The 112,499-nt window shown below is 72.7% G+C and carries 89 protein-coding genes, 1 tRNA gene, 1 rRNA gene, 1 other RNA gene and 1 pseudogene (1 of these 93 running past the window's edge); 34 read left to right on the forward strand and 59 right to left on the reverse strand.

Features of this window, described 5'->3' with window-relative positions; all coding sequences use genetic code 11:
* Together ACIQFX_RS32245 and ACIQFX_RS32250 are read left to right on the forward strand one after the other, a co-directional pair.
* Nucleotides 1–646, forward strand: the end of a protein-coding gene (locus ACIQFX_RS32245; RefSeq protein ID WP_402470527.1) for a nicotinate phosphoribosyltransferase. The gene continues 683 nt to the left of window position 1, outside the view; only the last 646 of its 1,329 coding nucleotides appear in the window; its start codon lies beyond the left edge, outside the window; the stop codon is at nucleotides 644–646.
* 134 nt (nucleotides 647–780) lie between these two features.
* Complete coding sequence (locus ACIQFX_RS32250) at nucleotides 781–1,380, forward strand: nicotinamidase (RefSeq protein ID WP_402470530.1); 600 nt, start codon at nucleotides 781–783, stop codon at nucleotides 1,378–1,380.
* A 31-nt stretch (nucleotides 1,381–1,411) separates the two neighbouring features.
* On the opposite strand, the gene ACIQFX_RS32255 is transcribed toward ACIQFX_RS32250, so the two are convergent.
* The 3 genes from ACIQFX_RS32255 to ACIQFX_RS32265 all read right to left on the reverse strand — a co-directional run bounded on the left by ACIQFX_RS32255 (nucleotide 1,412) and on the right by ACIQFX_RS32265 (nucleotide 2,857).
* Entirely contained in the window at nucleotides 1,412–1,855 is a 444-nt protein-coding gene (locus tag ACIQFX_RS32255) for a DUF2267 domain-containing protein (RefSeq protein ID WP_402470531.1), read from the reverse strand.
* A gap of 77 nt (nucleotides 1,856–1,932) precedes the next feature.
* Nucleotides 1,933–2,328, reverse strand: coding sequence for a DUF2267 domain-containing protein (locus ACIQFX_RS32260; RefSeq protein WP_402470533.1), 396 nt, complete (start codon nucleotides 2,326–2,328; stop codon nucleotides 1,933–1,935).
* Nucleotides 2,329–2,425: 97 nt separating this feature from the next.
* Complete coding sequence (locus tag ACIQFX_RS32265; RefSeq protein ID WP_402470535.1) at nucleotides 2,426–2,857, reverse strand: Hsp20/alpha crystallin family protein; 432 nt, start codon at nucleotides 2,855–2,857, stop codon at nucleotides 2,426–2,428.
* A 128-nt stretch (nucleotides 2,858–2,985) separates the two neighbouring features.
* Here ACIQFX_RS32265 and ACIQFX_RS32270 point away from each other — a divergent pair, with 128 nt between their 5' ends.
* Nucleotides 2,986–3,627, forward strand: a complete 642-nt coding sequence (locus ACIQFX_RS32270) for a type III effector protein (protein ID WP_402470536.1) — start codon at nucleotides 2,986–2,988, stop codon at nucleotides 3,625–3,627.
* Nucleotides 3,628–3,690: 63 nt separating this feature from the next.
* Here the strand turns inward: ACIQFX_RS32270 and ACIQFX_RS32275 are convergent, their stop codons facing one another.
* Nucleotides 3,691–4,002, reverse strand: a complete 312-nt coding sequence (locus tag ACIQFX_RS32275; RefSeq protein ID WP_402470538.1) for a hypothetical protein — start codon at nucleotides 4,000–4,002, stop codon at nucleotides 3,691–3,693.
* A 122-nt stretch (nucleotides 4,003–4,124) separates the two neighbouring features.
* Nucleotides 4,125–6,533: an immune inhibitor A domain-containing protein gene (locus ACIQFX_RS32280; RefSeq protein ID WP_402470540.1), complete on the reverse strand. Its 2,409-nt coding sequence runs from the start codon at nucleotides 6,531–6,533 to the stop codon at nucleotides 4,125–4,127.
* A 330-nt stretch (nucleotides 6,534–6,863) separates the two neighbouring features.
* Here ACIQFX_RS32280 and ACIQFX_RS32285 point away from each other — a divergent pair, with 330 nt between their 5' ends.
* Nucleotides 6,864–7,142 (forward strand): hypothetical protein, encoded by a 279-nt coding sequence (locus ACIQFX_RS32285; protein ID WP_402470541.1) that lies wholly within the window; start codon nucleotides 6,864–6,866, stop codon nucleotides 7,140–7,142.
* A 66-nt stretch (nucleotides 7,143–7,208) separates the two neighbouring features.
* Here ACIQFX_RS32285 and ACIQFX_RS32290 read toward each other — a convergent pair whose 3' ends face one another.
* Complete coding sequence (locus tag ACIQFX_RS32290; RefSeq protein WP_402470544.1) at nucleotides 7,209–7,943, reverse strand: RDD family protein; 735 nt, start codon at nucleotides 7,941–7,943, stop codon at nucleotides 7,209–7,211.
* A gap of 73 nt (nucleotides 7,944–8,016) precedes the next feature.
* Nucleotides 8,017–9,573, reverse strand: a complete 1,557-nt coding sequence (locus ACIQFX_RS32295; RefSeq protein WP_402470546.1) for an RDD family protein — start codon at nucleotides 9,571–9,573, stop codon at nucleotides 8,017–8,019.
* Between the two features lie 425 nt (nucleotides 9,574–9,998).
* Between ACIQFX_RS32295 and ACIQFX_RS32300 the strand changes: the two genes are divergently transcribed.
* Nucleotides 9,999–10,490 carry an SsgA family sporulation/cell division regulator gene (locus tag ACIQFX_RS32300; RefSeq protein ID WP_402470549.1) on the forward strand — a complete coding sequence of 164 codons (492 nt, stop codon included), beginning with the start codon at nucleotides 9,999–10,001 and terminating at the stop codon, nucleotides 10,488–10,490.
* Between the two features lie 26 nt (nucleotides 10,491–10,516).
* Here ACIQFX_RS32300 and ACIQFX_RS32305 read toward each other — a convergent pair whose 3' ends face one another.
* Nucleotides 10,517–11,884, reverse strand: coding sequence for an FAD-binding oxidoreductase (locus tag ACIQFX_RS32305; RefSeq protein ID WP_402470550.1), 1,368 nt, complete (start codon nucleotides 11,882–11,884; stop codon nucleotides 10,517–10,519).
* A 99-nt stretch (nucleotides 11,885–11,983) separates the two neighbouring features.
* Here ACIQFX_RS32305 and ACIQFX_RS32310 point away from each other — a divergent pair, with 99 nt between their 5' ends.
* Nucleotides 11,984–13,468, forward strand: coding sequence for a tetratricopeptide repeat protein (locus ACIQFX_RS32310; protein WP_402470552.1), 1,485 nt, complete (start codon nucleotides 11,984–11,986; stop codon nucleotides 13,466–13,468).
* A gap of 709 nt (nucleotides 13,469–14,177) precedes the next feature.
* Here the strand turns inward: ACIQFX_RS32310 and hppD are convergent.
* Nucleotides 14,178–15,323 carry a 4-hydroxyphenylpyruvate dioxygenase gene (hppD, locus tag ACIQFX_RS32315; RefSeq protein WP_402470553.1) on the reverse strand — a complete coding sequence of 382 codons (1,146 nt, stop codon included), beginning with the start codon at nucleotides 15,321–15,323 and terminating at the stop codon, nucleotides 14,178–14,180.
* Nucleotides 15,324–15,444: 121 nt separating this feature from the next.
* Between hppD and ACIQFX_RS32320 the strand changes: the two genes are divergently transcribed.
* From ACIQFX_RS32320 to ACIQFX_RS32335, 4 genes are all read left to right on the forward strand, one after another.
* Complete coding sequence (locus ACIQFX_RS32320) at nucleotides 15,445–15,921, forward strand: Lrp/AsnC family transcriptional regulator (protein WP_017237061.1); 477 nt, start codon at nucleotides 15,445–15,447, stop codon at nucleotides 15,919–15,921.
* 96 nt (nucleotides 15,922–16,017) lie between these two features.
* Complete coding sequence (locus ACIQFX_RS32325) at nucleotides 16,018–16,599, forward strand: helix-turn-helix domain-containing protein (protein WP_402470557.1); 582 nt, start codon at nucleotides 16,018–16,020, stop codon at nucleotides 16,597–16,599.
* 65 nt (nucleotides 16,600–16,664) lie between these two features.
* Nucleotides 16,665–16,859, forward strand: a complete 195-nt coding sequence (locus ACIQFX_RS32330; protein ID WP_402470560.1) for a hypothetical protein — start codon at nucleotides 16,665–16,667, stop codon at nucleotides 16,857–16,859.
* 28 nt (nucleotides 16,860–16,887) lie between these two features.
* Nucleotides 16,888–18,207, forward strand: a complete 1,320-nt coding sequence (locus ACIQFX_RS32335) for an MFS transporter (RefSeq protein WP_402470561.1) — start codon at nucleotides 16,888–16,890, stop codon at nucleotides 18,205–18,207.
* Here the strand turns inward: ACIQFX_RS32335 and ACIQFX_RS32340 are convergent.
* Complete coding sequence (locus ACIQFX_RS32340; RefSeq protein WP_402470564.1) at nucleotides 18,140–18,934, reverse strand: S16 family serine protease; 795 nt, start codon at nucleotides 18,932–18,934, stop codon at nucleotides 18,140–18,142. The genes ACIQFX_RS32335 and ACIQFX_RS32340 overlap by 68 nt on opposite strands.
* 9 nt (nucleotides 18,935–18,943) lie before the next feature.
* The gene (locus ACIQFX_RS32345) at nucleotides 18,944–20,155 is read right to left on the reverse strand and encodes an alpha/beta hydrolase family protein (protein WP_402470566.1); all 1,212 of its coding nucleotides are present in this window, start codon (nucleotides 20,153–20,155) and stop codon (nucleotides 18,944–18,946) included.
* An 86-nt stretch (nucleotides 20,156–20,241) separates the two neighbouring features.
* Here ACIQFX_RS32345 and ACIQFX_RS32350 point away from each other — a divergent pair, with 86 nt between their 5' ends.
* Nucleotides 20,242–21,207, forward strand: coding sequence for a winged helix-turn-helix domain-containing protein (locus ACIQFX_RS32350; RefSeq protein ID WP_402470568.1), 966 nt, complete (start codon nucleotides 20,242–20,244; stop codon nucleotides 21,205–21,207).
* A gap of 226 nt (nucleotides 21,208–21,433) precedes the next feature.
* On the opposite strand, the gene ACIQFX_RS32355 is transcribed toward ACIQFX_RS32350, so the two are convergent.
* The 5 genes from ACIQFX_RS32355 to ACIQFX_RS32375 all read right to left on the reverse strand — a co-directional run bounded on the left by ACIQFX_RS32355 (nucleotide 21,434) and on the right by ACIQFX_RS32375 (nucleotide 26,555).
* Nucleotides 21,434–22,075 carry an IclR family transcriptional regulator gene (locus ACIQFX_RS32355; protein ID WP_017237054.1) on the reverse strand — a complete coding sequence of 214 codons (642 nt, stop codon included), beginning with the start codon at nucleotides 22,073–22,075 and terminating at the stop codon, nucleotides 21,434–21,436.
* A 497-nt stretch (nucleotides 22,076–22,572) separates the two neighbouring features.
* On the reverse strand, nucleotides 22,573–24,366 hold the full coding sequence (locus tag ACIQFX_RS32360) for a DEAD/DEAH box helicase (RefSeq protein WP_402470570.1): 1,794 nt from the start codon (nucleotides 24,364–24,366) through the stop codon (nucleotides 22,573–22,575).
* Nucleotides 24,367–24,489: 123 nt separating this feature from the next.
* Nucleotides 24,490–24,861, reverse strand: a complete 372-nt coding sequence (locus tag ACIQFX_RS32365; RefSeq protein WP_402470572.1) for a type II toxin-antitoxin system death-on-curing family toxin — start codon at nucleotides 24,859–24,861, stop codon at nucleotides 24,490–24,492.
* Entirely contained in the window at nucleotides 24,858–25,055 is a 198-nt protein-coding gene (locus ACIQFX_RS32370) for an Arc family DNA-binding protein (protein ID WP_402470575.1), read from the reverse strand. The genes ACIQFX_RS32365 and ACIQFX_RS32370 overlap by 4 nt, the downstream gene beginning before the upstream one ends.
* A gap of 33 nt (nucleotides 25,056–25,088) precedes the next feature.
* Nucleotides 25,089–26,555, reverse strand: a complete 1,467-nt coding sequence (locus ACIQFX_RS32375; protein WP_402470577.1) for an MFS transporter — start codon at nucleotides 26,553–26,555, stop codon at nucleotides 25,089–25,091.
* A 180-nt stretch (nucleotides 26,556–26,735) separates the two neighbouring features.
* Here ACIQFX_RS32375 and ACIQFX_RS32380 point away from each other — a divergent pair.
* A tRNA-Cys gene (locus tag ACIQFX_RS32380) sits at nucleotides 26,736–26,807 on the forward strand.
* 61 nt (nucleotides 26,808–26,868) lie between these two features.
* Nucleotides 26,869–27,252 carry a hypothetical protein gene (locus tag ACIQFX_RS32385; RefSeq protein WP_402470579.1) on the forward strand — a complete coding sequence of 128 codons (384 nt, stop codon included), beginning with the start codon at nucleotides 26,869–26,871 and terminating at the stop codon, nucleotides 27,250–27,252.
* 89 nt (nucleotides 27,253–27,341) lie between these two features.
* Here the strand turns inward: ACIQFX_RS32385 and ACIQFX_RS32390 are convergent, their stop codons facing one another.
* The 3 genes from ACIQFX_RS32390 to ACIQFX_RS32400 are packed head-to-tail and all read right to left on the reverse strand — an operon-like array spanning nucleotide 27,342 to nucleotide 30,789.
* Nucleotides 27,342–28,016, reverse strand: a complete 675-nt coding sequence (locus ACIQFX_RS32390; RefSeq protein WP_402470581.1) for a hypothetical protein — start codon at nucleotides 28,014–28,016, stop codon at nucleotides 27,342–27,344.
* Nucleotides 28,017–28,027: 11 nt separating this feature from the next.
* Nucleotides 28,028–30,328, reverse strand: coding sequence for a hypothetical protein (locus tag ACIQFX_RS32395; RefSeq protein ID WP_402470583.1), 2,301 nt, complete (start codon nucleotides 30,326–30,328; stop codon nucleotides 28,028–28,030).
* A gap of 32 nt (nucleotides 30,329–30,360) precedes the next feature.
* Nucleotides 30,361–30,789: a hypothetical protein gene (locus ACIQFX_RS32400; protein ID WP_402470585.1), complete on the reverse strand. Its 429-nt coding sequence runs from the start codon at nucleotides 30,787–30,789 to the stop codon at nucleotides 30,361–30,363.
* A gap of 452 nt (nucleotides 30,790–31,241) precedes the next feature.
* On the opposite strand from ACIQFX_RS32400, the gene ACIQFX_RS32405 reads away from it, so the two are divergent.
* The 3 genes from ACIQFX_RS32405 (at nucleotide 31,242) to ACIQFX_RS32415 (ending at nucleotide 36,634) form a co-directional block, all read left to right on the forward strand.
* Entirely contained in the window at nucleotides 31,242–32,156 is a 915-nt protein-coding gene (locus tag ACIQFX_RS32405) for a serine/threonine protein kinase (protein WP_402470588.1), read from the forward strand.
* Between the two features lie 142 nt (nucleotides 32,157–32,298).
* Nucleotides 32,299–34,467, forward strand: coding sequence for a PQQ-binding-like beta-propeller repeat protein (locus tag ACIQFX_RS32410; protein WP_402470590.1), 2,169 nt, complete (start codon nucleotides 32,299–32,301; stop codon nucleotides 34,465–34,467).
* A gap of 55 nt (nucleotides 34,468–34,522) precedes the next feature.
* Entirely contained in the window at nucleotides 34,523–36,634 is a 2,112-nt protein-coding gene (locus ACIQFX_RS32415; protein WP_402470592.1) for a serine/threonine-protein kinase, read from the forward strand.
* Nucleotides 36,635–36,669: 35 nt separating this feature from the next.
* On the opposite strand, the gene mycP is transcribed toward ACIQFX_RS32415, so the two are convergent.
* From mycP to ACIQFX_RS32475, 12 genes are all read right to left on the reverse strand, one after another.
* Entirely contained in the window at nucleotides 36,670–37,842 is a 1,173-nt protein-coding gene (mycP, locus tag ACIQFX_RS32420) for a type VII secretion-associated serine protease mycosin (protein ID WP_402470725.1), read from the reverse strand.
* Nucleotides 37,843–37,919: 77 nt separating this feature from the next.
* Nucleotides 37,920–39,380 (reverse strand): WXG100 family type VII secretion target, encoded by a 1,461-nt coding sequence (locus ACIQFX_RS32425; protein ID WP_402470594.1) that lies wholly within the window; start codon nucleotides 39,378–39,380, stop codon nucleotides 37,920–37,922.
* Nucleotides 39,381–39,472: 92 nt separating this feature from the next.
* Nucleotides 39,473–39,961, reverse strand: coding sequence for a hypothetical protein (locus ACIQFX_RS32430; RefSeq protein WP_402470597.1), 489 nt, complete (start codon nucleotides 39,959–39,961; stop codon nucleotides 39,473–39,475).
* A 120-nt stretch (nucleotides 39,962–40,081) separates the two neighbouring features.
* The gene (locus ACIQFX_RS32435) at nucleotides 40,082–42,415 is read right to left on the reverse strand and encodes a xanthine dehydrogenase family protein molybdopterin-binding subunit (protein WP_402470599.1); all 2,334 of its coding nucleotides are present in this window, start codon (nucleotides 42,413–42,415) and stop codon (nucleotides 40,082–40,084) included.
* Complete coding sequence (locus ACIQFX_RS32440; protein WP_402470602.1) at nucleotides 42,412–44,115, reverse strand: 2Fe-2S iron-sulfur cluster-binding protein; 1,704 nt, start codon at nucleotides 44,113–44,115, stop codon at nucleotides 42,412–42,414. Before ACIQFX_RS32440 ends, ACIQFX_RS32435 begins: the two co-directional genes overlap by 4 nt.
* On the reverse strand, nucleotides 44,112–44,987 hold the full coding sequence (locus tag ACIQFX_RS32445; RefSeq protein ID WP_402470604.1) for an FAD binding domain-containing protein: 876 nt from the start codon (nucleotides 44,985–44,987) through the stop codon (nucleotides 44,112–44,114). The genes ACIQFX_RS32440 and ACIQFX_RS32445 overlap by 4 nt, the downstream gene beginning before the upstream one ends.
* 431 nt (nucleotides 44,988–45,418) lie before the next feature.
* Nucleotides 45,419–47,065 carry a beta-N-acetylhexosaminidase gene (locus ACIQFX_RS32450; RefSeq protein WP_402470607.1) on the reverse strand — a complete coding sequence of 549 codons (1,647 nt, stop codon included), beginning with the start codon at nucleotides 47,063–47,065 and terminating at the stop codon, nucleotides 45,419–45,421.
* Between the two features lie 4 nt (nucleotides 47,066–47,069).
* Nucleotides 47,070–47,930 carry a carbohydrate ABC transporter permease gene (locus ACIQFX_RS32455; protein WP_402470608.1) on the reverse strand — a complete coding sequence of 287 codons (861 nt, stop codon included), beginning with the start codon at nucleotides 47,928–47,930 and terminating at the stop codon, nucleotides 47,070–47,072.
* Nucleotides 47,927–48,895, reverse strand: a complete 969-nt coding sequence (locus ACIQFX_RS32460; RefSeq protein WP_402470611.1) for a carbohydrate ABC transporter permease — start codon at nucleotides 48,893–48,895, stop codon at nucleotides 47,927–47,929. Before ACIQFX_RS32460 ends, ACIQFX_RS32455 begins: the two co-directional genes overlap by 4 nt.
* A 5-nt stretch (nucleotides 48,896–48,900) precedes the next feature.
* Entirely contained in the window at nucleotides 48,901–50,205 is a 1,305-nt protein-coding gene (locus ACIQFX_RS32465; protein WP_402470614.1) for an extracellular solute-binding protein, read from the reverse strand.
* Between the two features lie 303 nt (nucleotides 50,206–50,508).
* Nucleotides 50,509–50,796, reverse strand: coding sequence for a DUF3039 domain-containing protein (locus ACIQFX_RS32470; RefSeq protein ID WP_015033918.1), 288 nt, complete (start codon nucleotides 50,794–50,796; stop codon nucleotides 50,509–50,511).
* Between the two features lie 29 nt (nucleotides 50,797–50,825).
* Nucleotides 50,826–51,386 carry a YqgE/AlgH family protein gene (locus ACIQFX_RS32475; protein WP_376488040.1) on the reverse strand — a complete coding sequence of 187 codons (561 nt, stop codon included), beginning with the start codon at nucleotides 51,384–51,386 and terminating at the stop codon, nucleotides 50,826–50,828.
* 290 nt (nucleotides 51,387–51,676) lie between these two features.
* Here ACIQFX_RS32475 and murA point away from each other — a divergent pair, with 290 nt between their 5' ends.
* Nucleotides 51,677–53,017, forward strand: a complete 1,341-nt coding sequence (murA, locus tag ACIQFX_RS32480) for a UDP-N-acetylglucosamine 1-carboxyvinyltransferase (RefSeq protein ID WP_376488039.1) — start codon at nucleotides 51,677–51,679, stop codon at nucleotides 53,015–53,017.
* 131 nt (nucleotides 53,018–53,148) lie between these two features.
* On the opposite strand, the gene ACIQFX_RS32485 is transcribed toward murA, so the two are convergent.
* The 7 genes from ACIQFX_RS32485 to ACIQFX_RS32515 form a co-directional block, all read right to left on the reverse strand.
* On the reverse strand, nucleotides 53,149–53,430 hold the full coding sequence (locus ACIQFX_RS32485) for an HU family DNA-binding protein (RefSeq protein ID WP_017237029.1): 282 nt from the start codon (nucleotides 53,428–53,430) through the stop codon (nucleotides 53,149–53,151).
* Nucleotides 53,431–53,752: 322 nt separating this feature from the next.
* Nucleotides 53,753–55,183: an NAD-dependent malic enzyme gene (locus ACIQFX_RS32490; protein ID WP_402470617.1), complete on the reverse strand. Its 1,431-nt coding sequence runs from the start codon at nucleotides 55,181–55,183 to the stop codon at nucleotides 53,753–53,755.
* A 404-nt stretch (nucleotides 55,184–55,587) separates the two neighbouring features.
* Nucleotides 55,588–57,918: a HelD family protein gene (locus ACIQFX_RS32495; protein ID WP_402470620.1), complete on the reverse strand. Its 2,331-nt coding sequence runs from the start codon at nucleotides 57,916–57,918 to the stop codon at nucleotides 55,588–55,590.
* A gap of 63 nt (nucleotides 57,919–57,981) precedes the next feature.
* Entirely contained in the window at nucleotides 57,982–58,536 is a 555-nt protein-coding gene (locus tag ACIQFX_RS32500) for a GNAT family N-acetyltransferase (RefSeq protein ID WP_402470622.1), read from the reverse strand.
* Between the two features lie 762 nt (nucleotides 58,537–59,298).
* The gene (locus tag ACIQFX_RS32505) at nucleotides 59,299–60,435 is read right to left on the reverse strand and encodes a uroporphyrinogen-III synthase (RefSeq protein ID WP_402470625.1); all 1,137 of its coding nucleotides are present in this window, start codon (nucleotides 60,433–60,435) and stop codon (nucleotides 59,299–59,301) included.
* 84 nt (nucleotides 60,436–60,519) lie between these two features.
* The gene (locus ACIQFX_RS32510; RefSeq protein WP_402470627.1) at nucleotides 60,520–61,875 is read right to left on the reverse strand and encodes a nitrate/nitrite transporter; all 1,356 of its coding nucleotides are present in this window, start codon (nucleotides 61,873–61,875) and stop codon (nucleotides 60,520–60,522) included.
* Nucleotides 61,876–62,058: 183 nt separating this feature from the next.
* The gene (locus tag ACIQFX_RS32515) at nucleotides 62,059–63,129 is read right to left on the reverse strand and encodes a LysR family transcriptional regulator (protein ID WP_402470630.1); all 1,071 of its coding nucleotides are present in this window, start codon (nucleotides 63,127–63,129) and stop codon (nucleotides 62,059–62,061) included.
* 83 nt (nucleotides 63,130–63,212) lie between these two features.
* Here ACIQFX_RS32515 and ACIQFX_RS32520 point away from each other — a divergent pair, with 83 nt between their 5' ends.
* A complete protein-coding gene (locus tag ACIQFX_RS32520; RefSeq protein ID WP_402470633.1) occupies nucleotides 63,213–64,604 on the forward strand; it encodes an MFS transporter in 1,392 nt (463 codons plus the stop codon).
* Nucleotides 64,605–64,659: 55 nt separating this feature from the next.
* Here the strand turns inward: ACIQFX_RS32520 and ACIQFX_RS32525 are convergent, their stop codons facing one another.
* The 6 genes from ACIQFX_RS32525 to ftsE all read right to left on the reverse strand — a co-directional run bounded on the left by ACIQFX_RS32525 (nucleotide 64,660) and on the right by ftsE (nucleotide 69,849).
* Complete coding sequence (locus ACIQFX_RS32525; RefSeq protein WP_402470636.1) at nucleotides 64,660–65,736, reverse strand: hypothetical protein; 1,077 nt, start codon at nucleotides 65,734–65,736, stop codon at nucleotides 64,660–64,662.
* A gap of 163 nt (nucleotides 65,737–65,899) precedes the next feature.
* Nucleotides 65,900–66,293: a transfer-messenger RNA gene (gene ssrA / locus ACIQFX_RS32530) on the reverse strand.
* 89 nt (nucleotides 66,294–66,382) lie between these two features.
* Nucleotides 66,383–66,922 carry an SsrA-binding protein SmpB gene (smpB, locus tag ACIQFX_RS32535; protein WP_402470638.1) on the reverse strand — a complete coding sequence of 180 codons (540 nt, stop codon included), beginning with the start codon at nucleotides 66,920–66,922 and terminating at the stop codon, nucleotides 66,383–66,385.
* A gap of 18 nt (nucleotides 66,923–66,940) precedes the next feature.
* Entirely contained in the window at nucleotides 66,941–68,134 is a 1,194-nt protein-coding gene (locus ACIQFX_RS32540; RefSeq protein WP_402470641.1) for a S41 family peptidase, read from the reverse strand.
* Between the two features lie 78 nt (nucleotides 68,135–68,212).
* Complete coding sequence (gene ftsX, locus ACIQFX_RS32545; protein ID WP_402470644.1) at nucleotides 68,213–69,130, reverse strand: permease-like cell division protein FtsX; 918 nt, start codon at nucleotides 69,128–69,130, stop codon at nucleotides 68,213–68,215.
* A gap of 29 nt (nucleotides 69,131–69,159) precedes the next feature.
* On the reverse strand, nucleotides 69,160–69,849 hold the full coding sequence (ftsE, locus tag ACIQFX_RS32550; RefSeq protein WP_030692056.1) for a cell division ATP-binding protein FtsE: 690 nt from the start codon (nucleotides 69,847–69,849) through the stop codon (nucleotides 69,160–69,162).
* A gap of 234 nt (nucleotides 69,850–70,083) precedes the next feature.
* Here ftsE and ACIQFX_RS32555 point away from each other — a divergent pair, with 234 nt between their 5' ends.
* Nucleotides 70,084–70,266, forward strand: a complete 183-nt coding sequence (locus tag ACIQFX_RS32555) for a hypothetical protein (protein WP_366304856.1) — start codon at nucleotides 70,084–70,086, stop codon at nucleotides 70,264–70,266.
* 118 nt (nucleotides 70,267–70,384) lie between these two features.
* Here the strand turns inward: ACIQFX_RS32555 and ACIQFX_RS32560 are convergent, their stop codons facing one another.
* From ACIQFX_RS32560 to ACIQFX_RS32575, 4 genes are all read right to left on the reverse strand, one after another.
* Nucleotides 70,385–71,080, reverse strand: a complete 696-nt coding sequence (locus tag ACIQFX_RS32560) for an LPXTG cell wall anchor domain-containing protein (protein WP_402470648.1) — start codon at nucleotides 71,078–71,080, stop codon at nucleotides 70,385–70,387.
* Between the two features lie 386 nt (nucleotides 71,081–71,466).
* On the reverse strand, nucleotides 71,467–72,570 hold the full coding sequence (prfB, locus tag ACIQFX_RS32565) for a peptide chain release factor 2 (RefSeq protein ID WP_402470650.1): 1,104 nt from the start codon (nucleotides 72,568–72,570) through the stop codon (nucleotides 71,467–71,469).
* 36 nt (nucleotides 72,571–72,606) lie between these two features.
* A complete protein-coding gene (locus tag ACIQFX_RS32570; protein WP_402470653.1) occupies nucleotides 72,607–73,845 on the reverse strand; it encodes a serine/threonine-protein kinase in 1,239 nt (412 codons plus the stop codon).
* Nucleotides 73,846–73,951: 106 nt separating this feature from the next.
* Nucleotides 73,952–75,709 carry a serine/threonine-protein kinase gene (locus ACIQFX_RS32575; RefSeq protein WP_402470655.1) on the reverse strand — a complete coding sequence of 586 codons (1,758 nt, stop codon included), beginning with the start codon at nucleotides 75,707–75,709 and terminating at the stop codon, nucleotides 73,952–73,954.
* Between the two features lie 499 nt (nucleotides 75,710–76,208).
* Between ACIQFX_RS32575 and ACIQFX_RS32580 the strand changes: the two genes are divergently transcribed.
* The 6 genes and pseudogenes from ACIQFX_RS32580 to ACIQFX_RS32605 all read left to right on the forward strand — a co-directional run bounded on the left by ACIQFX_RS32580 (nucleotide 76,209) and on the right by ACIQFX_RS32605 (nucleotide 85,567).
* Entirely contained in the window at nucleotides 76,209–80,087 is a 3,879-nt protein-coding gene (locus ACIQFX_RS32580; protein ID WP_402470658.1) for an FHA domain-containing protein, read from the forward strand.
* A gap of 123 nt (nucleotides 80,088–80,210) precedes the next feature.
* Nucleotides 80,211–81,572 carry an ABC transporter substrate-binding protein gene (locus ACIQFX_RS32585; protein WP_402470660.1) on the forward strand — a complete coding sequence of 454 codons (1,362 nt, stop codon included), beginning with the start codon at nucleotides 80,211–80,213 and terminating at the stop codon, nucleotides 81,570–81,572.
* Between the two features lie 8 nt (nucleotides 81,573–81,580).
* Entirely contained in the window at nucleotides 81,581–83,008 is a 1,428-nt protein-coding gene (locus ACIQFX_RS32590) for a carbohydrate ABC transporter permease (protein ID WP_402470663.1), read from the forward strand.
* Complete coding sequence (locus ACIQFX_RS32595; RefSeq protein ID WP_402470665.1) at nucleotides 83,005–83,856, forward strand: carbohydrate ABC transporter permease; 852 nt, start codon at nucleotides 83,005–83,007, stop codon at nucleotides 83,854–83,856. Before ACIQFX_RS32590 ends, ACIQFX_RS32595 begins: the two co-directional genes overlap by 4 nt.
* Nucleotides 83,754–84,206, forward strand: a pseudogene (locus ACIQFX_RS32600) (ATP-binding cassette domain-containing protein); the annotation flags it as partial. The gene ACIQFX_RS32595 and the pseudogene ACIQFX_RS32600, both read left to right, overlap by 103 nt.
* A gap of 26 nt (nucleotides 84,207–84,232) precedes the next feature.
* On the forward strand, nucleotides 84,233–85,567 hold the full coding sequence (locus ACIQFX_RS32605; protein WP_402470668.1) for a glycosyltransferase 87 family protein: 1,335 nt from the start codon (nucleotides 84,233–84,235) through the stop codon (nucleotides 85,565–85,567).
* A gap of 68 nt (nucleotides 85,568–85,635) precedes the next feature.
* Here ACIQFX_RS32605 and ACIQFX_RS32610 read toward each other — a convergent pair whose 3' ends face one another.
* Complete coding sequence (locus tag ACIQFX_RS32610; RefSeq protein ID WP_402470671.1) at nucleotides 85,636–90,603, reverse strand: NAD-glutamate dehydrogenase; 4,968 nt, start codon at nucleotides 90,601–90,603, stop codon at nucleotides 85,636–85,638.
* Between the two features lie 430 nt (nucleotides 90,604–91,033).
* Between ACIQFX_RS32610 and ACIQFX_RS32615 the strand changes: the two genes are divergently transcribed.
* Nucleotides 91,034–91,588, forward strand: a complete 555-nt coding sequence (locus ACIQFX_RS32615; protein ID WP_402470674.1) for a DJ-1/PfpI family protein — start codon at nucleotides 91,034–91,036, stop codon at nucleotides 91,586–91,588.
* Between the two features lie 172 nt (nucleotides 91,589–91,760).
* Here the strand turns inward: ACIQFX_RS32615 and ACIQFX_RS32620 are convergent, their stop codons facing one another.
* Nucleotides 91,761–92,417, reverse strand: coding sequence for an HAD family hydrolase (locus ACIQFX_RS32620; protein WP_402470676.1), 657 nt, complete (start codon nucleotides 92,415–92,417; stop codon nucleotides 91,761–91,763).
* A gap of 82 nt (nucleotides 92,418–92,499) precedes the next feature.
* Nucleotides 92,500–93,006: a DUF6912 family protein gene (locus tag ACIQFX_RS32625; protein WP_402470679.1), complete on the reverse strand. Its 507-nt coding sequence runs from the start codon at nucleotides 93,004–93,006 to the stop codon at nucleotides 92,500–92,502.
* A gap of 273 nt (nucleotides 93,007–93,279) precedes the next feature.
* Between ACIQFX_RS32625 and ACIQFX_RS32630 the strand changes: the two genes are divergently transcribed.
* A complete protein-coding gene (locus ACIQFX_RS32630) occupies nucleotides 93,280–93,792 on the forward strand; it encodes an Rv3235 family protein (protein ID WP_402470681.1) in 513 nt (170 codons plus the stop codon).
* 115 nt (nucleotides 93,793–93,907) lie between these two features.
* Here ACIQFX_RS32630 and secA read toward each other — a convergent pair whose 3' ends face one another.
* Nucleotides 93,908–96,715, reverse strand: coding sequence for a preprotein translocase subunit SecA (gene secA, locus ACIQFX_RS32635; RefSeq protein ID WP_402470683.1), 2,808 nt, complete (start codon nucleotides 96,713–96,715; stop codon nucleotides 93,908–93,910).
* A 239-nt stretch (nucleotides 96,716–96,954) separates the two neighbouring features.
* Between secA and ACIQFX_RS32640 the strand changes: the two genes are divergently transcribed.
* Entirely contained in the window at nucleotides 96,955–97,545 is a 591-nt protein-coding gene (locus tag ACIQFX_RS32640; RefSeq protein ID WP_402470686.1) for a GNAT family N-acetyltransferase, read from the forward strand.
* Between the two features lie 145 nt (nucleotides 97,546–97,690).
* Nucleotides 97,691–98,863 (forward strand): winged helix-turn-helix domain-containing protein, encoded by a 1,173-nt coding sequence (locus ACIQFX_RS32645; protein WP_402470689.1) that lies wholly within the window; start codon nucleotides 97,691–97,693, stop codon nucleotides 98,861–98,863.
* Here ACIQFX_RS32645 and ACIQFX_RS32650 read toward each other — a convergent pair.
* The 6 genes from ACIQFX_RS32650 to mtrA all read right to left on the reverse strand — a co-directional run bounded on the left by ACIQFX_RS32650 (nucleotide 98,860) and on the right by mtrA (nucleotide 106,415).
* On the reverse strand, nucleotides 98,860–99,612 hold the full coding sequence (locus ACIQFX_RS32650) for a response regulator transcription factor (protein WP_073913298.1): 753 nt from the start codon (nucleotides 99,610–99,612) through the stop codon (nucleotides 98,860–98,862). The two genes, ACIQFX_RS32645 and ACIQFX_RS32650, sit on opposite strands and share 4 nt — an antisense overlap.
* 213 nt (nucleotides 99,613–99,825) lie before the next feature.
* Complete coding sequence (hpf, locus tag ACIQFX_RS32655; protein ID WP_402470691.1) at nucleotides 99,826–100,506, reverse strand: ribosome hibernation-promoting factor, HPF/YfiA family; 681 nt, start codon at nucleotides 100,504–100,506, stop codon at nucleotides 99,826–99,828.
* Between the two features lie 295 nt (nucleotides 100,507–100,801).
* Nucleotides 100,802–101,605 carry a ComF family protein gene (locus tag ACIQFX_RS32660; protein WP_402470694.1) on the reverse strand — a complete coding sequence of 268 codons (804 nt, stop codon included), beginning with the start codon at nucleotides 101,603–101,605 and terminating at the stop codon, nucleotides 100,802–100,804.
* Between the two features lie 263 nt (nucleotides 101,606–101,868).
* Nucleotides 101,869–103,734 carry an LpqB family beta-propeller domain-containing protein gene (locus ACIQFX_RS32665; protein WP_402470697.1) on the reverse strand — a complete coding sequence of 622 codons (1,866 nt, stop codon included), beginning with the start codon at nucleotides 103,732–103,734 and terminating at the stop codon, nucleotides 101,869–101,871.
* A complete protein-coding gene (gene mtrB / locus ACIQFX_RS32670; RefSeq protein WP_402470699.1) occupies nucleotides 103,724–105,736 on the reverse strand; it encodes an MtrAB system histidine kinase MtrB in 2,013 nt (670 codons plus the stop codon). Before mtrB ends, ACIQFX_RS32665 begins: the two co-directional genes overlap by 11 nt.
* Nucleotide 105,737: 1 nt before the next feature.
* Complete coding sequence (gene mtrA, locus ACIQFX_RS32675; RefSeq protein ID WP_010356958.1) at nucleotides 105,738–106,415, reverse strand: two-component system response regulator MtrA; 678 nt, start codon at nucleotides 106,413–106,415, stop codon at nucleotides 105,738–105,740.
* A gap of 331 nt (nucleotides 106,416–106,746) precedes the next feature.
* Here mtrA and ACIQFX_RS32680 point away from each other — a divergent pair, with 331 nt between their 5' ends.
* Genes ACIQFX_RS32680 through ACIQFX_RS32700 form a run of 5 tightly spaced genes read left to right on the forward strand, consistent with a single transcriptional unit; the run spans nucleotide 106,747 to nucleotide 112,151 of the window.
* Complete coding sequence (locus ACIQFX_RS32680) at nucleotides 106,747–107,961, forward strand: hypothetical protein (RefSeq protein ID WP_402470701.1); 1,215 nt, start codon at nucleotides 106,747–106,749, stop codon at nucleotides 107,959–107,961.
* A gap of 4 nt (nucleotides 107,962–107,965) precedes the next feature.
* Nucleotides 107,966–108,661 carry a DUF4129 domain-containing protein gene (locus tag ACIQFX_RS32685; protein ID WP_402470703.1) on the forward strand — a complete coding sequence of 232 codons (696 nt, stop codon included), beginning with the start codon at nucleotides 107,966–107,968 and terminating at the stop codon, nucleotides 108,659–108,661.
* The gene (locus ACIQFX_RS32690) at nucleotides 108,658–109,848 is read left to right on the forward strand and encodes a DUF4350 domain-containing protein (RefSeq protein WP_402470706.1); all 1,191 of its coding nucleotides are present in this window, start codon (nucleotides 108,658–108,660) and stop codon (nucleotides 109,846–109,848) included. Before ACIQFX_RS32685 ends, ACIQFX_RS32690 begins: the two co-directional genes overlap by 4 nt.
* Nucleotides 109,845–110,828 (forward strand): AAA family ATPase, encoded by a 984-nt coding sequence (locus ACIQFX_RS32695; protein ID WP_402470707.1) that lies wholly within the window; start codon nucleotides 109,845–109,847, stop codon nucleotides 110,826–110,828. Before ACIQFX_RS32690 ends, ACIQFX_RS32695 begins: the two co-directional genes overlap by 4 nt.
* A gap of 12 nt (nucleotides 110,829–110,840) precedes the next feature.
* Nucleotides 110,841–112,151 carry a DUF58 domain-containing protein gene (locus ACIQFX_RS32700; RefSeq protein ID WP_402470710.1) on the forward strand — a complete coding sequence of 437 codons (1,311 nt, stop codon included), beginning with the start codon at nucleotides 110,841–110,843 and terminating at the stop codon, nucleotides 112,149–112,151.
* A gap of 97 nt (nucleotides 112,152–112,248) precedes the next feature.
* Here ACIQFX_RS32700 and rrf read toward each other — a convergent pair.
* Nucleotides 112,249–112,365, reverse strand: a 5S ribosomal RNA gene (gene rrf, locus ACIQFX_RS32705).
* Nucleotides 112,366–112,499 lie beyond the last annotated feature (134 nt).

The raw sequence follows: 112,499 nt of genomic DNA on the forward strand, positions 1-112,499 counted from the left end.
CCTGGGGCGCGGGACGACCCTGCTCGTCGACACCTACGACGTGGCCGAGGCCGTCCGGACCGCCGTCGAGGTGGCCGGGCCCGAGCTCGGGGCCGTCCGGATCGACTCCGGCGACCTGCTGCTCGTCGCCCACCGGGTGCGGGCGCAGCTCGACGAGCTGGGCGCGCGCGACACGCGGATCGTGGTCACCTCGGACCTCGACGAGTACGCCATCGCCTCGCTCGCGGCGGCCCCGGTCGACGCGTACGGGGTGGGGACGCAGCTGGTGACCGGCAGCGGCCACCCGACCTGCTCCATGGTCTACAAGCTGGTGGCGCGGGCCGCGTCGGCCGACCCGAAGGCGCCCCTGGTGCCGGTCGCCAAGAAGTCCATGGGCGGCAAGGCGTCGGTCGGCGGCCGCAAGTGGGCGGCCCGCCGTCCGGACGCGTACGGGGTCGCCGAGGCCGAGGTCCTGGGCACCGGTCCCGTCCCGCCGGAGCTCGCCGACCACCAGCTCCTGGTCGAGCTGGTCAAGGGCGGCGGCGTGGTGGCCCGGGAGCCGCTGGAGACCGCCCGGTCGCGGCACATCGCGGCGCGCGCCGGGCTGCCGATGTCGGCGATCCAGCTCTCCCGGGGCGAGCCGGTGCTGCCGACGGAGTACCTGTAGCACCGCCGGGTGCTCCCGCGGGAGCACCCGGCGGAGTCCTCGGGGACGCCCCCTCCCGCCGGGAGGGGGAAGTCTCTAGGCTCGAACCCGTCTCCGAGACCCCACCCCCATCCGACGCGCTAAGGACACCCGCCATGCACCGCGCATTGATCGTTGTGGACGTTCAGAACGACTTCTGCGAGGGCGGCAGCCTCGCGGTGACGGGCGGCGCGGACGTCGCCGCCGCCATCACCGACCTGGTCGGCCAGGCGGCGGGCACCTCCTACCGGCACGTGGTCGCCACCCGGGACCACCACGTCGACCCGGGCGCGCACTTCGCGCCGGCCGGCGAGGACCCGGACTACGTGTCCTCGTGGCCGGTGCACTGCGTGGCCGGGACGGAGGGCGTCGGCTTCCACCCGAACTTCGCTCCCGCCGTCGCCAGCGGCGCGATCGACGCCGTCTTCGACAAGGGCGCGTACTCCGCCGCGTACAGCGGCTTCGAGGGGTTCGACGAGAACGGCGTGACGCTCGCGGAGTGGCTGCGCGACCGGGACGTCACCGAGGTCGACGTGGTCGGGATCGCCACCGACCACTGCGTGCGGGCGACGGCCCTGGACGCGGCGCGGGAGGGCTTCCGGACCCTGGTGCTGCTCGACCTGACGGCGGGCGTCGCGAAGGAGACCACGGACCGGGCCCTCGACGAGCTCCGGACGGCGGGCGTGGAGCTGACCGGCAAGCCGGTCGTCGCCTGAGCCCCTCCGGCGGGACGGGCCCGCTCGTTCCCTAGGCGGCCGACACGAGTTCGGCGCGGCCGAACAGCAGGGCGTAGCCGGTGGGGAGCCGGTTCAGGATGCGGGTGACGAGGTCGGGACCGGCGTGGGCGGCGACGGCGGCGAAGACGGATCCGGTGTCCCAGCGGGTGGCGGCCGGGGAGGCGCCGCTGCGGGCCGCGAGGTCCTTGACGAAGGCCCAGCCCGTCAGGGGCTCGAGGTCGGGGACCTGCGCGGTGAGGGCGCGGGCGGCCTCCAGGGGCAGGCAGGCGGCGAGGTCGACGCGCTCGTCGCCGGTCAGCTGGCGCCCCAGCCCCCCGAGGACCATGCGGACGGCCTCGTCGGCCCGCTCGCGGGTGGGGTAGGCGCCTTCGTAACGGACCTTCTCCAGCATCTGCTCGTACGCCGTCCCGTACGACTGCCGGTGCTCATGCGATACGCGCGCGTCGGAGATCACTGCGGTGCATGCCTTTCGTGGAACAGGGGGTGGTCGGGGTGGGGTGGTGCCGGAGGGTGCGGCACCACCCGTATCGGTCAGATGGGCTCGGGGCGGCCGAAGAGGAGGTCGTAGCCGACGGGCAGCTGGAACAGGATCTGCCCCAGCAGGTCGTCGCCCGCGACGTCGGCGACGGTGGACAGCACGGCACTGACGTCCCATGACGCGGTCCGCTCGGTGGCGCCCTCGACCCAGGCGGCGGTCGCCCGGACGAACCGCTCCGGGGAGAGCGGTTCGACGCTCTGCAGCGGGTTGAGCAGGATCAGGGCGAAGCCCTCGGGCAGGCGCGCCGCGAGATGGGCGCGGACGTCGCCGACGAGGTGCGCGCCGAGCAGGGCGAGCACGACACGGGCCGCGCGCTCGGCTTCCTCGGTGGTGTCGTATGCGCCGCGTTCCCTCACGTCGTCGAGGAAGGCCGCGCCTCGCGGACTCATCTCTGCCGCCCCCTTCTCCTCTTCGGACTGCCCACGGGGTGCGGAGGACGGGCGGGGGGAGATCGGGTGCCCGTCCTCCGCGTGTGTCCGGCCGGTGTCAGCCGGAGATCTCCTTGCGGTCGGAACCGACGCCGATGGAGATCTTGCGGGGCTTGGCGCGCTCGGCGATCGGGATGCGAAGGGTGAGCACGCCCGCCTCGTAGTCGGCCTCGATGCGCTCGGTGTCGAGGGTGTCGGCGAGCACGATCTGGCGGGAGAAGGCTCCCAGCGGCCGCTCGGACAGCTCCATCTGCACGTCGCCGGCCCTCGCCGTCGGCCTGCGTTCGGCCTTGACGGTGAGCATGTTCCGCTCGACGTCGATGTCGATCGCGTCGGCGCTGACACCGGGAAGGTCGAAGGCCACGACGTACTCGTCGCCCTCGCGGTAGGCGTCCATCGGCATCGCCGACGGGCGGGACCAGGTGCCCGGTCCCATCATCTGCTGTGCCAGCCGGTCCAGCTCGCGGAAGGGGTCAGTGCGCATCAACATCGTGAAAACACCTCCAGCAGGTTCAGGCAGTAGCTGCCAATGCGCCTCACTGACACCGTTGTAACATGTCATCCAATGGATGACAAACACGATGTCGTCGACATGATGACAAACTGCGGGAGGTGCCCGTGACCGCAGCCGAACCGCCACCGGAGCCCGGCGCGTACGCATACGGCCCGGCGTCGTTCCTCGCCGCCGCGGCAGCCCTCACGGCCATAGGCGACGTCCTGCGCGACGCCCAGCGGGACTCCCCGGACGCTCCCGGGGGCGACGGCCCGGGCGCGGAGCAGGCGCTGGCCTCCCTGACGCTGCTGCGGCACGTGCGCGAGGAACTCGCGGGATGGGAGACGGGCCTGATCGAAACCGCCCGCGATGCGGGCGCGAGCTGGGCGGACCTCGCCCAGCCCCTCGGCGTCGCCAGCCGCCAGGCGGCAGAGCGGCGCTATCTGCGCGGCCGCCCCGGCCCCGTCGGGAGCACCGGCGAGCAGCGCGTGACGGCCACCCGCCAGGCTCGGGCCGCCGAGCGCACCACGGCCACCCGGGCCCGCGGCAACGCCGCCGACCTGCGCCGCCTCGCCGGCCAGATCACCGCCCTCGACGACCTCGCCCCCGCCGCCCGCCGTCCGCTCGGCGAGCTCCACGCGGCCCTCGCCCACGACGACGCGGCCGACCTCCTCATCCCCCTGGCCGCCGCCCGACCGCACCTGGCCGCCGCACACCCGGACCTCGCGGCCAGGATCGACGCCCTCACGCTCCCCGGAGGGGCGTGAGGGGGCTCGGGGCCGGTGGCCCGTCGGGCCGGGCCCGTCCGGCAGATCAGGGCCGGACGGGCCCTACGCCGCGGGTTCCCTCGGGAGGGACCGTACGGGGTGCCAGAGCTCCTGCGCGGCGCCCGAGGTCGATCTCCACAGCAGGCCGTCGGGGTGGTGCAGGACGGCCGTGATCTCGTCCGGGGTGGGCGGCTCGCTGTTCCCGCGGAGGTAGACCGCGCGCAGGCCGAGGTTCCGCAGCCGGGTCAGGGCGCGGGCTCGGTTCGCGGCGTGCACCAGGAAGCGGACCGTGGCACCGTCGCGGGCCGGGCTCGGGAGCCCTATCGCGACGACCACGCTGCCGCCCGGCAGCTTGCAGAACCCTCCGTTGGGCATGCGGAACCACTCCCCCGTGGATCAGATGTCAATAAGAAAAGCGTCAGAGGCACCTAAACACGATCGGCCGCCGCCCGCTAGGGGGCGACGGCCGATCATGGTTTGACCTGCGGTTTTACTAATTACTTGGTCGAGGGACCGACCTGAACCGTGATCGTCTGGCCATCCTTCGGCTCCTTGACGACCTGGATCTTGGTGTTGGTGTCAGTTACCTGGACACCGGCACGCGGGGTCTCGGCGAACCAGTAGACGCCCTTGCGGTCGTCGAAGGTCGGGTTGCCGGCCTGGGACGGGACCCAGGTCGAGACGCCGGCCTTGTGGAGCGCGAAGCCGTCCGTGCGGGACAGGCTGAACGGCGCGTCGTACGACTGCACGCGGTTGCGCATCAGCGTGCCGTCGGACCACTTCAGCGGGCTCGGGTGCGCGTCGATCGGGAGGACCAGACCGGCGCCCGGGTGCTGGGAGGTGTTGTTGTCCTTCTGGGACAGGTCCCACTTCCAGATCAGCAGGCCGTTCTGGTACGGGTAGTGCTCGACCCAGCCCGACTTGTCACCCGTGAAACCGAAGTTGTACGGGCCGACCTTGAGGGTCGCGTCGTACGAGACGTACTGGCGGTTCTCCGCGATGTAGTACTGCTCGTACTCCTTGGTGAAGCCCTTCGCGATGCGCGAGAAGCCCTTCGACACCCAGCCGTTGTCACCGTTCTCGGCGTTGTCCGAGAAGACGGTGGCACCGTCGGCGGTCAGCGTGATGGCGTCGGCGGTGAAGCCCTTGCCGCCCGCGCCGCCGTCCGTCTGGTAGCGGAAGCGGAGGTCGAACTTCTTGCCCGCGTAGGCGCCCAGGTCGTAGACGAGCTTCTTGTGCGCGCCGGAGACGTCGGTCAGCGCCGGGGCGCCGGAGGCGTCCTTCGGGAGGGCCACGCCGTCGGCGGTGCCGTCCAGGGCGGTCCAGTTGGCGCCGCCGTCGGTCGACACCTCGGTGTAGAGGTAGTCGTAGTCGAGCTCGATGTCGTACCAGCCCTGGAGCTCCAGGGAGGCGGACGTCTTGCCCGTGAGGTCGACGGAGCGGGTCAGGGTGTTCTTGAGGTCGTCACCCATGTTGCTCCACCACTGCGTGGCACCCTCGGCGGGCGCGACGACGTCGGTGGTGACCTGCTTCTTCGGCAGCTCGACGAGGAGCGCCTGCGGGTTCTTGGTGTTGTACTCCGCGACGCCCAGCTTGTGGGTGGTCTTGGTGGAGCGCTGCCAGTCGCTGACCTTGGCGTAGTTCAGCCAGCCGAGCTGCAGCTTGTCCCAGGCGGTCATGTCGCCGGGCAGGTCGCCGATGGCGTCCTTGCCCTGGCCGAGCCAGGAACCGGAGGACATGAGCGTCCAGAACCCGGTGGAGTTCTCGCCGCCCGCGGTGTCGTAGTGGTCCGGCAGACCGAGGTCGTGGCCGTACTCGTGCGCGAAGACGCCGAGGCCGCCGTTCTCCGGCTGCATCGTGTAGTCGCCGACCCAGATGCCGGTGTCACCGATCGGGGTGCCGCCGGCCTTGTTGTTGGCCGGACCGGTCTTGCCCGCGTTGGTGCCGTAGGCGTACCAGCGGTGGGCCCACAGGGCGTCGCTGCCCTCGGCGCCGCCGCCGGCGGACTCGTCCTCGCCCGCGTGCACGATCTGGAAGTGGTCGACGTAGCCGTCGGACTCGTTGAAGTTGCCGTCGCCGTCGAAGTCGTAGCGGTCCCACTGGTCGTACGACGCGAGCTGGGCCTTGATCTGGGCGTCGGTCTGGCCCTTGGCCTTCTGGTCGGCGACCCAGGCGTTCAGACCGTCGCGGACGGTGTCCCAGACGTTGGCGCAGTTGCTCTGGCCGCAGTAGTTCGAGCCGTAACGGGCCTCGTTGTACGGGACCTTGACCCAGTCGGAGACCGTGCCGTCGACCGAGTAGCGGCCGGACGAGGTCTTCTCGTAGTAGGTCTTCAGCGACTGCTTGGGCTGTCCCTTGGCGTCCTTGCCGGTGCCGAAGTACAGGTCCTGGAAGTGCTGCTGGTTGTAGTCCGCCTGCCAGGCCGTGGAGTTGTCGTTCGCACGGTCGGGCTTGGCTATCGCGTTGTGCAGCGGGCCGGGCGCGCCGCCGTACTTCGGCTTCAGGTCCGGCGTGTCGTCGTCCTTGCGGTCGACCAGGGTGGTGTTGTCCACCTGGTCGCCGAACTCGACGAGGATGGTGAAGATCTTGTCGGTCTTCTCACGGCCCAGCTCGACGTACTTCTTGCTGCCGAGCTTGACGACCTGAGAGCCGCCGCGCTTCTCGACCTTGGCCTCGCCGTTGAGCACCTGCTCCAGCGCGGCCTTGCGCTGCTGGGCCTGCTGCTCGCTGAACGGGCCTTCGAGGTCGTGGTCGACCGTCGTCTTGTCGACGGTCTGGATGCCGGCCGGCTCCACGCTTCCGTGGTTGTCGGCCCAGGCGGTGGTGAAGGTCGAGGCGGTGGCGGCGGTGGCCGCGAGCGCCACGACGACTGCGGACGCTCTGATCGCCCGTCGTCTGTTGGTCACTTGGTGTGTTCCTCCCCGGCGCCCGCCGCCCTCGGACCGAATGGTGGGGTGTCCGTCCGGCGGGGTCGCGCGTCACAAGTGACGACATTCGACCGGAGTGAGACAAGAAAAGACAGATCTTGACTTGCACAGACCAAGTGCACTATGCGGGAGCCGGATTCCGCTATTCGGACACCCAGGAGGCGCATCCCGGCCGAGAATTGGGCATCTCGTGACCCTGTGCGCCCCCCGTGCACCGGCGGCGTGGGTAAGGTCACGCTTACTTCCCACCCCGCTCGGGCATCCACCGTCATAGAGTCGAACCGATGTCCCGAGAGGGCGGTACCCGTCATGCAGCGTCCGAACGCCGCGCAGCTCGCCTACGGTTCGGCCACCGTCGTCCTCACGACCGTCGCCCTGCTGCTGCTCTCGCGCGTGACGACGACCCTCGGCATCGCGGTGATCTGCGCCGCCGGACTCCTCCTCGGCATTCTCGTGGCGGTGACGATGCCCGCACGGACGAGGCCCGTCAAGAGCCCCGCCGCGGTTCCCGCGCCCGCCGGGAGCGAGACGATCCGCGTACCGGCTCCGCGCGTGGGCGCGGGCGCCGATACCCGGATCGGTTCGTGACGCTTCGTCCGTTCCCGTAGGCGTACACATCCGCGCACGCGCGCGCGTACCCGGACGAACGGGTCGCTACTGCGGGACCGAGACCACCACCGTCTTCGCCGCCTTGTCGTGCAGGCCCTGCTTGTACGGCTTGTCGACCAGGATCAGGATCAGCAGCAGCAGCGGCCACAGGCAGGCGCAGCAGATCAGCGCGGGCAGCCAGAGGACCACGGCGCGCAGCAGCGACTGGCTCATCGGGGGCGTCGAGCCGTCGTTGAGCATCGCGACCCGCAGCTTCATCAGCTTCTTGCCGAGGGTCTGGCCGTTCTTGGCCACCATCACCGTGTCGTACGCCACGTACGCGACGATCGTGATGAGCTGGAAGACCAGCTGGCTGCCGCCGTTGAAGCTGTTGACCGTGTCGCCGAAGTCGTTCCCGTCCCGGGTGGCCCGCTCGTAGACGTCGAACGGGATGCCGATGACCGCCAGCGGAATCGCGATGATCAACCAGTCGACGAGCCGCGCCAGGATGCGGCGCCCGGAGTCCGCCAGCGGCGGCATCCCCGACAGCGGATCCGTCCCGCCGTACCCCCCGCCGTAGCCGCTCCCGTACGGGGGCGGGGGCGGCACGTTGCCGTACGGGGAGCCGTACGGGTTCCCGGGCGGCGGCCCGCCGGGCGGGGGTCCTCCCGGCGGGGGTCCTCCCGGCGGAGGCCCGCCGGGTGGCGGCTCGCCGGCGGAGGGGGGCGTGGGCTCCTGCGGCCTCTTGCGGAACGGGTCCTCGTCGGGCGGCTGGCCGGGCGGCGGCTGGTCGGTGCTCATGGGGGCAGTGCATCCCGGGGGCGACGACCCCGCAAAAGATCGCCGCCCGTTCGGGGGACGGCCCGGGGGCGCGCTAGCGCGCCACGAAGGTGCGGGCCGCCTTGTCGTGCCAGCACTGCCGCCACGGGCGGTCGAAGAGGCACCACAGGACGTTGAGCACGCCGACGACCAGGAGCCCGAGGACGCTGTAGAGGAGCCAGCGGACGAGGGCCTTCCCGAACGTCGGCGGCTGGTGCCCCTCGATGTCCCGCACCTGGAGACCGCACAGCTTCTTGCCCAGCGTCCGGCCCCACTTGGCCGTCGGCAGCGCCTCGTACAGGACGCCGAGCACGAACAGCGCGCCCAGCGCGATGCCGAACTGGACGGAGGTCGTCGAGTCCACCAGCCAGACCTGGACGGTGACCCCGGACTGCCGGGCCGCCTCGATCTTTCCGTCGATGTGGTCGAGGGCCGCGGTCACGAACGGGAAGGAGGCCGCGCCGACCAGCGCCCCGAGGACGACGGTGTCGATCAGCCGCGCCGTCAGACGCCTGCCGAGCCCCGCCGGCCTGGCCGCCGCCTGCTCGCGGGCCGCCTGCTGGAACACGTCCTCGACGGGCGGCTTCCAGGGGACGACGGGCTGCTGCTCCTGCTGCGCCTGCGACTGCGGTTGTTGCTGTTGCTGCTGCTGCGCCCAGGAGGGCGTCGACGGGGCAGCCGCGGGTGCGGCCGCCGCGGGCGCCGGGGCCGACTGCGCGGGCTGGGGCCGGGGCTGCGGCTCCGGCCGGGGCTGCACGGGCTCCGGGGAGGGCGTGGGGATCGGCGTGACCGGCATCCCGCCGAGACGGGCGGCGCCGCCCGTCGCCCGGGGGTCGGGCACCCGCGCGGGGGACTCGGCCGGCGCCTCGGCCGGCTCGGTCCCGCCCGCGACCGGCCACTCCGCCGGGGTGCGCGGGTCGGCCGCCCGGGGCGCGCCCCAGGAGACCTTCCGGTCGAGGTCGCCGCCGAAGCCGGTCTGCCGGGCGCTGTCCGCCTGCCAGGCCGAGGCCGGCTCCGGAGCGGCCGGCTCCTCGTCGAAGAAGACGGGCCCGGTCTCCTCCACCGCCGGTACGGGTCCGTGCGCCTGCGCCGGAGCCGCCGCCCGGTGCTGCGGCTGGGCCCCGCCGGGCCCGTGCTGGGCCGGCACGGAAGCGGAGGGCTGCACGGGGGCGGGGCCCTGGGTCCGGACGGGCTCGGGGGCCTGGACCGGGTCCGGGGTCCTGACCGGGTCCGGGATCCGGGCGGGGTCCGTGTGCCGGGCGGGTTCCGGGGTCCGGGCGGGTTCCGGGGTCCGGGCGGGTTCCGGGGTCCGGGCGGGTTCCGTGTGCCGGGCGGGTTCCGTGTGCCGGAGCGGCTCCGCGGGTCGGAGCGGCTCCGCGGGTCGGGCGGAGGGCTGGACGGGTGCCGGCGCGGGTCCGGAGGCCAGGATCGGGCCTGCCGGGACGGCCGAGGCGGGCGGGTGGGGCGGGACCTGGCCCTCCGGGGGCGCGGGCCGGCTCGTGCCGGGGACCCAGGCGCCGCCGTTCCAGTACCGGATGTACCCGGGAATGGACGGATCCGGGTAGTACCCCGCCTGCGGTACCTCTTCGCCGCCTCCGGGAGGAGTAGCCACTGCCCCGACTCCGTTCAGTCACAACGCGTTTGATCCGCACGGCCGCTCGCCGGGCGTGCCGCGCCCAAGGAGGACAGTAACGAAGAACGTCCCCGAGGGAACAAAGAGCCCGCGAGAAAGGCCGCCTTCGAGGGACACCTACCGGAATCGATCACTCCCGGTGAGGTTCGGGCCGGTGCATCCGGCCCTCGTCCGACCGATCCCGAGACCTGTCCCGAGACCGATGCCGGGACCGATGCCGGGACCGATCCCCCGACCGCCCTCGCGACCGGCTCACCGCCCGGCTCCCCGCCCCGCTTCCTGCCCGGAGCCGCCCCGGAAAAACTTCCCGAAAAAACTTCCCGAAGTCGCGTAATGAACCGCGGGGACCCCGCTCTCTCCCGGTGAAGGCCCGCACGGGGCCGTCCGAGACAAGGAGCGCGACCATGCAGAACACCGACAACACCACGGTCGAGCGCGAGCTGGAGCTGAAGCTGGTGCTCTCCCCCGAGCGCGCCATCCCGGTCCCCGCCCGGCTCGCCTACCGCACCGACGACCCGTACGCCGTCCACATCACCTTCCACGTCGGCACGGAGCACCCGGTCAACTGGACCTTCGCGCGCGAACTCCTCGTCGAGGGCGTCTTCCGGGCCTGCGGCCACGGGGACGTGCGCATCTGGCCCACGAAGGTCGACGGCCGCAGCGTCATCCTGATGGCGCTCTCCTCCCCCGACGGCGACGCCCTCCTCGAAGCGCCGTCCGCGCAGGTGTCGGCCTGGCTGGAGCGCACCCTGCGGGCCGTCCCGCCGGGCACCGAGTCCGAGCGGCTCGGCCTGGACGACGGGCTGGCCGAACTGCTGGCGACCACCGTGGCCACCGACGAGCTGTGGCTGCGCGACCCGTGGCCGTCGGACGAGTCGCAGGACGGCGAGCTGTGACCCCCGTACAGCGCCCTGAGGGGGCCTCAGAACAGCTTTCCGGGGTTGAGCAGCCCCAGCGGGTCGAAGGTCGCCTTGATGCCGCGCTGGAGCTCCAGGCCGACCGGGCCCAGCTCCCGTGCCAGCCACTCCTTCTTGAGGACGCCCACGCCGTGCTCGCCGGTGATCGTGCCGCCGAGGGCGAGCCCGAGCGCCATGATCTCGTCGAAGGACTCCCGGGCCCGCCGCGACTCGTCCTCGTCGGTGTGGTCGAAGCAGACGACGGGATGCGTGTTGCCGTCGCCGGCGTGCGCGCAGACGCCGATCGTCAGGCCGTACTTCTCCGCCACGGCCGCGGTGCCGTCGAGCATCTCGGCCAGCCGCGTCCGCGGCACGCACACGTCGTCGATCATCGTCGCGGACTTGATCGTCTCCAGGGCCGTGAGCGAGAGCCGGCGCGCCTGGAGGAGGAGTTCGGACTCGGCGGCGTCCGCGGCCGGGACGACCTCGGTGGCACCCGCCGCCACGCACAGCTCCCCCACGGCGGCCAGGTCGGCGGACGGATCCGGAGTGTCGAAGGCACACAGGAGCAGCGCCTCGGTGGTGTCCGGCAGCCCCATGCGCGCCAGCTTGTTGACCGCCTGGACGGTGGTGCGGTCCATCAGTTCGAGCAGCGACGGCGTGTGGCCCCGCTCCATGATGGCGCAGACGGCCGCGCAGGCCGCCGCCGCGGAGGGGAACTCGGCGGCGAGCGCGAGCTGCGCGGGCGGCTGCGGCTTGAGCGCGAGCACCGCCCCCACGACGATGCCGAGGCTGCCCTCGGAGCCGACGAAGAGCCTGGTCAGGTCATATCCGGCGACGCCCTTCGCGGTGCGCCGGCCGGTGGTCAGGAGCCGCCCGTCGGCGAGGACCACGTCGAGACCGAGGACGTACTCGGCGGTCACCCCGTACTTGACGCAGCACAGGCCCCCGGAGGCGGTCCCGATGTTCCCGCCGATGGTGCACGACTCCCAGCTTGACGGGTCCGGCGGGTAGTACAGGCCGTGCTCGGCGACGGCCCGCGACAGCACGGCGTTGACGACACCCGGCTCGACGACGGCGATCCGGTCGACCGGGTTGATCTCCAGGATGCGGTCCATCTTCACCAGGGAGAGCACGATGCAGCCGTCGGAGGCGTTGGCGCCGCCGGAGAGGCCGGTACGGGCCCCCTGCGGCACGACGGGGACACGGAACTCCGTCGCCGTCCGCATCACGTGCCGCACCTGCTCGACGGTGCGCGGAAGCACCACGACAGCGGGCGCCCCCGCCTCGCAGAAGCTCGCCATGTCACGGGCGTACGACGCCGTCACGTCCGGATCGATGAGCAGCGCCTCGGCGGGAAGACCGGCGCGCAGCCGCGTCAGGAGATCGTCCATGCGTCCCAGCCTGGCACCCGGGGCCATCGGTGTGAACCCGCCGGGGCGGGCGCTTCGTGCGGTCTTCGGACGGGCGCGTCCGGGCGCACAGTGAGCGCCATGAAGACCCAGAACGTGTCGAGGACCGTGCTCGCGGGCGGGGTGGCCGCGGTGCTCGCGGCGACGGCACTGCTGTACGTCCCCGAGCTGGTCGGCCAGGGGCCGCCGCCCCCGCCGGGTCCGGCCGAGCGGGCGACGATCGCCGCCCACGCGGGCGCGCAGGCCGCGCTCCCCGACCTGGCCGCGCTCATCGCCGACCGCGAGAAGTGGCTGCGCGCCCACCCGGACGACGACGCGTCCTGGGCGGAACTCGGCGCCGCCTACACGGAACGGGGGAAGCGCCTCGGCGACGTCCGCGACTACCCCCGGGCCGAACGGGCCCTGCGGCGCTCCCTCGCCGAACGCCCCGCCGCCCGCGGCAACCTCGCCGCGCAGCTCGGGCTCGGCACGCTCGCGGGCGCGCGCGGCGACTGGAAGACCGCCAAGGAGTGGGGCGAGCGGGTCCGGAAGGCCGACCCGCGGCGCTGGACCGCCTACCCGGTGCTCATCGACGCGTACAACGGCCTCGGGGACCACAAGGCGGCCCGCAAGGCGATGGAGACCCTCGAAGGGCTCCACGCGGGCGCGTCCGTACGCACCCGGGCCGCCCAGACCTACCGCGACCGCGGCTGGCGCGAGGACGCCGACGCCGCCGCCCTCGACGCGGCCGCACTCGCCGAGACCGACACCGAGAAGGCCGCCTCGCTCGCCCGGCTCGGCGACCTCGCCTGGGAACGGGGCGAACCCGCGGAAGCCCTCCCCCGGTACGACGCCGCGCTCCGGCTCGAACCGGACCACGGGCCCGCCCTCGCCGGCCGGGCACGGGCCCTCGCCGCCCTCGGCCGCCCCGACGACGCACTCCGCGACTGGCGGGCCGCCCTCGCCCGCCTGCCGCTCCCCGAATACCTCCTCGAAGCCGGCGAACTCCACCAGTCGCTCGGCCGCGACGGTGACGCCCAGGCCCTCTACACCCGCCTGCGCACCGGCACCTGGACCGGAGCCGAGACCACCCTCGGCCTCTACGAGGCGGACCACGGCGACCCCGCCGCCGCGGCCGTCCGCATGCGCGCCGAATGGGCCCGCGGCCACCGCTCGCTGCGCGCCGCCGACGCCCTCGGCTGGGCCCTCCACCGCTCCGGCTCCACCCGCGAAGCCCTCGGCTACGCCCGGATCGCCACCGACGAAGGGCTACGCAGCGCCCTCTTCACCTACCACCGCGCCGAGATCGAACGCACCCTCAACCTCGCCGGGCCCGCGCGTCGGCACCTCGCCGAAGCCCTCCGCATCAACCCGCACTTCTCCCCCCTCCACGCGCCCCGCGCCTCCGCCGCCCTCGCGGCCCTCTCCGACCTCCCCGACGACCTTCCCCCCGAACTCCGCCCGACCGCGGCGTCCCCCGAACCGACGAAACCCCCGGCCGCCGCGTCCCAGGCCGCCGCCGTGGCCCCCGAACCGACGAAACCCCCGGTCCCGTCGACACCACCGCCGACAGAACCGGGGGAATGACGCCCCGACCCAACCCCCGTCCGGACCGGGACACCTCACCCGGGCCGCCCCCCTGACGACCCGGACGCACCCGCACCCCCATGCGGGCCCACGCGCTGCCCTGGCCCACCTCCGCGTGGGCCGCGCCCGCCAACCTGGCCCGCCGCCGTGTGGGCCGCGCCCGCACCCACGCGCCCTCCGCCGACCCGCCGCCGTGTGGGCCGCGCCCGCACCCACGCGCCCTCCGCCGGCCCGCCGCCGTGTGGGCCCGCGCGCCGGCAGCCGGGCCACCCTCCGTGTGGGCGATCGTCCCGCTGGGGCGTGGGGGCCCCCCGGACGGAGTCCGGGGGAGGGTGGGCACACGGGACGGCGCCCTCGGCGGCGCGCTCGCCACTTGCGCCTGGACCCGCACCGATAGCGAGCCGCGCAACGGGTGCGGGTTCGGGCGCGGAAGCCTGGGCCCGGCAACGGGCGCCGTCCGTCGTGCCCACCCGTCCCGCCCCTGGCGGACGATTGCCCACAACGGGGTGGGCCGGAGTGCGCCGTCCGTTGCACCACAACGAGGTGGGCCAGGCCCGGCCCGGACGGGCCTGACAAGGGCGCGATGTCCGTTGTGGCACAACGAGGTGGGCCGGGCCCGGCCGGGCCGGACAGGGGTGCGGTGGCCGTTGGGCCGCAACGGGGTGGGCGCCGTCCCCGCGGGCGAAGGCCCGGGGGGACGGCGGGGTGACTAGAGGTTGCCGCGCTTTTCCTGTTCGCGCTCGATGGCTTCGAAGAGGGCCTTGAAGTTGCCCTTGCCGAAGCCCATGGACCCGTGGCGCTCGATCATCTCGAAGAAGACGGTCGGACGGTCCTGGACGGGCTTGGTGAAGATCTGCAGCAGGTAGCCGTCCTCGTCGCGGTCGACGAGGATCTTCAGCTCGCGGAGGGTCTCGACGGGCACGCGGGTCTCGCCGGCCCACTCGCCGAGGGTGTCGTAGTACGAGTCGGGGGTGTCGAGGAAGGAGACGCCCGCGGCCCGCATCGCGCGCACGGTGGCGACGATGTCGTTGGTGGCGAGGGCGATGTGCTGGACGCCGGCGCCGCCGTAGAACTCGAGGTACTCGTCGATCTGCGACTTCTTCTTCGCGATGGCGGGCTCGTTGATGGGGAACTTCACCTTGAGGGTGCCGTCCGCGACGACCTTCGACATCAGCGCCGAGTACTCGGTCGCGATGTCGTCGCCCACGAACTCCTTCATGTTCGTGAAGCCCATGACCTTGTTGTAGAAGCCGACCCAGTCGTTCATCTTGCCGAGCTCGACGTTGCCGACGCAGTGGTCGATGGCCTGGAAGGTGCGCTTGGCCGGCGGCTCGACGATGGGGTTCGCGGGGACGAAGCCCGGGAGGTAGGGGCCGTCGTAGCCGGAGCGCTCGACGAGGGTGTGGCGGGTCTTGCCGTAGGTGGCGATGGCGGCGAGGACGACGGTGCCGTTCTCGTCCTTGAGCTCGTACGGCTCGGTGATGCCGGTGGCGCCGTGCTCGACGGCGTAGGCGTACGCGGCTCGCGCGTCGGGCACCTCGATCGCCAGGTCGACGACGCCGTCGCCGTGCTCGGCGACGTGGTCGGCGAGGAAGCGGCCCCGGTCGGTGGAGACCTTGATGACGGAGGTGAACACGAAGCGGGCGGCGCCGTTGGTGAGGACGTAACTGGCGGTCTCGCGGCTGCCGTTCTCCGGTCCGGAGTAGGCGACCAGCTTCATGCCGAAGGCCGTGGAGTAGTAGTGCGCGGCCTGCTTGGCGTTGCCGACGGCGAAGACGACCGCGTCCATTCCCTTGACCGGGAAGGGATCGGCCTTGCGCGCGGTGGAGGGGGTGTGATCGATGGTCTCAGTCATGGCAGCAATGTCCCGCCGTTCGGCAAGGTGCGCAAGAGTTCTCTGATCTACTGGTCAACTTGTACAGCGATCGACGAGGATGGCCGTGCGACTTGTACATCATGACCACGAGGAGACCACTGTGGCGATCGATCATCTGGACGGCCGGCTGATCGCGCTTCTCGCACGCGAGCCGCGCATAGGGGTCCTGGAGGCGTCCCGGCGCCTCGGCGTGGCGCGCGGCACGGTGCAGGCGCGCCTCGACCGCCTGCAGGACAGCGGCGTGATCAGGGGCTTCGGGCCGCAGGTGGATCCGGCGGCGCTGGGCTACCCGGTGACCGCGTTCGCCACCCTGGAGATCAAGCAGGGGCAGGGCGCGGACGTGCGGAACCATCTGGCGACGGTCCCCGAGGTTCTCGAACTGCACACCACGACGGGCCACGGCGACATGCTCTGCCGCCTCGTGGCCCGTTCCAACGCGGACCTCCAGCGGGTGATCGACCGCGTCGTCGGCTTCGAGGGGATCGTCCGGGCGTCCACGGCGATCGTGATGGAGAACCCGGTGCCGCTGCGGATCATCCCGTTGGTGGAGCAGGCGGCGGGGGACGCGCCGCTGTAGCCGGACTCACCCCTTCCGGCGCCGGGCCCGGGGTTGCAAAGGACCAGTTGCAAAGAACCCCTTGCAACTGGTCCTTTGCATGCCTACGCTCGGGCCATGTCCGAGCCCGAGGAATTCCTGAGCCGCCGGCTGGACCCGCGTTCCCTGCGCGGGCTCGCCCACCCGCTCCGCATCCAGCTGCTGCGGGCCCTGCGCCGCCACGGCCCCGCCACGGCCTCGCAACTGGCCGAGATGCTGGGCGAGTCCAGTGGCGCCACCAGCTACCACCTGCGCCAGCTCGCGGCCCACGGCTTCGTGGAGGACGACCCGACGCGTGGCAAGGGACGCGAGCGGTGGTGGAAGGCCGGCCAGCAGGGCACGAGCGTCGACGAATCGCTCTACAAGAACCCGGACCCCGAGGTCCAGGGCGCCCTCGACATCTACGCCCACGAGATCGCGACCATCCACACGCAGGAACTCGGGACGTACATCGGCACCCGGAACGACTGGGACGAGAGCTGGATCGGCGCCGCCGACATGAGCGACTTCAGCCTGCGCCTGCCCGCCGACAAGCTCCGCGAGCTCGACGAGAAGCTGCACGCCCTCATCAACGCGTACCGCGACACGGCCGATCCGGACGCCCCGGGCGCGGAGCTCGTACGCATCCATCTCCACGCGTTCCCACAGCGCGAGAACTGACCGACCCGCACCGCCCTCCCCGCGCGTCCCCGCGGCGCGACCACCGACGGAAGGAACCCGGAGCCATGCACGCCGACGTCCACCTCCAGCTGCACCGCCTCCACGCGACCGAGCTCCACCACGACGCCGCCACCGACCGGACCCGCGCCCTCGCTCCGGCGCCCGCCCTGCGCGTTCGCGTCGGATGGAAGCTGGTGGAGGTCGGGCTCAGACTCGCCACGAACCGCCCCGCCACCGACCACTTCACGACGGCAGCCTGAGGAAGCCGACCACACCGGGGGGAAATCCGTGCACCCGCGCACACCGCTGGCCAGCGTCCTGGCCGCCAACGCCATCTCCATCAGCGGCAATTCACTCACCCTGATCGCGGTGCCGTGGTTCGCGCTGGAGACCACCGGCAGTCCCGGCAAGGCGGGCCTCGTCGCCTTCTGCGCCGCCCTGCCGGTCATCGCCTCCGCCGTCGTCGGAGGGCCCGTCATCGACCGGATCGGCCGCCGCCGGGTCTCGGTCGCCTCCGACCTCGTCTGCGCCCTCGCGCTGGCGGCGATCCCGCTGCTCAACCAGGCGGGCGTGCTCCGGTTCTGGATGCTGTGCGCGCTGATGGCCGTCACCGGCTTCTTCCACGCCCCCGGCGAGACCGCGCGCAACGTGCTCACGCCCGACCTGGCGGAGCGGGCCGGCATACCGCTGTCCCGTGCCACCAGCTTCTACGACGCGGTGTCCCGCGGCGCCCGGATGACCGGGGCCGCGCTCGCCGGCCTCCTCGTCGCGCTCATCGGCGCCGACACCGTGCTGTACGTCGACGCCGCCACGTTCACCGTCTCGGCGCTGCTCGCCCTGGTGGGCCTGCGGGGCGTGCCGTCGGCCGAACCCGCGCGCGGGGCACCGCCGTTGTCCGTCGCCGTGTACCGGAGGGACCTGCGCGAGGGGTACGCGTTCCTGCTGCGCACCCCGCTGATCCTCGGCGTCAACCTGATGGTGATGATCACCAACGGGCTGGCCCAGAGCTGGAGCGCGGTCCTGCTGCCGGTGCACGCACGGGAGGAGCTGGGCGGGTCGACGGCGCTCGGCCTGCTGGTCGCCGTCTTCGGCGGCTGCGCGCTCGTCGGAGCCCTGCTGTACGCGGCGGTCGGGCACCGCTTCCCGCGCCGGCCGGTCGTCGCGGTCGGCTTCCTGCTCGCCGGGGCCCCCGTGTACGTGACGGCGGCGCTCACGGACACCACCGCGCCGCTGCTCGTGGCGATGGCGTTCGGCGGACTCGGCGCCGGGGTGCTGAACCCGATCCTCGGCGCGGTCTTCTACGAGACCGTCCCCCAGGAGCTGCGCAGCCGCGTCGGCAGCGCCAGTACCGCGAGCGTGCTGCTGACCACCCCGCTGGGCGGGCTCGCCGCCGGCCTCCTGGTCGAGCGGACCGGCCTCACCACGGCACTGCTCACCGTCGGCGGGCTGTACTTCCTGGCCGCGCTCTGCCCGATCGTCTTCCCGTCCTGGCGGGGCATGGACGCGCCGCGCCCCGCCAAGGGGACCGGCGGCCCGGGGGTCAGCAGGACGGAACCCGCTCCTCCCGCCCCTGCCCCAGGGCCCGGAGGGACTCCACCGCGTCGCTGAGCGCGGTGACGGGCACGAGCCGCATGCCCTCGGGCAGTTCGGCCTCGGCGTCCGAGCACTCCGCCTTCGGCACGAGGAAGACGGTGGCCCCGTCGCGTGCGGCGGCCTGCGTCTTGAGGGAGACCCCGCCGACCGCGCCGACGGTGCCGTCCGCCTCGATCGTGCCCGTACCGGCGACGGACTTGCCGCCGGTGAGGTCGCCGCCGTCCCCGTCGCCGTCGAGCTTGTCGACGATGCCGAGGGAGAAGAGCAGCCCGGCGCTGGGGCCGCCGATGTCGGCGAGGTGCAGGGTCACCTTCACCTTCGCGGGGTCCAGCTTCAGGTAGCCGAGGGCCGCGAGCGTGGCCGCGTCCTGCGACTCCTTCATCTGGCCGAGGTTGCGCTCCTCGATCTCGGCGTCGGACTTCCCCGACGGGTAGACGGACTCGCGCGGCAGCACGGCCTGGTCGGTCCGGAACCAGGCCTCGGCGACGTCCCCGAGGTCGACGTCCGTCGAGGGTCCGGTCGCGACGATCGTCGTCATCCTCAGCTGCCCCTGCGTCGGCCGCACGGGCGCGCCGGTGATCGTGATGATCTCCCGCCCGTCGTCCTTGCCGAGCACGTCGACGGTCGTCCCGGGCTGCGCGATCGCGTACGGCAGCGGCGCGAGCCCGACGACGGCGAACAGCGCGGCGACGGGCAGCGCGCACAGCGCGAGGGCACGGGAACGAGGCAGGCTGGAGAGCACGCACCCAATCTACTGGGACGCGCCCCGCCCCCGGGCCGCGGGCGCGGGGGCCCGCAGCCGCCGGGCGAAGAAGGACCCCACCCCGCGCCGTACGACCGCCATCGCCGCCGCCGTGTCGCCCGGCCCCACGAGGGCGGCCCTGGTCCCGGCGGTGACGAGCCCGGCGGCCTGGAGCTGCGGGACGAGGAAGGCGTAGTCGCCGAGAACCCAGTGGCCGCTGTCGGCAAGGAGGACGCGGCGGGCCGGCACCCCCGCCCAGGAGCGTTCGAGCCGGGCGGCCTGCTCGAAGCCGTCCGTGCGGAACATGAGCAGCGGCCGGTCGAGGCCCTCCGTCACCGCCGGGTCGAGGTCGAGGTGGCCCTCCAGGTTCACCCCCGCGGCGATCCGGTCGTCGGCGGCCAGCGCGTGCACGGCGGCGGTGCCGCCCGCCGAGTGCCCGTAGACGCCGATCCGCTCCAGGTCCATGACGGGGGCGAGGGGCAGGGTCCCGAGCCGGTCCAGGACGAAGCGGAGGTCCGCGACCCGCGTGTCGATCATGGTGCGGAAGGTCTCCGGGTCCGGGTTCCCCCGCAGCACCGTCCACCGCATCCCACTGGGCAGCTCCACCTGGCCGGCGTCCCCGGGGTGGTCCACGAGGACCACGACCCGGCCGTGGCTCGCCAGGTCCTCGGCCAGGGTCGTGCCCAGCGTGCGGCAGTCGCCGGCCCCCGGCCCGTACAGCAGGACCGGGCGTCGCCCCGGCAGCGGCGGCGCGTCCACGTGCCCGTGCGTGAGGACCGCGCCCCAGTCGACGCCCGCCGTCGGCAGCCCCTGGTGGATCCGGGGCGCCAGGTCCGCGAACTCCTTCGCCTCGGCCGCCGTCAGCTGCGGGGCACGCGGGCGGCCGCGGACCGTACGGGCCGGGTACAGGACGCTGATCATCACCTCCCGCACCCCGGCCGCGGGCTCCCACGGGTCGTTGCGCGAGGTGTCCGTCAGGGCGAAGGTCCGGACGCCCACGGGATGGGGCCCGGTCGGCGCGGGCAGCCGAAGGACGGCCGACCCGGTCGCCGTCCGAAGGCCGCCGGGTCCGGTCCCGGCCCGGTGCTCGACAGGCCCGGTCGCGGCCCGGGCGGGGGTGGTCGCGGCCCGGGCGGGGGCGGCGGCGAGCAGGGTGGCGGCGGCCGCGAACAGGGCGCCCTTGGCGACGGTGCGGCGGCTGGGTGCGGGGTGCTGTGTCATGCACGGCATCCTTGGACGCGGCGGGCCCGCGCGCGAAGGTTCAGGCCCGGCCCGAAAGGCTGGCGGGAGACGGCGGGAGACGACGAGTGCTGCGCATCCACTTCACCCGGGACGACCTCGCACGCGTACGGTTCGCCCCCCGGCCCTCCCCCGTCCCCGAACTCCACGCCGCCCTCCTGATGCTCGGCGCACCGCACGAGGAGCTGCTCTTCGGGCGCTGGCGGGGCAGGCTCCTGCGCGCCCTGCCGGCGGCGTCGGGGCCCCTCGCGGACCTCGTGCCCGGCGGGGTGGCCCCGCGCTTCCTCGACGTCCTCGGCGGGACGCGGGAGGAGGGCTTCGCGCTGATCCGCGCGGGCCGCCCGGAGTTCGTCCGGTCCGAGCTGGAACGGGTGTACGCGGGCGGGGGCCCGGTGCCGCCGTGGGTCCGTGCCCTGCACGGCGGGGAGGCCGGGGCCTGGCGCACCCTGGACCGCGCGCAGGAGGCGGCGTACGAGGCCGTCCTGGCGCCGGTGTGGCCGCTGGTCCAGGACCTGCACCGGGCGGAGTTCACCCGGCACGCGCTGACGGTCGCGGAGCACGGCCTCGACGCCGCCCTCACGGCCTCCGCCCCGGGCTCGCGGCTGCGCGACGGGGTCTGGGAGTGGCCCGGCGTCCCCGCGGGCCGCGACCTGCGGCTCGACGGCCGCGGGCTCGTGCTGCTGCCGACCTTCCACTGGCGGGGCGGCCCGCTCGTCCAGGACCTGCCCGGCCGCCCCGTGGTCCTGGCCTGTCCGGCGGGCCGCGGCCTGCCGCTCGCCCCGGACGGCGGCGGCACCCGCGAGGAGGCCCTCACGGGGGTCCTCGGCAGGACGCGCGCCGAACTGCTGCACGCCCTGGACGAGGGCATGACGACGACGGGCCTGGCACGCCGCCTCGGCGTCAGCAACGCGACCGCCTCGGCCCACGCCCAGGCCCTCCGCGCCGCGGGCCTGATCACGACGACCAGGACGGGCAGGTCGGTCCACCACGAGCGGACCCCCCTGGGCCGCCTCGTCGCCGACGACCGCCCCTGACACGACGGCCCGGCCGGGGGGCGAGGAGCGGGGGCAGGAAGCTGGCCGACGAATCCGACCGCCCGAGGAGCGGGCGGAGCCCAGGCCGACCGCCCGAGGAGCGGGCGGAGCCCAGGCCGACCGTACGGGGAGCAGGCAGAGCCCAGGCCGACCGCGCGGGGAGCAAGCGGGGCCCGGATCGGCCCCCAGTGAGCGGGCGGGCCGGCCCGGGCCCCGCCCGGAAGTCCTAACGCAGCGCGTCGGCGACCTCGCGGGCCGCGTCCACGACACGGGGGCCCACGCGCTCGGGGACGGCGTCGGCGAGCATGACGACGCCGACGCTGCCCTCGACGCCGGTGACGCCGACGAGCGGGGCGGCGGCGCCGCTCGCGCCCGCTTCGAGTTCACCGTGGGTGAGGGTGAAGCCGGGTTCGATGAGGGAGCCCTGGCGGGCGGCGAGGATCGCGCGGCCCGCGGCGCCCCGGTCGAGGGGGTGGCGGAAACCGGCCCGGTAGGCGACGTGGTAGTCGGTCCAGGTCGGTTCGACGACGGCGACGGCGAGGGCCTCGGCCCCGTCGACGAGCGTCAGGTGGGCCGTGGCCCCTATGTCCTCGGCGAGCGAGCGCAGCGCGGGCAGCGCGGCCTCGCGCACCAGGGGGTGGACCTGGCGGCCGAGCCGCAGCACCCCGAGGCCGACGCGGGCGCGTCCGCCGAGGTCGCGGCGGACGAGGGCGTGCTGTTCGAGGGTGGCCAGCAGACGGTAGACGACGGTCCGGTTGACACCGAGTTTGTTGGACAACTCGGTGACGGTCAGGCCGTGGTCGGTGTCGGCGAGCAGCTTGAGGACTCTGAGTCCCCGGTCGAGCGTCTGGGAGGTCTCCGCGGTCACGACGCCCTCTCCTTCGGAGTGAGTGGCGACGGGCTCTCACGGGATTACGACGCCGGTCCCGTCGGCGACGCACGTCAGAGGCCGCCGGCAGGAAGGGGTACACCGGCTGCGCTCCGCGGCGGCGCTGCCACGGGGCGATTGCTTTTGAGCCGGGACAGTAGCGACCCGCTCCGCTGAGCGGAAGACCTCGTCCAGAATCCGGGCGTCGGCGACCGTATAGAGACGGTTCGGGACCTTCGCCGGCCGGACTGGGGACTTTGGCGGACAAGATCGCCTATGTCGTGCACGTAGCGTGGAAGGCGCCCGGTGGCCGGCCGTGGGGGCCGGCCCCGGTGCCGGTCCCGCCGCCGCGGGACCGCTGAGGCCCGTACGAACGACGTCGTACGGGCCTCAGCCGCGTGTGGGGGGCGCGCTCGGGCCGCCGCATCCGGGCGGCGACGTCCGGCTCACGGCGTCCCGGTCGTCACCGCACCCGGGTCGTCGCCGCACCCGGGTCGTCACCGCATCCGGGTGGCCCACTCCTGCACCTTCTTGATCCGCTCGCGGATCTGTCCGGCGGTGGCCTCGGCGCTCGGCGGCCCGCCGCACACCCGGCGGAGCTCGGTGTGGATCACGCCGTGGGGCTTGCCGGTCTGGTGGACGTACGCGCCGACCATCGTGTTGAGCTGCTTGCGCAGTTCGAGGAGCTCCTTGTGGGAAACGACGGGGCGGCGCTCGGCGGGCAGTTCGAGGAGGTCGGCCTCGGTGTCCGGCTTCTTGCGGCTGTGCGCGATCTGCCGGGCCTGCCGCTTCTGCAGCAGCAGCTGCACCTGGTCGGGTTCGAGGAGGCCGGGGATGCCGAGGTAGTCCTGCTCCTCGGCGCTGCCGGGGTGGGCCTGCATGCCGAACTCGGCGCTGTTGTAGAGCACGCGGTCGAAGACGGCGTCGGACTCCAGCGCCTCGAACGGCAGCATGTCCTGCTCGCCGGTGTCCTCGTCCTGCTCGCGCTCGGCCTCGGCGAGCTCCTTCTCGGACTCGGCGTAGGGGTCGTCCTCGCCGGCCTTCTTGGGCTTGTCGAGGACGTGGTCGCGCTCGACCTCCATCTCGTTGGCGAAGCCGAGGAGGCTGGGGATCGTGGGAAGGAACACGGACGCGGTCTCGCCTCGCCTGCGCGAACGCACGAAGCGGCCGACGGCCTGCGCGAAGAACAGCGGGGTCGAGATCGTCGTCGCGTACACGCCGACGGCCAGCCGCGGCACGTCGACGCCCTCGGACACCATGCGGACGGCGACCATCCACCGGTCGTTGTTCTCGCTGAACTCGTCGATGCGGTTCGACGCGCCGGTGTCGTCGGAGAGGACGACGGTGGCCTTGGTGCCGGTGATCTCGCGGATCAGCTTGGCGTACGAACGGGCCGAGTCCTGGTCGGAGGCGATGACGAGGCCGCCGGCGTCCGGGATGGACTTCCTGACCTCGGTGAGCCGCTGGTCGGCGGCGCGCAGCACGTTCGGCATCCAGTCGCCCTTGGCGTCCAGCGCGGTGCGCCAGGCCTGCGAGACGGCGTCCTTGGTCATCGGCTCGCCGAGGCGGGCGGCGATCTCGTCGCCGGCCTTGGTGCGCCAGCGCATGTTGCCGCTGTACGAGAGGAAGATCACCGGCCGGACGACGCCGTCGCCGAGGGCGTTGCCGTAGCCGTACGTGTAGTCCGCGGAGGACCGGCGGATGCCGTCGTTCCCCTCCTCGTACGTGACGAACGGGATCGGGTTCGTGTCCGACCGGAAGGGCGTACCGGTCAGCGCGAGGCGCCGCGTGGCGGGCTCGAACGCCTCCAGGCACGCCTCGCCCCAGGACTTCGAGTCCCCGGCGTGGTGGATCTCGTCGAGGATGACGAGGGTCTTGCGCTGTTCGGAACGGTTGCGGTGCAGCATCGGGCGGACGCCGACACCGGCGTACGTGATGGCGACCCCGTCGTACTCCTTGCTGAGCGGCCCGGCGCTGTAGTCCGGGTCCAGCTTGATGCCTATGCGGGCCGCGGCCGCCGCCCACTGCTTCTTCAGGTGCTCGGTGGGCGCCACGACCGTGACCTGCTGCACGACGTGGTGGTGCAGCAGCCACGACGCCAGCGTCAGCGCGAAGGTCGTCTTGCCGGCGCCGGGCGTGGCGACGGCCAGGAAGTCACGGGGCTGCTCCTGGATGTATCTCTCCATCGCCCCCTGCTGCCAGGCACGCAGCTTGCCGGCGGTACCCCACGGGGCCCGTCCTGGGAAGGCGGGAGAAAGGTGATGGGAGGAGGTGGTGGTGGTAGTAGTCACGATCTCCGGGTTCGACGCTCGTCCAGATATGACAACCGGGCCACCTTACCGGCGTCACCCCCGCGAGCGGAGCCGGACGAGGCCGTGACCTCGCCCGGTGCGGCAGGTCTCACACTCGTCCGGTCAGCGTGCGAACCTCGGCAGGCGGAGAGCGATCTTGGGTACGTCGAGCGCACCCTGGCAGACGTCCAGGACGAACGCCTCGGCCTCGTCGACGTCGAACGCGGGGTCCAGCGGATGCCCGTTGACGTGCAGGAACACCCAGGTCGCGTACCAGGCGATGCGCTTGTTCCCGTCGACGAGACCGTGGTTGCGGGCGAGCGACTCCATCAGCGCCGCCGCCTTCTCCCAGATGTCGGGATACGCGTCCTGGCCGAACACGCTCGACTGCGGGCGCGCCAGAGCGGAATCGAGCAGGCCGTAGTCACGGACCTCACTCGCCCCGAGACGCTCCGCGAGGTTCAGGAGCTGCGGGAGGGTGAGGAAGTGCGTCACGCAAGCCGCCGGTTGAGCTCCGCGCTGGCCTTCAGGACGTGCTCGGCCGCCTCCTCGAACAGGCGGGAGTGCTCGTCGATCGCCCTCATCACCGCGTCGTGCGCGAAGGACTGCATGCTGCGGCCCTCCGCCTCGGCGCGCTCGCGGAGCGCGTTCAGCTCTTCCTCGGTGAACCTCACGTTGAGTGCAGCCATGCACCACATGGTACCGCTTGGTACCACTCGGTGTCATGCGCGTTCCCGCACCCCCAGCCGCGTGGCCACCCACGCCCCCGCCGCCGCCACCCCCGCCATCGGCAGGAAGACCGCGGCGAAGGCGGCCGGGTGGGAGCCGGTGGTGCCGGCGGCGTCGACGGCGTGGCCGACCGCGCCGCCGCCGAGGGCGGCGAAGGCGGCGCCGCCGGCGGCGAGCAGGAGGACGTTGGAGAGGCCGTCGGAGATCTGGAGGGCGGCGGAGTTCGCGCCGACCTCCTCGGGGGCGGAGAGCTTCATGAGGAGCACGCTCGTGGAGGCGATGACGGCGCCCATGCCGAGGCAGCCGAGGGCCCAGACGGCCGCGAGCACCCAGACCGGCACCGAAGTGATCAGCACGCTCGGCGCCGCGGCTATCGACAGGGCGACGAGGACCATGCCGAGGACGACGAGGCGCTCCCGGTACGGCTCGGTCCACGGGCGGGCCTGGATCCAGGAGCCGAGCGCCCAGGTGAGGCCGCCCGCGGCGAGCGAGAAGCCGGCGAGGGTGGGGCTCAGGCCGCGCTGGGTGACGAGCATGAGCGGCACGAAGGACTCGGCGGCGATGAACGCGCCGGCGGCGATGCCGCGGAGCAGGATGACGGAGGGCAGGCCGCGGGCCGCCCGCCAGGTGCCGTGCGGCAGCAGGTCGCGGACGGCGGGCACCAGGAGCGCGACGCCCGCCGCCGCCGGGAGGAGCGAGAGCCAGCGCAGTTCCTGGCCCGCGTACTGGAGGAGCCCGGCGCCGGCGGAGATGCCGAGGGCGAGCAGGATCCGCCGCCGGTCCCAGGGGGTGACGGGCGCCTGCGGGTCGGCGGGGCCGGACGCGGTGCGGCGTATCGCGGGGAGGGCGAGGGCCAGCGGGAAGACGACGAGGACGGGGATGCCGACGAAGACCCAGCGCCAGCCGAGGTGCTCGGTGACCGTTCCGGCGGCGAGCGGCCCCACGACGGACGGGACGACCCAGCACGCGGCGAACGCGGCCATGATCGCGGGCCGGAGGTGTTCGGCGTACGCGCGCCCGATGACCACGTACAGGGCGACGATCACCAGGCCGCCGCCCAGTCCCTGCACGGCCCTGCCGAGGATGAACAGCCACATGGCGCCGGCGGTCCCGGAGAGGAGCAGCCCGGCGGAGAACGCGGCGATCCCGGCCGCGAGGGAGCCGAGCGGCCCGCTCCGGTCGGACCACTGCCCGGCCAGGACCATGGCGAAGAGGCTGGTGGTGAAGTACGCGGAGAACGCGAAGGCGTAGACGGAGACGCCGTTCAGTTCGCGCGCGGCGACGGGCATGGCGGTGCCGACGGCCGTCGCCTCGAAGGCGATCAGCAGGACCACGGACACGATGCCGATGCTGAGCGCCCGGTGAGCCGCGTCGAGGACGGACCCCTTGGTGTCGTCGTGCACGGCACGGGGTCCGGGGGCTTCGGCGACGTCGGCGTCGCATGGTTCGAGGGCGCTCATCCCCCCAGAGTAAGAGGTGAAGCACCCCATGGCCCCTGTCAGGAGTCCCGGCCCCCCTCCGCCCTTGGACGTACGACCGCGAACGCGGTGTTGCGGCCGTATGGCAGTCGTGTGGCGCGGCCCCCGAACCCCTTGAGCCCCTTCCGAACCGCCCCCTACGGTCGTACCAGCGCACCACACGACCGTGTGCCCGAGTGGTTCAGGGACTCGCCTGCAAAGCGGGTTACGCGGGTTCGATTCCCGCCACGGTCTCTCGATGATCTTCCTTACGGAACCTTCACATCCGCCCAGCGGCTGTGCCAGAGTCCCCCCCATGGACGATCAAGGCAGACGCAAGCTCGGCATCCTCGCCGGCGTGGGCCTCGCCGGGGGCCTCCTGCCCGGCATCACCCTGGGCACGGAGACGATGGACGTGGTGCTCTCCGTCCTCGCCGCCACCATCGTGCTGGTGGTGCTGACCCAGGTGATCTACATCGGGCCCTCGGCCCGCGCCCCCCTCCCCGCCCTCCTCGCGTTCGGCCTCGCCGGCTTCGTCCAGGACGCCCTCATCTGGTGGCTGCTCTCCTGGCTCGGCCCCAAGATCTCCGAACTCCGCGTCGACGGCCTCGCGACGATCCTCCTCGCCGCCCTCATCACCCGCTCGACCCTCCTCCTCCTGTCCCAGCTGTCCCCGGCCGCCGAGACGGCCGAGGACTGACCTGCCCCGCGCCCACCCCCGCGCCCGTCACGGGACCGGAGCGAGGACCGCCGCCGCCCTGCCCGGGCGCGTCGGCGGGGTGCTCGCCGTCAGGGCAGCAGGTCGTCGGGGATCGGGGGCTTCTCCGCGCAGCCGAGGAGTGCGCGGGTGCTCTCCGCGAGGGACTTCAGGAGCCGTTCCGTGGGGACGGACCGGTCCGTGCGGTCCTTGTCGGCCACGGAGACCTGGAGCGGCAGCTCGGCGCCTTGTCCGGCGCGGGTGCCGGGGACCGTGCACGCCATGACGAGGGGGTGGCCGTCCAGCCCCTCGCGGCGGTCGAGGTAGACCCCCTTCGCCACTTCGCGGAAGTCGCGCGCGTACTTCCCGTCGGTCATGAAGGCCACGCCGTACGTCGACCATCCGGCCGTGGCGTTGACCCAGGCTTCCTTGCCGTCCACCCGGCCCTCGATCTGGCAGGGGCGGAAGGTGGTCCGCGAGAGCTCGTCCGTGTCGGGGTTCCAGGCCCGCGCCTCCGTGAGCATCCGCTCCTTCATCTCGGCGAGCGAGCGGTCGTGCGGCCGGAAGGCCTCCCCGAGGTCGGTCCGGAGCGCTTCGACGTTCTGCTCCCCGAGCACCCGCCCGCAGTTCTTCAGGGCCGCCGGGGACACGGCCCCCGCACCCTGCCGAGATCCGCCGTCCCCTTCGCCGGAGCACCCGGTCAGGGCCAGGGCCGCGGCCAGGGCGACGGCGGCGATCGCCGCCGGCCTCCGCCTCGTGTCGTTCACTGTCCGCTGCCTCACTTGTTCGCCGTAAGGTCGTCGACGCTCTTCGCGCCCGTGTTGTACGAGTACTCGATCTCGCGGATGAGCTCCTGCCGCTCGGTCTGCGTCAGACCCTGCATCTCGGCGACGTTGAGGGCGGGCACGACCACGGCGCGACGGCCTTCCTGGCGGGCGTCCACGACCGCGGAATCCGCGTCGTCGTCGTTCTTGTACTCGTTGTCCTTGAGGTACTGCAGGGTGTCGGAGGCGTAGTCCGTGCTGATCGCGGAACCGACCGTGTCCATGATGATCGGGACCGCGGTCGCCGCCACGAGTCCCGCCGCGGGTCCGAGCACCACGGCGGAGCCGACGCCGACCACCGCGGCGACACCGCCGCTGACGGCGGACTTCCGCCACTCGGCCTGCTTCTCCATCTCCAGGTTCTTGGCCTCCTCCTGGTCCTTGAACTCCAGGGAGATGGCGTCGATCCGCGACTCGTCCAGGATGCCGTGCAGCTTGGTCGAGTTGTGGAGGAAGGTGAGCTGGGAGTCCTTCTCCCCCTCCAGCGCCTTCAGGCCGCCGGCCTCGAAGACCTGCTGCGCGGCGGAGAGCGACTTGTACCCGTCCTCGTCGCCCGCGACGGCGTTCATGAACCGGAGGCTGGCGCCCTCGCCGAAGTCCGTGCGCCGACTTCCGTCGCTGCTCGCGCCGAAGAGCGTGTCGCGGCCGAGGGCGTCGCCGGAGTCGCCGAAGTTGTACGTCGAATAGTTCAGGTCGTCGATGTATGCCGCGCCCATCCGGCCGAGGCTGTCCATCAGCGGCTTGTGCTGCTCGCGCAGTTCGGTGTTGGTGCCGTAGGAGTCGATCACCTGCTTCATGATCTCGGCGGACTTCTCGTCGCGGTGCAGCTGGGGGTTGGGGTCGTCCCAGCCGTGGCCCGTGGTCGCCGCTTCCAGGGCGTGGCCGAGGGCGTCCGGCATGAACTCTGCGGTCTTCTTCCAGTCGTCCGGGTTGTGCCCCTCGATGTCGGGGAAGAACTCGTACTCCTTGTTCTGGAAGTAGTCCAGGTAGCCCTTCTGGTTCCCGTCCTTCTCGGGGTCCAGGTCGACGCTCCCGCCGGGAGTCCCGTCCTGGTTGTACGACGTCGGCTCCTTCGAGAAGAACTCCTTCGACGCCTCCGGGCTGTGGCCGAGGGCCTCCAGCATGGAGATCATCGGGTCGAAGCCGGAGCCGTTGACGCCGGAGGGGTTGTACTGGTTCTGGAGCCCGCCGCTGATCATGGGCTTGCTGTTGGCGAAGAGGTACGGGTCCTTGGCGTGGAGCTGGGTGACGTGCTCCGCGATCGGGACGAGGAACTTCTTGTCGTAGTCGCCGTAGCGCATGATGCCGCCGAGCAACTGGTAGCCGAAGGCGGGGTTGTTGTCGTACTTGACGAGGGGGATGCGCTCCGTGCCGAGCTTGCGCATGTCGGCGGACCACTTCTCGGTCCAGGCGTCGCCGCCCTGCGTGGCGGTGGCGAGGTTGAGACCGAGGTTCTTCTGGAGGTCCTGGACGTCGGCGAGGCGCTGCTTGTCGACCTTGGTGTAGTCGTACGTGTCCGTGGACAGCTGGCCGAAGAACTCGAGGGCGCCCTTGGGGCCCATGCCGTCGTAGAAGGTGCGGGAGAACTCCTTGGAGCCGCTGTTGTCCTTGAGGAGCTCGTTGAGGCGCATCAGCTCCTCGTGGGAGATGTCGCGGCCCTTCTTCGCGAGGTCGACGGCCCGCTGGGCCTCCTCGGCGTCGAGGCTCGCGTACTTGGGGGCGCTGAAGTTGTGCCGGTCGCCGGTGATGTTGGCCTTGAGGGCGTTGGAGCAGGAGACGTCGGCGTCGTCGCAGGTCTCGACGATGGCGTCGATGCGGCGCTGCATCGCCTCGATGTCGGCGCGCTCCTTGCGGACCATGTCCTGGAAGTCGGGGTCGTGGCGCATCCCCTGGTCCTTCGTCCGGGACAGCGGCTCGACGGCCTCGACCTTGCCGGACTTCACCACGAAGCCCTTCGCGGGGGCCTCCGTGTCGACGATCTTCTTCAGGTCGTCCTTGGCCTTCTTGAAGGCGTTGTAGCCGTCCTCCAGGACCTTGTGGATGCCGTCGGCGGCCTTGGCGGCGTCGGAGAACTCCTTCGCCGTCTTGTCCACGAAGGGCTTGGTGACCTCGGCGTTCACCCCGCGCCAGTAGTCGTCCCTGGCCTTCGCGGCCATGGTCGACTGCGCGTCCTGGGCGAGGGTGTCGAGCTTGCCCTTCATCGCGGCCCAGTCGTCGGCCGAGGCCTTCATCCGGTCCAGCGGAGCGTGGTACACGTTGTCAAAGGTCAGCACAGCAGGTCCCCCGCCTACTTGAGGTACTCGTTGATCTTGGAGGCCGAGAGGGCCGCCGTGATGTCCGCCTCTTCCTTGGCGTGCGAGGCCGCGCTGTAGTCGAGGTGGTTGGAGATGTTGGCGCAGGCGTCGAGCAGCGTGTTCAGCTGCGAGCCCCACGTCTCCTGGACGGTCGTCATGGCGGAGCCGGTGAGGAAGCCGTTGCTCGAAAGGCCCGTCGCCGCTTCCGTGGTGCTCGTACGCGCGTGGTTGCCGTCCTTGACCAGCCGGCCGTGCAGCGCGTACGCGGCGCTGCCGATCGCGCCGAGCTTGTCCTGGTCGACGCTGAGGTCGGCGTTCCCGCCGCCACCGCCGCCGGGCTCGGGGGCGACCTGATTGAGCCTCATGCCCACGTTGGCCGTCGATGTGGAACGTACGGACGCCCACTCCTGATCGAACGACATGCTCGCCCCCGCTGCTCCCGTGACCGTCTGACTGTCTGCGTTCTGACTTCGTTCCGACTTCGTTCCGGCCGCGTTCCGGCTTCGCCCCAGCAAGTTCCGCGCCCCTGGAATCATCGCGATCGTAGTCCCCCGAGCGGCCGTTCGAGCATTCCCCACCGGGAAATGCCTCACGTTCGGAATGCGGGCGGTGCGCACGCGCCCGATTCACCTTCGCAACTCGGACAGCCCGGGCGTTCGCGACACCGGAGCGGCGCCCGACCGGCCTCCGGCCGACCTCCGGACGTCACGGGGGCGGCACCGGATCGAACACGGAACCAGGCGCGATCCGGCCACGGCCCGGCCCCGGCCCGCGTCTCCCGGACCGCTCCCGACCACGGCCCCGGGCCCCCGCCTCGGTAGGCTCGACCCGCCCCCGTCGTCACGGGGCGCCGGAACGACGGGGGGACGCACACGTGGAACAGTCACGCGCACGGGAGGAATCCGCGCGGCGGATCGGCCCGTACCGGCTCGTCACCCGCCTCGACCCGCCCGGTTCGGCGGTCCCGTGCCGCCGGTTCGTCGCCCGCACCGGGGACGGCGAGCGCACGGTCCTGCTGAGCGCCCCGCTGCCCGGCGCGGACCCCGCGCGCTTCGCCGTCGAGGCCGACGAGGGGCGCCGCCTGCTCGGGCCCTGGACCGCCCCGGTCACGGACCTGGCCGGCCCCGGCGAGGCTCCCTGGTACGCGACGCCGTACGTGCCGGCCCTCCCGCTCCCGGTCGCCCTCGCGGTGCACGGCGGACCGCTCCCCGAGGCGACCGTGCGGGGCGTGGGCGCCGCGCTCGCCGAAGCGCTGGCCGCCGCGCACGCCCAGGGCCTCACGCACGCGGGCGTCTCCCCCGCCGCCGTGCTCCTCACCGCGGACGGCCCGCGCCTGACCTGCTTCGGCGCGGTACGCGCGGCGGGCCCCGACGGGGAGTCCCGCACCGGCCTCCCGGGCCTGGACCCGGGCGCCCTCGCCCCCGAGCAGGCCTCCGGCGGGCGGCCCCGCCCCCCGGGCGACGTCTTCGCCCTCGGCGCCGTGCTCGCCTACGCCGCCACCGGCCACACCGTGCCCGAACGCGACGAACTCCCGCCCTCCCTGCGGCCCGTGGTCTCCTCCTGCCTGGCCCGCGACCCCGCCGACCGCCCCACCGCGACCGCCCTGACCGCCGCCCTCGCCCCGCCGACCACCCATCACACGGTCCTGGACTCGGCCGGCGCGCTCCTCACCCCCGGCTGGCTCCCCGGCCGCGTCGTCGCCGCCCTCGCCCGCCAGTCCGCCGAACTCCTCGCCGCGGAACTCCCGCCGCTCCCCACGGCCCCGGAACCGGCCACGGCACGCAGTTGACGGAACGGGCGGCGCACCAGCCCATCGCCCGCCGAACGGAAACGGGCGGCGCACCAGCCCGACGCCCGCCCACCGAACCGACGTTCACCCGCCCTCCGGCTCGCGCACCCGCGACCGCCCTGGACCACACGGACCCCGCCTCATGCTGTCGCCCCTGACCCACGACGACCCGGCCACCGTCGCCGCGTACCGCCTCCTCGCCCGCCTCGGCTCGGGCGGCATGGGGACGGTCTACCTGGCGCGCACCCCCGGCGGCCGTACCGTCGCGCTCAAGACCGTGCACGCCCGGCTCGCCACCGACCCCGCGTTCCGGGCCCGCTTCCGGCTGGAGACGGACGCGGCACGGATCATCGGCGCACGCCACGGCGCGGCGGTCGTCGACGCCGACCCGCTGGCCGAAACCCCTTGGCTGGCCACCGAGTACGTCCTCGGACCGCCTCTCGACGACGCCGTCGCGCTCGGCGGCCCCCTCCCCGAACCGACCGTCCGCGCCCTCGGCGCCGCGCTCGCCGGGGCCCTCGCACAGCTGCACTCCTCGGACGTCGTCCACCGCGACCTGAAGCCCTCGAACGTCCTCGTCACCGCCTACGGCCCGAAGATCATCGACTTCGGCATCGCCCGCGCGGCCGGCGACGACCACCTCACCCGGACCGGGGCGGCGGCCGGCACCCCCGCCTACATGTCCCCCGAGCAGGCCAGTGGCGAGGAACACCCGCCGGCCGGCGACGTGTTCGCCCTCGCCGGCGTCCTCGTCTTCGCCTCCACCGGCCACGGCCCCTTCGGCACCGGCTCCCCCGCCGACCTCCTCTACCGCGTCCGCTACGCCGATCCCGACCTCACCGGCGTCCCCGACCCCCTCCTCCCCCTCCTCACCGCCTGCCTCTCCAAAGACCCCTCCGCCCGCCCCACCACCGCCACCCTCGCCGCCCACCTCCACGACGGCCGCGGCGACTTCGCCGACCACCTCCCCCCGCTCCTCCTCGCCGACATCGCCCGCCGCGCCACCGACGTCTGGCTCCCCACCCCCCACCGCCTCCCCGCCCCCACCACCCCCTCCCTCCCCGACACCACCCCCCACACCCCCCTCTCCCGCCGCCGGCTCCTCACCACCGGCACCGCCGCCCTCCTCGCCACCACCGCCACCGCCGGCGGCCTCTGGGCCTGGCTCTCCTCCCGCGACACCACCACCGCCCCCACCACCGCCGGCCCCACCGCCATCCCGGCCACGACGGCCTCGGACGGGGCGCCGAAGGCGCTGTGGCAGGGGGAGTCGCTGGACCGCGAGCAGAGCATCGTGCCGCTGACGGCGGGGGACGTCGTGGGGCTCGCGGAGACGGTGGCGTTCCGGGTCCTGGACCCGCGGAACGGCACGAAGCTGTGGGACGACGGGATGGTGATGGACCCCAAGCAGGTCGTCACGGACGGCGCGCGCTTCTACACCTCCAACGATCCCGTCGACGGGACGTCGGCCCTGCTGATCCGCACGCTCGACCCCCGCACCGGCAAGGAGGCGGCCAAAACGATCAAGCTCAACGGCTTCGAGGGCTCCTCGTTCGGTACGGAGCTCATCACCGCCGCGGGAGGCGTGCTCTACGCCGCCTCACGACTCGGCAAGAGCTCGGACACCCTGGAGGAGCGCGAGAAGGGCTGGCACCTGATCGCCGTCGACCTGCGCACCGGCAAGGTGGCCTGGCGACAGCCGTACGCATGGGACAACGTCCGCCCCTGGCTGGGCAAGGTCGTCGGCGGTCGGCTGGTGCTCGGCAAGAACGGCGACGACCTGACGTCGTTCAACCTCCAGGCGAGGGACCTGCGCACCGGTCGCCGCCTGTGGAGCAGGACCCTCCCGCTCAAGGAGTCCCTGTCCTTCAAGCCCGGCCAGCTCGTCACCGACGACCGGCACCTCTACCTCGGCGGCGACCGCCTGCGCGCGCTGCGCCTCAGCGACGGCGGCGTCGTTTGGGAGCACGGCGCCGGCTCCGCCTACGGGATCCCCGCGGTCTCGGACGGCCTCGTCGTCGCGAACGAGGCGGGCCGCGGGCTCGTGGCCGTCACCGCCGACAAGGGCGCCGAGCAGTGGCGGGAGGGGGCGTCCGACCGCAGCCTGACCGTGGACCTCTCCGGCTTCCCCGTGATCGGGAAGAAGTATGTGTACGCACCCGTCAGGGGTGGTCTCAGCGCGGTCGACCGGGTGACCCACCGCTCGGCCTGGGTCTTCCCCGCGGAAGCCAGCCGGTACGTCGCCGACTCCTCCAGGACACGGATCATCGGTGCGGGAGCCTCCTCCGTCGCGGCCTTCCCCCTTGCCTGAACGACACCCCGCCGCCGCATCCCCGTCCCACCAGCCCACACCGGAAAGCAGCCTCGTGACCACTCAGCCCCTCGCCACCGGCGACCCGCTCCGGCTCGGCCCGTACCGCCTGCTCGGCGTCCTCGGCGAGGGCGGCATGGGCAAGGTGTACGTCGGCCGGGACGGCGCCGGAGCACCCGCGGCCGTCAAGGTCCTGCGCCCCGAACTCGCCCACGACCAGCACCTCGCGCAGCGCTTCGTCCGCGAGGCCGACATGGCGCGGGCCGTCACCAGCAAGGGCGTGGCGCGGGTCCTCGGCGCGCAGACCGAGGGCGGACGGCCGTGGATCGCCGCCGAGTTCCTCGCCGGTCCGACGCTCGACGAGGCCGTGCGGGCGTACGGGCCGATGGACGTGCCGACGGTCCGCGCCCTCGCCGCCCAGCTCGCCCGCACCCTGCACGACATCCACGTGGCGGGCCTGGTCCACCGCGACCTCAAGCCCGCGAACATCGTGCTCACGTCGACCGGCCCGCGGATCATCGACTTCGGCATCGCGCGCCCCGAGCACGGCCTGACCCTCACCACCACGGGCCAGATCCCGGTCACCCCCGGCTACGGCGCCCCCGAGCAGGTCCTCGGGCAGCGCGTCGGACCGGCCTCGGACGTCTTCTCGCTCGGCGCGGTCCTCGCGTACGCGGCGAGCGGCCGGCGCACCTTCGACGGCGGGCACGTGGCGGCCGTCCAGTACGAGGTCGTGCACGGCACACCGGACCTGAGCCTGGTGCCGCCGGAGCTCCAGGAGCTGATCGCCCCGTGCCTGGCGAAGGACCCGGCCCTCCGCCCGGCTCCCCCGCGGATCGCCGAGGCCTTCGCCCCGCCGAAGGGCGCCGACCGCGCCTGGCGCAAGGGCCCGCTCGCCGACGACATCAAGCGGCGCGAGACGGCCACGAAGCGCCTCGCGGCCCCCGAGGACACCGTCGCCTCCTCGTCGACGCCGACCCGCCGCCGCTTCCTCACCGGCGCGGCGGTCGGCGTGGCCGTGCTGGGCACGGGCGGCGGCGTCGGCGCCTGGTGGCTGAACCGCTCCGGCGAGAACTCCCCCACCGCCGACGTGCCTCCGGCCGTCGCCGCACCCGAGGCGGCCTTCATCTCCCTCATCGACAGCGTTCCGAACCAGGCCCCGAAGACCCTGTGGGGCCCTCTGGACGTCACCGATCCGGACGGACGTCTCCCGTTGCCCGTAAGGGATGTGCTGATCGTGGCGGCGAAGACGGGAGGCCTGCTGGCGCTGTCCGTCACCGACGGCAAGGAGCGGTGGAGGGCCAAGGACGTCGACGCGGCCTCCGGGTTCGTCTCCGTCGCCGACCGACTCGTCGTCGGTGCCGACGAGAGGGGCGTCCTGCACGCGTTCGTCGCCTCCACCGGCGCCCCGGTCTGGCAGGCCGGCCACGACGCGGCCGCCCTCCTCGCCGCCGACGACACCCACGTCTACCTGGTGACCCGGGGCGACAAGCTGCACGCCGTCGACGCCTGGACGCTGAAGACCACCTGGACCCGGCCGATGCCCTCTCCCCGGTCCCCGAACGGCCCCGCGAAGGCGGCCGTCGGCGGGAAGCGGCTCGTGATCCACGGCTGGGACGGAAAGGTCGAGGCCCTCGACACCGCCTCGGGCGAGACCGTGTGGAAGATCAAGGGCCAGGGCACCCGCGGCCAGGCCCCCTCGATCAGCGGCGACACCGTCTACCTCAGCGGCACCGACCTGGTGGCCAGGCACCTGGGCGAAGGCAACTTCATCTGGAAGGAAGAGAGCAGCAACGTCGTCGACCGGAAGCTCGGCTGGGGCAACCCGACCGCCGACGCCGAGACCGTCATCGCCGTCGACGGCTACATGGCCTACCGCTACAGCACCGTCCCCGACTCCAACAAAGCGAGCCAGGAGTGGTCGGAGCCCATGGGCGAACTGGGCAGCCAGACCGGCACGCTCACCGCCCCCGTCGTGCAGGGCGGAACCGTCTGGCTGCCCGAGCCCGACGACAGCGCCGTCCGCGTGGTGGCCCGGGCCACCCGAGCCCCGCTGTTCGTCGCGCGCATGCAGCACGAGGGCACCTACCAGCTCGCCGCGGACGCCCACCGCGTGTTCATCGCCCGCGGCGGCAGGATCGCGGCCATGCCGGTCTACGGCGAGTAGACGCCTCCGCCCCCGCCCCCGCGGAACGGACGGACTCAGCCCCGCCGCGACCGCAGGACGGGTACGGCGACGGCGGCACCGATCAGTACGGCCGCACCGATCCCCAGACCGATCCAGAGGCCGCTGCCGCCCCCGTCCTCGGAAGCGGCCGCCTCCGGAGCCGGAGCGGGGGCCGCGACCGATCCCGACGGGGACGGGTCACCCGGCGACAGGTCGGTGGGCGACGCGGTCACGGTCTCCGCGAGGTCGTCGATGGGCCGCACCCCCGCCGGGCCGGGGTCACCCGGGGTCTTCAGCGCTCGCAGCGGCCGGACGGCCCCGTAGCCGATGTAATCGCTGCGCTCCTCGCCCCCCTTGGGCTTCGCGATCGTGTTGAGCATGACCTTCAGGACCTGGTTGTTGGTCCACTCGGGATGCTTCGCCCAGACGAGCGCGGCCGCGGCCGAGGCGAGGGCGGTCGCGTTGCTGGTACCGGAGGACGTGCAGACGCGGCCGCCGGCGCAGGCCGCGAGGGTGTCCTTGCCGGGGGCGACGACGTCGACCTGCGGACCGTACTGGGACATCGGGATGCGCGTCGCCTTGTTGTCGACGGCGCCGACGCCCACGACGCCGGGGGTGGCGGCCGGGTACATCGGACGGTTGCCCTTCTGCGCGTCGTTGCCGACACCGGCAAAGACAAGGGCTCCCTTGTCCAGGGCATGCTTCACCGCCTCGGTGAGCTGCGGCGATTCCGTCGCGACAGCCATCGAGATGTTGATGACCTTGGCTCCGGAGTCGGCGGCGAAGCGAACCGCTTCGGGCACGACCCGGTTGAACTCCGCGTCAGCCGCTGCCTGGCTCGTCGAGCCCTTGACCACTGCGGGCACGCGGATCGGAAGGATCTTCGCGGCGGGGGCGAGGCCGAACGCCCCTTCGCCGCCGTCCCTTTGGCCTGTTCCCGCGATGAGGCCCGCCATGCTGGTGCCGTGGCCGTCATAGTCGGTGGACTCGTCACCCGGCTTGTCCGTGGCGAAGTCCTTGCCCTTGAGGACCTGGCCCCGCAGATCCGGGTTGTCCTTGTCCACACCGGAGTCGATGACCGCGACGGTGATGCCCTTGCCCGTGCTGAGCTGCCAGATCTCCTCGGCGCCGAACGCGTCGAGGTGCCACTGCCGGGAGCGGATGCTCTCCGCGTGGGCGGGGACGGAAGCGATGCCCACCAGCAGCATCCCCAAGGCGGCCGAGGCGGTGACTCGGGCACGGCTCCGACGAATACTGCTGGTACGCATCTGCTTCCTCGCGCTGATCAGTCGATGACGGGCGGGGCCACGCGGCGGTTGCCCTGCTGCCAGGTCTCCTCGTCCTCGACCAGGTAGTCGGGACGCTCTCCGTTCTGCTCCTCGCGGTCACGGGCCTGCGGGGTGCCGCCCCGTACGAGGCCGGAGCCGCCCTGCGTGAAGGGACGCCCGCCACCGGCACCACCGGCGGCACCGGCACGCTGCGCCTTGCCGCCGACGACGCCGCCGGTCTCGCCGGCGAGGCGGCGGCCGCCGCTGACGCCGTTCTGGCCGGCCGCGCCTCCCAGGGGGCCGCCCATGCCGTGGCCGCCGCCCATGGGGCCGCGGCCCATGCCGGTTCCGTTGCGCCCGCCGGGCTCGTTGCCGATGACGGTGCCGCGCGGGATGCCGGTCGCCGGGCGGCCCGTGGTCTGGGGAACCGCGCGGCCACCGCTGATGCCCTCACGGGTGCCGCCCAGCGGACCGGGGAGGCCACGGGGGCCGGTGGGCAGCTGGTTGCGCGTGCCGCCGGTGACGGGACCGGTGGGGCCCAGGGGTCCCGGCCCGCCCTTCCCCGTGACCGGGGGGACGCCGAGGGGCGGCATGATCGGGGGCGTACCGCCGTCCGGCCTGGTGATCGGCGGCGGGCCGCCCGGGGTCGGGGTCGTCGGCACGGTCGGGGTGTGCGGCAGGGTCTCGACGCTGTCGATGCCGAGGTCCACCGGGACGTCGGGCCGCACCTCGGGCCGGGCGACACGCGTCGGCCCGGTCGGGTCCCCGGACGGCGGGACGACGTTCGACTCGGGAACGGTCCGGGGCTGGGACTGGGAGTGCGTGGTGTCCGTGCCCGTGTCCGTCTGCCCGGAGTACCGCTGCCCCCTCGACGAAGGGTCGACGTATGTGGGCTCTCCCGAGACGAAGGGGCCGCCCGCCGGCACGAAGTCGCCCGGCGGCGGCGGGAACGTCGGCGGCTTCAGGCTCGTCATGTGCAGGCTGGACCACTGGTACGAGCTGGAGAGCTTCTCCATCTCGGCCGCGGCGGCCTGCTGGTTCTCCCGCTCCTTGGCCTCGATGGCCTTGAGGTCCTCGCTGGCGGTCATGGAGTTCCGCGCGTTGCGCGCGATGGTCGCCGAGTCGGGGTCGTTGCGGTACGTCTCCGCGGCCTTCAGGCTTTCCTTGGCCGCCTCGTTGGAGGTGTAGCGGGGAATGGCGCTCTTCGCGGTCGCCATGGCCACCGCGGCGCTGCTCATCCACTTGGCGGCCTCGGTGCTGTACTCGCCGAGGGAGTGCGTCGAGAGCACGACGCTCTCGGCCCACTCGGTGAACGCCTTCTCCGCGTCACCCTTCCAGTCGACGCCACCGGTGCGCTGCTTGAGCTCGGTGGCGATGCTGTGCATCTGCTGCGCCGCGGCCTTCAGGCGCTCCGCGGCGTTGCTGACGGGGTAAATCTCGGCTTCGTCCAGCCAGTCCAGCATCTTCTGGTGGGACATGGAGCGGAAATCGGTTCCGCCGCCTCCGCCGCTCTCTGCAGGCCTCATCTCTCGCCTCTTCCCCGTGTCCCCGATGTTCCGTCCGTGGCGCCCTACTTGAAGGGGCTGTCGCTCTCGGTGCCCTGGCTGGTGCCGTGGTTCGCCGGAGCCTGACCGCCGACGGCGTCCTTGTCCGCCTTCTCCTTGGCTTCCCAGGTGCGGTCGTGGATGTTGATCATCTTCTGCTTGATGTCGTCGTCCATCTGCGAGAAGCCGTCCTTGGAGGCGACGACCGCGATGCCGAGGCCTTCCAGGCAGTCCTGCAACAAACCGGAGAGCTGGACCAGTTGGCCGAGGACGTTGTTGTACGCGTCGTAGACGCCGTTCGCCTCCGACCAGGCGGCGCCGCCGCCGCCGAACTGGCCGCGCACCACCGGGTCCGACTCCATCTTGCCCTTGTCGGCCTCGGAAGAGGTGAGCGTCTTGATCAGGCCGTCGATGCCCTTCTTGAACTCGGACATCGACTCGGCGTTGTAGCGCACGGCGTCCGTACTCATGCCGCGCATGCCCAACGAGCCGCCCCCGTCTGCGTAGGCTTCCATGCCCCCGCTCCTCCCCCGTGTGAACACCCGTGCCGTTACTGCCGAGTCTAGAAGTTCACTGTAGCCAGGAACGACGACAGCGCGCATCTCCCGGTTGCACAAGCAACGGACATCACATGGTTACGAATTGGGCACGGCGACGGCGGCTTGGGGGCGGATGGGGAGGCGGTTGACGGGGCGGCCGGTTGCGGCGCGTACGGCTGAGGCTACTGCGGCGGGTGAGGTGACGACAGGGACGGCGCTGACGGCTTTGGCGCCGAAGGGGGCGACGACGTCGCGTTCTTCGACGAGTTTCACGATGCGAATGTCCGGGGCGTCCAGGGATGTCGGGAGTGCGTAGCCGGTGAAGTCGGGGTGGCGGACGACGCCTCGGGCGGTGCGGAGGTTCTCGGTGAGGGCGGCGCCGACGCCCTGGGTGACGCCGGCTTCGATGCGGACGGCGAGTTGGGCGGGATTGAGGATGCGGCCGACGTCCTGGGCGACGGCCATCTCCACAACGCGTACGGCGCCGAGTTCGATGTCGACGTCGACGACGGCGCGGATCGCGCAGAAGGCGAGGCCGACGAAGGCGTCGCCCTGGCCGGCGTCGTCGAGGGGCTCGGTGGGGTGGGGGCGGCACTGGGCGGTGGCCCAGAGTTCCTTGCCGTCCATGGCCTCGGTGACGGTCGTCGAGAGGACGCCGTCGTAGGAGGTGATCTTGCCGTCGGTGATCTGGAGGAGCTCCGTCGACATGCCGAACTTGTGGGCCAGCGGCTGGAGAAGCTGGGTGCGGACCATCTTGGCGGCGCGTTCCACGGCACCGCCCGAGACCCAGGTGTGCCGGCCGTGGGCGGCCGGGCCGGCCGGCGGCTGGTCGGTGTCGACGGGGGCGACGTGGACCTCGTCGATGCCGAGGGTCTCCTGGACGATCTGGCGGGCGAGGGTGGAGAAGCCCGAGCCCGTGTCGACGGCCGAGCAGATGACGGTGGCGACGCCGTCCATGACGCGTACGGTCGCGGTGGACACCTCGTCGGTGCCCTCGGCGCCCAGCATGTGCACCATGCCGAGCGCGTAGCCCACGCCCCGTCGCACCGCGCCGGGTTCGCCCGCGCCCTCGGGGCCGCCGGGCAGCAGCCAGTCGTCCTCGGGGGTGTCCTTGGGCAGGGCGGGGAGCGGGAAGTCGCGTACGGCGGCGAGGAGTTCGGCCACGGGGGCCGGGCAGGTGACGGTCTGCCCGGTGGGCAGGATGTCGCCGGTCGCCATGACGTTCCGCATGCGCAACTCGGCCGGGTCCACGCCCAGTTTGGCCGCGAGTTTGTCCATCTGGGCCTCGTAGGCCGCGCACACCTGCATCGCGCCCTCGCCGCGGACGTGGCCGGACGGCGGGTTGTTCGTGCGGACCGCCCAGCCCTCGACGAAGGCGTGCGGGACGACGTACGGGCCGCAGGCGAAGGCGACGGCCGCCGCGAGCGACTCGGACGACGAGTCGGCGTACGCGCCCGCGTCGAGCAGGATCTGCGCCTCCACCTTCACCAGGCGTCCCTCCGCGTCCGCGTGGTGCCGGTAGCGCAGCAGGGTGGGGTGGCGGTGGGCGTGGCCGAGGAAGGACTCCTCGCGCGTAGCGGTGAGCTTGACCGGGCAGCCGGTCCGCAGGGCGAGCAGGCCCAGCGGGATCTGGAAGCCCGGGTCCTCGCGGTCGCCGGTGGCGCCGGGGACGCCGGTGACGACCAGCTTGACCTGCGCGGGCGGCAGCCCGAAGCAGGCGGCGGCCAGGTCCCGGTCGGTGTGCGGGTCGGTCGAGGCCGTGTAGAGCTCGACCCCTCCGTCGGGGCGGGGCACGGCGAGGCCGGCCTCCGCGCCGATCGGCGCCGGGTCCTGGCGCCCGATCCGGTACAGCCCCTCGACGACGACCTCGCCGGTCGCGTCGGGGTCGCCGAAGCGCAGCGGGATGTGCCGGATCAGGTTCCCGTCGGGGTGCAGCGCGTCCGCCGCGAACGCCTTCTCGGGGTCGGTCACCGGTTCGAGCACCTCGTACTCGACGGTGATCGCGGCGGCCGCGAGCCGGGCCGTGTCGGGGTGGTCGGCGGCGACGGCGGCGATGGCCTCGCCGTGGTGCCGGACCAGGTCGGAGGCGAAGACGGGCCGGTCGGCGACCCGTCGGCCGTAGGTCGCCGCGCCGGGCACGTCGGCGGCGGTCACGACGGCCCGTACGCCCGGCATGGCGGCGGCGGCCGCGGTGTCGACGGAGACGATCCGCGCGTGCGGGTGCGGGGACCGCAGGATCGCCGCCCAGAGCAGGCCCTCGGCCCACAGGTCGGAGGCGTACGGGAAAGTGCCCTCGGTCTTCGCGCGCGCCTCGGCCTGCGGGAGCGAGGTGCCGAGGCCGTGCGCGGCCGGTTCCTGGGCCGGGGCCTGGGCCCCGGGAGCGTCCAGGAGCGGGAGCGTGGGAATCGCGGTGGTCCCGTCGCTGCTCACGCCATGCCTCCGTCGTGCGGGTGGGGGATCTGGTGCGGGACGCGGATCTCGTCGGAGGCGTCGGCCGCGGTGGCCGCGGCGCTCGCCTCGCGCTCGGCGACGACGTCCCGTACGGCTTCGAGCACGCCCCGGTAGCCGGAGCAGCGGCACAGGTTGCCGGCGAGGGCCTGGCGCGTCTCCAGGTCGGTGGGGGCGTGGTTGCCCTCCAGGAGGTCGTGCACGGTCATGCACATGCCGGGGATGCAGAAGCCGCACTGGACCGTGCCGCACTTCGACATCGCCCGCTGCACGTCGGACGGCTCCCCGTCGACCGCGAGGCCCTCGACCGTCCGCACCTCGCTCCCGGCGGCGGTCGCCGCCGGCACCAGGCACGAGGCGACCAGCCGGCCGTCGACCTGCACGTTGCACGCGCCGCACTCGCCCTGCGAGCAGCCGTCCTTCGCCCCGGCCAGACCGAGCCGCTCGCGCAGCACGTAGAGCAGGGACTCGCCGATCCACGACCCGGTCACGGGCCGGTCGGCCCCGTTGACCCTCAGCGTGTACGAGGCGTGCGGGTGCTCCTCGCTGTCCGTGGACGCGTAGGCACTCGGAACGGTGACGGGCGCGGGAACGGGAGCAGGAACGGACGCCGGGGCGGATGCCTCGGCCGGGCCTTCACCGTGCCCGTCGGATGCGTCGGATACGTCGGACGCGGTGGACCCGTCGGGCCCGGCCTCGTCGTCGAGCCCGGCCGTGTCGTCGGGTACGGCCGTGTCGTCGGTCCCGTCGAGCGCGTCCGGGGAGTCGGAGACGTCGTCCCGGGCCTCGCCCTGAGTATCGTCCCGGGCCTCGTCCTGAGGCGCCGCCGTCTCCGCAGCCGTGCCCTCGGCGCCACCGGAGCCCTCGGCCCCGGCCTCGATCTCCACCTCGGCCTCGTCGGCAGCGGTCGCCGCCGCCGGCTCCTGCTGAAGCGCCCAGGGCGCCGGAGCGCCACCGGGAAGGGTCGCCGGTGCCTCGGCGTACGAGGGGGCCTCGGGGGTCTCCGCCGTCTCGACCGTCTCCGCCGTCTCAGGCAGGGCGGGGATCTCCCACTGGCCCGTTGCGCCGGGGTCGGTGGAGCCGGCGGAGTCGCCGGCGGGCGCGGTCACCTCGCCGAAGTGCCATTCGGCCGTGGCGTGCGGGTCCTGGTCGGCGTACTCGACGTGCTCGGCGCGGTCGGTGTACTCGGCCTGGTGGTCGGCGTACTCGACGTGCCCGGGCTGACCGCCGTACCCGCCCTGACCGCCGTACTCGGGCTGTCCGTCGTAGTCGGCCGGCGCCGGGTACGCGACCGGCCCGGCGTACTGGTCGGGGCCGGAGTACTGGTCGGATCCGGCGTACCGGTCGGGGCCGGCGTATTCCGGACGGCCGTCGTAGCCGGGCTGTCCGGGGTACTCGGGCTGGTCGAAGTACTGGGTCTGCTCGGCCTCGGTCGGGAGGTGCACGTTCCAGGTGCCGGTGGTGGCCGGGTCCGCGGTGGCCGGGGTGAGCGGCTGGAGCGGGGTGATCATCGGCGGTACGTAGCCGTGGCCGGGCGCTTCCAGGGGGACGCCGTCGAGCATGAAGTCGGGGGGCAGCTGGACGAACGCGGTGGCGTCGCCGTCGTACCCCTCGCTCTGCGGGATCGGCTCCCAGCCGCCCTCGTAGCCGCCCTGGCCCGTGGTCTGGTCGTCGGTGCTCACGACAGTGCCCTCCCCAGAGCGCGTCGGGCCAGCGCGGCGACGGTGCGCCGCAGGTGCAGTACGCCGGGGGGCAGCTGTTCGTCGCCCGGCGGGTCAGGGATGCAGGCGGCGGCGACGTACTCGCCGAAGGCCGCGAGCGCCTCGGGGGCGAGGCCCCGGTCGTTGTCCCAGTCGACGAGGGAGGCGATCCAGCGCTCGGCCTCCAGCGGGCGCAGCGGCATCGGGGCGACGGCGCCGACCGCGCAGCGCACGCCGCGCCGGGCCGGGTCGAGGACGACGGCGACGGAGGCGGTGGCGCGGGCCGGGCCGGTGCGACCGGTGGCCTTCAGGAAGACCTGGGGTGCGTGGAGCAGGGGCACGCGGACGAAGGCGACGAGTTCGCCGGGGGCGAGGAGGTCGCGGCCCGCGAGCAGGTGGGAGACGGGGATCTCGCGGCTGCCGAGCGGCCCGAGGACGACGAGGTCGGCCTCCAGGGCGGCGAGGACGGGCAGCGAGTCGCCGGTGGGCGCGGCGGTGACGACGTTGCCGCCGAGGGTGCCCGCGTTGCGGATCTGGGGCGGTCCAGCGGCGCGGGAGGCGGCGGCGAGGGCCGGGATGAGGGCGGCGAAGTCGGGGCGGCCCATCCGGGCGTGGGTGAGGCCGGCGCCGAGGAGGGCGTGGCCGTCCTGGTACTGCCAGCCGCGGATCTCGTTGATGCGGCTCAGGCCGACGAGGCCGGCGGGGCGGAGCTGGCCCCTGTTGACGGCGGCCATCAGGTCGGTGCCACCGGCGACGGGCACGGCGGCCGGCATGGCCGTGAGCGCCGCCACGGCCTCGTCGAGCGAGGCGGGCAGCGTCACGGACTGCGCCGTCTGTGGTGCGTGCGTGGTCAACCCGCTGCCCCTTCCCGGTGTCCCGGTGGTCCCCGACTGTGCCCGGCCGTCGCGCCTGCTGTCACGTCTGCTGTCGCGCCTGCGTGTGGGCGTACCGTACGTGCTCACACGCCGGACGTGGCAACTCTGGCACATCTTCCGAGCCGTCCGGCGCGAGGGTCCGCGAAGGACTGTTCCGTCCGGGACGCCCCTGGAGCGACGGTAACTTCCGTTTCGCCACTCTTGGGTGACGCGGGGACGTCGCGTCCCTCACACGTTCGACGTCGGGGCTCCCCGACGCCGACGGCTGGGGTCTCACACGTTCGGTGTCAGGGGCTCCCCGGCGTCGACGCCAGGGGTCTCACACGTTCGACGTCAGGGTTCGCGGGAGCCGACGCCAGGGGCCTCACACGTTCGACGTCAGGGCTCCCCGGCGTCGCCGGCAGGGGGTCTCACACGTTCGGGGGCGCCCCCTCGATCGGGCGGCCGAGGATGCCGGGGCGCTGCTGCCAGGGGTGGGGGCCGGCGGGCGGGCGGTAGTCGACGCCGAGGGCGTCGAGGCGCCGGTAGTGGGTGGTCATGCGGCGCTCGAAGCCGGCGTAGTCGCGCGCGTCCGGCGCGGGGAGCGCGGACCAGGCGACCTCGGCGAAGGCGGCGAGGCGGGGGAAGACCTGGTAGTCGACGCGGGCGCGGTTCTCCATCACCTCGGTCCACACGTTGGCCTGGGTTCCCAGGATGTGGGCGGCGGCCTCCGGCGGCAGGCCGGGCGGGACGGGCTCGAAGCGGTAGACGTCCTCCAGGGTGCGGACGAATCCGATGGGGACCGGTTCGTCCTCGCCCGGGGCCTGGCGGTGGTCCAGGTAGACCTGCTGTTCGGGGCACATGACGACGTCGTGGCCGGCGGTGGCGGCGGCGATGCCGCCGCCGTAGCCGCGCCAGGAGGAGACGGCCGCGCCGGGCGCGAGGCCGCCCTCCAGGATCTCGTCCCAGCCGATGAGGCGCCGTCCGCGGTCGGCGAGCCAGCGGTCGAAGTGGCGGATGAACCAGGACTGGAGCGCGTCCTCGTCGGCGAGGCCGAGTTCCTCGATGCGGGCCTGGGCGGCCGGGGAGGCCTTCCACTGGTCCTTGGGGCACTCGTCGCCGCCGACGTGGACGAAGGTGGACGGGAAGAGGTCGAGGACCTCCTCGAAGACGCCTTCGTAGAAGCGCAGGACGGTCTCGGTGGGGGCGAGGACGTTCGGGTTGACGCCCCAGGTGTCCCAGACGGTGAGGGCTGCGGTGTCGACGACGTCGGTGTTGCCGAGTTCGGGGTAGGCGGAGATCGCGGCCTGCGAGTGGCCGGGGAGGTCGATCTCGGGGACGACGGTGATGTGGCGCTCGGCGGCGTAGGCGACGATCTCCCGGATGTCGTCCTGGGTGTAGAAGCCGCCGTGGGGGGTCTCGGTCCAGAGCGGCGAGGCCCGGTGGCCCCATTTGGTGCGGGAGCGCCAGGAGCCGGCCTCGGTGAGCCGGGGGTGGCGCTTGATCTCGATGCGCCAGCCCTGGTCGTCGGTGAGGTGGAGGTGGAGGACGTTGAGCTTGTGGGCGGCGAGGAGGTCGAGCTGGCGCAGGACGCCGTCCTTGGGCGTGAAGTGCCGGGAGACGTCGAGGAGCAGGCCGCGCCAGCCGAAGCGGGGGGCGTCCTCGATCGTGGTGTACGGGAAGCCCCAGTCCGCGTCCCCGCGCACGGGCGCCTTGCGGTACGCGTCGGGGCCGAGGAGCTGGCGGAGGGTCTGGGCGGCCCAGAACACGCCGGCGGGGCCGCCGCCCTCGACGAGGACGGCGGTGTCCGCGGTCTCGGTGGAGAGGCGGTAGCCCTCGGGGCCGTACCGCCGCTCGACGTCCTCGCTGATCCGCAGCCGGATCGCGTGCGGGCCGGTGCCGTCGGCGAGCGGCAGTCCGGTGGCGGGGCCCAGTGCGGACCGCAGCCAGCGGGCGGTGGATGCGGTGCCGGGTCCGGCGTCGATCGTGGTCCGCTCGTCGAGCGGGAGGGAGCCGGGGGCGCCGCCCCGGTGCGCGACCGTCAGGGGTGCGGGGATCAGGTCCGTTTCGGAGGTCATCGCGTCAGTCCTTCACCGCCCCGCCCAGTCCGGAGACGAGGCGGCGCTGTACGAGTACGAAGAAGACGAGCACCGGGAGCGTCATCACGGTCGAGCCGGCCATGATGCCTCCCCAGTCGTTCTCGTCGGGTTTGAAGAAGACGAGCAGCGCCATGGGGAGGGTCGACTGCGAGGTGTCGCTGATGAGGAACGACTTCGCGAAGAGGAAGTCGTTCCAGGTCGAGATGAACGAGAAGACGCTGGTCGCGACCAGGCCGGGGAAGACCAGCGGGAAGAGGATCTGCCACAGGAACCGGGTGCGGCTCGCGCCGTCGATCTGGGCCTGCTCCTCCAGGGCCTCGGGGACGGCCTTGACGAAGCCGCGGAGCATCCAGATCGCGAACGGCAGGGAGAAGGCGATGTGCGGCAGGATCAGCGAGCCGAGGGTGTTGAGCTGTCCGAAGTCCCGCATGAGGAAGAACAGCGGGATGGTCAGCGCCTCGACCGGCACCATCTGGGCGACGAGGAACATGACCAGGAGCGTCGTCCGGAAGCGGAAGCGGAACCGGGTGACGGCCGTCGCCGCCAGGAAGGCGATCAGCGCGGAGGCGAGGACGACCGTGCCTGCCACGATCAGCGAGTTGAGGAAGTAGCGGCCGAAATCCTGCTGCTCGAAGACCCGCCGGAAGGAGTCGAGGGACGGGGAGAGCGTCCACGGCCGGGGGTCCGTCGACTGGATCTCGCCCGCCGGCTTGAAGGCCGAGAGGACCATCCAGTACAGCGGGAAGGCGACGGCGGCCGCCACGAGCAGGGTGACGGCCTCGGCGGCGAGCCGCCCGGGACGCCGGATGCGGAACGTGCGGGAGAGCGTGCGGGAGGGGGTCAAAGTTCTTCTCCCTGGCGTCGGAGCAGCCGCAGGTAGACGAGCGTCACGGCCAGCAGGACGAGCAGCATGACGACGCCGATCGCCGAGCCCAGGCTGTACTGGGAGGAGGCGAAGGCCTTCTGGTAGGCGTACACGTTGAGGACGAGGTTCTGGCCGGCGATGCCGCCGCCGTTGGTCATCACGTAGATCTGGGTGAAGAGCTTGAAGTCCCAGATGATCGACTGGATCGTGACGACGACCAGGATGGGCCGCAGCATCGGCGCGGTGACCGAGCGCCAGATCCGCCACTGCGAGGCGCCGTCGAGGGCGGCGGCCTCCAGGACCTCGGACGGGACGGCCTTGATGCCGGCGTAGACGGTGACCATCACGAACGGGAACGAGCACCAGACGACTTCGAGGAGGACGAGGGCGAAGGCGCTGTACCGCCCGTACGTCCAGGAGTGGTCGCCGAGTCCGAGCAGTCGGTTGACGGGGCCGAAGTCGGGGTCGAAGAGGAAGACCCAGACGGTGGAGCCGGTGATCGCGGGGGTCGCCCAGGCGCCGAGCGCGGCCAGCATCAGGATCAGCCGGGGCAGGGCACGCACGCGCGTGAGGAGGACCGCGAGGGCGCAGCCGACGGCGAGCGTGGTGACGACGCAGACGGCGGCGAAGACGACGGTGGTGAGGAGGACCTGCCGGAACTGGGGGTCGGCGAAGAGGGTCGTGTAGTTGCCGAACCCTTGGAAGGAGGTGGGTTCGCCGCCGCTGACCTGGGCCTGGGTGTACTCCAGGAAGGAGATCAGGCCGAGCTGGTAGACGGGGTAGACGAGGAGTCCGCCGAGGACGGCGAGGGCGGGCAGGAGGTAGAGCCAGGGGGTCCAGGGGCGGTGGCCGGCGCCGCGGGTGCGGCGCGCGGCGGGGGCGGTCCGGGTGGGCCGGGGCGTCGGGGCGGTGCCGGTGTGCTTCTCGGTGAGCTGGGTCGTCATGCGGCTCAGCCCGCCGGCGCGAAGGCCGCGTCCATCTTCTTCGCGGCGTCGTCGGCTGCCGACTTGACGTTCTTCCGGCCGCTGACGACCTCCTGGAACATCGTGGGGAGGACGAGGCCGGCGTCGATCTGGCCCCAGCCGGGGGACGCCGGGACGAACCGGGTGCCCGCGCCGAGGGTGTCGATGAAGGGCTTGACGAAGGGCTGGCGCCGGGCCGCGTCGGCGCGGACGTCGGTGTAGGTGGGCAGGAAGCCCATGGCGTCGAAGAGCTTGCCCTGGGTGTCCTTGCCGGTGAGGGACTTGAGGAGGTCGACGGCGAGGGTGCGGTGGGAGGTGCTCTTGAGGACGCCGACGTTGTTGCCGCCGGCGAAGGCGGGGGCGATCGAGCCGGGGGTGGTGCCGGGCAGCGGGACGACGGCGTACTTGCCCTTCACGGCGCCGGCTTCGACGGCGGCGTGGCTGAAGTCGCCGCCGATGGCCATGCCCGCCTTGCCCGCGGCGAAGGCGGTGACGGTCGCGTTGCCGCCCATCTGGGCGCACTTGGCGGCGGGGCAGTTGTCGTCGCCGAAGAGGGAGGTGTAGGTGGTGATGCCCTGGAGGGCGGCGGGGCTGTTGATCGCGGCCTTGTGGGCGTCGCCGTCCGCGGTGGCGAGTTCGCCGCCGGCGGACCAGACGAAGGGCATGGCGCCGTAGGTGTAGGCGCCGCCGACGGCTATGCCGTAGAGCTCGGGCCTGGCCTTGCGGATCTTCTTGGCGGTGGAGACGAGTTCGGCCTGGCTCTTGGGGGCGGTGAGGCCGAGTTCGCGGAAGACGTCGGTGCGGTAGTAGAGGGCGCGGACGCCGACGAAGAGGGGCGCGCCGTAGACCTTGCCGGCGACGGTGACGGACTGCCTGGCCGTGGGGTCGGTGTCCTTGGCCTCGTCCCAGGCGCCGAACTCGGCGGTGATGTCGGCGAGTCCGCCGTCCTTGACGTATCCGGCGGTGTCGGTGTTGCCGTACTCGATGAGGTCGGGGGCCGACTTGGGGTCGTTGAAGGCGGCCTTGACGCGCTGGGCGCGGGTTTCGACGGGGATGTACTCGACCTCGACCTTCGCGCCCTGGTTCCGCTTCTCGAAGGCGGCGACGGCCTGCTCGACGACCTGCTCCTTGGGCTTGTTGCTCACCTCCTGGAAGAGCCAGACGCGCAGGGTGCCGCTCTTGTCGTCCGCGCCGGCCTTGCCGGTCGAGGTCTGGGGGGCGCAGGCGGTGGCGGTGAGTCCGGCGAGCAGGAGCAGGGCGGCCGGGGTGGCGAGGCGGGCGGGCAACTTCATGACGGATCCCCTCCGGACGTGCACGTTGCAGCATGTGCAATGGGCGTTTCGTACTGCACAACACGCGTGAGGTTAGGCGCGGCCCCGGTGGGCCGACAAGAGGTCTCGACCACCTCAACCACTCCGTGACCGGCGAAAGCACCCTGCGCAACGGCCGCGCGGCCCGCGCCGCCCTCCGGAACCGGGAAAACCCGTCCCCCGGAACCGGGAAAGCCCGACCCCGGAACCGGGAAAAACGGAACGGCCCCCGTCGTACGCACCGAAGTACGTACGACGGGGGCCGTCCCCGACGTCAGGACCCGCTTACTTGTCCTTGCCGCCCTTGTCCTTGTCGCCGCCGCCGGCGCCCATGGAGTCGTAGATCTCCTTGCACATGGGGCAGACCGGGTACTTCTTGGGGTCGCGCCCCGGTACCCAGACCTTCCCGCACAGCGCGACGACGGGGGTGCCGTCGAGGGCGCTCGCCATGATCTTGTCCTTCTGGACGTAATGGGCGTAGCGCTCGTGGTCGCCGTCACCGTGGGACACCTGCGGCGTCGGCTCGACGAGGGTCCCCGTACCTGCCCCGCGCTCGGGCTCGAGAGTGCTCATAACCGCCAAGGGTACTGAAAGCCGGGGGGTCAGTTGAGGGACGGGTCGTCCGGGTAGGTCGCGATCATCGCGAGCTCGCCGCGCTGGCGGCGCAGCACCTGGCGCCAGAGGGTCTCGGGGTGCGGCGAGGAGACGTCGCCGGGTTCGGACTCGACCACGTACCAGGCTCCGTCGCCGAGCTCGGACTCCAGCTGGCCGGGGCCCCAGCCCGCGTACCCGGCGAAGATCCGGAGCGAGCCGAGCGCCGGGCCGAGCAGCTCGGGCGGGGTCTCCAGGTCGACCAGGCCGATCGCCCCGTACACCCGCCGCCAGCCGAGGGGGCCCTCGTCGCCGGGGATGACGGCGACGCCGAGCGCCGCGTCGAGGGAGACGGGGCCGCCCTGGAAGACGACGCCGGGTTCGCCGGCGAGCCCGGCCCAGGGGGCGAGGATGTCGGAGACGGTCACCGGCGTCGGCCGGTTGAGGACGACGCCGAGCGAGCCCTCGTCGTCGTGATCGAGCAGCAGGACGACCGCGCGGTCGAAGTTCGGGTCCGCCAGCGCGGGGGTGGCCACGAGCAGCCGTCCTGTGAGCGAGGACACCTCGGTCATGCGACACATGATCCCGCATGTTCGGCGTTCGCGGGGGTTGTCGGACGGGTTGCGGGGAAGGCGGCGGGGGTCGCGGCCCTGCGCCGCAGGTCGGGCGGGAGGGTGCGGGGGCTCCGGACCGCCCCGCAGGACCAAGCGGACGGTGACACTCCGCAAGATCACGGGAACGGAGGGTGCTGTGCCGAATTCATTACATCTGACAGACCCCCCGAGGCACCCGAACGGGGTCTCATGGCCCTTTACCCTTTTCACTGGCCACCCGACCGACCTCACTCCGGAACGCGAGATTCATGACCGGCACAGACGATGTCCTGCTTGTTCACGGCGGAACCCCGCTGGAGGGCGAGATCCGCGTCCGCGGCGCGAAGAACCTCGTGCCCAAGGCGATGGTCGCCGCACTGCTCGGCAGCGGCCCCAGCCGCCTGCGCAACGTGCCCGACATCCGTGACGTCCGCGTCGTCCGCGGGCTGCTCCAGCTGCACGGAGTGACGGTCCGCCCGGGCGAGGAGCCCGGCGAGCTCGTCCTCGACCCGACGCACGTCGAGTCCGCGAACGTCGCCGACATCGATGCCCACGCCGGCTCGTCCCGCATCCCGATCCTCTTCTGCGGCCCGCTGCTGCACCGCCTCGGCCACGCCTTCATCCCGGGCCTGGGCGGCTGCGACATCGGCGGCCGGCCCATCGACTTCCACTTCGACGTGCTGCGCCAGTTCGGCGCCACCATCGAGAAGCGCGAGGGCGGGCAGTACCTGGAGGCCCCGCAGCGCCTTCGCGGCTGCAAGATCCGCCTCCCGTACCCGTCGGTCGGTTCGACCGAGCAGGTGCTGCTGACGGCGGTGCTCGCCGAGGGCGTCACCGAGCTGTCGAACGCGGCCGTGGAGCCCGAGATCGAGGACCTGATCTGCGTCCTGCAGAAAATGGGCGCGATCATCTCCATGGACACCGACCGGACCATCCGGATCACCGGTGTCGACCGTCTCGACGGTTACACCCACCGGGCGCTCTCGGACCGCCTGGAGGCGGCCTCCTGGGCGTCCGCGGCGCTCGCGACCGAGGGCAACATCTACGTGCGCGGCGCCCAGCAGCGCTCGATGATGACCTTCCTCAACACGTACCGGAAGGTCGGCGGCGCCTTCGAGATCGACGACGAGGGCATCCGCTTCTGGCACCCGGGCGGCTCGCTCAACGCGATCCACCTGGAGACGGACGTGCACCCCGGCTTCCAGACCGACTGGCAGCAGCCGCTGGTCGTGGCGCTCACCCAGGCCTCCGGCCTCTCCATCGTCCACGAGACGGTGTACGAGTCCCGGCTCGGCTTCACCTCCGCGCTGAACCAGATGGGCGCGCACATCCAGCTGTACCGCGAGTGCCTCGGCGGCTCCGACTGCCGCTTCGGCCAGCGGAACTTCCTGCACTCGGCGGTCGTGTCCGGGCCGACCCGGCTCCAGGGCGCCGACCTGGTCATCCCCGACCTCCGCGGCGGCTTCTCGTACCTGATCGCGGCGCTCGCCGCCCAGGGCACCTCGCGGGTCCACGGCATCGACCTGATCAACCGCGGATACGAGAACTTCATGGAGAAGCTCGTCGAGCTCGGCGCCAAGGTCGAGCTGCCCGGCAGCGCACTGGTCTGACCGGCAGCGGGCCGAGTCGCCGGCCGGCCCGCTGTAAGGCGTCACGGCCCCTCACGGGCCCGTACAGGCGCAAACGAAAGGGCGGCCACCCCCTGACAGGGTGGCCGCCCTTCCTGCGCCTCTAGGCTGCCTTACTTGCCCTTGGCGGCTTCCTTGAGCTTCGAGCCCGCGGAGACCTTCACGCTGTAGCCGGCCGGGATGTTGATCGGGTCGCCGGTCTGCGGGTTACGAGCGGTGCGAGCGGCACGGTGGGTGCGCTCGAAGGTCAGGAAGCCGGGGATGGTGACCTTCTCGTCGCCCTTGGCGACGACCTCACCGACGGTCTCGGCGAGAGCGGCCAGCACGGCGTCGGCGTCCTTGCGGGTCACCTCGGCACGGTCGGCCAGGGCGGCCACCAGCTCACTGCGGTTCATGTTGTTACTCCCGTGTTCTTCTTGCCTGTGAGGCGTGCCACGCGGCGGAAGCCGCGTGATTGGGTACAGCGAAGCCGATGCTGCCAGGGCCTTCGGACAGTCCCCGGACCCGGGTCTAATGACAGACCCTCGCGCCCAAACACGCATCCTGCCCCCACCAGCGGCGGGAACGCCAATCCGGCACCCCCTGGGGTCACACGAAAAGCGCCAGAGCCCCGCCGTGGTGACGTTCTGTCGACTCCCGCCGACTCCGCGAAAGACACACGGAGCCGAAAAGCAACCCTAAAGGCGGGTTTACGGCTCCGCGAATCGCGACGCGCCGTCAGCGCCCGCTCGGCGCACCGCCCGCGGTCGCCGCCTTCGCCGCGGTGCGCACCGCGCCGGCGACCGCGCCCGCGACCTTGTCGTTGAAGACGGACGGGATGATGTAGTTCGGGTTCAGCTCGTCCTCGGTGACGACGTCGGCGAGGGCCGAGGCGGCCGCCAGCATCATCTCCGTGTTGACGGTACGGGACTGGGCGTCGAGCAGGCCGCGGAAGACACCGGGGAAGACCAGCACGTTGTTGATCTGGTTCGGGAAGTCCGAGCGGCCGGTGGCGACGACGGCGGCCGTCAGGCGCGCGGCGGCCGGGTCGACCTCCGGGTCGGGGTTCGCGAGCGCGAACACGATGGCGCCCGCCGCCATGGCGGCGACGTCCTCGGCGCCCAGCAGGTTCGGGGCCGAGACGCCGATGAAGACGTCCGCGCCGACGACGGCCTCCTTGAGGGTGCCGGTGACGCCCTCGGGGTTGGTGTTGTCGGCGATCCAGCGCAGCGGCGAGTCCGCCGGGGCGTCCACCAGGTCGGGGCGGTCCGCGTGCACGACGCCGTGGATGTCGGCGACGACGGCGTGCTTGACGCCCGCCGCGATCAGCAGCTTCAGGATGGCCGTACCGGCCGCGCCGGCACCGGACATGACGACCCGTACGTCGCCGATGCCCTTGCCGACCACGCGCAGCGCGTTGGTGAGGGCGGCGAGGACGACGATGGCCGTGCCGTGCTGGTCGTCGTGGAAGACGGGGATGTCGAGGGCCTCGCGCAGCCGGGCCTCGATCTCGAAGCAGCGCGGCGCGGAGATGTCCTCCAGGTTAATGCCCGCGAAGCCGGGGGCGATCGCCTTGACGATCGCGACGATCTCGTCGGTGTCCTGGGTGTCCAGGCAGAGCGGCCAGGCGTCGATGTCGGCGAAGCGCTTGAACAGGGCCGCCTTGCCCTCCATGACCGGCATCGCGGCCATCGGGCCGATGTTGCCGAGGCCGAGGACGGCGGAGCCGTCGGTGACGACCGCGACGGTGTTGCGCTTGATGGTGAGGCGGCGGGCGTCCTCGGGGTTCTCGGCGATGGCCATGCACACGCGGGCGACGCCCGGGGTGTAGATCATGGACAGGTCGTCACGGTTGCGGATGGGGTGCTTCGACGCCATCTCGATCTTGCCGCCGAGGTGCATCAGGAACGTACGGTCGGAGACCTTGCCGAGGACGACGCCCTCGATCGTGCGCAGCTGCTCGACGATCTCGTCGGCGTGCGCGGTGGAGGTCGCGGCGATGGTGACGTCGATGCGGAGCTTCTCGTGGCCGGAGGCGGTCACGTCGAGGCCGGTGACGGATCCGCCGTGGGACTCCACCGCCGTGGTGAGCTGGGAGACCGCGGTTCCGCTGGCGGGAACCTCCAGCCGGACCGTTATCGAGTACGAGACGCTGGGCGCCGTTGCCATGGCCGAGTTCCTCTGCTTTCCCTGAGCTTCGTTGCTACGCCGCCCCGGCTGGTTGCCTGGCGGCGCCCTCCGATGGTCGCACCTACCTGCCGGTAGCAGGTAATGCGGTCATTTTGTTTTCGGAAAGTAGTTTCCACCATACGAGAAGTCTTGAGGAAACAGAAGAGGTCCCCGTCACCAGTGGTGACGGGGACCTCGACTTCGTACATACGTCTAAGTGGCACCGACCCGCCATGCTCGCCTCGCGGCAAGTGGTCCCTCTGAGGGACGAAGGTTGGGCCCGGGGGCTTGGATCGAGCCGGTGCCACGACAAGGCTAACAAACCACCCTGGTCGGCGATTCCAGCGCCACAGGTTGACCTGAAATCGGCCCCGCGGTCTTGACCGGCCGTGGGGCCGCGCCGATCAGTCCCGCAGCAGGTCGGGGACGCCCGCGGCGTCCGGCACGTCACGGTCGCCCGAGAGCACCGTCAGGGCCTGCGTGGACCGGGTCAGGGCCACGTAGAGCACCCGCAGACCGGCCGGGGACTCGTCCGCGATCTCCGCGGGCGAGACGACCACCGTGGCGTCGTACTCCAGCCCCTTCGCCTCCAGGGAACCGAGCGCCACCACCCGGTCGCCCAGCTCGGCGAGCCAGCCGGCCGCCTCCCTGCGCCGGTTCATGGCGACGACGACACCGACCGTCCCCTCCACCCGCTCCAGGAGCAGCCGCGCCTCCGACCGTACGGTTTCGGCCAGATCCGCCTTCTCCGGGACCGCGACGAAGCGCGGCTCGACGCCCGTCGAACGGACCGCCCGCGGCGACTCCTTGCCCGGCATGGCCAGCGCGAGGACCTTCGCGGCGAGCTCGGCGATCTCGGCCGGGTTCCGGTAGTTCACGGTCAGCTCGAACCGGCGCCGCGGCCGGGTGCCGAGGGCCTCGTCCCGGGCCTCCGCCGCCTCGTCCGGGTCCGACCAGGAGGACTGCGCCGGGTCGCCCACGACCGTCCAGGTGGCGTGCCGGCCGCGCCGCCCGACCATCCGCCACTGCATCGGCGTCAGGTCCTGCGCCTCGTCGACGATCACGTGCGCGTACTCGGTGCGCTCCGCCGCCAGCCGCTCGGCCCGCTCGCGCTGCGTCTCCTCGCGCACGGGCATGAGCTCCTCCAGGCCCGTCAACTGGTCCAGCGGGTCGTACTCCCGCTTCTTGCGGGGCCGCGCCGGGGCGCCGACGAGGGTGTACAGCTCGTCGAGGAGGGCCACGTCGTGCACCGAGAGCTCCCGGCGGCGCAGCGAGCGGGCGAGCCGCCGCACCTCGCCGGGGTTCAGGATCCGGCGGGCCCAGCGGCCGAGCCGCCGCTCGTCTGCCATCGCGTCGAGGACCTGGCGCGGAGTGAGCTCCGGCCACCAGGCGTCGAGGAACGCCAGGAAGGAGTCCTCGGTGGAGACGTCCTCGTCGAAGGAGGAGCGCAGCTCCGCCGCGAGCTCGGGATCGCTGTGCCGGCCCGAGGCGCCCGACCTCGCGTACAGCGCGTCGAGGAGCAGGCGGCGGGCGCGCGGGCGCAGCAGGTTGACGGGGGCGGTGCCGCCGAGGACGTTGTGGCGGATCCGCCGCAGGTCCTCGGCCTCCAGCTCGATGCGGCGGCCGAAGGCCACCACACGCAGGCGTGTGGGCGTGCCGGCGGGCGCCTGCGCCTCGTCCTCGCCCAGCTCGGGCTGGTTCCTCGGCGCCGGGGTCTCCAGGGCGCCGCGGGCCGCCTTGCGCAGCACGTGGACCATGCGGGACGAGCCCTTGATCCGGGCCACGGCCGGCTCGTCGTACGCGGTGGCCTCGGCCCCGTCGACGAGCGACCCGACCGCGCGGATCGCGACCTGGCCCTCCTCGCCGAGCGAGGGCAGGACGCCCTCGGTGTACGAGACGAGGAGCGGGGTCGGCGAGACGATCAGGATGCCGCCCGCGTACCGCCGCCGGTCCTGGTAGAGCAGATAGGCGGCCCGGTGCAGCGCGACCGCCGTCTTCCCGGTGCCCGGCCCGCCCTCGACGTACGTGACGGAGGCCGCGGGCGCCCGGATGACCAGGTCCTGCTCGGCCTGGATGCTGGACACGATGTCCCGCATCGTGTGGCTGCGGGCCTGGCCGAGCGCGGCCATCAGGGCGCCGTCGCCGATGACCGGCAGCTCGTTCCCGTCGAGGGCGGCCCTGAGCTCCGGACGCATCAGGTCGTCCTCGACACCGAGCACCTGACGGCCCTTGGAGCGGATGACCCGGCGGCGCACGACCCGGCCCGGGTCGACCGGCGTCGACCGGTAGAAGGGCGCCGCGGCGGGCGCGCGCCAGTCGATCACCAGGGGCGCGTAGTCCGAGTCGAGGACGCCGATCCGCCCGATGTGCAGGGTCTCCCCGATGTCCGCGGTGTTGTCCGGGCGCACGGCGTCCTCGGCGGGCTCCACGGAGGTGTAGGCGCCGTCGGGGCCCTTCTTCCCGTCCTTGCCGTACAACAGGTCGATCCGGCCGAAGAGGAAGTCCTCGAACTCGTTGTTCAGCCGGTTGAGGTGGATGCCGGCGCGGAACACCTGGGCGTCGCGCTCGGCGAGGGCGCCGGGCGTGCCGACCTGGCCCCGCTGGGCGGCGTCGTTCATCAGGAACTCCGCCTCGTGGATCTTCTCCTCGAGGCGGCGGTAGACCTGATCCAGATGTTCCTGCTCGACACCGATCTCACGGTCCCTGACCGTGTCCACGGCTTCCTGCGCGGCCACCTAAGGCCCCCTTCTCACGTGCACTGGGCAGCCGTCGAGCGTACGCCACCGGGGGGCGCCGTGTCAGGCGCGATCATCCTCCACCGGAAGATCACCCGGAACCCCCGGCGGCGGGCCGTCGTGCAGCACCCGCTGGAAGAGGTGGTGGTCACGCCAGTCCCCGGCGATGTGCAGATACCGCGGCGCCGTCCCGATCCGCACGAACCCGCCCTTCTCCAGGACCCGTTGCGACGCGTGGTTGTCCAACATCGTGCACGCCTCGATCCGGTGCAGCCCCAGCTCCTCGCGGGCCGCCCGGCACACCTCGTCGACGAGCGCCGACGCCACGCCGCGGCCCGTGTACGCCTCGTCCACCCAGTACCCCAGCGACGCGCTGCAGAACGGGCCCCGCACGATCCCCGACAGGATCGCCGCGCCCACGATCCGCTCGCCGTCCACGGCGAACCAGCGCACTCCCCCGTCCGCCAGCCGCTCCGCCTGCGCCTCCGCCGTGTAGTACCCCTCCGCCCGGTACGGCTCCCTGGGCGCCATGTACCGCCGGTTCCTCACCAACGCCGCCGCAAGCTCCCCGGCGTCCCCCGCCCCACCCGCCCGAACCTCAACCCCCACCACACCCATCCCCCTACGCTAACCCCCGCCACGCCCCGCGCCTCCCTGCCGGCCCGCACCCGCCGCCCCCGCGCGCCATACGCGGCAGCCCGTCACCCACCGCCACGTGGGCCCGCACCCACGCCCTCCGGTCGGCCCGCCACCGTGTGGGCCTGCGCCCGCGCCCTGGCCTGGCCCACCTCCGTGTGGGCCGCGCCCGCACCCACGCGCCGTCCGCCGGCCCGCCGCCGTGTGGGCCGCGCCCGCCACCCTGGCCCGCCGCCGTGTGGGCCTGCACGCCACCCTGGCCCGCCGCCGTGTGGGCCTGCACGCCGGCAGCCGGGCCACCCTCCGTGTGGGCGATCGTCCCGCTGGGGCGGGACGGGTGGGCACACGGGACGGCGCCCTCGGCGGCGCCTCCGCCCCCTGGGCCTGGACCCGCACCGATACGGCGCCGTACAGCGAGTGCGGGTTCGGGCGCGGAAGCCTGGGCCCGGCAACGGGCGCCGTCCGTTGTGCCCACCCTCCCCCAGACTCCGTCCGGGGGGACCCCCACGCCCCTGGCGGACGATTGCCCACAACGCGGGTGGACCGGAGCGCGCCGTCCGATGCGCCACAACGAGGTGGGCCAGGCCCGGCCGGGCCGGACAGGGGTGCGGCGGCCGTTGCACCACAACGAGGTGGGCCAAGCCAGGCCGGGCCGCACAGGGGTGCGGCGGCCGTTGGGCCGCAACGGGATGGGCCGGACCGGGCGAGGGTGCGGCGTCCGTTGGGGTCGGAACAGGCGCGGGGTCAGCCGTCGTATTTCTCTTCGGCGGCGGCGTCGAGGGCCAGCCGATAGCCCCGCTTGACGACGGTCTGGATGAGCTTGGGCGTACCGAGCGCGGTACGGAGACGAGCCATCGCGGTCTCGACGGCGTGCTCGTCCCGCCCGGCACCGGGAAGCGCGCGGAGGAGGTCGGCGCGGGAGACGACCCAGCCGGGCCGGCGGGCGAGGAGGTCGAGGAGGGCCATGCCGGCGGGCGGGACGGGCCGGAGCGCGCCGTCGACGAGGACGGCGTGGCCGCGGACCTCGATGCGGTGCCCGGCGACGGGCAGGACGCGGGAACGGCCGGGGAGTTCGCGGCAGAGGAGTTGGACGAGGGGGCCGAGCCGGAACCGTTCGGGCTGGTGGGTGTCGATGGCCTCGGCCTGGAGCGGGAGCGCGGTCACGGGGCCGACGCAGACGGCGAGGACGTCGTGTCGGAGCGCCTCGACGAGTTCGTCCCGTACGCCCTTCTCGTCGGCGCGGGCGAGCAGCGAGACGGCGGCGGGGGCGCTGGTGAAGGTCACGGCGTCGAGACTGCGGGCGAGGGTCGCCTCGAGGAGCCGGTCGAGGGGGCCGGTGTCCTCCGGGGCCATCCAGCGGTAGACGGGGACGCCGACGACCTCGGCGCCGCCGGCGGTGAGGGACTCGACGAAGCCGGGGAGGGGTTCGCCGTGCAGTTGGAGGGCGATGCGGCGGCCCGCGACGCCTTCGGCGAGGAGCCGTTCGAGGACCTCCGCCATGGATTCGGAGGAGGGCGACCAGGACTCGGTGAGTCCGGCGGCCCGGACGGCGCCCTTGACCTTGGGGCCGCGGGCGAGGAGTTCGACGTCCCGCAGGACGGTGAGGAGTTCCTCGCCGTGTCCCCAGCCCTCGGCGGCTTCGACCCAGCCCCGGAAGCCGATCGCCGTGGTGGCGACGACGACGTCCGGGGTGTGGTCGATGATCTCCTTGGTGGCGGCGAGGAGTTCGGTGTCGTCCGCGAGGGGCACGATCCGCAGTGCGGGTCCGTGGACGACGGCCGCGCCGCGTCGGCGCAGCAGCGCGATGAGTTCGTCCGCGCGCCGCGCCGCGGTGACGCCGACGGTGAAGCCGGCGAGGGGGCCGTGTTCTTGCTCGTCCATGGGTCCAGAGCCTGACGGGGACGCGTGACGGATGAGGTTCGCCCGTATTTCCTGGTCGTTACGGTCCGCGCCGGGCATCGGGGGTCACACCTCGGCGTATCCGGGCCGGGGCTCCGGTTCCGTGACGGCCTCGGCGGTCTCGGGCACGGGCGAGGGGTTGCGAAGGTATACCGCCCAGGTGACGGCCATGCAGGCCCCGTAGAAGGCGAGGAAGGCGACGAAGGCCCCCGTGCCGGTGCCGGCGGTCTGGAAGGACTGGCGGAAGGCGAGGTTGATGCCGAGCCCGCCGAGTGCGCCGACGGCGCCGATGAGGCCCATGGAGGCGCCGGAGAGCCGGCGTCCGTAGGCTTCGGCGGTCTCGCCGGAGAGGCCCTTGCGGTGTCCCTGGGCGAGGAAGATCGCCGGGATCATCTTGTAGGTGGAGCCGTTGCCGAGGCCGCTGAGGACGAAGAGTCCGATGAAGCCGACGAGGAAGACGGCGAGGGACTCGATGACGGAGGCGTAGATCACCACGCCGGTGGCGGCGGCCATCGCCGCGAAGGTCCACAGGGTGATGCGGGCGCCGCCGTGCCGGTCGGCGAGGGAGCCGCCGACGGGCCGGATGAGGGAGCCGAGGAGCGGGCCGATGAAGGTGAGGGACGCGGCCTGGAGCGGGGTGCGGCCGAACTGGGTCTGGAGCACGAGGCCGAAGGCGAAGCTGTAGCCGATGAAGGAGCCGAAGGTGCCGACGTACAGGAAGGCCATGATCCAGGTGTGGCGGGCCGTGACGGCTTCCTTGACGGCGCCGGTGTCGTTCTTGACGGGCGCGAGGTTGTCCATGAAGAGCGCGGAGCAGACGGTGGCGACGACGACCAGCGGCAGGTAGACGCCGAGCACGATCCTGGGGTGCATGGCTCCGGCGGTGCCGATGACGAGGAGCCCGACGAGCTGGACGACGGGGACGCCGATGTTGCCGCCGCCGGCGTTGAGGCCGAGCGCCCAGCCCTTCTTGCGCAGCGGGAAGAAGGCGTTGATGTTGGTCATCGAGGAGGCGAAGTTGCCGCCGCCGACGCCGGTGAGCGCGGCCACCAGGACGAAGGTGGTGTACGAGGTGCCGGGCTCCATCACCGCGAACGCGAAGCCGATGGGCAGCAGGAGCAGCAGGGCGCTGAAGATCGTCCAGTTGCGGCCGCCGAAGCGGGCGACGGCGAAGGTGTACGGGATCCGGATCAGCGCGCCGACGAAGGTGGCGGTGCCGATGAGGAAGAACTTGCCCGCGGGGTCGATGCCGTACTGCGGTCCCATGAAGAGCACCATCACGGACCAGAGGCTCCATACGGAGAAGCCGATGTGCTCGGAGAAGACGGAGAAGATCAGGTTCCGCCGTGCGATCCTCTCCCCCTTCTCGCGCCAGAAGTTCTCGTCCTCCGGCTCCCACCGTTCGATCCAACGGCCGCCCATGTCGCACCTCCACGGTGTCGAGTCCTGAGGCGTCCACAGCCCCGGTCCTCCTGTCTCCGACGCTAGGGATACCGCGTTTCAGGCCGGTGCCGCGAGGTGACGGGTGCGGAACCTTGCTCTCACCCGGAGCGCGGGCCCCCTGTGAGCGCCCCCGCATTCTGGACCCGGCCCGCTCCCGGTCCGCTACCGGCCCACTCCCGGCTCGCTCCCGGCCCGCTCGAGTGGCGCCGGACCCGCCGGGCGCGCCCGCTCACCCGAGCGGGACCCGCCCGGCGCGGGCAGGCCCGGCTCGTCCACTGGCAGGCCCGGCTCGTCCGCGGGCAGCCAGGAGGCGGGCGGGCGCGCCTGCCAGCCCTCCCGGGCGCCGATCTCGGCGGCGGCGGTCCGCAGGGCGTCGAGGCCGGGGTGGCGCAGTCCCTTGCGCCACACCAGGCTCACGGGTGACAGGGGTACGGGGTCGACGAGCGGTCGCAGGACGCAGTCCGGCATGTGCGGGAAGTCGACGACGACGAGGACCGGGTGGCGGTTCTTGGCCATGACGCGCCGGAACTCCTCGTGGCCGACGGCGAGCGGCGCGGGCGGGGAGAGTTCGATGCCGCGGCCGGCGAAGAGGCGGGCGGCGAGGTCGGTCCACTCGGGGGTGCGGTCGTTCCCCGCGCCCGCGTAGACCCGTTCGCCGGCGAGGGCGGCGAGCGGCACCTCGGGCAGGTCGGCGAGCGGATGGTCGTCGGGGAGCAGGACGGCCATCGGCTCGTACCGGACGAACTGGGCGTCGAGCCGCGTCCTGAGCCCGGCGTCGAGGCCTCCGTACCGGCCGAAGGACGTGTCGAGGCGGCCGGCGAGGATCTCGCGGACGGCGCCGGTGAGTCCGCTCTCGAAGCGGGCCATCAGCTCCTGCTCGGGGGCGAGTTCGCGGGCCCGGCGCAGGATGCGCTCCTGGACGAGACCGGGGGTGTTGAGGTCGACGAGCAGGGGCCGGTGCGCGGACCGGAAGGCGTCGCGGAGTTCGTCGTGGGCGGCCGACACCCGCCGCGCGTAGGGGAGGAGGCGTTCGCCCTCGGGCGTGAGCGCGACCTGCCGGGTGGTCCGTACGAACAGCTCGGCGCCCAACTCGCGCTCCAGGCGGCGGATGTCGCGGCTCAGGGCCTGCTGGGCGACGTAGAGGCGGGCGGCGGCGCGGGTGAAGTGCAGCTCCTCGGCGACGGCGGTGAACGCGCGCAGCAGTCGGGGGTCGATGTCGGACGAGGGGGCCATCACCGCATTCAACAACACAGGTGCGTGAATGGCCACTGATCAGGTGTTGGACCGCTCCGGCCGGCCCCCGCGAACCTGGGTGCATGCCGCGACCGGACCTCACCCTCACCCCGGCGGGCCCGGCCCCCCCCCCCCGCTACCGCGCCCACCCGACCGAACGACCCCACGACCGCGCCCACCCGACCGAACGACCCCACGACCGCGCCCACCCGACCGAACGACCCCGCTACCGCAACCGCAACCGCACCCACCCGGCCGATCCGCCCCACGGCGCCCCCCGCTGCCCGCCGTCGAGGGCCCCCCTCCCCCGCAACCCCTACCTCCGCCTGTTCGCGATCCCCGGGGCCCGCGCCTTCACCGCGGGGAACATGGCCGCCCGGCTGCCCATGGGCATGTTCGGCATCAGCGCCGTGATCATGGTCGCGGCGCGCTACGACTCGTACGCCCTGGCCGGCGCGGTCACCGCCACGGCCCTGGGCGCCGGAGCGGTGACCGGCCCGTGGATCGCCCGGCTGATCGACCGGTACGGCCAGGCCCGGGTCGCGGTCCCCGCGGCGGTCCACGCGGTCCTCGGCCGCGTGCTGCTGGTCCTCTGCGTCCACGAGCGGGCGCCCGCCTGGACGCTCTTCGCCGTCACCGCGCTCACCGCCACCCTGCCGAACACGGGCGGGATGTCGCGGGCCCGCTGGGCCCACCTGCTCCGGGGCGACCCGGAGTCCCTGCACACCGCCAACTCCTTCGAGCAGGCCGCCGACGAACTCTGCTTCATGCTCGGCCCGGTCCTCGCCGCGCTCCTCTGCTCGGCCCTCTTCCCGGAGGCGGGCACCCTCGTCGCCGCCGTCCTCTGCCTCGCCGGGATCCTGCTCTTCACCGCCCAGCGCGCCACCGAACCGCCGGTCGTCCCGCGCACCTCCCACGGCTCTCCGCTGCGCGCCCCCGGCATGGCTCCGCTCCTCGCGGTGTTCCTCGCCACCGGGGCGGTCTTCGGCGCGATGGAGGTGGTGGCCCTCGCGTACGTGGACGGCCCCCTCGCCGGTCCCGTCCTGGCGCTCCAGGCCGCCGGCTCCTGCGCGGCGGGCCTGGTCTACGGCCGTGCCCGCCGCACCGCCCGCCTCCCCGCGTGCCTGGCCGCGATGACCGTCCTCATGACCGCGCCACTGCTCGCCGCCGCGACCGGCTCCCTCCCGGCGCTCGCCGCCGGCCTCCTCGTCGCGGGCATGGCCACCGCCCCGACCATGGTCACCGGCATGGGCCTCGTCCAGCGCCTCACCCCGGAGTCGCAGCTCAACGAAGGCATGACCCTCGCGGTCACCGCGCTCCTCGCCGGGGTCTCCGCCGGCTCCGCCGCCGGCGGCTGGTCGGCCGACCACTCCCCCTTCCCCGCCTTCGGCTTCCTCCTCCCCCCGGCCGCGGCCCTCCTCGCCCTCGCCCTGTGCGCGGCGACCGGCACCGGCCGCCGCACCACCCGCGCCTGACGGGTCCGCGCGGCCCGTCGGCCCCGCGGACCCGCCCGGCGCTCCGCCCCTCGCGTCAGCTCTGCCGCAACGGCGGCATCGGCACCTGCACGCCGTACGCGGTGGCCCCCGCCCCGGCGCCGCCCGCGCAGCCGTTGGGCTCCTGGGTGCCGAGCCCGCGCGTGGACGGCTTCTCGGCGGCCCAGAACATGTACCCGAGCAGGCCGGAGGTGGTCCCCGCCCCGTTCGGAGCGGCGTTCCGCACCCAGTCGCCGGTGGCCTTCTGCAGCGAGTTCGCGAAGTCGGTGCACTCGGGCAGCGGGCTGCGCCCGTACGCGAGGTAGAGCCCCGCCGTGAACTTGGCGGGGGCGAGCGGGGCGACCGGCGGCGCGTACTGGGGCTTGCCGTCGAGGTGCTCCTGCCAGTTCGCGATGTGCGAGCCCGCCGAGGCGGGCCGGGCGGTCACCATGGCGTTGGCGTAGTCGAGCACCGGGTGGTCGGTGCGCAGCCAGTCGGCCGTGGCCTTGCGGTTGATGTCGATGAGCCAGCGGTCGCCCGCGGCGGTGTCGATGGTGAGCCGCGCGGCCGGCCGCGTACCGGAGACGTCGTAGGGGTGGACGGACCGGTAGGCGTCGATGAAGGCCTGGAGCCCGGTGAGGTTCGGGGCGGTGTTCTGCTCGTAGTCGATCTCGATGCCGACCCCGAGGTCCGCCGCGACGGCGGCGGCGTTCAGCCCCAGCCGGGTGGCGTCCTCGGCGAGGGCCGCGTCCCACTCGTCGGTGTACGTGATCCCGCCGATCGACAGCATCACGCGCACCCCGCGCGAGGTGAAGTACTGGACGATCTCGCGGCTCATGCCGACGGGAACGCCGTTCGCGGTGGTGGCATCGGTGGTACGGCGCAGCAGCTTGAGCGGTTCGACGAAGCTGAGGACGACGAGGTTGACGGACGGGCGTCCGTCGCCGCGGTCGATCATCCAGTGGTTCCTGGAGTCGAACTCGGCGAGGTCGCGGACCGTGCCCCAGGTGCAGTAGTCGTCCCCGCAGTGCCACGCCCCGTAGACCTGCACGGGTGCGGCGGCGGTGGCCGGGGTGGTGGTGGGGATCAGGAGGGCGAAGAGCACGAGCAGGACCGCGAGGGGTCTGTGACGCATACGTACCTCCGGGAGTGCCGTGGCGTGGAGGGGGCGGCCCAGGCAGAGTGGCAGGTACAGACCAAGTCGACAAGAGGGCGGTCACGGGCGCCTCGCACCGGTGGCCAGGCATGACGAAGGCCCGGCGGTCGTGACGACTGCCGGGCCTTTGCCCACATGGGATGAGTGGAGATGGCGGGAATCGAACCCGCGTCCAACGGTGCGGAATCAGGGCTTCTCCGTGTGCAGTCTGGTACGAGTTTCTCAGCCCTCCGGATCACCCAGACAAGTCCGGAACGGGCTCAGTCACTGTTTGATTTCCCTCCTACCCCCGTGACCGGGGCAGGAGGTTTAGATCCCTTAATGACGCCAGGATCCGGGTCGGGACCACCCCCGGGCTGACGCTCCTCACAGAGGCTTCTGCTCGTTACCTAAAATTAGGCAGCGAGGGCGAAGCGGGAGTTATCGCTCTTGGAGTTGGCGATTATTGGTTGCGACATATGGTTTACGAGATCATTGCCGCTTCCTCGACACGCTTCCCACTGCTTCGACATCCGCTGTCGAAACCGATCATCCCCATGTTGTTTTTTCAAAGGTCGCACCCTCTGTGGGGTGCAAGGCCCATCGTACGTGACCGACGGGCACCGTCGCCAGCGTATTACCGGCGCTAGGAGGCCTGGGCCGCCCGCTGCCTCCGCTTCGCCGCCGCGACGGCGCGGTTCGTCTCGCGCGTGTCCTGCTTCTCCCGCAGGGTCTGGCGCTTGTCGTACTCCTTCTTGCCCTTGGCGAGCGCGATCTCGCACTTCACCCGGCCGCCCAGGAAGTACAGCGCGAGGGGCACGATCGTGTGACCGGTCTCCTGCGCCTTCGACTCCAGCTTGTCGATCTCGGCGCGGTGCAGCAGCAGCTTGCGCTTCCGCTTCGCCGAGTGGTTGGTCCAGCTGCCCTGCATGTACTCCGGGACGTGGATGTTGTGCAGCCACGCCTCGTGGTCGTCGATCTGGACGAAGCCGTCGACCAGCGAGGCACGGCCCATCCGCAGCGACTTCACCTCGGTGCCCATGAGCACGACGCCGCACTCGTAGGTGTCGATGATGTGGTAGTCGTGGCGCGCCTTCTTGTTCTGCGCGATCAGCTTGCGCTCGGGCGCCTTGTCCGTCGTCTTCTTCGCAGGCTTGCCCTGCACGTTCACGAGTCCCTTTGCCATAGTGCGGTCATTTTCGCACTACGAGCCCCCTCCGAGGCCACTCAATACCGTCCGGGCCCGTTCCTCGGCCCGGTCCCCCGCCGCCAGGTCCGGTGTGATGCCGTTGCCGTCCACGGCGTGACCGGCCGGCGTGCGGTAGTGGCCGACGGTCAGCTCGGCGACCGAGCCGTCCGGCAGGGCGCTGGGCATCTGGACCGAGCCCTTGCCGAACGTGCGCGAGCCGACCGTCACCGCCCGCCCCCGGTCCTGGAGGGCGCCGGTGAGGAGCTCGGCCGCGCTCATCGTGCCGCCGTCGATCAGCGCGACCAGCGGCCTTCCCGTGTCCCCGCCGCCCTCCGCGTACACGGCCCGCTGCTCGCCCCGCACGTCGTACGTGGCGACCAGCCCGCCGTCGAGGAAGGCCGAGGCCGCGACGGCCGCCTCGGAGACCAGCCCGCCCGCGTTGCCCCGCAGGTCCAGGAGGACCCCGGCACCCGCCGGAGCGGCCCGCACCGCGTCACGCACGCGCGTACCCGCGCCCTTCGTGAAGGCCGCGACCCGGATCAGCAGGGTCCCGTCGTCGAGGCGGCGGACGCTCACCGGGTCGGTCACGAGCCGCGCCCGGCGCAGCGTCAGCGTCCGCTCGGCACGGCCCCGCTCCACCCGCAGCACGACGGCCGACCCCGGCACCCCGTCCCCGCGGAGGAGCGACACCACCTCGGAGACCGACAGCCCGTCCACCGCCCGCCCGTCCACGGCGACCAGCCGGTCCCCGACCCGGATCCCGGCACGCCCCGCCGGACCGCCGTCCTGCACCCGGGTCACCCGGACCCCGGTCGCCCCCGCCCGCCCCGCGGAAAGCCCGACCCCCGTGTACGCCCCGCCGAGCCCCCGCTCGAACTCGGCGTACTCCCTCTTGTCGTACACCGCCCCCCACCGGTCGCCGCTCCGGCTGACGAACTCCTCCGCCGCCTTCTTCCCCGACTTCCCGTCCGCCATAGCCGCCGCGGCGGCCCTGCTGAGCGCCGCGCTGTCGACGGGCGGCCGGTCCCCGGCCGCCCGGTCGCGGAGTTCGCCCCGGGACGCGCCCGCCGGCCCCGCCTCGGACTCCTGCCGGGGCAGCGAGCCGGTGGCCGCGGCGGTCGCGAGGACCCCGGCGAACACCAACGTCAGGACGGCCCCACGGAGCAGTCCGCGGGGCCGGATACAGAGGCGGTCGGTGCCGGTCGGCATGTCGCCCACTCTAGGACAAGACGATGGCGCCGCACGGGCTTTGGCCGTGCGGCGCCATCCGCCGTCAGGGGTGTCTTCTCACACCTTCAGGTACTTGCGCAGTGCGATGAAGGCGGCCACGGCGGGCATGAGCAGGCCGATGGCGATGACGAGGGGCAGCTTGGCGAAGACGGCGTCCCAGCCGATGAAGTTGACGAGCTGCATCTTGTCGGCGAGCGCGATGCCGTGGTCGATGAGGAAGTACCGGCCGACGAGCAGCAGGACGCAGGCGACGGCGCCGCCGAGGAGTCCGGCGAAGGCGGCCTCCATGATGAACGGCATCTGGATGTAGAAGCTGGACGCGCCGACGAGCCGCATGATGCCGGTCTCGCGGCGTCGGCTGAAGGCCGAGACGCGGACGGTGTTGACGATCAGCATCAGCGCGATGATCAGCATGAGGCCCATGACGCCGAGGGCGGCGATGTTCATGCCGTTCATCAGGTCGAAGAGGTTCTGCAGGATGTTCCGCTGGTCCTGGACCGATTCGACGCCGTCGCGGCCGGCGAAGGCCGTGGCGACCACCTTGTACTTCTCCGGGTCCTTGAGCTTGACCCGGAACGACTCCTGCATCTGGTCCGGCGTGATGACGGACGCGATGGCGGTGTCGCTGTACTGCTCCTTGTAGTGCTTGAACGCCTCGTCGGCCGACTCGTGGTGGACGTTCTCCACGATGTCCATCTTCTTCAGGTCGGCCTCGATCTGCTCCTTCTGCTGACCGGTGACCGCGCCCTTGGAGCACTTGGGCGCGCTGGCCGCGTCGGTCTTGTTGCAGAGGAAGATGGAGACGTTGACCTTGTCGTACCAGTAGTCCTTCATCGTGCTGACCTGCTCGCGCATGAGCAGCGCGCCGCCGAAGAGGGCGAGCGAGAGGGCCACGGAGACGATGACCGCGAAGGTCATCGTGAGGTTGCGCCGGAGGCCGACGCCGATCTCGGAAAGCACGAACTGAGCGCGCATGGGTCTGCTTTCTCCTACTCGCTACAGGCTCAGTGCTGGTATCCGTAGACGCCGCGCGCCTGGTCGCGGACGAGGCGGCCCTTTTCGAGCTCGATGACGCGCTTGCGCATCTGGTCGACGATGTTCTGGTCGTGGGTCGCCATGACGACGGTGGTCCCTGTCCTGTTGATCCGGTCGAGCAGCTTCATGATGCCGACGGAGGTCTGCGGGTCGAGGTTGCCGGTGGGCTCGTCGGCGATCAGCAGCATCGGGCGGTTGACGAAGGCGCGTGCGATGGCGACGCGCTGCTGCTCACCGCCCGAGAGCTCGCCCGGCATGCGGTCCTCCTTGCCGCCGAGCCCGACCAGGTCGAGCACCTGCGGCACGGCCTTGCGGATCTCGCCGCGCGGCTTGCCGATGACCTCCTGGGCGAAGGCCACGTTCTCGGCGACGGTCTTGTTGGGCAGCAGGCGGAAGTCCTGGAAGACGGTGCCGAGCTGGCGCCGCATCTGCGGCACCTTCCAGTTGGAGAGCCGTGCGAGGTCCTTGCCGAGGACGTGCACCTGGCCCTGGCTGGCGCGCTCCTCGCGCAGGAGGAGTCGCAGGAAAGTCGACTTTCCGGAGCCGGAGGAACCGACGAGGAAGACGAACTCCCCCTTCTCGATCTCCAGGGAGACGTCCCGGAGCGCGGGGCGGCTCTGCTTCGGATAGGACTTGGAGACGTTGTCGAATCGGATCACGGATGCACCACGGTCGGCCGGGAGTAGGTGTGCGTGACCTTACGCGAACGGGGAAGGCCCGCGCAGTCGCGGTCCTGGCTTGCGCGCTTTATCCTTTTCGCCCTTCCGGTCGAACGGGGACGATCCGGCGGGGCGCGCCGAAACGCCGCGGAGCTGGCACAGTGGTAGGGGGAACGTCCGGGTCCCACCGGACGTTGTCCTGTTGTGTACCCCAGTGCGGGAGGAGGAGAGCGCATGACCTACGACCGACTGGTGTGCGCCAACTGCGCGGCCCCGGTCGCCGAGGGCCGCTGCCCCGTCTGCCGCGCGAACCGGGAGCGGCTGACCCCCCAGGGTCCGTCGCCCGCGATGCTGCTGACGCTGGCGATCGCGCTGCTGGCGGCGATCGCGCTGCTCGCCGCCGTCCGGACGGTCTGACCGGAGGGCGCGCGGAGCCCATGTGCCGGAGGGCGCGCGGGGCCCATACGAGCCGGAAGAACGCGAAGGGCCGGGGAGTGGTCTCCCCGGCCCTTCGTCATGCCCTCACGCGGGCACGTCAGACGGCGGCGCGGCCGCCGCCGACGAGGCGCGGCAGCATGCGGAAGCCGATGCCGCCGGCGATCATGGTCGCGGCGCCGATGACCAGGAACGAGGTCTCGGCCGCGCCGGTCTCGGCGAGCTCCTCCTTGGCCTGGCCCTGCTGCACGGGCTGCGAGCCGGCGTTGTTGGTGTCGGTGTTGTTGCCGGTGTCCACGCACTCGGCGCCGTCGAGGTCGACGGTGCAGGTGCCGGGGTCACCGGCGCCGTCGGTCGGGTCGCCGCCGCCCGGGTTGGTGGGCGCGGTGGTCTCGCCCGGGCCGGGGGCGGTGGTCTCGCCGCCACCGGGAGGGGTGGTCGGCGGGGTGGTGACCGGCGGCGTCGTGGCCGGCGGCGTGGTCGCCGGAGGAGTGGTGACCGGCGGCGTGGTGACCGGCGGGGTGGTGACCGGCGGGGTGGTGACCGGCGGCGTCGTCGGCGGGGTGGTCTCCGGGGTGGTCGGCGGAGTGGTCGGCGGGGTGGTGTCCGGAGTGGTCGGCGGGCCGTCCGTCTCGCACACGCCGACGGGAGCACAGGTCGGCGGCGGCGGGGTCACGTCGTCCGCGCCGAAGGCGCCCACGGCCTGCGCGGCACCCGCCGCGGTGAGCGACGCACCCGCGGCGATCACCGCGCCGGCGGCGACGCGCGCCATCCGGATTCGCATCTGCTTGGTCATCTGGCTGCTACCCCCAGTAGCTCATCTCGTCATGGGGCAGCGCATCGGGCCCGCGCAGCGGGAGCGACGTCTCAACCGACTGGACCGGCCCCCGTTCACACGCGTCCCAGGAAAGCGCATGCCAGTACGTCACCCTTCCGATTTTCCGATGAAGCGTCAAGGCCGTTGCGCGCGCAATGCCCGAAAGATCATCAACTGCCCGACATGTGACGATGCAACTGTGACGTAAACCCTGAACTACGGGCCCCACAACGCCAGTTCCCTTGTCGACAAAGCGTCACATGAAGCTCCGTTTCGCTTGCGTCAGCGAACACGCACCCTCCGCGCGGAACGCGTTCGGCCCCGCACCGGAGGGTGCGGGGCCGAACGGGAAGGACCGGAGGGGCCTACTTGTCCTGCTGCTTGCGCCAGCGGATGCCGGCCTCCAGGAAGCCGTCGATCTCGCCGTCGAGAACGGCCTGCGGGTTTCCGACCTCGAACTCGGTGCGGAGGTCCTTGACCATCTGGTACGGGTGCAGGACGTAGGAGCGCATCTGGTTGCCCCAGGAGCTGCCGCTGTCCTTGAGGGCGTCCATCTTGGCCCGCTCCTCCTGGCGCTGGCGCTCCAGGAGCTTGGCCTGGAGGACGTTCATGGCGCTCGCCTTGTTCTGGATCTGCGAGCGCTCGTTCTGGCAGGAGACGACGATGCCGGTCGGGAGGTGCGTGATGCGCACGGCCGAGTCGGTCGTGTTGACGCCCTGGCCGCCGGGGCCGGAGGCGCGGTAGACGTCCACGCGGAGCTCGGACTCGTCGATCTCGACGTGGTCGGAGGACTCGACGACGGGAAGGATCTCGACGCCCGCGAAGGAGGTCTGGCGGCGGCCCTGGTTGTCGAAGGGCGAGATGCGGACCAGGCGGTGGGTGCCCTGCTCGACGGAGAGCGTGCCGTAGGCGTACGGGGCCTTCACGACGAAGGTGGTCGACTTGATGCCGGCCTCTTCCGCGTACGAGGTCTCGTAGATCTCCGTGGAGTAGCCGTGGCGCTCCGCCCAGCGCAGGTACATGCGCTGGAGGCGCTCGGCGAAGTCGGAGGCGTCGACGCCGCCGGCCTCGGCCCGGATGTTGACCAGGGCCTCGCGCTCGTCGTACTCGCCGGAGAGGAGGGTGCGGACCTCCATCTCGTCGAGGGCCTTGCGGACGGAGGAGAGCTCCGCCTCGGCCTCGGCGAGGGTGTCCGGGTCGTCCATCTCCTCGGCGAGCTCGAAGAGCACCGCGAGGTCGTCGATCCGCCCGCGCAGGGTCTCGGCCTTGCGGACCTCGGCCTGGAGGTGCGAAAGCTTGCTCGTGATCTTCTGCGCCGCCTCCGGGTCGTCCCACAGGGACGGGGCCGCGGCCTGCTCTTCGAGCACGGCGATGTCGGCCCTCAGCTTCTCGAGGTCCAGGACGGCCTCGATCGACCCCATGGTCGAGGAGAGGGACTTCAGCTCTTCGGATACATCGACGACTGCCACGCGTCCAGCGTAACGGCTCCGGGCCTGGAGCCGAACCTACGGCTGGGAGGACTGCTTGGAGTCCTGGGGCGGGGCGTCCCCCTCGCCGGACGCAGCGAGGTAGCCGCCGGCGCCGAGCGCGCCCGCGACCACGACCGCCGCGACGGCCAGGGTGATGCGTCTCTTGCGGACGGCGCCCGCCTTGTGCCGGGCCGATCCGGGGCGGGGGGCGCCCGAGGAACGCGGGGCGCGGGCGGTGCCGAGGGGACCGCCGGAGAGCTCGTCGGGGGCGGGCACCCGCATGGAGGTGTGGGTGTCGCGGTTGGAGTCCGCGGAGGCGCCGGGGACGAGCGGGACGGCGGCGCGGCGCGGCGCGGGTTCGCCGGTGCCCGTGGCGGTGGCGTACGCGTCCTCCTCGTACGGCTCCGGGGCGGGCTCCGCGTCCGGCTCGTCCACGTCGAGCGGCGGGATGCCCTTGAGCAGCGGCAGGACGTCCTTGAGGCGGGCGGCGAGCTCGGAGGCGCGCAGCCGGGAGGCCGGGGCCTTCGCGAGGCACTGCACGATCAGCTGCCACAGCTCCTCGGGGATGCCGGGGAGCGGGACGACGGTCTCGGTGACGTGGCGGCGCAGCACGGCACCGGGATGGCCGCCGCCGAACGGGGTGAAGCCGGCGAGCAGCTCGTACAGGACGGTCGCGAGGGCGTAGATGTCGACGGCGGCGCGCGGCGGGAGGCCCTCGACGATCTCGGGGGCGAGGTAGTCGGGGGTGCCGATGATGCGGGTGGCCTTGGTGCGGCCGGGGGTGTCGATCAGCTTGGCGACGCCGAAGTCGGTGAGGAGGGCGGGGTGGGCTCCGCCGGGCCCGAGCGGGCCCTCCATGTCGAGCAGGATGTTCTCGGGCTTGACGTCCCGGTGGACGACCCCGGCCTTGTGCGCGGCGGCGAGGGCCTCGGCGACGTCGGCGACGATCGCGACGGCCGCCTCGGGGGCGAGGCGGCGCTCGCGGTCGAGGCGGGTGCGCAGGTCGGTGCCGCGGACCAGGTCCATGACGAGGGCGAGGTCGTTGCCGTCGACGACGAGGTCGCGGACCTTGACCACCCGGGGGTGGTCGAGGCCGAGGAGCGCGGTCCGCTCCTGGACGAAGCGGCCGACGAGCTCCTGGTCGGAGGCCAGGTCCTCGCGCAGCAGTTTGACGGCGACGGGCCCTTCGGGCCCCTCGCCGAGCCACACCGTTCCGGCGCTGCCCCGCCCGAGGATCTGGTGGGTGGTGTAGCGGCTGCCGATGTTCCGTGCCAAGACTGCTCCCTCAGCGGCTGCGGTTACGCCAAAGCTACTTGTCCGCGGCCGCCGGTCGTCACCTCCGAGGGGAAATCACCCCTCGGAAGTCGATAAATCGGCAGTATTACTGTCCCGTACCGCCGGTAGTACCGGAGGAACCGCTGCTGTCGATCAGGTCGGAGATCCAGTCGGACGCCGACGAGATGCCGTCGCCGATCGCCTCCCAGTAGCCCTTGCCCTCCGCGATCCAGTCCTGGAGCGGGGTGAGCTCCCAGACGAGCCAGCCGGCCACGAAGAAGAGGACGATCATGACCAGGCAGCCCTTGAGGCAGCCGAGGCCGGGGATCCGCACCGGGTTGGCGCTGCGCTGGCGCGGCGGGCGCGGTTCGCGCGGCGCCGGGGCCTGGGGCGGCGGCTGCGGCGGCCGGTACTGCTGCTGCTGCTGCTGCGGTGCGGCGTACTGCTGCGGGGGCGGCGGCGGCGCGTACTGCTGCGGCTGGTGCTGGGGCTGGTGCTGCGGAGGGTACGGCTGGGGCGCGGGCCGCTGCGGGGCGGGGCGCTGCTGGCCGTACTGCTGCGGGGGCTGCTGCGGCTGCCGGCCGTACGGGCCCGGGTTCCGGTCCTGCGGCGGCTGCTGCTGCGGCTGCGGGCGCTGGGGGCGGCGGCGCAGCGGGTCCTCGCTCGGGTCCAGGTACTGCACCTGGGTCTGCTCGTTGCGGTCGCGGACCTGGCGCAGCTGGCTCTGCCAGGGGTGCGGCTCCTCGGGCTGCGCGCCCTGCGGCGGCTGCGGAGGCACGGGGGGCATGACGGCCGTCGGGTCGGCGGCGCCGGTCGGGCCGCCGACCGGCAGCACGCTGGTCGCGCCGGCGGGGTCGTACTGCGGCGGCGCCCCGGCGCCGGTCGGCAGCACCTGGGTCGGGTCGGCGGCGCCCGGGGTCTGACCGCCCGGGGTCTCCGGGACCGGTGCGGGGGCCGGGTCGGGGGCGAGGAGCGCCCCGACGCCTTCCGCGGCCTCGATCTGGGCCGGGGTCGCGTGCACGCCGATGCCTGCGGCGACGGCGCGCAGGCCGCGGGCCAGGTTCTCGGCGCTCGGACGGCGGTCCGGGTCCTTGCTGAGGCAGCGCTCGATGACCGTCCACAGCGGGTCGGGGACGGTCGAGGGGCGGCGCGGCTCCTCGCTGAGGTGCCGGTGGAGGACTTCCAGGGCGGTGCCGCCCGCGAACGGGGGGCGGCCGGTGACCAGCTCGTAGAGCAGGATGCCCGCGCCGTAGATGTCGACGGCGGAGGTCTGCGGACGGCCCTCGGCGGACTCGGGCGCCACGTAGGCGGGCGTGCCGACGAACTCGTGGGTGCGGGTGAGGCCCGGGGAGTCCGCGAGGCGCGCGATGCCGAAGTCGGTGAGCATCGGGTGCATCTGGCCGCCCTGCTCGGCGAGCAGCACGTTGGCCGGCTTGAGGTCGCGGTGGACGACGCCGTCGGCGTGGCTGGCGGCGAGCGCGTCGGCGATCTGGGCCGTCAGGAGGGAGGCGGCGACCGGGGTGAGCGGGCCGCTCTCCCTGATGTACCGGTGCAGGTCGGGGCCCTCGACGAGGTCCATGACGAGGGCGAGGACATCGCCCTCGACGACCAGGTCGCGGGTGCGCACGATGTTCGGGTGGGTGAGCCGGAGCAGGACGGACCGCTCGCGCAGGAAGCGCATCACGATGTCCGGGTCGTTGGCCAGTTCCTCCTTGAGGACCTTGATCGCCACGGTCTCGCCGGGCTGGCCGGCGACGGCCGCCTCGGCGCCCGCCGCCTCCCGCTGGCGGGCTCGCCAGACGGTGCCCGTGGCGCCGCGGCCGAGCGGCTCCTCGAGCAGGTACTTGCTGCCGATAGGCCGCACGTCACGCGCTCCCTGCTGATCGTGGTCCTGGGGTGGTCCCGTGAGGTTCCCGGGGCCCCTGTCCTCTGTTGTGACCCGTCCGGGTGTCCGACCCACTTTAGTGCCGCCGAACGGGTCACAGGCCGGTCGTCCACAGGCGGATTCCGATGCCGTGTCCGACGGCGCCTCCGCGCTCCTCCGGGGGCCGGGCGGGCTCCCGGACCGAGCGGAACTTGTCCGGAAGAAGACGCTCCACGGAGGGCGACGGTTGCCGCGCATGCTCCGAAGGCATGCCCAACCAGGCGATTTCGCGTCTACGGCCGACCATTCAAGATCACTTATGACCGACCCGGGGGTGTGTTGTCAGTGGCAGGTGCGAGGATGCCTACAGCACGTCGCATCGGGGTCGGGAGCCCCGCGCCGTGCCGACCTGTACCGGGCGACGCGTCCGTGTCGGGTGGGGGGACTCACAGGGCGGTTCCCCTGCCGGCATCTCGCGCAGAAGGGACCGACGACGGCGATGCAGATCCGGCTGACCGTCCTCGCGCCGTACGCCGGCCACGGCGCCGGGCGCACCTGCGACGTGCTCGTCACGGCCCCGGCGGGAACGGCGCTCGCCGCCGTCGCCTCCGGCCTCGCGGCGGCCGTCACGGGCCCCGACGCCTCGGCCTCGGGCACCACCGTGCTCTACGCGGGCGCGGAGCGGCTCGACACCCGGCGCTGCGTCCTCGGCGAGCCGCCGCTGGTCGACGGCGCCGTCCTCTCCCTCCAGCTCCCCGGCCCGGACGACCGGCTCGGCGAGGCCGCCTCCGCCCGGCTCCACGTGGTCGCGGGACCGGACGCGGGCGGGGTGCACCTGCTGCACGGCGGGGCGATCAGGGTCGGTCGCTCCGCCGACGCCGACGTGCCCCTGGACGACCCCGACGTCTCCCGCGCGCACTGCACGGTGACCGTCGGGGAGAACGGCCGGGTCACCGTCGCCGACCTGGGCTCGACCAACGGCACGACCCTCGACGGCGCCCCCGTCGGCGACCGCCCCGTCCGGCTCCGCCCGGGCGCCCTGCTGCGGCTCGGCGAGTCCGCGCTCCGGCTGACCGGCCCCGGCGGCGCCCTCGACGGCACGGACCGGGTGGTGACGGCCCCGGACGGCGAGGGCCACCTGCGCGTGGCGCACGGCGCGGACGGGCCGGCCGCCGCCGGTGCGGGACCGGCGGTCGGCACCGGCACCGTTCCCGGCCGCCCCGCGGACGCCACCACCCGCGACACGACCCACGGCGGCGCGCGCGGCATCGCGTTCGGCGACGCCGTCGACGCCGTCGACGAGGCGTACCCGTACGACGACCGGTACGAGAACCCCGCCGACCGGTACCCCGACCCGTACGGCGCCGACCGCTCCCCCGGCCACGCGCGCGCGGGAGAGCCCGCCCAGGGCCACGACGACGGCGGCGAGGCGCACAGCAGGACCCGGCAGACCCGCGGCGAGACCCCTCCGGCCGGCTCCGGCCGGGCGGCCGGCTCCGGCCGGGCGGCCGGCAAGCGCGGGCTCGGCGCGTGGGCCCGGCGCCTGACGGGCGGGCGCGAGGAGCTCCCGGCCGCCGAGGCCGCCCCGGGCCCCGTCCCCGACACGCACGCCGGCACCCGGACCGCCGCCGTCGGCGCGCGCGAGGACGCCCGCGGTCCCGTGCCGCTGGCCGACACCTGGCCCGACCCCGCGACCGTCCTGCTCACCGCCCTCGGCCCCGGCCCCCGGCTCTGGGAGCGGGGGGCCGACCACCCGGAGGCCCTGGTGGTCCGGCTCGGCACGACGGACCGCGCCGAGCTGTCCGGCGTGCCCGTCACCGTCGGGCTGCGCGAGGCCGGTTCCCTCGGCCTGGCGGGACCCGCCGACCGGCTCGCCGGCCTGGCCCGCTCGGTCGTCGCCCAGCTCGCCGCCCTGCACTCGCCCTCCGACCTGGAGATCGTGCTGATCAGCGCCGACCGGAACCGCTCCCTGGAGGAGCGGCGCCGGGCCTGGGGCTGGCTCGGCTGGCTCCCGCACGTCCGGCCGGCCCACGGCCAGGACTGCCGGCTGCTCCTGGCGTACGACCGCGAGCAGGCCCAGGCCCGTACGGCGGAGCTGACCCGGCGGCTCGACGACGGCCCGCTCGGCCCCGGCTGGCCGAGCGCCGACCGGGCGTCCGTCGCCGGGGCCGCGGCCCGCCACGACGGTCCGGCGACGGTCGTGATCGTGGACGGCGACCCCGGTTCGGCGGCGCTGCGCGAGACGGTGGCGCGGCTCGCGGGCGCGGGCGCGGCGGCCGGCATCCACCTCCTGTGCCTCGCCGAGGCGCCCTCGGCCACCCCGGACTCACCGGTGGCCGCCACGTACGAGGCCGCGTGCGCCGCGTCGCTCGCCTTCCGCGAATGCGGGGCGGCGGCGCTGCTGAGCGGTGACGTGGCGACGGCGCTGCGGTTGCTGCGCACCGCCGGCGGCCGGGTCGCGGGCCACGGCACCGTCGGCGTGGTCGACGCGGTGTCCGTCGCCTGGGCCGACCGGTTCGGGCGGGCCCTGGCCCCGCTGCGCACCGAGACGGCCGCGGCGCCGTACGGCCGGGCGGCGGCGCTGCCCCCGTCGGCCCGCCTCCTCGACGAGCTCGGGCTCGCCCGGGCCACCCCCGCCTCCCTGATGGCCCGCTGGGCCTCCGCCGCGGACGGGACGGCCGTCCTGGGCGCCGGACCGCGCGGGCCGCTGGCGGTGGACCTCACCCAGGAGGGCCCGCACCTCCTGATCGAGGGCCCCGCGGGCAGCGGGCGCACGGAGCTGCTCCGCTCGATCGCCGCGTCCCTCGCGGCCGGCGGCCGCCCCGACCGGCTCGGCCTGCTCCTCGTGGACGGGGCGGGCGGCGAGCGCGGCGAGGGCCTCGCGGCCTGTACGGAGCTGCCGCACGTCACCGAGCACCTGGTCGCCTCGGACCCGGTCCGCATGCGGGAGTTCGCGCAGGCGCTCGGCGCCGAGCTGAAGCGCCGGGCGGAGCTCCTGGGCGACGGCCACTTCGCCGACCGCCGCGGCGGCCGCACCGCATCGGTCGCCGAGCGCCTGATCGGCCAGCGCTCCCCCAGCGCGGCGGAGTCGCTGCCCCAGCAGGGCGCCCGCGCGACCGTCCGCGTCCCCGACGGCACCGGCGATCTGACGGACCGCCCGAGCGGCCGCACCCTGCGCACCGGCGACGGCGCGATCGGGGCCCTGCCCAGCGGCCGCGGCACCCGGCCGCACGACGGCACCCTGCCCGAACAACCGAGCGGCCGCACCCCGTACCCGGGCGCGGACGACCTGGGCCACCGCCCCAGTGGCCGCACGCTCCGCACCGGCGACGGGGACGCGTTCCTCGCCGACACGCCCAGCGGGCGGCTGCCCCGGCGCGACGGCGGCTCCTCACTCGACGACCGCCCCAGCAGCCGCACCCTGCGCACGGGCGACGGCGACCTCACCGACCACCCGAGCGGACGCGTCTCCCGCACCGGCGCGGCCGACCTCACCGGCCGGACCAGCGGCCGCGTCCCGTACCCGGGCGCGGACGACGTCACCGGTCGGCCCAGCGGGCGCGTGCCGTACCCCGGCGCGAGCGACCTCACCGGTCGGGCGAGCGGGCGCGTCCCCCATCCGGGCGCCGAGGACGTGACGGGCCGGCCCAGTGGCCGCGTGCCGTACCCCGGCGCGGACGACGTCACCGGCCGGACCAGCGGCCGCGTGCCGTACCCCGGTGCCGAGGACGTGACCGCGCGGGCGAGTGGCCGGTCGGTGTATCCGGGAGCCGAGGAGGCCGGGGCGCGGATTCCGCGGCCGGCGACGGGCGAGCAGGCTCCGGCGAGGGCGGCGGGGGCCGGACCCCTGCCGCGGCTGGTGGTGCTGGTCGACGACTTCGACGCGCTGGTGGCCCCGGCGCTCGGTGCGCCGGGCAGACCGGCGGCGGGGTCCGTCGTACGCGCCCTGGAGGCGGTCGCGCGGCACGGGGAGCGGCTGGGGGTCCACCTCGTGGCGACCTCGGCGCGCCCGGACCGCACGGCCGACACGGAGCTGGCCCACGGGGCCCGGCTGCGGATCGTGCTCGACGCGCCGCCGATGGCCACGGGTCCGGACGTGCCGACGGCCGGGCGGGGTCGGCTCGGGCATCCGGACGGCCGGGTGACTCCGTTCCAGGCGGGCCGCGTCACCGGCCGGATCCCCCGGACGGCGACGCTCCGCCCGACGGTCGTGCCGCTGGAGTGGGAGCGGATGGGCGACCCGCCGACCCGTCGACCGGTCCGCGAGCTGGGCAACGGCCCGACGGACCTGGCCCTGCTGGCGAGTGCGCTCGACCGGGCGGCCCGCTCGGTCGAGGCGACTCCCGTATCGCCGCTGACCCCCGCGACCCACAGCTGACACCACGTCACGAGGCGGCAACGATCGCCCACTTGACGCGGAAGGCGGTATTGCGGGGCTCCGTCGCCCGGCGTAGACCTGTCGGCACGGGACAGCGACGCGCACGGGAGAGACGGGGCAGAAATGCGTACAACTCTTCGTCCACGCAAGGCCGCGGCGACCATGACGGCGTTCACGGCGATCACCGCACTGGCCCTCGCGGCCTGCGGCGGGGGCGGCGGCACCGACGAGAAGCCGGGGCCGACGGCCGGCGGTGAACTGCCGCTCAAGGGCGAGCGGATCGAGGTCGCGGCGGTCTGGACCGGCCCCGAGCAGGAGAACTTCACCAAGGTCTTACGGGAGTTCGAGAAGCGCACCGGCGCGAAGGTCACGTTCGTGCCCGCGCAGGACCCGATCGTGAACTTCCTCGGCACGAAGATCGCCGGCGGCTCGCCGCCCGACGTGGCGATGCTCCCGCAGGTGGGCGCGATCCAGCAGGCCGCGGCCCAGAAGTGGCTCAAGCCGGTCGGCCCCGAGACCGAGGCAGCCCTGGCCGCGAACTACACCCGCGGCTGGCAGGAGCTCGGCGCGGTGGACGGCACCCAGTACGGGGTGTACTTCAAGGCCGCCAACAAGTCCCTGGTCTGGTACAACACCGCCGTCTTCGAGAACGCCGGCGCGTCCGAGCCGAAGACCTGGAAGGACTTCCTCGCCACCGCCGAGACGATCTCGGCCTCCGGCGTCACCCCGGTCTCGGTGGGCGGCGCGGACGGCTGGACCCTCACCGACTGGTTCGAGAACATCTACCTCTCCCAGGCGGGCCCGGCCAAGTACGACCAGCTGGCGAAGCACACCCTGAAGTGGACGGACCCGTCCGTCGCCGCGGCCCTGACCACGCTCGGCGAGCTGTTCGGCAAGCCGGCGCTGATCGCCGGCGGGACGAACGGCGCGCTGCAGACGGAGTACCCGGTCTCGGTCACCCAGACGTTCACCGGCGGCGACCAGCCCAAGGGGGCGATGGTCTTCGAGGGCGACTTCGCCGCCGTCAACATCGCCCAGACGCAGGCGAAGATCGGCACGGACGCGAAGGTCTTCCCGTTCCCCGCGGTCGGCTCCGGCACCGCCCCCGTGGTCACGGCCGGCGACGCGGCCGTCGCCCTCAAGGACACCAAGGGCGCGCAGGCGCTGCTCGCGTTCCTCGCCTCCCCGGAGGCGGCGAAGATCTGGGCGGCGGAGGGCGGCTTCCTCTCCCCCAACAAGAACCTGGACCCGGCCGCGTACCCGAACGACGTCCAGCGCGAGATCGCGAAGGCGCTCATCGGCGCCGGCGACGACTTCCGCTTCGACATGTCGGACCAGATGCCGCAGTCGTTCGGCGGCACGCCCGGCAAGGGCGAGTGGAAGGCGCTCCAGGACTTCCTGAAGAACCCGAAGGACGTCGCCGGGACCCAGGCGCGGCTGGAGGCGGACGCGGCCAAGGCGTACCGGACCGCCGCGAAGAGCTGAGGCCCGGCATGCCGAAGGCCGTTCGCGACACCAGCGACACCAGCGACTCCGGCGGCACCAGCGACTCCGGCGGCGCGAGGACACCCGCACGGACCGGCACACGGACCGGCACACCGACCCGGAAACGGACCGGGAAACGGACCGGCACACGCCAGCGGGTCGTGGCGGCGGGGTTCCTGCTCCCCGCCCTGCTACTGCTCGGCGCGCTGGTCGTCTACCCGATCGGGTACTCGGTCCGACGCTCGCTCCTCGACCGTGCCGGCACGTCGTTCGTCGGCCTGGACAACTACCTCGCGCTGGTCACCGACGACTCGCTCCGCACCGCCGTCCGCAACAACCTGGTCTGGTTGGTCGTGGCGCCCGCCGTCGCCACGGCGCTCGGCCTGGTCTTCGCGGTGCTCACCGAACGCGTCCGCTGGGGCACCGCGTTCAAGCTGGTCGTCTTCATGCCGATGGCGATCTCGATGCTCGCCGCCGGGATCATCTTCCGGCTCGTCTACGAGCAGGACCCGGACCGCGGGATCGCCAACGCGGTCTGGGTCGGGGTCCACGACACGTTCGCCGAGGCGTCCGGCTTCCCGCGCGCCCGGCCGCTGCCCGTGCACCCGCTGAAGGCGGCGGGCGGCGGCGCGTTCGTCACCGAGGAGCCGGTGCGCGCCGGGGAGCCCGTACGGCTGCCGCTGATCGGGGTGGCTCCGGGGCGGATGCCGGAGGAGGCCCGCCCAGCGCGCGAGCCGGCCGCGGACGCGGGCGGTCCCGGCCGGATCGCCGGAACGGCGTGGCTGGACTTCACCCGGGGCGGCGGCGGGCGGCCGAACGCGGTCGACCCGGCCGAACTCGGCCTGGCGGGGCTGCGGATCGAGGCCGTACGGGAGGGCAGGGTGGTCGCCACGGCCACGGCGGCGGCCGACGGCACCTTCACGCTGCCCGCCGACCGCGCCGACGGAGCCGTACTGCGGCTGCCCGCGAGCAACTTCCGCGAGCAGTACGACGGCGTGGAGTGGCTGGGTCCCTCGCTCGTCACGCCGGCCGTCATCGGGGCGTACGTGTGGATGTGGGCCGGGTTCGCCATGGTGCTGATCGGGGCCGGGCTGGCGGCCGTGCCGCGCGAGCTGCTCGAAGCGGCGCGGGTGGACGGGGCGAACGAGTGGCAGGTGTTCCGCCGGATCACGGTCCCGCTCCTGGCGCCGGTCCTCGCGGTCGTCCTCGTCACGCTGATGATCAACGTGCTCAAGGTCTTCGACCTGGTCTTCGTCATCGCGCCGGGCTCGGCCCAGGACGACGCGAACGTGCTGGCGCTCCAGCTGTACCGCTCGTCGTTCGGCACGGACGCGGACCTCGGGGTGGGCTCGGCGATCGCGGTCGTCCTGCTGCTGCTCGTGGTGCCGGTGATGGCGGTCAACATCCGCCGCATGCGAAGGGAGACCCGCCGATGACGTCGCTCGCCTCCCGGGCCGCCGCCAAGGCGGCCTCCGGCGCGGTCCGGGTCTTCCTCGTCCTGGCCGCCCTGTTCTGGCTGCTGCCCACGGTCGGGCTGCTGGTCTCGTCGCTCCGCTCGCCCTCGGACATCGCGGCGAGCGGCTGGTGGCGGGTGTTCACGGCCCCGGCGCGGCTGACCACCGAGAACTACGCGCACCTCCTGGCGAACGAGACGATCACCGGCTCCCTCGTCTCCACCGTCCTGATCACCGTTCCGGCGACGCTCCTCGTCCTCGCCCTCGGCTCCTTCGCCGGGTACGCGTTCGCGTGGCTGGAGTTCCCCGGCCGGGACTGGTGGTTCCTGGGGGTGGTCGCCCTGCTCGTGGTGCCGGTGCAGGTCGCGCTGGTCCCGGTGTCGAAGCTGTTCGGGGCGGTCGGGCTCTTCGAGACGACGCTCGGGGTGGTCCTCTTCCACACGGCCTTCGGCCTGCCGTTCGCGATCTTCCTGCTGCGGAACTTCTTCGCGGAGATCCCGCGCGAGCTCCTGGAGGCGGCGCGGCTCGACGGGGCGGGCGAGATACGGCTCTTCACCCGGGTGGTGCTGCCGCTCGGCGGTCCGGCCATCGCCTCGCTGGGAATCTTCCAGTTCCTGTGGGTCTGGAACGACATGCTGATCGCGCTGATCTTCGCGGACTCGCAGTCGCCCCCGATCACGGTGGCGCTCCAGCAGCAGGTCCGACAGTTCGGCAACAACGTCGACGTGCTCGCACCGGGCGCCTTCGTGTCGATGGTGGTACCGCTGCTGGTGTTCTTCGCCTTCCAGCGCCAGTTCGCATCGGGGGTGATGGCGGGCGCGGTGAAGTAACCGCGGGCCACGCCGTCCGCGGGGTCGACTTCGTCGCGTACCGGAGCGAGGCAATTGGCCTGATCGGTTCGAACGGGAGTGGGAAATCGCCCCTCCTGAAGGCCGTCGCGGGCCTCCAGTCCGGCGACACGCGCTTCCGGCGGCGCAGCCAGGGGCGGATCGACGAGCTGCGGGCGGAGGCGGGGACGGTCTTCCCGGTCAGCCACTCGAACTCCACCGTCACGGAGACCTGCGAGCGGGCGCTGTGGCTGGAGGCGGGCAGGCTGCGGATGGACGGCCCGGCGAAGGAGGTGGTGGCGGCGTACGGGGAGTTCACGGCCGAACCGGGCGCGAAGAGGGCGAACAATTAAGACATTACGGTCTAAAGTGCGGTGGGATGACGAACGATCACCCCCAGTCGCCGCCCCGGCCCGGAGGCGAATCCCCCGCCACGCCCCGGACCGGGAGCGAACCCCCCGCCCTGACCGGGTCGCCCTTCGACTCGGACACCTTCACCTCCGCCACCTTCGTCACCGTCGGCCGCGGCCCCTACCTCGCCCTCGCCGCCGTCTGGCTCCTCACCCGGGCCGGCATGCTCCTGCTGCTGCGAAGCGACGACCTCGGCATCGGCGGGGTGGGCCGCGAGGTCGCCCTCTACCAGCACTGGTACGGGCAGTTCACCCAAGGCACCTTCCCGCCCGGCGACGCCACCTGGCAGTACCCGCCCGGCGCGGGGCTCGTGATCATGTCGCCGGGCGTCCTCCCGTGGCTCACCTACTTCCAGGCGTTCGTCGCCCTCACCCTGCTCGCCGACGCGGTCGTCACGCTCGCCCTCGCCCGCGCGGACAGCGCGCGCCTCACCCACGGCGCCTGGATCTGGGTCTGCGGCCTCCCGCTCCTCCTGCACCTGCCGCTCGCCCGGTACGACGTCCAGACCACCGCCCTCGCCGTCCTCGCCCTCCTCGCCCTGGGCGCCCGCTCCACCGCCGCCCACCAGCTCGGCGGGGCGCTCGCCGGGATCGGCGCGATGGTGAAGGTGTGGCCGGCACTCGCCCTGATCGGCACCCCCCGGGGCCGTACCACCCGGGAGGCCTGGACCGCGGCCGTCGTCACCGCCCTCGCGCTCCTCGCCACCCTCGCCCTGTTCTTCTCCGAGTCCCTGGGCTTCCTGCGCCAGCAGGGCAACCGGGGCGTCCAGATCGAGTCCCTCGGCGGCACGGCCCTCGCGCTGGCCCGGGCGACCGGGGCCTGGCCGGGCGGCGTCGAGTTCCGCTACGGCGCCTTCGAGTACGTCGGCCCGTACGTCTCCACCCTCGGCCACGCCGCCCTGCTGCTCACCGTCGCCGCCTTCGGCTGGCTGCTCCTCTGGCGCGTCCGGGCCCACCGCTGGACCCCGGCCACCCCGCTCGACGCGGCCTTCGCCGCCGTCCTGCTCTTCACCGTCACCAGCCGGGTGATCAGCCCCCAGTACATGATCTGGCTGCTCGGGCTCGCCGCCGTCTGCCTGACCTCCCGCCGCACGGTGATGCGCCCGGTGGCCCTGCTGCTCCTCCCGGCCGCCGCGCTGAGCTCGCTCGCGTACCCCGTCCTCTACCTCGACGTCGTCGCCGGCACCCCCACCGGGCTCACGGTCATGGTCCTCCGCAACGGCCTCCTCCTCGCCGCCGCCCTGCTCGCCGCCCGCCGCCTGTGGACCGCGACGGTCACCGGTCCCCCCGAGCAGGCCGCCTGAGCGGTGCCCGCGGACACGGGGAAGGGCCCCGCCGGAACACCGGCGGGGCCCTTCCCTGTCGTCACCGACTAGCTGTGCGTGCGGAGCAGCGTGCGCATCGTCCGCATCGCGACCGACAGGTTCGCCAGGTCGAAGGTGTCCGAGCCCTGGATCTCCTCCAGGGTCGTCCGCGCGCGGCCCAGGATCGCCGCGTTCTTCTCCTCCCAGGCCTTGAACCGCTCCTCGGGGCTCGTGGTGCCGTTGCCCACGGTCAGGACGTCCGCGGTCAGCGCCGCGTGCGCCGCGAAGAGGTCCTCGCGGATCGAGGCGCGGGCCATCGACTGCCACCGGTCGGCGCGCGGCAGCTCGATGATCCGGTCCATCAGGTCGGTGATCCGCAGCCGGTCCGCCAGGTCGTAGTAGACCTCGGCGACCGCCAGCGGCTCCTTGCCCATCCGGTCCGCGATGGCCACGATGTCGAGGATCGGGAAGGCCGAGGAGAAGCCGGCCACCCGCAGCGCGAGTTCCTCCGGCACGCCGAACCCGGTCAGCTCCTCCAGGATCGACTGGTACCACTCCAGGTCCGAGCCGCGCAGCAGCTGCGGCAGCTGCGTCCAGACCTCCTCGACGCGCTCGGCGAAGAACTCGATGGTCTCGCCGATCTGGAGCGGCTGCGGCCGGTTGTTGAGCAGCCAGCGCGTGCCGCGCTCGACGAGCCGGCGGGAGTGCAGCCGCATCTGGGTCTGCACCTCGGCCGGCACCTGGTTGTCCAGGCCCTCGACGGCGTCCCAGACCTGGCCGAGCCGGAAGACGGCACGGGCCGCGGTCTGCGCCCGGACGATCTCCTCGATCGACGCGCCGCTCTCCTCGCGGAGGCGGTGCAGGAAGGTCGAGCCACCGGTGTTGACGGTGTCGTTGACCAGGACGGTCGTGATGATCTCGCGGCGCAGGGCGTGGTTGTCGACGGCCTCGGTGAACTTCTCGCGCAGCAGCGTCGGGAAGTACGCGTGGAGCAACCCGCGCAGGTACGGGTCGTCCGGGAGCTCCGTGCCGATCAGCTCGTCGGCCACCGTGATCTTGGTGTACGCGAGGAGGACGGCGAGCTCCGGCTGGCTCAGGCCGCGGGCGTTGTTGAGCAGGTCGCGGACCTGCCGGTCGCTGGGCAGGAACTCCAGCGAGCGGTCGAGGCTGCCGTCGCGGCCCAGGCGGCGCATGAACCGCTGGTGGGCGTGGAGCAGCGACGGCGACTGGGCGACGGCGTTGGCGAGGGCGGTGTTCTGCGCGTAGTTGTTGCGCAGGACGAGCGCGCCGACCTCGTCCGTCATCTCCGCGAGGATCTTGTTGCGCTGCTTGACGGTCATGTCGCCCTCGGCGACGAGACCGTTGAGCAGGATCTTGATGTTGACCTCGTGGTCGGAGGTGTCGACGCCGGCGCTGTTGTCGATCGCGTCGGTGTTGACCTTGCCGCCCTGGCCCTCGGGGCCGCCGGCGCGGGCGAACTCGATGCGGCCGAGCTGGGTGGCGCCGAGGTTGCCGCCCTCGCCGATGACCTGGGCGCGGACGTCCTGGCCGTCGACGCGGATGGCGTCGTTGGCCTTGTCGCCGACGTCGGCGTTGGACTCGGCCGACGACTTGACGTACGTGCCGATGCCGCCGTTCCACAGCAGGTCGACCGGCGCGTGCAGGACGGCCTTCATCAGCTCGGCCGGAGTCATCTTGGTGACCCCGTCCTCGATGCCGAGGGCGGCCCTGACCTGCGCGTTGACCGGGATGGCCTTGGCGCTGCGGGGGTGGATGCCACCGCCCGCGGAGAGCAGCGACGGGTCGTAGTCGGCCCAGGACGAGCGGGGCAGCTCGAAGAGGCGGCGGCGCTCGGCGTACGAGGCGGCCGCGTCCGGGTTCGGGTCGATGAAGATGTGCCGGTGGTCGAAGGCGGCCACGAGCCGGATGTGCTCGCTCAGCAGCATGCCGTTGCCGAAGACGTCGCCGGACATGTCGCCGACGCCGACGACGGTGAAGTCCTGGGTCTGGGTGTCGTGGCCCAGCTCGCGGAAGTGGCGCTTGACCGACTCCCAGGCACCGCGGGCGGTGATGCCCATGCCCTTGTGGTCGTAGCCCGCCGAGCCGCCGGAGGCGAAGGCGTCGCCGAGCCAGAAGCCGTAGTCCTCGGCGACCCCGTTGGCGATGTCGGAGAACGTCGCGGTGCCCTTGTCGGCGGCGACGACCAGGTAGGTGTCGTCCTCGTCGTGGCGGACCACGTCGGCCGGCGGCACGACCTCGCCCGCGACCAGGTTGTCGGTGATGTCGAGCAGCGCCGAGATGAAGGTCTTGTACGAGGCGATGCCCTCGGCCATCCACGCGTCGCGGTCCACGGACGGGTCCGGGAGCTGCTTGGCGACGAAGCCGCCCTTGGCGCCGACGGGCACGATGACGGTGTTCTTCACCATCTGCGCCTTGACCAGGCCGAGGATCTCCGTACGGAAGTCCTCGCGGCGGTCGGACCAGCGCAGGCCGCCTCGGGCGACCTTGCCGAAGCGCAGGTGGACGCCCTCGACGCGGGGCGAGTACACCCAGATCTCGAAGGCGGGGCGCGGGGCGGGCAGGTCGGGGATGGCCTGCGGGTCGAACTTCATCGACACGTAGGAGTGCGGGGCGCCGTCGACCGACTTCTGGAAGAAGTTGGTGCGCAGCGTGGCCTTGATGACGGTGAGGAAGGAGCGCAGGATGCGGTCCTCGTCCAGGCTCGCGACCTGGTCGAGGGCGCCTTCCAGCTCCTCCAGGATGCCGTCGATCAGCTCGGTCCCGGCGCGCTGGCGCTCCGGGGCCATCCGGGCCTCGAAGAGGGAGACGAGCAGCCGCGTGGTGTGGACGTTGTTGCGGAGGGTGTCCTCCATGTAGTCCTGGCTGAACGTCGAACCGGCCTGGCGCAGGTACTTGGCGTAGGCGCGCAGCACCATCGCCTCGCGCCAGGTCAGCCCGGCGGAGAGGACGAGCGAGTTGAAGTTGTCGTTCTCGGCCTGGCCGGTCCAGGTGGCGGCGAAGGCCTCCTGGAAGCGCTCGCGGGCGTCGTCGCCGACGTAGTCGCCGCCGTTGCCGGTCGGGGCCGGCATCCGCAGGCCGAAGTCGTAGATCCAGGCGTGGCTGCGGTCGGAGCAGCGGAGCTCGTACGGGCGCTCGTCGGTGACCTCGACGCCGAGCCGGTTGAGGACCGGGAGGACGGCGGAGAGGGAGATCGGGTCGCCGGTCTTGTAGATCTTGAAGCGGCGCTCGCCGGGGCCCGCGACGACCGGCTCGTAGAGCGACAGCGCGAAGTCCTTGCCGCTGCCGGCGAGGGTCTCCAGGTGGACCAGGTCGGCGACGGCCGCGCGCGGCGAGTGGTCGGCCTTGTAGCCGTCGGGGAAGGCGTTGCCGTAGCGGCGCAGCAGCTCGGCGGCGCGCTCCTCGCCGCACTCGGCGTTCAGCGCCTCGCCGAAGCCGTCGGCCCAGGAGCGGGTGGCCTCGACGAGCCGGCTCTCGATGCGGTCGACGTCGGCGTCGGTGAGCTTGGCGAGCTCGGTGCCCGGCTTCACCCGGACGACGAAGTGCAGCCGGGAGAGGATCGACTCGGTGTTCCAGGCGGTGAAGTCGACGCTGGTGCCGTCGAGCTCCTCCTTCAGGATGTCGATGATCCGCAGCCGGACGCGGGTCGTGTAGCGGTCGCGCGGCAGGTAGACGAGGGCCGAGTAGTAACGGCCGTACTCGTCCTGGCGCAGGTAGAGCCGCAGCCGGCGCCGCTCCTGCAGGTACAGGACGCTGGTGACGATGGACTGGAGCTGGTCGACCGGGGTCTGGAACAGCTCGTCGCGCGGGTAGGTCTCCAGGATCTGGAGCAGGTCGCGGCCGTCGTGGCTGTTCGGCGAGAAGCCGGCGCCCGCGAGGACCTCCTGGACCTTGCGCTTGACGACCGGGACCCGGCGGACGGACTCGGTGTACGCGGCGGACGAGAACAGGCCGAGGAAGCGGCGCTCACCGATGACGTTGCCGTCGGCGTCGAACTTCTTCACGCCGACGTAGTCGAGGTACGAGGGGCGGTGCACGGTCGCCCGGCTGTTGGCCTTCGTCAGGATCAGCAGCTTGTGCTCGCGCGCCTTGGCGCGGGCGTCGGCGGGCAGCCGGCTGAAGGAGGGCGAGACGGGGTGGGCGTGGTGGCCCTCGTCGTCGGCGCCGTGCTGCGGGTCGGAGCGCAGGATGCCGAGGCCGGTGCCGGGCACGGCGGTCAGGGCGTCGCCGTTGACGAGCTCGTACTCGCGGTAGCCGAGGAAGGTGAAGTGGTCGTCGGCGAGCCAGCGCAGCAGCTCGCGGGCCTCCTCCACCTCGGTCGGCCGCAGGTCGGAGGCGGTGGGCTCGCCGGGGAGCCCGTCGGCGATGCGCAGCGCGGCGTCGCGCATCTTGTCCCAGTCCTCGACCGTCTCGCGGACGTCGGACAGGACGCGCAGCAGGTCGGTGGTGATCTGCTTGAGGTCGGCGCGGTCGGTCTCGCGGTCGATCTCGACGTGGATCCACGACTCGTTGAGCGCGTCGTGCGGCAGCTCGCCGTCGACCTGGGTCGACAGGACCTCGATGAGCCGGCCGGTGACGTCACGGCGGACCAGGACCTGCGGGTGGATCACGACGTGGATGCCGCGGCCCTGGCGGGACAGCTCGTTGGTCACCGAGTCGACGAGGAAGGGCATGTCGTCGGTGACGACCTCGACGACGGAGTGGCTGCTCGTCCAGCCGTTCTCCTCCACCGTCGGGGTGTGGACGCGCACGTTCGCGGTGCCCTGCGGGCGGTTCTCCGCGAGCCGGTAGTGAGAGAGCGCGGCGCCGAACACGTCGACCGGGTCCCGGTCGGTGAGGTCCTCGGGCGCGGTGTGCAGGTAGTAGCGCTGGAGGTAGTCGAGCACGGTGTCCCGGTCGGGGCGCTTCCCCGCACCTTCCGGGCCCGTCGGAAGTCGCCCCCCGACCGGGCTGTGCTCAGCTACCCGGGCGGCCCTCTCGAGCAGCTCGGCCTTTGCTTCGTCCAGCTTGGTCTGCATGTCCTCTGACTCCTGTCGCGCGCCGTTGCGTGACGTCGGTGGAAGAAAGGGCACAACGCCACGACGCGGTGATTCCGGTCGAAGACGACGTTATGCCCGGATGAGAGATGCCCGGATCGTTATCGGCCACGGAACGCGGCACGTCCGGACGGGAGGGATCGGCGAACACACGGTCGACCCGGCCGCTGTCGCGGGCCGGGCGGCAGCCGGGGGCTTCGCTGCCCCCACGGCGTATCGCGCTGATCACGGCAAAAGCCTATCGCCCTCGCCCCCGGAACCGTCATGAGCCGTATGCGTACAAAAGAGCGTGCGAAGTTTGACGTTATGGACAGCGACACGTGTCCTCTTGGCAAACCGGCCCGTCGGGGGCACCGTGTGCGCAAGCATGGGCACAGCACGACAGACCGACCATCTGTGACCTGGGAGAGCCATGGCGAAGATCCTGATCGTGACCGGGGACGCGGCGGAGTCCCTGGAGGTGATGTACCCCTACCAGCGGCTTCTGGAGGAGGGCTACGAGGTCGACATCGCCGCGCCGGCCCGCAAGACGCTGCGGTTCGTCGTCCACGACTTCGAGCCCGGATTCGACACGTACACCGAGAAGCCCGGCTACACCTGGCCCGCCGACCTGGCCTTCTCCGAGGTCGACCCCGGGGCGTACGTCGCGGTGGTGATCCCGGGCGGCCGCGCCCCCGAGTACCTGCGCAACGACCCCGAGCTCCGCAAGATCCTCAAGGCCTTCTTCGACGCCGACAAGCCCGTCGCCCAGATCTGCCACGGCCCGCTGCTCACGGCCGCGATCGGCGGCCTCGAAGGCCGCCACGTCACCGCCTACCCGGCCCTCGAACTCGACATGCAGGCCGCCGGCGCCACCTTCCAGGACTCCGCCGCCGTCGTCGACGGCCTCCTCGTCTCCTCCCGCGCCTGGCCCGACCACCCCACCTGGATGCGCGAATTCCTCAAGGTCCTCCGCACCAAGGGCTGACGCCTCAGGCGGGTCGTGGGCATGCGTTCGGCCGGGGCGGAACGGGTGGGCACGACCCGCCCACCGGGCCGCACCCGGCCCGTCCGCCCTCACCCACCACCGGACAGGCACCGCCCTGGCGGGCCGGGCCCCGCCCCGCCAGGGCGAAAGGCCGGGACAAGGCGCGAAGGACCTACACCAGCTCCTCCGCCACCGCCACCGCCTCCTCCAGCGAATCCACCACCGGCACCCCCGCCCGCGCCAACGACGCCCGACTGTGCGACCCCCCGGTGTACAGCACCGCCTTCGCCCCCACGTGCCCCGCCGCCACCGCGTCGTCCGCCGCGTCGCCGATGACGACCACGCGCTCCGCGGGAACGGCCAGCGCGGCCAGGTGCCGGACCATGTGCCCGGACTTCCCGTCCGTGGACGCGTCGCCCCGCCCGTCCATCCGGACGAACCGCTCGGCGATCCCGTGCCGCCGGACGAGCGGTATCAGCTCGGCGTGCGGCGCCAGCGACAGCAGCGACTGCGTGAAGCCGGACTCCTGCCGCGCCGCGAGCAGCTCCGCGGCCCCGGCGGTCAGCCCGCAGTTCTCGGCCCGCTCCCAGTAGTGCCGGTGGAAGGCGCCGTCCATGACGATCCATTCCGCGTCGGTCGGCAGCCGCCCCATCAGCCGCTCGTAGAACTTCGGCACCGGCACCGTGTAGAGCTCGCGGTACCGCTCCAGGGTGATCGATGCGAGTCCGAGTTCGGCGAAGGCGGCGTTCGTCGCCCCGATGACCGCGTCGATGTCGTCGAGCAGCGTGCCGTTCCAGTCCCAGACCAGGTGTTTTCCGTGCTTCCCCATGGAAAGACGGTACCCGCCGCCCCTGACGGCGAAGAGTGCCCGTCCACAGGGGCGGGCACGGGCACGGGCGCGGAGGGCGGTGTCAGCCCAGCAGTCCGGGGATCTCCTGCACCCCGAACCACAGCAGTTCGTGGTCCTCGGCCCCGTCGACGACGAACTGGGCGTCGTCGTCGCCCTGGTCCGCGGCCCCCAGCGCGCCGGCCGCCGCCGTGACGTCGGCCTCGGCGTCGTCCGCGTCGGCGTGCACCGCCGCCGCCTTGGCCAGCGGGACGGGTCCGGCGATCCGGACCTCGCCGATGGAGCCGGCGTGGAGCCCCTCGTCGGGGTCGGCGGTCGCGTCCTTGTCGGCCACGTCGACGGCGACGACGATCCGGCGCCGGGGCGCCTCGGGGTCGCCGGCGAGGAGGCGCAGGGAGGCGGCCGCGGCCCGGTTGAGCGCCGCGTACTCCAGCTCCTCGATGTCGTCGGAGACGTACCACTCGCGCAGCGCGGGGGTGACGGCGTAGGCGGTCAGCGGGCCGGGGGCCAGCTCGCCCGCCTTGTGCGCCTGTGCGAGACCGGGGAGGGTCAGGGGGACGTAGACGCGCATGGCTGGCCGCTTTCGTAGACGGAGAGGCCCTCAGGATACGTGCGGAGTCCCCCTTCGGGGCGGGCGGTCGCACACGCCGCCCGTCCACCGAGGAGGCCCGTCCGTCGAGCCGCCGGAGCCGTTTTCCCGCCCCGTCACCCTGATAGGTGATCCGGTTTCCGGACCGCCCCGCCGCCGCGGCCTCCTTGCGGGGCCCCGGAGTGCCCCCGTACAAGATCCCCAACGGAAGTTACTCACTGGTACCACTCGATTACGCAACGACAGGGGCCCGCCATGACCGTCACGCTCACCACCACGCCCGCCCCCACCCCGCGCCCCCGCACGACCCCCGGCGGCCCGGCCGGCACGCGCCCGCGCGGTTCCGCGGGAGCCCGCCCGCGCGGAACCGCCGGCACCCACCCGCGTACGCCGGCCCAGGCCGGCCCGCCCCGCACCGCACCCCGCGCGCTCCCCCCGCACACCGTCTTCGCCGAGCGCCTCCTCGCCGTGCTCAGCGGGGAGCGACCGGTCCACTGGATGCTCGGCCACACCGTCGGCGAGGCGTACGAGCAGCTCGTCCTGCTCGCCCCGCAGACACCCCTGCGGTCGCTCGGCCCCCGACCCGTCCTGCGCCGCTGCTCGGTCCAGGTGCACCCCGGCCGGACGGCCGTGGAGGCCTTCGCGACGATCGCCACCGGCCCCCGCGTCCGGGCGATGGCGTTCCGACTGGAGCGCGGCGCCGACCAGCGATGGCGCTGCGCCGCCGTGGAGCTCGACGGCCTCGGCGCGACGGCCCACCGCACATGACGAAGGGGCCGGCCGCCCCACCGGGCGACCGCCCCCTTCGCCGAAGACCCCTCAGGCCCTTCGGACCACTTGGACCACGCAGATCACCCGGATCACCGAGCGGATCGGAACGGCGTCACTTCTTGCGACGACGCCCGCCGCCGCCCGCGTTCTTCTGCGCCTTGCGCCGCTCGGCGCGGGTCATCCCGTCACCCTCGTCGTCGGAGGCGAAGTCGCCCTCGACGACACCGCCGTCACCGTCGACGGTCGGCGCGGAGAAGTGCAGCCGGTCCGGCCGCTGCGGGGCGTCGAGCCCCTTGGCACGGATCTCCGGACGCCCGGCGGGGGCCGGGACGGCGTCCTCCTTGCTCAGCGAGGGAGCGCTCGCCTGCACGGGGACCTCCTCGACCTGCTGCTCGACCTGGACCTCCAGGTTGAACAGGTAGCCGACGGACTCCTCCTTGATGCCCTCCATCATGGCGGTGAACATGTCGAAGCCCTCGCGCTGGTACTCGACCAGCGGGTCCTTCTGCGCCATGGCGCGCAGGCCGATGCCCTCCTGGAGATAGTCCATCTCGTAGAGGTGCTCGCGCCACTTGCGGTCCAGGACGGACAGGACCACGCGGCGCTCCAGCTCGCGCATGATCTCCGAGCCGAGCTGCTTCTCCCGCGAGTCGTACTGCTCGTGGATGTCGTCCTTGATCGACTCGGCGATGAACTCGGCGGTGATCCCCGCCCGGTCCCCGGCCGCGTCCTCCAGCTCCTCCACGGTGACCTTCACCGGGTAGAGCTGCTTGAAGGCGTTCCACAGACGGTCGAGGTCCCACTCCTCCGCGAAGCCCTCGGCGGTCTCCTGGCGGATGTAGTCGTCGATCGTGTCGTCCATGAAGTGCTGGATCTGCTCGTGCAGGTCCTCGCCCTCCAGGACGCGGCGCCGCTCGCCGTAGATGACCTCGCGCTGCCGGTTGAGGACCTCGTCGTACTTGAGGACGTTCTTGCGCGTCTCGAAGTTCTGGGTCTCGACCTGGGACTGGGCGGAGGCGATGGCGCGGGTGACCATCTTGTTCTCGATCGGCACGTCGTCCGGCACGTTGGCCATGGCCATCACGCGCTCGACCATCTGCGCCTTGAACAGGCGCATCAGGTCGTCGCCGAGGGAGAGGTAGAAGCGGGACTCGCCCGGGTCGCCCTGACGGCCGGAACGGCCGCGGAGCTGGTTGTCGATGCGCCGGGACTCGTGGCGCTCGGTGCCCAGGACGTACAGCCCGCCGAGGTCCTTGACCTCCTCGAACTCCGCCTTCACGGCCTTCTCGGCACGCTCCAGGGCGCCGGGCAGGGCCGCGGCCCACTCCTCGACGTGCTCGACCGGGTCCAGACCCGCCTGCCGCAGCTCGGCCTCGGCGAGGTCGTCCGGGTTGCCGCCGAGCTTGATGTCCGTACCGCGGCCGGCCATGTTCGTGGCGACCGTGACGGCGCCGCGGCGGCCGGCCTGGGCGACGATGCTGGCCTCGCGCTCGTGGTGCTTGGCGTTGAGGACCTCGTGCTGGACGCCGCGCTTGGAGAGCTGCTGCGAGAGGTACTCGGACTTCTCGACGGAGGTCGTGCCGACGAGGATCGGCTGACCCTTCTCGTGCTTCTCCGCGATGTCGTCGACGACGGCGGCGAACTTGGCGACCTCGGTCCGGTAGATCAGGTCGGACTGGTCCTTGCGGATCATCGGCCGGTTCGTCGGGATCGGGACGACGCCCAGCTTGTAGATCTGGTGGAACTCGGCGGCCTCGGTCATGGCCGTACCGGTCATGCCGGACAGCTTCGAGTACAGGCGGAAGAAGTTCTGCAGGGTGATCGTGGCGAGGGTCTGGTTCTCGTCCTTGATCGCCACCCCCTCCTTCGCCTCGATCGCCTGGTGCATGCCCTCGTTGTAGCGGCGGCCGGCGAGGATGCGGCCGGTGTGCTCGTCGACGATCATGACTTCGCCGTCCATGACGACGTAGTCCTTGTCCTTCTTGAACAGTTCCTTGGCCTTGATGGCGTTGTTCAGGTAACCGACGAGCGGGGTGTTCACCGACTCGTAGAGGTTGTCGATGCCCAGCCAGTCCTCGACCTTGGCGACACCGGCCTCGTGGATGGCGACGGTGCGCTTCTTCTCGTCGACCTCGTAGTCGCCGGTCTCCTCGATGCCCTTGAGCTGGTTGCCGGGCTCGCCCTTGGAGAGGCGGGTGACGAGCTTGGCGAAGTCGCCGTACCACTTGGTCGCCTGGTCGGCCGGACCGGAGATGATCAGCGGCGTACGGGCCTCGTCGACGAGGATGGAGTCGACCTCGTCGACACAGGCGAAGTTGTGGCCGCGCTGGACGAGCTCGTCCTTGGACCACGCCATGTTGTCGCGGAGGTAGTCGAAGCCGAACTCGTTGTTCGTGCCGTAGGTGATGTCGCAGTTGTACATCTCGCGGCGCTGGGCCGGAGTCATGTTGGCGAGGATGCAGCCGACGGTCAGGCCGAGGAACTTGTGCACCCGGCCCATGAGCTCGGAGTCGCGCTCGGCCAGGTAGTCGTTGACCGTGATCAGGTGCACGCCCTTGCCGGACAGCGCGTTGAGGTACGCCGGGAGGGTGCCGACAAGGGTCTTGCCCTCACCGGTCTTCATCTCGGCGACGTAGCCGAGGTGCAGGGCGGCGCCGCCCATCAGCTGGACGTCGTAGTGACGCTGGCCGAGGACGCGCTTGGCGGCCTCGCGCACCGTCGCGAAGGCCTCGGGCATCAGGTCGTCGAGGCTCTCGCCGTCGGCGTACCGCTGCTTGTACTCCTCGGTCAGCGCCCGCAGGTCGGCGTCGGAGAGGTTGACGAAGTCCTCTTCGATGGAGTTGACCTGGTCCGCGATGCGGTGCAGTTTGCGCAGGATCTTGCCTTCGCCTGCACGCATGAGCTTGTTGAAGACGGACACTGAGGCTGGTCTCCTTGCCGGTCGGGCCTGGCACTGGGTCTTGTGAAGGACGCGAGCGCGGGCACGGCAGGTGGTCCCCACCGCAACGGCCATCGTAAGCGAGACCGCCCGCGCAGAGGGAGGCCCGCAGTGCCGGAGCCGTACGTCCGCCCGCAAAGAGAACGCACGAGGTGGGCGGAAGGTGCCGCCCCACCCGAAAAGTGTTCGCTTCCGGTCCACGGGGTCACCACAATCCCGGCATGGATCCCATCACCCTCACCACGGACCGCCTCCGACTGCGCGCGCTCGTCCCCGAGGACACCGACGCGGTGTACGCCGTCTGCCAGGACCCGGCCATCCAGCGCTGGACCGTCGTCCCCTCCCCGTACACGCGCGAGGACGCCGAGCTCTTCGTCCAGCGGCTGGCGCCGGACGGCTGGCGCGACGACACGGAGTACGCGTTCGCCGTCGAACCGGTGGCCGGCGGCCCGCTGCTCGCCGCGGCCTCGCTGACCAGTCGCGGCCAGGGCGTCTGGGAGGTCGGCTACTGGCTGGCGCCGGAGCACCGCGGCGCCGGCTACATGACGGAGGCCGTCCGGGCCCTCGCCCACTGGGCCTTCACGGGCCTCGGCTGCACCCGCCTGGTGTGGCGCGCCGAGGTCGGCAACGCCGGCTCGCGCGCGGTGGCCGAGCGGGTCGGCTTCGTCATGGAGGGCGCCCAGCGCGCCGCCCTGGCCAACAAGGGCACGCTCAGGGACGTCTGGATCGGCGCCCTACTGCCCTCCGACTTCGGCCTGCCCAGCCCCCTCCCCTACCTCCCGGCCCGCGACCTGCCGTCCACCGCCGCCTAGGGATGTCCTGTCGACCAGGCCGGATCAGGGCCCGGACCAGGCACGCGCGCGCGTGGCGCGTTCCCTGGTCCGGCCTGACCGGCAGGACACCGACCGAGGCCCGGACCAGGGCCTGTTGTCAGTGCCGGGGCCTAGGGTGCAGTCCATGACGACTGCGCCGCGCCCCGCCGCCGAACTGTCCGCCGACGACGCCCGCCGGATCGCGCTGCGCGCCCAGGGGTTCCTGGGTGCGCCCGACCGCAGGGCCGGGGTGCGCGGGGTCCTCAGGTCGCTCGGCCAGGTCCAGCTCGACACCATCTCCGTACTGGCCCGCTCCCACGAGCTGATCCCGTACGCGCGGCTGGGCGCCGTCGGCCGCACGAAGGTCGAGGACGCGTACTGGACCGGGGCGCACGCCTTCGAGTACTGGTCGCACGCGGCCTGCGTGCTGCCCGTCGAGGAGTGGCCGCACTTCGCCTTCCGCCGGCGCGCCTACCGCGACCGCCCGCACTGGGGGCACGAGCTGTCGCCCGGGGCGTACGGCAAGGTGATCGACCAGCTGCGGGACCAGGGACCGCTGACGGCGACGGAGCTCGGCGGCGCCAAGAACAAGGGCGAGTGGTGGGACTGGTCCGACTCCAAGATCGCCGTCGAGCGGGCGCTGATGTACGGCGAGGTCGTCGTCACGGAGCGGCGCAGCTGGAAGCGGGTGTACGACCTGGCCGAGCGGGCGATCCCGCAGGAGCTGCTCCACGACGACCTGGACGACACCGAGTGCGTGCGGCGCCTGGTGCGGCAGGCCGGCGAAGCCCTCGGCGTGGGCACGCGCACGGACATCGCCGACTACCACCGGATCAAGGCCGAGCAGTTCGACGCGGTGGTCGAGGCCTCGGGTCTGGTGCCGGTGACGGTGGCGGGCTGGGGGAAGCCCGCCTGGGCCGATCCGGCGGCGCTGGCGACGGAGCCGCGCGGCCGGCACCGCACGACGCTGCTCTCGCCGTTCGACTCGCTGATCTGGGAGCGGCCCCGCACCGAGCGGATCTTCGGCTTCACCCACCGCCTCGAGGCGTACGTGCCGAAGCCGAAGCGGGTCCACGGCTACTTCGCGATGCCGGTCCTGGCCGGCGGCCGCCTCGTCGGCCGGGTCGACCCCGCCCGCGAGGGCCGCACCCTCGTCGCCCGCCAGATCACCCTCGACGGCCCCAAGGCCGTGCCCGCCGTCGCCCGGGCGCTGCGCGAGGCGGCCGAGTGGGTCGGCTGTGACTCCGTCTCGGTCGAGCGCGTCGACCGCCCCGACCTGACCGCCGCCCTCGTGAACGCGCTGAACCAGCCGGACTAGCGGATCTCCAGGATCTTCTCCCGCATCGCGTACACCACGGCCTCCATCCGCGAGTGCAGCTGGAGCTTCTCCAGGATGTTCCGCACGTGGTTCTTCACCGTGTTCTCGGAGATGAAGAGCTCCTTGGCGATGTCCCGGTTGTTCATCCCGGTCGCGACGAGCTTGAGGACCTCGAGCTCGCGGTCGGTGAGCCGGGGCGCGGGCACCAGCCGGCGCTCGTCGGTGCGCTGGATCATCGACTTGAACTCGGTGAGGAGCTTCGACGCCATCGACGGGCTGATCTGCGACTGCCCGTCCGCGACCGCCCGGATCGCCGTCGCGACCTCGTCGGTGGAGATCTCCTTGAGGAGGTAGCCGGTGGCCCCGGCCTTGATCGCGTCGTAGAGGTCGGCCTCCTCGTCGCTGATCGTCAGCATGATGATCTTCGCGCTGGGAGCCACCTCCTTGATGGAGGTGCACGCCTCGATGCCGCCGCGCCGGGGCATGCGCACGTCCATCAGGACGATGTCGGGCAGCAGATCGGCGGCCTTGTCGACGGCCTCGGCGCCGTCACCGGCCTCTCCGACGACCTGGATGTCCTCTTCCTGCGCGAGGACGATCTCGAGTCCGCGGCGGAAGAGGGCATGGTCGTCCACGACGAGGACCCGGATCGGCTCTTTGCGGAATGCACCGCTGTCCGATTCCGATCCCTCCGGGACCGCACCACCGTGCTCGCGCCCGCTGAGCACCGGCCCGAAGCTGTCCGCCATCGTTCCTCCCCCTGAAGGCCGTGGCCTGAATTCGTTTCCGGTCCTCCAACCGCTGCTCGGAGAGCACCGGTTGGCGTGCACGCCATGATTTCATGCCCCGGCGGCGCTGGGGTGCTCGATGGACGCACGGGGGTGCCCCTGGGGGGCGCCGTGCGCTCCAGGGGCACCGAATGGGACAGCTGAGGTGTGAGGTGGTGCGGGGGTGGCGGCCTGTCAGCCGCCGAGTGCACCGCCGACGCCGCCGCCCTCGGCGAGCGGGTCGCTCTCCAGGTGGATGACGCCGTAGTCGTACGCGTGTCGCCGGTAGACGACGCTCGGCTGCTTGTTGTCGGAGTCGACGAAGAGGTAGAAGTCGTGGCCGACCAGCTCCATCTCGTAGAGCGCCTGGTCGAGCGTCATGGGGGCGGCCCGGTGGGTCTTCTCACGGACCACCAGCGGGCCCTCGCCCTGGACTTCGATCGAGCCCATCATCGTGGTGGGCACCTTGTCGGGCTCGTCGGCGGCCAGTTGGCCGTCGCCGTTGAGCTGGGCGGCGCCGGGCACCACGTCCCCGACCTCCGCTGCCGACAGCCTGCCGTTGCCGCGGCGGGTGTACCGCTTGTCGTGCTGCTTGCGCAGTCGTGCCTCGAGCTTGTCGCTGGCGAGGTCGAGCGCTGCGTACGGGTCGCCTGCCGCAGCTTCCGCCCGGATCACCGGGCCTCGGGAGTGGAGGGTGATCTCCACGCGGTCGGACCGGTCGGCCTGCCGCGGGTTGTGCTCCTTGGACACCTCGACGTCGAGGCTGATCACCTTGCCGTCGAGCTTCTGGATCTTCTCCAGCTTCAGCTTCTCGGCCACGTGCTTGCGGAACCGCTCGGGCACCTCGGTCTTGCGGCCCTTGACGACGATGTCCACGCAGAACTCCGTTCCCGGATCGCCCTGGTCGGCTCCTTGGCCGCCGGGGATCTCCCTTTGCACCAGACTCCGGTGGATTACCGGAGCTCGGACTTGGCGACTTTCACCTCCTCCTCCCCAGTCGACAAGATCCCCACCCCATCGACAAGAGGTTAATTCGCCCTGAACTCCTGTCCTGTAGGCGCAACCATGTATTCGGTGAGGCGATGGCGTTCGCCATTCCTCACAACCGAACATAGCCCCTTCGGACGGGTGTCGGCACCCGCTACCGCGACATAGCCCCGTTCGAGTGCTTTCACCACTCACCACCTGCAACGATCCAAGTTCCCGGCGAGTTCCGGTTTATTTCGAACGAGGCGGGAGAGGATGCGATCACAGCCCCCACCCGCTGTTCGAATTCGTGCTGCGCCGAACCGGCCGGTAAGCCGTGCGGTATTCCCCGAGTGAACGGCGGGTGTACGTCTCCGAGGGCGCGCGCCGCCTCCGCGAGCGAGGCGCCCGTGGTCATCAGGTCGTCCACGAGGACCACCCTTCCCTCCATCAGGAGCCGCGCGCCGCCCGGCACGACCTCCAGTGCCCCGGCCAGGTTCGCGAGCCGCCCGCGCGCCCCGAGACCCGCCTGGTCCGCCACGTACCTCCGCTGGCGCAGCACGGGCACGACCCGCGCCGCCCGCCCCGACCTCCGCAGCCGCGCCGCCGCCGCGAGCGCGATCCGCCGCGTCGGATCGTGCCCACGCGCCCGTACGGAACGCCGTGACGACGGCACCGGTACGAGGAGCAGCGGCCGCCCTCCGGGGCCCTCCTGCGCCCCCTCGGCGGCCTCCACGGCCGCGGCGAGCGCTCCGCCCAGGGGCCGCGCCAACGTCAGCGCCCCCCGCTCCTTGTGCGCGAGCAGCAGCTCCCGTACGACATCGGCGTACGGCGCGGCCGCGTGCACCACCGGCAGCCCGACGGGCTCGGGCGAGGGCCGCACCCGGCTCGGCCCCGTACCGCGCAGCTCGGCCTCACACGCCGGACACAGCTCCGTCCGCGGCCTGCCGCAGCCTCCGCAGGCGACCGGCAGCACCAGCCCGGCGATCTCCCGCCACCACCCCCGCATGCCTCCACTCTGCACCTCCCGGCGCCCCCGGGCCACCCCTGTGGAAAACCCCCGCACCCCTCCGAAGTACGTCAGATACCGGGTCCTCACGCCCTGCCGGGCCCTTCCGGGGCACACCCCGCCCCCGGCGCGGTCTCCGGCGGGGAAACAACCCCCTCGGATCTCCTCGGATCTCCTCGGATCTCCTGGATACCGTCGGATCCCCGTCGGATCCCCGTCGGATCCCGCCCATCCCGCCGACGCGGCCGTTCCCGCCGCCCCCGCTACCCCGGATAGACCGGCGAGGCCCCCGTCTTGACCACCGGCTGCCAGTTGGTGCCCGGTACGAGGCGGACGATGCCGTCGCTGTCGGAGTCGGCGACGACGGGCGTCTTGTCGTTCTGCGGGGCGGCGACGGAGGTCACGCCGTCGAGGCCGGGCAGGACCGAGGTCGCCGATGTCGAGCCGTCGGTCTGGAGGTAGCGGATCTGCTGGACGCCGCCCGCTTCCCTGCCGACCACGACGAGCCGGCTCGGGCCGGCCCAGGAGACGGCCGTGACGGACTCCATCCGGGGCGTGGCGGGCTGGAGGTCGAGGACGGAGACGACCGGCTCGTCACCCGACGTCTGGCGCTGGACCCGGCCGATCTGCAGGGTCGTGCGATCGCCGCGGGTGACCACCAGCGCGATCCGGACGCCGTCCGCGGAGACCCGCAGGGACTCGATCCGGGCGTCGTGGTCCAGCCAGGGCGTACGGACCTCGACGGGGTCGCCGGTACCGTCCGGCACCATCCAGAGGCGCGGCGAGGCGGGGTCCCGGTCGGCGACCCACAGATCGCCGCGGCCGTCCCAGCTGGGCGCGGACAGCCGGTCCTCGGGCCGGGCGGCCTTGCTGCGGAGGATCGCGGCCGACGGGTCCTGCTCGGTGGTGATCGAGGAGACGTACAGCTCGCGGCCGGCCGCCCCGACCCCGGCGGCCCGGGTCTCGCCCCGGTCGACGGCGACGGACTTGAGCTGCAGGCCGGCCTTGCCGAGCGGCCCCGCCACCTCGGTGGGCGTGGCGGACTCCTTGGCGCCGATCATCAGCATCATCAGCTTGCCGCGGCTGTCGACGAAGTACGGGTTCTCCCCGCGGTCGGCGTTGCGGACCGCGGCGAACTCGGCCGCCTGCCCCTTGCCCAGCCGGCACAGCGACTGGCCGCCGGACCCGAGGAGCTCCACCTGCTCGACCCGTACGGAGGTCAGGTCACCGAGGGTGAAGAGCAGCTGCGCGGCCATCCGGCGGCAGGCGTCGCCGCCCGCCCGGTCCGCCTTGGCGTTGAGCGGCACGCGCAGCGTGGACTGGTCGTCGGGCGCCAGCGTGGTGACGCCCTCCTTCAGCTCCGTACCGGAGAGGAACGAGGAGTCGACGGCGGGCTTCAGCCAGTTCGTCGGGCCTTCGAGCAGCGCCTTGACCGTCTGCGTCACCGGATCCATCCGGGTGACCGGGTCCTGCCGCTGCCGGATGTAGACGGGGTCGGCGACGACCCAGTCCTCCCCGGAGGCGAAGTAGTACTTGTTGACCGAACGGTAGTTGCGCAGGAAGTCGGCCTCGCCGAGCACCAGGCCGGGCGGGAGGCTGTCGATGCGCCACTCCTTGCCCTTGCCGTTGGCCGTCGGCTGCTGCACGACGTGGATCGACTGGACGTACTCGGCGGGACTGGCCGGCTGGTAGGCGTGCCGGGCGTCCACGGTCGCGATCTTGCGCCCGGAGAGCGGGTAGGCGCGGCCCTGGTTCTCGGGGTCGGCGTTGCGGTCGGCGGGCTCGCGGTCGGGCGCGGTGGTGAGCACGGTGATGCTCTGCTCGGGCTTCCAGCTCCGCGCGGCCTTGTTCGTCAGGTACTTGCGGGCGGTGGCGAAGCCCGGGTCGTCACTGGTCATGGCTTCGAGGAAGCCGTCGACGATCTCGTCCGGTTCGGCGTTGTCGCGGGGCGCGACGGCGTAGACCCGCACCTGCGAGTCGCCCTGGTTGGCGCCCTTCACCTCCTGGACGTCACCGCTGTCGGGCATCGTCGCGCAGGCGGTCGTGAGGAGCCCGCCGCACGCGGCCAGCACGACCACCCGCGTCACCCGTCCCCGCCCCGCGTGCTCCGCTCGGGAGTCAGCGCCCACGTGTCCCGTCCTCCCGCTCCGTGTTCCCGTTGCCAATGGCCCCCGCCGTGGTCGTCTCGCCGCCGTCGGTCTCCGTGGCCGCGCGTGCGACCACCCGCGCACCGCTGCCGGGCAGGGCCGTCGGGTCGACGGTCGCCCGCGACGGCGCGGGCAGCCTCGGCGGTACGGGGAGCGGGGGCCGCTCCCCGGCGGGCTGTGCCGGCACCCGGTGCGCGTTCTCCTGGGCACGCCCGGCGGTCGCCTGCTCGCGGTTGCGCCGCGAGTCCTCGGGCTCCAGCGGGATCGGGGAACCCCGCAGCGGCTCGTCCGCGGTGCGCGGCAGGGTCAGCCGGAACTGCGAACCGCCGCCGGGCTCGCCCCAGGCCTGGAGCCAGCCGCCGTGCAGCCGGGCGTCCTCGACGGCGATCGACAGGCCGAGGCCCGTGCCGCCGGTGGTGCGCGCGCGGGCGGGGTCGGCGCGCCAGAAGCGGTTGAAGACCCGGGTCGCCTCGCCCGGCTTGAGTCCGACGCCGTAGTCGCGGACGGCGACGGCGACGGCTCCGCCCGCGGCGGCCAGCTTCACCACCACGTCCCGGCCCTCGCCGTGCTCGACGGCGTTGACGACGAGGTTGCGCAGCACCCGCTCGACCCGGCGGGCGTCCGCCTCGGCCACCACGGGCTGCTTGTCACCGACGACCACGATCCGGGTGCCCTTGCGCTCGGCGAGGGGTTCGGCACCGCCGATCACCCGGCGGACGACCTGGCGCAGGTCTATCGGCTCGGCCTCCAGCGCCGCCGCTCCCGCGTCGAAGCGGCTGATCTCCAGGAGGTCGGCGAGCAGCGACTCGAATCGGTCGAGCTGGTCGCCGAGGAGCTCGGCGGAACGCGCGGTCACGGGGTCGAAGTCGACCCGCGCCTCGTGGATGACGTCGGCCGCCATCCGGACGGTGGTCAGCGGGGTGCGCAGCTCGTGCGACACGTCGGAGACGAACCGCCGCTGCATCCGCGACAGCTCCTCCAGCTGCTGGATCTTCAGCTGGAGGCTCTGCGCCATCTTGTTGAAGGCCTCGCCGAGGCGCGCGATGTCGTCCTCGCCGGTGACCTTCATCCGCTCCTGGAGCCGGCCGGCGGAGAGCCGCTCGGCGATCCCCGCGGCCATCCGTACGGGTGTGACGACCTGGCGCACCATGAGCCAGGCGATGGCGCCCAGCAGGACGACGACGAACAGTCCGGCGGTCGCGAGGGTGCCCTTGACCAGGGTGAGGGAGTCCTCCTCCTGCGTCAGCGGGAAGAGGTAGTACAGCTCGTACTGCTTGCCCTCGGCGTCGTTGAGCCGCTTGCCGATCACGAGCCCGCGCTCGGACGCCTTGCCGCTGGTGTAGTGGATCCGGGTGGACTGCTGGAAGGTGTCCGTGCCCTGGGCCACCGAGTGGCGCAGTTTGGCGGGGATGCTCGTGGTCGGGTCGACCTCGCCGGAGGCGCGGGCACCGCGGCTCGCGGCCTCACCGGTCTCGAGGGAGAGCGCGACCACGTTGAAGGCGCTCTGGCCACCGCTGGCGAGTTGCTCGACCAGCGTGGAGCGCCAGTTCACGGACGCGCCCGCCCGTACGCCCTCCTGCTGGCCGGGGGCCGAGGAGGTGGTCGCCGCCCGGTCCTGGGCGGCGGAGAACCCGCCGGCGGCCTGGCTCTGGGCGGCCTTCTCCTTCGCCTCGAACAGGCCGTTGCGGACCTGCCCGATCACGACGATGCCGAGCAGCAGCACCACGCCGAGCGACATCAGCAGGGTGCCGGCGACGACCCGCAGCTGGATGTTCCGCCGCCACAGCCGCAGGGCGGGCAGCAGCGGGCGGCGCACCCAGCGCACGAAGAGCCGGAAAACGGTTCCTCCCGGCGCCCCGTCCTGGAGGAGCCGTCCGCCACGCGGCAGACGGCCGGAACGCGAGCCCCCCCGCCCCGGTCCGGCAGTCCGCCCCGTACGGACTCCCGGGTCCCCGGGCTTCGGAGCAGTACTGCCTGCACTCATGTCAGCTCGGTCCCGCCTTGTAACCGACACCGCGGACGGTCACCACGATCTCCGGGCGCTCGGGGTCCTTCTCGACCTTCGAGCGCAGCCGCTGGACGTGCACGTTCACCAGCCGGGTGTCGGCCGCGTGCCGGTAACCCCAGACCTGCTCCAGCAGGACCTCACGGGTGAAGACCTGCCACGGCTTGCGCGCCAGCGCGACGAGCAGGTCGAACTCGAGCGGGGTCAGGGCGATGGACTGCCCGTCCCGCTTCACGGAGTGCCCGGCCACGTCGATGACCAGGTCACCGATGGTGAGCTGCTCCGGCGCCGGTTCCTCGGACCTCCGCAGCCGCGCCCGGATGCGGGCGACGAGCTCCTTCGGCTTGAACGGCTTCACGATGTAGTCGTCGGCGCCGGACTCCAGGCCCACCACCACGTCCACCGTGTCGCTCTTGGCCGTGAGCATGACGATCGGCACACCCGACTCGGCCCTGATCAGGCGGCACACCTCGATGCCGTCCCGTCCGGGCAGCATCAGGTCGAGCAGCACCAGGTCAGGCTTGGCCTCCCGGAATGCGGCAAGCGCCTTGTCACCGTCCGCGACGAACGACGGCTCGAACCCTTCACCCCGCAGCACGATGCCGAGCATCTCGGCCAGTGCGGTGTCGTCGTCGACGACAAGAACGCGTCCCTTCATATCGACATCATCCCATTAGCCAATCGTTACCTGCCGTGACCTGCCCCACAGCGCCTCCCCCAGCTCGGGTCGTGATCTTGCCGACCACACCCCGTTCGGCCCGTCACCGCACGGATCGTGCGGCCTGATCGGGCATCCGCACAGTGTGCCGCCTGCCGCTCGCACAATGAAGGTCCGGACGAAGGTACGAACGAGTCGGCGGCCCCCGCCCGCCGGTGAGCCCCGCGTGGCACGATGGCACCCGGCCCGCCGCCGCGTCAGGTGTCGGCCGCCGTGACCGAGCCGGTTTCGCCGATCCGGCACCGCGACCATTCCTCCGAGGTGGACGACCGTGAACGACACTCCGGGCTGGACCTCGCCCGGATCCGCCCCCTCCGACGGCCAGGACGGCTCCGGGGTTCCCCGACCCGCCGCTCCGGCCGACGCGAACGGCTCCGCCCCCCAGTGGTCGAAGGACCAGCCGCCCGCCGGCCAGTGGTCCCCGCCCACCGGGCAGACGCCGCCGCCCGCCGCGGGCCAGAACCGGGGAGGTCCGCCCCCTCACGTGAACTGGGGCAGGCCGCCGGCCGCGAAGCCCGGCGTGATCCCGCTGCGCCCGCTCGGCATGGGCGAGATCCTCGACGGGGCGGCGAAGACCCTCCGCACCTACTGGCGCACGGTGCTGACCATCACGGTCGCGGTCGCGGTGATCTCCCAGATCGCCGACATCCTGGCCCAGCGGTTTCTCGTCCCCGCGCCCGAGGCGATCAGCCCGGACGCCACACCCGCCGAGCAGCTCGAGCAGTCCATCGAGTCGCTCCGGTCCTCCCTGATCGGCCTGGGCCCGTCCCTGCTGGTCACGCTGATGGCATCCACGGTCAGCGCGGCCCTGCTGACCGTCGTCATCAGCCGCGCCGTCCTGGGCCGCCCGGTCTCGCTGAGCTCCGCCTGGCAGGAGGCCCGCCCCCGCCTGCTCCAGCTGATCGGACTGACCCTGCTCACGGCCGGACTGGGCGCGGCCGTCGTCTGCGTCGGACTCCTCCCGGGGCTCCTGATCGGTGGTGCCCCCGGCGTGGCGCTCGTCGCCCTGGGCGGCCTCGGCGCCATCGTGGCCGCCGTCTGGCTGGTGATCCGCTTCAGCCTCGCCTCTCCCGCCCTGATGCTCGAACGCCAGGGCGTGATCCGGTCGATGAAGCGCTCGGCCAAGCTGGTGCAGGGCTCGTGGTGGCGGATCTTCGGGATCACGCTGCTCACCCAGCTGCTGATCTTCCTCTTCGCCATGATCATCGCGATCCCGTTCACCATCATCGGCATCGCGGTCGACGGCGACGGCTTCTCGGGCCTCCTCTCCGGCACGCCCGCCTCCTTCGGCTGGCCGTTCCTGATCATCACGGGCATCGGCGGCGTGATCACGAGCGCGGTGACCTTCCCGATCTCCGCCGGCGTGACCGTCCTGCTCTACATCGACCAGCGCATCCGCCGCGAAGCCCTGGACCTCGAACTGGCCCGGGCCGCCGGACTCCCCGGCTACGACTCCGCCCCCGGCGACCGCACCGTCGGAGGCTGATGCCGTGACGGTCACGGGGGGAACGACCGCGGCACCGCCGACACGACTGCTCGCCGACGACGGCGTACCGCTGGACATCTCCCGACTCCCCGCCCGCGAGGCGGCGGAGCGGGAGCTGTCCGATCCGGCGTACCACCAGAACGACCCGAGCCTCCTCCAGCGCGGCCTCGACCGCTTCTGGGAGTGGATCGACGGCCTGTTCGGCGCCGTGTCGGGCGTCACCCCGGGCGGTGTCATCGGCGTCGCCGTCGTCGTCCTGGTCGTGATCGCCCTCGTCGCCGCCCTCTGGTGGCGCCTGGGCACCCCGCACCGGACCGCCGGCGCCACCGGGGACTCCCTCTTCGCCGACGGCCCCCGCACCGCCCGTGAACACCGTTCGGCCGCCGCCCGCCACGCCTCCGCGGGCCGCTGGAACGAGGCGGTCCAGGAACGGATGCGGGCCATCGTCCGCTCCCTGGAGGAGCGGACCCTGCTCGACCCCCGCCCCGGCCGCACCGCCGACGAGGCCGCCGCCGAGGCCGGCCGGTCCCTGCCCTCACACGCGGACGACCTGCGTCTCGCGGCCCGCGCCTTCGACGACGTCACGTACGGCGGCCGGACCGCCGACGAACCCGCGTACCGCCGCGTCGAAGCACTCGACACCGCCCTCGAGCGCACCCGCCCCACCCTCGACACGGCCTCCACAGAGGCTCCCGCATGAGCCGCACGGCCACCGCCCCCACGTCGACGGCCCTCTCCGCCCGCCGGGTCTGGACCCGGGTCCGCGGCGTCACCCTGGTCGTCGCCCTCGTCCTGATCGGCGGCATCGCCCTCGCGACGGTGCGCTCCGGCGAGGCCCACGGCGCCCTCGACCCCCGCTCCGCCGACCCTTCCGGCAGCCGCGCCGTCGCCGAACTCCTCAAGGCCCGAGGCGTCACGATCACCCTGGCCACCACCCTCGACGAGGCCACCTCCGCGACCGACCCCGCCTCCACGCTCCTGGTCACCACCCCCGACCTCCTGACGGGCACCCAGCAGGCCACCCTCCAAGCGGCCATGGCCCGCTCCACCGGCCGCACCGTCCTCGTCGGCGCGGGCACGACCTCCCTCGACACCCTGGCCCCCGGCGTCACCACCGCCACCAGCGCCTCGGCGCGGAACCTCGCCCCGTCCTGCGCCCTGCCCGCCGCCGTCCGCGCCGGCAGCGTCGACCTCGGCGGCGAGCGCTACCTCACCTCCCCCGGCACGACCGCCGACACCTGCTACCCCTCCGACGGCCTGCCGACCCTGGTCCGCCTGCCCGGCCCCGGCACCACGGACACGGTCCTCATCGGTTCGCCCGACATCCTGTCCAACGACCGTCTCGACCAGCAGGGCAACGCCTCGCTCGCCCTTCAACTCCTCGGCTCCCGGCCCCATCTCGTCTGGTACCTCCCCTCCCTCGCCGACACCTCTGCCACCAACGACGACACCCCGGACAACTTCTTCTCCCTCGTCCCCTCCGGCTGGCTGTGGGGGACCCTCCAGCTCGCCTTCGCGGCCCTGCTCGCCGCCATCTGGCGCGGCCGCCGCCTCGGCCCCCTGGTGACCGAACGACTCCCGGTCGCCCTCCGCGCCTCCGAAGCCACCGAGGGCCGCGCCCGCCTCTACCGCAAGGCCGACGCCCGCGACCGCGCCGCCACCGTCCTGCGCACCGCGACCCGCACCCGCCTCGCCCCCCTGCTCGGCGTCGCCCGCCAAGACGCCCACTCCCCCGAGCGCCTCCTCCCCGCACTCTCCGCCCGCCTCCCGGGCACCACAGCGGACCCCCGCTCCCTCCTCTTCGGCCCGGCTCCCGCCGACGACGCCGCCCTCATCCGCCTGGCGGACCAACTCGACGCCCTCGAAAGAGAGGTACGCACCTCATGAGCGCCCCGACCCCCGAGACCGCTACGAACTCGGACAGCGCCCGCGCCTCCCTGGAGGCCCTGCGCACCGAGATCGCGAAGGCCGTGGTCGGCCAGGACCCCGCCGTCACCGGTCTCGTCGTCGCCCTGCTCTGCCGGGGGCACGTCCTCCTCGAAGGCGTCCCCGGAGTCGCCAAGACCCTGCTGGTCCGCTCGCTCGCCGCCGCCCTCGAACTCGACACCAAGCGCGTCCAGTTCACCCCCGACCTGATGCCGAGCGACGTCACCGGCTCCCTGGTCTACGACACCCGGACCGCAGAGTTCTCCTTCCAGCCCGGCCCGGTGTTCACCAACCTGCTGCTCGCCGACGAGATCAACCGCACGCCCCCGAAGACCCAGTCCTCCCTCCTGGAGGCGATGGAGGAGCGCCAGGTCACCGTCGACGGCACCCCCCGCGCCCTGCCCGAGCCGTTCCTGGTCGCCGCGACCCAGAACCCCGTCGAGTACGAGGGCACCTACCCTCTTCCCGAAGCCCAACTGGACCGTTTCCTGCTCAAACTGACGGTCCCTCTGCCCTCACGCGCGGACGAGATCCAGGTCCTCACCCGTCACGCCGAAGGCTTCGACCCCCGCGACCTGAAGGCCGCCGGTGTCCGCCCCGTCGCGGGCCCCGCCGAGCTCGAAGCGGCCCGAGCCGCCGTCGCCAAGGTCTCGGTCTCCCCCGAGATCGCCGGCTATGTCGTCGATATCTGTCGTGCCACGCGTGAATCCCCCTCGCTCACGCTCGGGGTCTCTCCCCGAGGCGCCACCGCCCTGCTCTCCACCGCCCGCGCCTGGGCCTGGCTCACCGGCCGGGACTACGTCACCCCGGACGACGTGAAGGCCCTTGCTCTCCCCACCCTGCGTCATCGCATCCACCTGCGGCCCGAGGCCGAGATGGAGGGGGTCACCCCCGACTCCGTCATCAACTCGATCCTCGCCCACGTCCCCGTACCCCGCTGAGAACGGCGCCCCATGGCCCTCACCGGACGAACCGCGCTGCTCGCCGCCCTCGGATCGATCCCCGTCGGCATCCTCGCCCCCAGCTGGGCGGGGATGCTCGCGGTGAACGCGCCGCTCTCACTAGCAATTCTGTGCGACTACGCCTTGGCTGCGCCAGTACGAAAGCTGCAATTCACCCGAAGCGGTGACACATCCGTTCGACTCGGTGACGCGGCAGACGTCGGACTCACCGTCACCAACCCGTCCCGCAGGCTCCTTCGCGCCCAGCTCCGCGACACCTGGCCGCCCAGCAGCTGGCTGCCCGGCACCGAGCACGCCGCGTCCCGCCGCAGACTGAAGGTCCCCGCCGGCGAACGCCGTCGCCTCACCACGACCCTCCACCCCACGCGCCGCGGCGACCGCCACGCCGCACGGATCACCATCCGCTCGTACGGTCCTCTCGGCCTCGCGGCCCGCCAGGGCAACCACGAGGTCCCCTGGACGGTCCGGGTCCTACCGCCCTTCACCAGCCGCAAGCACCTGCCGTCCCGCCTGGCTCGGCTCCGCGAACTCGACGGCCGCACCAGCGTCCTGATCCGCGGTGAGGGCACGGAGTTCGACAGCCTCCGCGAGTACGTCCCCGGCGACGACACACGCTCGATCGACTGGCGGGCCACGGCCCGCCAGAACACGGTCGCCGTCCGCACCTGGCGCCCCGAACGCGACCGGCACATCCTCATCGTCCTCGACACCGGCCGCACCTCCGCCGGCCGCGTCGGCGACGTCCCCCGCCTCGACGCCTCCATGGACGCGGCCCTGCTCCTCACCGCACTCGCCTCACGCGCCGGCGACCGCGTCGACCTCCTCGCCTACGACCGCCGCCTCCGCGCCCAGGTCCAGGGCCGATCCGCCGGCGACATCCTCCCGGCCGTGGTCAACGCCCTCGCCCCGCTCGAACCCGAGCTGGTCGAGACGGACGCCCGCGGCCTCGCCGCGACCGCCCTCACCCGCGCCCCACGCCGCTCCCTCATCGTGCTGCTCACGAGCCTCGACGCCGCCCCCATCGAGGAGGGCCTCCTCCCGGTCCTCCCCCAGCTCACCCAGCGTCACACGGTCCTGCTGGCCTCCGTGGCCGATCCCCACGTCGCCCGCATGGCGGCCTCACGCGGCACCATCGACGGCGTCTACGAGGCCGCCGCAGCCACCCAGACCCAGTCGCAGCGCTCCCGCACCGCCGACCAACTCCAACGCCACGGCGTCACGGTCGTCGACGCCTCCCCTGAAGCCCTCGCCCCTGCCCTGGCCGACGCCTACCTCTCCCTCAAAGCAGCCGGCCGCCTCTGACCCCGACAACGACCCCGTAAGACTCCCGAAAGGGATTCCGGTCCTTAAACGCAGAAAAGCCCCGCACCAGATGGTGCGGGGCTTTCCCACAATGATTGTTCGGCGGCGTCCTACTCTCCCACAGGGTCCCCCCTGCAGTACCATCGGCGCTGAAAGGCTTAGCTTCCGGGTTCGGAATGTAACCGGGCGTTTCCCTAACGCTATGACCACCGAAACTCTATGAAGTTGAACTCGACCGGCAAACGGGAGTTCATTGCTTCAGAACTAACACAGTGGACGCGAGCAACTGAGGACAAGCCCTCGGCCTATTAGTACCGGTCAGCTCCACCCCTTACGGGGCTTCCACAT

This window comes from Streptomyces sp. NPDC093089, from assembly GCF_044754405.1.
Classification (GTDB): domain Bacteria; phylum Actinomycetota; class Actinomycetes; order Streptomycetales; family Streptomycetaceae; genus Streptomyces.

Coding starts and splice junctions, on each gene's coding strand:
- ACIQFX_RS32370 (WP_402470575.1), bottom strand. CDS start 25,055: ATGGCTGCACTCAACGTGAGGTTCACCGAGGAAGAGCTGAACGCGCTC.
- ACIQFX_RS32290 (WP_402470544.1), bottom strand. CDS start 7,943: ATGAGCACCGACCAGCCGCCGCCCGGCCAGCCGCCCGACGAGGACCCG.
- ACIQFX_RS32425 (WP_402470594.1), bottom strand. CDS start 39,380: ATGTCCCACCAGAAGATGCTGGACTGGCTGGACGAAGCCGAGATTTAC.
- ACIQFX_RS32520 (WP_402470633.1), top strand. CDS start 63,213: ATGCCGCGACCGGACCTCACCCTCACCCCGGCGGGCCCGGCCCCCCCC.
- ACIQFX_RS32695 (WP_402470707.1), top strand. CDS start 109,845: ATGAGCGCCCCGACCCCCGAGACCGCTACGAACTCGGACAGCGCCCGC.
- ACIQFX_RS32610 (WP_402470671.1), bottom strand. CDS start 90,603: ATGCAGACCAAGCTGGACGAAGCAAAGGCCGAGCTGCTCGAGAGGGCC.
- ACIQFX_RS32345 (WP_402470566.1), bottom strand. CDS start 20,155: ATGACACAGCACCCCGCACCCAGCCGCCGCACCGTCGCCAAGGGCGCC.
- ACIQFX_RS32470 (WP_015033918.1), bottom strand. CDS start 50,796: ATGAGCACTCTCGAGCCCGAGCGCGGGGCAGGTACGGGGACCCTCGTC.
- ACIQFX_RS32305 (WP_402470550.1), bottom strand. CDS start 11,884: ATGGACGATCTCCTGACGCGGCTGCGCGCCGGTCTTCCCGCCGAGGCG.
- ACIQFX_RS32525 (WP_402470636.1), bottom strand. CDS start 65,736: ATGCGTCACAGACCCCTCGCGGTCCTGCTCGTGCTCTTCGCCCTCCTG.
- ACIQFX_RS32310 (WP_402470552.1), top strand. CDS start 11,984: ATGAAGACCCAGAACGTGTCGAGGACCGTGCTCGCGGGCGGGGTGGCC.
- ACIQFX_RS32540 (WP_402470641.1), bottom strand. CDS start 68,134: ATGCCGACCGGCACCGACCGCCTCTGTATCCGGCCCCGCGGACTGCTC.
- ACIQFX_RS32590 (WP_402470663.1), top strand. CDS start 81,581: ATGCCGAAGGCCGTTCGCGACACCAGCGACACCAGCGACTCCGGCGGC.
- ACIQFX_RS32450 (WP_402470607.1), bottom strand. CDS start 47,065: ATGACCTCCGAAACGGACCTGATCCCCGCACCCCTGACGGTCGCGCAC.
- ACIQFX_RS32585 (WP_402470660.1), top strand. CDS start 80,211: ATGCGTACAACTCTTCGTCCACGCAAGGCCGCGGCGACCATGACGGCG.
- ACIQFX_RS32250 (WP_402470530.1), top strand. CDS start 781: ATGCACCGCGCATTGATCGTTGTGGACGTTCAGAACGACTTCTGCGAG.
- ACIQFX_RS32285 (WP_402470541.1), top strand. CDS start 6,864: ATGCAGCGTCCGAACGCCGCGCAGCTCGCCTACGGTTCGGCCACCGTC.
- ftsX (WP_402470644.1), bottom strand. CDS start 69,130: ATGCGCGCTCAGTTCGTGCTTTCCGAGATCGGCGTCGGCCTCCGGCGC.
- ACIQFX_RS32700 (WP_402470710.1), top strand. CDS start 110,841: ATGGCCCTCACCGGACGAACCGCGCTGCTCGCCGCCCTCGGATCGATC.
- ACIQFX_RS32555 (WP_366304856.1), top strand. CDS start 70,084: ATGACCTACGACCGACTGGTGTGCGCCAACTGCGCGGCCCCGGTCGCC.
- ACIQFX_RS32605 (WP_402470668.1), top strand. CDS start 84,233: ATGACGAACGATCACCCCCAGTCGCCGCCCCGGCCCGGAGGCGAATCC.
- ACIQFX_RS32560 (WP_402470648.1), bottom strand. CDS start 71,080: ATGACCAAGCAGATGCGAATCCGGATGGCGCGCGTCGCCGCCGGCGCG.
- ACIQFX_RS32330 (WP_402470560.1), top strand. CDS start 16,665: ATGCACGCCGACGTCCACCTCCAGCTGCACCGCCTCCACGCGACCGAG.
- ACIQFX_RS32465 (WP_402470614.1), bottom strand. CDS start 50,205: ATGAAGTTGCCCGCCCGCCTCGCCACCCCGGCCGCCCTGCTCCTGCTC.
- ACIQFX_RS32505 (WP_402470625.1), bottom strand. CDS start 60,435: ATGGACGAGCAAGAACACGGCCCCCTCGCCGGCTTCACCGTCGGCGTC.
- ACIQFX_RS32595 (WP_402470665.1), top strand. CDS start 83,005: ATGACGTCGCTCGCCTCCCGGGCCGCCGCCAAGGCGGCCTCCGGCGCG.
- ACIQFX_RS32580 (WP_402470658.1), top strand. CDS start 76,209: ATGCAGATCCGGCTGACCGTCCTCGCGCCGTACGCCGGCCACGGCGCC.
- ACIQFX_RS32500 (WP_402470622.1), bottom strand. CDS start 58,536: ATGGGTGTGGTGGGGGTTGAGGTTCGGGCGGGTGGGGCGGGGGACGCC.
- hppD (WP_402470553.1), bottom strand. CDS start 15,323: ATGACTGAGACCATCGATCACACCCCCTCCACCGCGCGCAAGGCCGAT.
- ACIQFX_RS32660 (WP_402470694.1), bottom strand. CDS start 101,605: ATGCGGGGGTGGTGGCGGGAGATCGCCGGGCTGGTGCTGCCGGTCGCC.
- ACIQFX_RS32640 (WP_402470686.1), top strand. CDS start 96,955: ATGGATCCCATCACCCTCACCACGGACCGCCTCCGACTGCGCGCGCTC.
- ACIQFX_RS32475 (WP_376488040.1), bottom strand. CDS start 51,386: ATGACCGAGGTGTCCTCGCTCACAGGACGGCTGCTCGTGGCCACCCCC.
- ACIQFX_RS32400 (WP_402470585.1), bottom strand. CDS start 30,789: ATGTCGTTCGATCAGGAGTGGGCGTCCGTACGTTCCACATCGACGGCC.
- ACIQFX_RS32430 (WP_402470597.1), bottom strand. CDS start 39,961: ATGGAAGCCTACGCAGACGGGGGCGGCTCGTTGGGCATGCGCGGCATG.
- ACIQFX_RS32375 (WP_402470577.1), bottom strand. CDS start 26,555: ATGAGCGCCCTCGAACCATGCGACGCCGACGTCGCCGAAGCCCCCGGA.
- ACIQFX_RS32645 (WP_402470689.1), top strand. CDS start 97,691: ATGACGACTGCGCCGCGCCCCGCCGCCGAACTGTCCGCCGACGACGCC.
- ACIQFX_RS32620 (WP_402470676.1), bottom strand. CDS start 92,417: ATGGGGAAGCACGGAAAACACCTGGTCTGGGACTGGAACGGCACGCTG.
- mycP (WP_402470725.1), bottom strand. CDS start 37,842: ATGCTGCTGGTGGGCATCGCTTCCGTCCCCGCCCACGCGGAGAGCATC.
- ACIQFX_RS32275 (WP_402470538.1), bottom strand. CDS start 4,002: ATGCCCAACGGAGGGTTCTGCAAGCTGCCGGGCGGCAGCGTGGTCGTC.
- ACIQFX_RS32260 (WP_402470533.1), bottom strand. CDS start 2,328: ATGAGTCCGCGAGGCGCGGCCTTCCTCGACGACGTGAGGGAACGCGGC.
- ACIQFX_RS32625 (WP_402470679.1), bottom strand. CDS start 93,006: ATGCGCGTCTACGTCCCCCTGACCCTCCCCGGTCTCGCACAGGCGCAC.
- murA (WP_376488039.1), top strand. CDS start 51,677: ATGACCGGCACAGACGATGTCCTGCTTGTTCACGGCGGAACCCCGCTG.
- smpB (WP_402470638.1), bottom strand. CDS start 66,922: ATGGCAAAGGGACTCGTGAACGTGCAGGGCAAGCCTGCGAAGAAGACG.
- ACIQFX_RS32490 (WP_402470617.1), bottom strand. CDS start 55,183: ATGGCAACGGCGCCCAGCGTCTCGTACTCGATAACGGTCCGGCTGGAG.
- ACIQFX_RS32510 (WP_402470627.1), bottom strand. CDS start 61,875: ATGGGCGGCCGTTGGATCGAACGGTGGGAGCCGGAGGACGAGAACTTC.
- ACIQFX_RS32515 (WP_402470630.1), bottom strand. CDS start 63,129: ATGGCCCCCTCGTCCGACATCGACCCCCGACTGCTGCGCGCGTTCACC.
- ACIQFX_RS32690 (WP_402470706.1), top strand. CDS start 108,658: ATGAGCCGCACGGCCACCGCCCCCACGTCGACGGCCCTCTCCGCCCGC.
- ACIQFX_RS32630 (WP_402470681.1), top strand. CDS start 93,280: ATGACCGTCACGCTCACCACCACGCCCGCCCCCACCCCGCGCCCCCGC.
- ACIQFX_RS32325 (WP_402470557.1), top strand. CDS start 16,018: ATGTCCGAGCCCGAGGAATTCCTGAGCCGCCGGCTGGACCCGCGTTCC.
- ACIQFX_RS32485 (WP_017237029.1), bottom strand. CDS start 53,430: ATGAACCGCAGTGAGCTGGTGGCCGCCCTGGCCGACCGTGCCGAGGTG.
- ACIQFX_RS32410 (WP_402470590.1), top strand. CDS start 32,299: ATGCTGTCGCCCCTGACCCACGACGACCCGGCCACCGTCGCCGCGTAC.
- mtrA (WP_010356958.1), bottom strand. CDS start 106,415: ATGAAGGGACGCGTTCTTGTCGTCGACGACGACACCGCACTGGCCGAG.
- ACIQFX_RS32385 (WP_402470579.1), top strand. CDS start 26,869: ATGGACGATCAAGGCAGACGCAAGCTCGGCATCCTCGCCGGCGTGGGC.
- ACIQFX_RS32650 (WP_073913298.1), bottom strand. CDS start 99,612: ATGGCGGACAGCTTCGGGCCGGTGCTCAGCGGGCGCGAGCACGGTGGT.
- ACIQFX_RS32300 (WP_402470549.1), top strand. CDS start 9,999: ATGCAGAACACCGACAACACCACGGTCGAGCGCGAGCTGGAGCTGAAG.
- ACIQFX_RS32460 (WP_402470611.1), bottom strand. CDS start 48,895: ATGACGACCCAGCTCACCGAGAAGCACACCGGCACCGCCCCGACGCCC.
- mtrB (WP_402470699.1), bottom strand. CDS start 105,736: ATGAGTGCAGGCAGTACTGCTCCGAAGCCCGGGGACCCGGGAGTCCGT.
- ACIQFX_RS32265 (WP_402470535.1), bottom strand. CDS start 2,857: ATGTTGATGCGCACTGACCCCTTCCGCGAGCTGGACCGGCTGGCACAG.
- ACIQFX_RS32615 (WP_402470674.1), top strand. CDS start 91,034: ATGGCGAAGATCCTGATCGTGACCGGGGACGCGGCGGAGTCCCTGGAG.